The organism is Streptomyces sp. NPDC026515 (assembly GCF_055567595.1).
The window spans coordinates 1-114213 of the sequence record NZ_JBVHQD010000020.1 but is presented as its reverse complement, the minus strand read 5'-3'; the positions used below and the strand labels follow the sequence as shown (position 1 = coordinate 114213).

The window sequence follows — 114213 nt, the reverse complement described above, 5'->3', positions numbered from 1 at the left end:
GACCGGCCTCGGCCGGACAGATGTGAGTCGCCGTACGGTGGGTCGTCGGGGCGGTCCTGCGTGCGGACTGCCCGGTGACGGGCCCGTGGCCTCGTGGACTGCTCCTCGTGCTCGCTCAGGCGGCGAAGTCGTCGATCGCTCGGGCGAGGTCGTCGACGGTCAGGCGCTGCTGCATGTCGCCGAGCAGTCGTGCCGGGGCGGGCAGGGCGCTCTCACGTGGTCCTGGTCCAAAACCAGGACCAGGACCAGGGCCAGGGCGGCGATAGCCGGGCAGCCGTCCGTTGAGATACATCTGGCCCGACGGCCCGAGCGCCCGTCCGAGCCCGTAGGCCACGGGGTCGTCGGACCGAGTGCGCGGACGAGGATCTCCTTCAGGAGAGTCCGGTCCACGAGCAGGCCCTCGCCGATGCCGCCGAGGTGTCGAAACCTGTCCGGGCAAGGGCCCACGGGGCGAGGAGGCTTCCCTTCAACGCGTCCTCGAACGTCGTACCGCTGAGGGTCGCAAGGATCGAGCCGGCCAGGAAGCAGTGCCGTTGTAAGAGGACCAGCGCGCGACGGGCTCCCGCTCGTTGGCCGCACGCACCACGGGCCCGGCAGCTACCAGGAGCGCGCCGTCCCCCTCGCTCAGACCTCTCGCGGTTGCCGGGTCCACCGGTTCGCGCAGGCCGGAGACCTGTCCCAGGATCTGCTCGACGGTGAGGCGCTCATCGGCCGCCAGTCCGGCGCGAGACCGGGAAGCAGCTCGACGGCGGGCGTGCTCAACGGGACGCCTTTGTCCCACAGCGTCCGGATCAGCGCCGTGGAGGTGAAGATCTTGGTCAGTGAGTCGATACGGAAACAGGAGTCCGCCGTCACCACGACGGTCCCGCGGCCGGCCGTCGTACGTGCTCCCGCCGCCGACGCCGGAACATCGCGAAGGCCTGCTTGCTCGTCCATCAGCTTCCTGAAGATTCACCATGGGCATGGCACGACGGCGTCCTGGTCCGCCGGGCCGCGGCTCCAGCCGATCACGACCCCCTGCGGCAGGTGTGCGAGGCCCGGGTCTGCACGGTCTGATCAAGCGTCGTCCCGCCGCCACAGTGCGAGGGGGAGCGGGTCTTGAACCCGCTCCCCCACCGCTGCCGCCGGCGCGGGGACTGTCAGCCCGTGGCCCCGTCCTCCCAGTGATGGACCGCGGTGGTCGCGGTGACATCGCCGGAGTACACGAGGGCCACACGGTGGTTGAACTGGATGGTGTACATCGTCTTCGCACCCGTGACGACCGTGCCGCTGGTCTTGAAGTAGTCGACCGTCGCGAACGGCGCCTGGGTGGCCACGTACGCCTGACCGGCGGGAATGCTGTACCCGCTGATGGGGGCCTGCGTCGAGGCGCCCAGACCGGCCGGGTACTCCGAAGCGTCCGGGTAGCTCGTCCCGTAGACGGACACCGGCGCGGTGCCGGCGGGGCTGATGACCTTCACACCGTAGACCTGCTTGGTGTTCTGGCCGTCGGGGTTGTAGAACCACACCTTGGCACCGCTGTACCAGATCGCGGTCCACTCGCCCTGCTCATCGGCGACGACGAACTGCTGACCTGCCTGCGCCGTGCTGCCCCAGTCGCTGATCTCGTCCGTGCCCGCGGCCGTGCCGTGGATCGCCTGGTCACCGAAGAGCGGAGCCGCCGCGTCCGGAGCGGTGCGCAGGTAGACGGAGTTCGACTTCTGCTCCCGCTCCGTGCAGGAGGGGGTCGCACCGGTCGGGTCGTCGACCGGGCACACCCGGACCGTCTGCACGTTGGTGTCGAAGACCGGGTCGATGGTCACGACCGAGCCCACGGGCGCGGTGGCACGTATCCCGCTGAGCGGCGCACCGACCAGCTTCATGAAGTGGTCCCAGTCCCAGCTCGGCCCCGGGTCCCAGTGCTGATTGCGGACACCGGACAGGCTCGGCCCCGCGACGTCGTCGTGGCCCAGGATGTGCTGGCGGTCCAGCGGGATGTCGAACCGGTGAGCCAGGTACTGCACGAGGTAGGCCGTGGACTGGTACTGGGCTTCCGTGTACCAGGTGGCGCCCTGCGCGGCGTAGCCCTCGTGTTCGATGCCTATGGAGTGCAGGTTCGTGGAGTAGTCGCCCGCCTGGAAGGCGATGTCCTTGGTGGGCACCATCTGCGTCACCGCGCCGTCCGAGGACCGCATGACGTAGTGCGTCGACACGCCGTTGGCCGGGTTGGCCAGACTGGCGACGCCGGAGTCGTACGTGCCTTCCAGGTCGTGGATGACGATGGTGTCGATCTTGATGCCGTTGGCCGGGCGGTCGGAGACCTGCAGTCCCGCCTGGGATCCGGGCACGAAGGTGCACGGCACGGCCGGCGGACACTCGGTGTCGGTGGTCGCCGCGTTCTTCAGGTGGAGCCGGTCCACCTGCGCGAGAGCAGGGCTCACCGAGGGCGCCGCATCGAGCCGGACCCGCTGGCCGTCCTTGGTGGTGACGCCCATGCCGCTGCGCATGGTGGAGAACACGCGGTCCGCGAAGACCTTCGCGTCCTGCTTCCGGGGCGACTGGCTGTAGCGCGCGACAGCGCCGTACCACTGGGACGGGTCCTCCGGAGCGCCGCCCACGACCTGCTTCTGGTACGAGGCCAGCAGGGCCGCGCCGCCACGGATGTTCGCCGCGGGATCCTTGCGCAGCGCGTCCTCGGACAGGCCGGTCAGCTTCGCGGCGGCCTGCAGGGTGTGCAGCGCCGGGTTCGCGGCCATCGACTTCAGGTCGCTGCGCCCGACCGCCCCCGCGTCACCGGTGGCCATCATGGCCGGGGTCACATCGGTGAGGTGCATGGGCCCGTAGCCGCCGTCCGCGCTGGCCTGCGCCCCGTGCGACTCCCAGGCCGACTCCTGGTACGCCAGGCCGAGCAGGACGCTCGACGGAACGTGGTACTCGGCGGCTGCGGAGGTGAAGTCCTGCTGGCGCGTGTCGCCCGAACTGCTCGCGGTGGCGCTCGTGTCGGCCAGCGCGCTAAGTGGCTGAACGGCCAGGCCGCCCGCGGCCAGCGTGCCGACCGCGATGGCGACGAACACCCTCCGCCGCGTCTTCCTCTTGTGCAAGGTGCTTGGTCCTTTACGGGAACTCAGAAGTTGAAGGTCGTTGAGCACACCGCTGATCAGGTCGCCGGCGAAGCCCACGTATGCCGGAGCCCTCGACGGCCGGTCGAGACAACTGACCGGCCACCTGCTGTCGAGCCTGTTCCAACGCGTGCGGCCCGCCCGGACCAGTAGCTCCGGAGGGCCGTCGTCGCAGATCCAGGGACGAGACGACCGCACCGGCCACGTTGCCGGGCGGGCCGCCGCCCCATGACCGAGGCGCCCCGCGGCAAGGCACCACGGAACGTTTACTTGACGATGCAATCAGTATATGTGGTGCATGCACGGAAGCACGTAGCGGTCCGGCTACGAACATGTGAAGGTCTTGAGGGGGTCCTCGCCGCAGCGGAGCCGACCCGCCGCACCGAAGGCTGCGGCGCTGCGGGAACGCGGCAGGGGTACCGCACGAGGCGCAGGCAGCGAGTTCCTGCTCGCCGCCGACACGCGTTTCGCCCGCCCGGGCCGGTGGGGCGGGGCCGCACGTTCGCGATCCCTTACTACGGCCTCGACCTGGACGGGGTGCGGGCCGAGCAGCACGGACACGTGAACCGTGCCTTCCCGACGCCGAACTCGACCGGTTCGTCGATGCGTTGGCGTCGCGCATCGCGTCCTTCCACCTGCAGACCATCAAGGACGTCAACCACTTCGTCGACCTCGCCACGCTGCCACCGGACGCGGAGTTCAAAGATCAGGTGGACGCCTCCTGGGCCGCGGCGAACCGTCCGACGCAGCAGCACGTCGCGCAACAGCTCCTCGCGGCGGGACGTCAGCAGCGCAGCGATGTCGAACGCGGACTTCCGCACCGGGTCACACGGTTCCCGTACCGCCCCGGCTCCGAGCAACTCGGCGAGACATTCGCCGAGCAGTCCGCCCCGACGCCGGAACCGGGACGGGCGCACGGACGGGAGTCCCAACTGCCCTCGTGGCTCCTGGGTGACATGTCGGGCCAGGTGACGTGCCGTCGTCGGCCACGACCGTGGGACGGTCGTCCACTGCTTGCCGGGTTCGGGCCGGACCGCGGGAGCCACGACGAGCTTCGGTTCCCCTGGCGCACGGTCATGCCCTACGTCGCCGCACAGGTGGTCGGATTCGCGGTCGCCGCCATCGGCCTGCCGTAGGGCGCGAACGCGGGCTACGCCATCAACCCCGCGCGTGTTCTCGGCCCACGCGTGTTCGCCTGGGCCACGGGCTGGGGGGAACTCGCTTCACCGGGCACTCAACCCGGTTCCTTCCGCGACTGCTTCTGGGTGCCCCTCGGCGCACCCCTCCTCGGCGGCGTGATCGCAGTCCTGGTCCACGACCTCCCCATCGGTGACGTCCTGGACCTGCGGACCCAGGTGGCGCCGCCCCCGGAGATCGGCTGCACCCGCCCGGCGACCAGTGCCCACACGGTGGTGACCGGCGGTTCACCGCCCTAGGCGGGAGTCCGGCCCCGCCGGGCCCGCCGCAGGGGCGGGCCGGGCGGGCCCCGTCGCGCGGGACGCGTCCTTCTCCGGCTCACGCGGACGCCGCCGCGTGCATCGCCAGGCCGTGATCGCGGGGCCGAGCGTTCCCCCGTGCCACGTGTCTGTTCCCAGCAACCGTACGAGAGCAGGGCCCTCCTGGGTGCGGCTCGTTCCTGGCGTCGGCAGGCCGGGCACTTCTCATGCCACCTTGATGACGACCTTGCCCGAAGTGTGACCGTTCTCGACGGTGGCGAGGGCAGCCGGGGCGTCGGAGAGCGTATGGACCGCGGTGATCACGGGCGCGAGGACTCCGTCGAGGGCCAGCCGGGCCGACCGCTCCAGGTTCTCGCGGTCGAGGCGACGCTCGACGAAACGCCCACCGAGCTCGGGCACGGACATGTCACCCACAGCGATGACGTTGCGGGGATCCCGCGCCAGAGGAGCGACCGTCCGCAGCGAGGTGCCTCCGACCATGTCGACGATCCCGTCGAAGCCGTCCGGGACCAGGTCGCGTGCCGCGGCGACGACGTCCCCGGCGGTGTAGTCGATGAACCGCACCCCGGCGGCCTCGGCGTGCTCACGCTTCGCGCTACTGCCTGTGCCGATCACGCGCAGCTCGCGCTCGGCGGCCAGCCGGGCGACGGCGAGGCCGACCCCGCCGCCGACCCCGTTGACCAGGACTGCGGCACCGGCCGGGAGACCGAGTTGGTCGAGCACATCCACCGCGGTCGTCCCCGCCACCGGCAGCGTGGCCGCCACGGTCATGGACAGGCCATCCGGGATACGTGCGGTGTTCGACGCGGACAGCACGGTCGTCTCGGCGTAGGTGCCGCCACCGGTCAGGGCAAAGCCGAAGACCCCGTCACCCACCTCGAGCCCGTCGACGTCCTCGCCCAGGGCGAGGACGGTTCCTGCTGCCTCCATGCCCAGTACGCGAGGAAACGGACGCCCGCCGTCGAGCCCGGAGACCAGACCCTCGCGCAGCAGGTGGTCGAGCGGATTCACGCCGGCGACCTCGACCCGGATCAGCACCTCACCCTGCCCGGGAACGGGATCGGGACGATCGAAGAACTCCTGCACCTCGGGCCCGCCGTACCTGACGAAACCCCACGCCTGCCCCATGTGCTGCCGCCTTAAGTGTGACCGCCCCGGGTGATTCCCAGGCCGTACGGGCATCCTCACCTCTCACACCGATGTCAGGGGCAACCGGTTGAGACGCAGGTCACAGCATCAGGCCGGCCGTGCCACCGTTCCTGGAGCCGTCGAGAGCTCCGCCCGGTGCCGGGTGTTGGCCTCGATCAGCGCATCGAGCGCGTCCCGGGTCTCGACCAGGCGCACGATGTCGGCATCGATCCGGTCCCGCTCACGCGTCATCACCGCGAACGCCAGCTCGACGGTGTCCGGGTCGGCGGGAGTCTCTACGCACGGCAGCACCGTCGCGATCACCCGGCTGGACATACCCGCATCGAACAGTTGCCTGATGAGCGACACACGCTGGACCGCGGCATCGGGATAGTGACGCTGGCCGGCGTCGGAGCGTGCGCTGGTCAGCAGGCCCTGAGCTTCGTAGTACCGCAGCGAGCGGGGACTCACCCCCGTGCGCCTGGACAGCTCACCAATTCTCATGCCCGGGAGCCTACGCCCGCGCGCCTCACGCCCAGGCCGCCCGACGGGTCACGCAGGCTCGCGCACAGCGTCACGCGGCCCCGACGGAATCGCCGGCCGGCCTTTTTGCGGCCGGCCTGTGGCTGAGGGCAGATCGCTGTCGGGCGCGGGCCCTGACGGAAACCGGGATCTGCGAGGTGGACCACCATGCGCCCCGCGGAGGAGCTTCCGCGGGAGACGCCGGCTCTTGAGGGCGGCCCTTGCCGCAGGTGAGCGTGGCCGTGGGCCCCCTCATGTGCGGCTCCACCCGCGGCGACGAGGGGCGGGAGCTGGCAGCGGGTCGAGGCGCCGGGCACGGTGATCGCCGGTGTCCGCTGCGCCTCCCGACCGCCCGAACGGCGGCTCCCGGAGGGGCAAACTCACCCGCCCGGAGCCAGCCAGCCGCGCTCCTGCGCGAGCAGCGCGATCTGGAAGTGGTTGCGCGCGCCCAACGCCGTGCCGATGTCGCTGATGTCCTTCTGCACCGTGCGCCGGCTCACCCCCAGCGTGCGGGCGATCGACTCCTGCTTCATGCCGAGCGAGAGCAGCCGCAGCACCTCGCGTGCCCGCGGGTTCGGTGTGTCGGAGGCGGGCGCCGGCGGCACCGGACGGCCCTCCTGCCCCCAGGGCACCCCGTGCGCCCACAGGCTCTCGAACAGCGCGGCCAGCACGTGCAGCAGTGTCGCGGAGTGGACCAGCAGCGAGCCGGCCGCCGCGTCGTCCCGCCGCAAGGGCATGATCGCGGTGGTGCCGTCGAAGATCACCAGCTTCATCGGCAAGCCGCTGGACAACCGCACCTCGCCACCGATCTCGACGCCACGCCGCGCGGTCTCCAGCGATATCTCGTCGGTGAGGGTGTCGCTGTCGTACACCGACCGGAAGCGGACTCCCGTGCGGATCGCCGCCGCTTGCACGGTCAGCCTGTCCGGCACCCCGTCGACCGCCGCCACGTACGGCGGCATCACCAGGTGCAGCACCTCGTGCCGGGCCGCTCGCAGCTGATGGGCGTAGCGCGCGGTGACCCGTTCCTCGGTGGCGAGGATCTCGAACTGGTCCGAAGCGAAACGGTGGTTGGTAGCCGAGATGTGCATCTCGTGCAGCAGCTCGGCGTGCGTCTCCAGATGCGCCAGCTCCTCGCGGCGGCGGGCCAGGAGGCTGCCGAGCGCCGGGCGCGGCGGGCTGGCGCTCCAGCGGCCCGCGCGTCCACTGACCCGGACGGCGAGCAGTTCGGACTCCAGCAGCCGAAGGGCCCGGGCCGTGGCGGACGTCGAGGCGCCCAGGGCCGCCGCCGCCTCGCCGGGAGCCGTCTCCGGGTGCCCGACCAGGTACTCCAGGATCCTCCCCGCCAGCGGCGGCAGCCCCAGGCCACTCCAGGGCACCTGCGGGATCTGCGGCACCTGCGGCTCCGCGGGCATCGGGCGGCCCCTGCTGTCGTTCACCGGTGGGAGTGCAGCGATCTTAACCCCGTACCGCGCGCTCCGGTCCACCGAGGGAGCGCTCCCATCCCGTCACGACCGGGTCCGCAAAGCTCCCCCAACCACTGCACACCGGTACCAACTGCCCTTCGGCACGCCGCTCCCGCATCGCGCCAAAGCGCAACTGCGCTCAGCCGCACCGGTATTTCCTTGTCCGCGTCGGCGCACCCGTCACATGGTGATCAGCACCTTCTGCCGCGCACTCCGTACACCGCCACACCAGCCCCGACGGCCCGGGCGCTCCGCGGCGGCGGGGACCGGCAGGAACTGCCAGCGCCGGCAGACCCGCACCCGCGCCGCCCCCGAAGTCCTCGCGCGCAAGGAGCACATTGATGCACCGACAAGTAAGACAGGCAGCCGCCGCGCTGGCTCTGCTGGTCCCCCTGGTGGCGGCCGGCCCAGCCGTCGCGGCGCCCGCCGACGGCCCCGCACCGACCGCGCCCGCACGCCACAGCCTGACCCTCGCGGACGGCTCGAAGGTGGCCTGGGCCGACGACGGCACCGGCACTCTCACCGACCCGCAGGGCCGCACCCGCGCCTTCCCCGTGCCGCGCTCGGCCGGCCGAACCGGACTCGGTGCCACGCTCAGCCCGTCCGCCACCGCGCTCACCGCACGCGCCCGGCTCAGCCGCGCCACCCCGTACACCCTCCGCACGAAGCAAGGGACTTCCGCCCAGCAGGCACCCGTGCAGCCGATGAACACCGGCCCCGTGAAGTTGCCCGCGGCCGCCAAGGCCGTGCTGCGACAGGACGCCCGCAAGGCACCCCGGCCCGGCCCGACCACGGGCCTGCCCGCCAACGACGGCCTCAGCACGTCCTTCCAGTCCTACCTCAACGCCCAGGGTGTGGACGCCGCCGGCGCCTTCGCGGACGCCGACACCTATCTGCACGCCCTGCCCGGCACCGGACAGATCGTCACCAACGTCTCCATCGGCGACCTCACCGACCAGTCGATGGCCGACAACGGTGACGACTACGTGCGCACGTACGGTCCCACCACCGTCGTCAAGAACGGCCGGCGCTACCTCGACGAGCCGTCGATGCCCCTCATCCCGACCTACACGGCCGACAACGATGCCAAGCTCGACCCCCTCGGCTCGACCGAGGGCCAGGACCCGAACCTCGGCGAGGTGCTCCTCGACTTCTCGATGATGGCCCCACTGCCGCACGACCGGCAGCGCCCCGGCGCCACCGGCAGCGGCGCCACCGACCTGCTCGGCATAGCCCCCGGCGCCCAGTACCGCCTCGTCGTGCCGCAGGAGGCCAGCTACGAGGGCATCACCGCCGCGCTGAAAGCCGCCGCGAACCAGAAGCCCCGGCCGAGCGTGATCACCGCCAGCCTCGGCTTCGGCACCGACGAGTCGATCGGCTTCCCCGGCCGCTACCTGGAGGACGATCCGACGATCCGGGCCACCCTGACCTCCATCGTGAGGTCCGGCATCGCCGTGGTCGTCTCCTCCAACGACGGCACCCGGCTCGCCCTGCCCGTCTCCGTCGGCCCCGACGGCGGCAGCACCCCCACCGACACCACCACCAAGGCGAGCACCCAGACCGACATCGACGACGTGGAGCCCACCACCACACCCTCGAAGGTGGTCGACAGCGGCGTCATCGCGGCAGGCGCCACCACCGCCGACGACACGCTGAGTTCCGCCGACCCCCGGCGGGGCGTCTACCCGACGACCCGCTACAACGGCTCCGCCGCCTACTCCTCCGGTTTCGGGACCCGCGTCAACCTCGCCGCCCCCGGCGACAACCTGCCGTCCCTGATGCACGTGTGCACCTCCAGCCCCTGCACAGCGCAGGACGTCGAGGTCGTTCTGAACGGCGGTACCTCCGCCTCGGCCCCCGAGATCGCAGCCGCCGTGGCCGACGTGCTCCAGGCCGCCAAGGCGACCCACCAGAACCTGACGCCACGTCAAGTCCGGGACCTGCTCGTCTCGACGGGCAACTCCATCACCCAGCCCCCGCAGGCCGACCAGCCACTCGCCATGGGCACCCAGCTGGATGTGACCCGCGCCGTGGAGAAGGTCCTCGCCAAGCGCTACCGCATCGCGCCCCGGCCCGTGCGGCTGTCGGTGGCTCAGCGCCAGCTGCTGCCCACGCAGTCCGGCACCGCGTTCACCGAGTCCACCGACCCCACGGCGATCGACCTGTCCGGTCCCGCCGACGGCAACGGCACGCCCTCGGGCCAGAACGCCGTCTCGCCGATCACCCTCGGCCTGGACATGACCGGCGACCGCAGCGGCCTGACCTACCGGGTGAAGGTCGGCGACAAGGGCGTCTTCACCAGCAGGACGCCGAGCCTGCGCCTCATGCCCGCCCAGCTGCTGGGCGCCGCCGGGCTGCCGCTCGCCTCCGACACCACCCGCAGTGTGCCCGTCACCTTCCAGGCGCTGCGCGGCGGCAAGGTGGTCGGAGGGCTCTCACAGCGTCTGACCTTCCTCGCCGACGACGCCACCTATGCACAGGCACTCGCCCCGGCGGCCCCCGGTACCACCCCGCTCGGCCGGTCCGTCACCGTCTCCTACGACCTCACCGGCGTCCGCGATCTGGACAGCCCGCGCCTGGTGCTCTCCTCCGTCGGCCACTACACGCCCAGCGCGGCGGTGGACGACTTCAACGTCCAGTGGTCCACCCCCCTCACCCGCACCAAGGGCACCGTGACGATCCCCGCATCCGCCTTCACGGCAGGCGGCGCCGGGCTCTACGGCGTCGGCATCCAGCAGGCCGACCTGTACGGGGTACTCCCCGTCTACGGCGACTTCCGCGCCCTGCGCGTCGGGCCTGACGCCGGCGAACGGCCCGACGCCCCGCTGCTGACCACCGGCGGCTACACCCGCGCGCACGCCGCCGACACCGCCCGTAGCGCGCCGAGGGCGACCGTGAACTGGGACGCGACCGGTGTATCCGGCGCGGACGGCGCCGTGTTCGAGGTGATGTCGCCCGGGCCCACGCTCTACGGCTCGCTGAACACCGCCACCAACCAGAACGGAAGTCACCGCGACGACGACGGCTTCAACCACCCGTCCACGCTCACGGTCAGGCTGCCCGCGGTGAAGGGCCACGCCGTGCTGGACCTGTCGGCGCTCAAACTGCCGACCGGACTGCAGTACCCGGTGCGGGTGCTCGCGACCCGGCACGGTTCAGCGATCGGTCAGGCGTCCCCGACGTCCTTCCTGCAGTACCGCGACGGCGACCAGGTCGCCGGCACCGTGGAGAGCTTCACCGTCTCCGGCGGCAAGGCGCTGATCTCCACCGACGCCTTCACCCTGACGGGTGGCGACGAGGTGTACCACCTGGACCGTTCCGCCACCACCGGCTATGACCTCTCCACCGGCACCGCCGGTGCCGCCTTCGCCGAGTCCACCGACGGGCAGACGATGCAGGAGGTACTCGGCACGGACCCGGCCAGCGGCCACGCCTTGATCGTCCACACCCCGTTCGCCGGCTCGAACGCCTCGATCGACGTGGAGAACCCCGCGACCGGCGCCCCGGTGAAGGTCACCGCGCTCTCCGACCTGATCAGCGGCAACGCCTACCTGGAGGGCGGCACGGTGGACACGTCGCGCCACCGCGGCCTGGTCACCACCTACGAACCCGACCGCGGCCTCAGCCGCATCTGGCCGGTCGACATGAACACCGGACGGGTCGGTGAGTCCCTGGCACTCAACCCGGACAACCTGTACCGCTCCTACAACAACGTCTCGGTGGACGCCTCCACCGGCGAGGTCTTCGTCGCCACCGGCGGAACGATGGGCCCGTGCCTGGGCGGCCGCGTCCCCTACGGCGCGGTCGGCGCGAACTTCAGCACCGGTACCGTCACACCCGTCACCTCGCTGCCGCTGTGTGTCTCGGCACTGCTGCCCGACGGCAGGGGCGACAAGGTCTACGCCGCCGTCGGTGCCGCCCAGCCCAACCCCGAAGGCGGCGAATTCCCCACCAGCACCTGGCTGACCGCCGACCAGAAGACGCTGACCCCGTCCGCCGCGGTCGACACCGGCACCCACGGTCCGGTCTGGCCGGCCCTCGACAGCACCCACCGGGTCGTCGTGGAAGCGAGCCTCTACGAGAGCGGAGTCGAGACCGACAACAACGCCATGAGCGAGATCACCGTGCTGAACCCGGCGACCGGCAAGGTACTGGCACGCCACGCGGTGGCCAACCTCGTGGACTCCACCGTCGCCGGCTCCAACTTCGACTTCACCGGCCGTCAGGGACTCTTCCTCGATCCGCACACCCGCACCGGGTGGGTCGTGAACGGCTGGGGCACGGGGCTGGAGCAGTTCTCCTACTGACGTCCGAACCAGGGCAGGTCCTGAAACCCCCGGCAGGCCCACACGTCTCGGGCAGACAGGGCCACGTCCAGGACACGCCCGCGCCGCAGCACTGTCCGCTTCGGCCCGACACACACCACATCCCGCGCCGCGAGGTCCCGCCGTACCGGCGGGCGCCCCGCGGCGCGGGGTGGAACTGATCGGCTCCGGCCCATCAATCATCCAGGAGGCAATGTGCATTCTCCGTCCGCGCGAAGATCAGGCGCTCTGGTGGCGACAGTTCTCGCCGCCGCCCTGACCGCCCCCGGGGTCGCCCACGGCGCGACCCCTCGTCCGGCCGCGCAAGCCGTCGGCGCCGATGCCTCCGCGGCGCGGGGCGTGCCGGTCACGGTGACGCTGATCACCGGCGACAAGGTGACGGCGACTCAGCAGCCCGACGGATCGGTGTCGGTGGACGACGTCTCGGGTGTCGCGGGAGCGGACGGATCCGCCCGCGTCGCCATCGAGGGTCGGGACACCTTCGTGTATCCCGACAGAGCCATGCCGTACATCGCAGCCGGACGGCTCGACAAGCAGCTCTTCGACATCACCCAGTTGATCGCCCAGGGCTACGACGACGCCCATCGGACCGCCCTCCCGTTGATCGTCGTGCGCTCTCCCGCCGGGGGCGCCGCTCCCGGCGGGCGGCTGCGGTCCGACAGCCCGCTGCCGGGTGCGCGGACGACCCTGGTCCTCCCGTCCGTCCACGCGGAGGCTGTCGAGGCTCGACGGTCGAAGACACCTGTCTTCTGGGACACCCTGACCGGCACCGGCGGGCAGGCCTCCCTGCGATCGGCGGCACAGAACGACGCGAGTTCCAGCGGAGCGACGGGACCGTCCTTCGCGGCGGGAGTCGACAAGGTGTGGCTCGACGGCAGGGCGCGAGCGGACCTCGCCGACACCACGGCACAGATAGGCGCCCCCACGGCGTGGACAGCGGGTGGCACCGGCGCGGGCGTCCGGGTGGCGGTACTGGACTCGGGTGTGGACGCCACGCACCCGGATCTGACCGACCGGGTGGTGGCGGCTCGTAGTTTCGTCGAGGGAGAGGACGTCACCGACCGCAACGGACACGGGACCCATACCGCGTCCACCGTGGCCGGAACCGGAGCAGCCTCCGGCGGAAAGGAACGCGGAGTCGCCCCCGGGGCAGACCTGGTCGTCGGCAAGGTCCTGGGCGACAACGGATCAGGGCCCATATCCGGCATCATCGCCGGCATGGAATGGGCGGCGCGGACCGAGCACGCCAAGGTCATCAACATGAGCCTGGGGACGCCCGCGTGGCACACGCAGGACGACCCGCTGAGCCAAGCGGTCAACCAGCTCAGCGCGGAGACCGGCGCCCTCTTCGTCATCGCCGCGGGCAACTCCGGAAACGCCCCGTACAGCGTCAGCGCACCGGGAACGGCGGACGCCGCGCTCACCGTCGGCGCGGTGGACGCCGCCGACCAACTCGCCGACTTCTCCAGCGCGGGACCCCGGATGAACGACGACGCCCTCAAGCCCGACCTCACCGCCCCCGGGGTGGACGTCCTGGCCGCCCGCTCACAGCTGATGAGCTCGGGTGAGGGCTACTACCGTACGGACAGTGGCACTTCGATGGCCGCGCCCCATGTCGCCGGAGCGGCGGTGCTCCTGGCCCAGAAGCATCCCGCCTGGACCGGCCGGCAGATCAAGGACGCCCTGATGAGCACCAGCGTCCTGACACCGGATTACAGCCCCTACCAGGCCGGTACCGGACGACTGGACGTGGGCGCCGCGTACCTTCAGGACCAGGTGGTCGCGAGCGGGTCCGTCGACGCGGGACTGATCCCCTGGTCGAAGGACCGGAAACCGCAGCCGGTGAAGCGGCAGATCGTCTACACCAACGCGACCGGGCACCCGATCCCCCTGCGACTCGGGGTGGACCGCGGCGACACGCCCGCGGGAGTGTTCACGCTCGCCGCCGACCGGGTCACGGTGCCCGCGCACGGCACCTCCACGGTGACGGTCACCGCGGACCCCCGCGGCCTGCCGCCCGGACAGTACGCCGCCCAGGTCACCGCCGGCTTCGCGACCGGCGTCGTGCACACCGCCGCGGGACTGTCCGTCGAGTCCGAGAAGCACAACCTGACGGTCCGTCTGAAGGACCGGGCGGGCAAGCCCGTCAGCGGCGAGGTCGAGATCACGGGAGCCGACGGGAGGACGACCGTCATGTGGGTCCCGAACGGCACGCTCACCAGCCGCTGGGCCCCCGGCTCCTACACCGTCGTCTCCACCCTCGACGTGACGGGCCGCAACGGCCGGCACTCCCTGGGATACGCCGTACTCACCGTTCCCGAGCTGAAGTTGACGTCGGACCGGAACGTCGACCTGGACGCGTCGCGCATCCGCCAGATCAAGGTGGCGACCCCCAAGCCGACCTCCGTCAGCACCAGCCGGATCGACCTCTACCGTTCCTTCAGCTCCGGTCGGCCGACGCCGGCCGACGACCGGGCGCTGCACGAGATCCTCATGCCCTCACCCGCGTACGACAGCCTCTGGGCCCTTCCGACCAAGGACAAGGTGACCCGGGGAAGCTTCGTCTTCACCACGCGGATCCGTGCCAAGCAGACGCCTCTCGCCATCACGTACAGAGGTCACCGCCTGGACGGCTCCCTGCTGGTCCAGCCTGGGTCCGCGCCGTTCCGCAACGGCTCCACGCATGTGGACGCGGTCTTCGCCGGCAACGGCGCGCCCGCCGACTACACAGGCCTGCACGCCCGCGGCAAGGCCGTCGTCATCCGCGGCAGTGACAAGGTGGCGCCGGCGGACCAGGCGGCCGCGGCGCGAGCCGCGTCGGCGGCCATGCTCCTCGTCGTCAACGACGGAGACGGCCGCGCATACGACTGGTACGGCGATCCGGACCAGCGCACGAACGGACCCGTCCCGGTCGCCTCGGTCACCCGGGACGACGGAGAACGCATGATCCGCGCCCTCACCGCCGCGGGAAAGAGCAGGACGGTGCTGGCAGTCGAGGCCCATCCCGCACCGGCGTACCTGTACGACCTGGCCGACTACCACCAGGGAGGGGTGCCGCGGGACCCCTCGCCGGCCACGGACCCCGGCAGCCTCGCCCGCATCGACAACACCTTCTCCCCGCCGGCCGGCCGGCAGATCCTCGAGAGCCGGGAAGACAGTCCGTCGTACGAATACTGGCCGGCTGCCTACCCGTACTCGGTGTACGGAGGCACGCGCGTTCCGCCGTTCCCCCGGGAACCCGTGGCTCCCGGGCACCGCACCGACTGGGTCTCCGCCGGGAACGGTGTCAGATGGCAGCAGTACGCCTCCATCGACGGCTGGTCGACCTTCACCGACATCACGGGCTATCGACCGCGCAGCGTGCACGGCGAGAACTGGTTCGGCCCCATCACCCGGCCGCGCATGCTCAGCTTCGAGGTCCCGCACCGTGTCGGAGACGCCATGGGCGGCACACTCGCGGGATTCGGTGACGGAGGTTCCGCCCACAGCGGTGACACGGGCCTGATGTCCCGGAGCTTCGCGCTCTACCAGGGCGACCGGCTCCTCATGCGGAACGGCCCACGGCCCGACTTCGGGGTGGGCGACCTGGCCCCCCGGAAACTGCCGTACCGGCTCGTCGCCGACACGCAGGGCAACACCGACCTGACCCCCTACTCCTCCAGCACGCACACGGAGTGGACCTTCGTTTCCGGCAACGCCGAGGATCAGGCCGTCCCGCTCGCCCAACTCGACTACGGAACCGACCTGGACAGCGCGGGGCGTGCGGCACGCACCTCGGACTTCTCGGTCGACCCCGTGGTGCTCGGAAGCGACGCCGCCAAGGACGCCGTCACCTCGGTCGGGCTGGAGGTGTCCTACGACGACGGCGCCTCCTGGCATCCGCAGGCCCTGAAGGACCACGGGGGCTCGTGGCACGCCCGACTCCGCGCACCGGCCCGGGCGAAGTTCGTGTCCATCCGTGTCACGGCCGAGCAGCGGAACGGCGGTGGTGTCCGACAGACCGTCAACCGGGCCTTCGGCCTGAGGTAACCCACGCGGGCGGCCGGGACCCACGCCTACGGCGGCGTCGGGCCCCGGCCGCTCCAGAGGTCCGCAGACGAGACGTGAGGTGTGTCGCGCGCGGGGCTCAGGCTCGGAGTTGCATGTATTCGAAGACGGAACCGTCCGGGTGGCGGGCGACGATTCTGGTGCCGTTGGGCACCTCGTTGGGAGCTTCGAGGATTTCGGCGTTCGCTTTGCCGAGAGCTTCGAGAACGGGGGCCAGGGAGCCGACGATGACGGTTCCGTGCTGCGAGACATACTTCTCAAGGGGGCCGGAGTAGAGCAGGAACGGCCCTACCAGTGCCAATTCGAGCTCGCGATAGGGGAACCGACGGACTTCCGTCTCTCCGGTCAGTTCCTGGTACAGCGGGATCGCGGTGCCGAGGTCGTCCACCTCGACGTTTGCGACCATTGCGTGGATGTTGCTGCTCATTTCAGTACTCTCTTACGGGCTGTCGCGGTTTCGGTACAGACGTGGTCGGCGACCTGGGACGGCGTCGTGCGCCGCCCAGTCCTGGGTGAGTTCATCGTTCCGACGGCCTTCGCCATGAACCGAAGGACCCTGGCGGCGGTCAGATCTGGTTGAGTCCGCCGTCCACGAACAGCTCTGATCCGGTGACGAAGCTGCTTTCGCTGCTGGCGAGGAAGAGCGCGGCGGCAGCGGCCTCGTCGGGGTGTCCCATCCGGCCCAGAGGCACCTGACCGGCGAAGACGTCCCGCATTTTCGCCGCCTCGGCGGCGTCGGCAGCCAGTCCGTTGATACCCGGCGTGACGATCGGCCCGGGTACCAGGGTGTTCACCCGGATGGCCCGACCCCTGAGCTCGTTGGCCCAGGTGCGGGAGAAGGAACGCACCGCGGCCTTGGACGCGGCGTACACGCCGAAGGCGGCTCCGCCCGAAGTGGCCGCGGTCGATCCGGTCAGGATCACCGACGCGCCGTCACTGAGGAACGGAACGGCCTTCTGGACGGTGAAGAGCATCCCCCTGACGTTGATGTCGAACGTCGCGTCGAAGTGCTCCTCGGTGACCTGTTCGAGTGTGGCGAACTCGCCGCCACCCGCGTTGGCGAACAGCACGTCGATGGACCGCCCCCGCTCAGCGACGGCCGCGTAGAGGCGGTCGATGTCGCCGAGGTCGGCGACATCACCCCTCACCGCGGTGGCGTCGTGGCCGATCTCGGCCAGCGCGGCGTCGAGGGCCTCCTGCCGGCGGCCGGTGATGAACACGTGGGCGCCTTCGCGCGCGAACCGCTTGGCTGTGGCCAGGCCGATTCCACTGTTGCCCCCGGTGACTACGGCCGTCTTTCCGTCCAGCTGTCCCATGATCCCTACTCCTGTCCGGCACGGACCTCGTCCGCGCACCAAGCGTCACCTGCATGTCAGAGCCCGCACCAGGAGCGGGCCCAGTTATGGACTATACGGTAAAGAACGTCGTTATGGACCGCGCGGACAAAAACGGTGGCGCGAGGTACATCACGGACCCCGCCCCCTCCGCCGGCCCGTCCGCCCACCCGGGGTCCGACCAGCCGCACGTTCGGCAGAGCACGTGACGGCCTCAGCGCAGACCGATCTGGACCGACAGGTCAAGAAGGGCGTACCCTCTCCACATGGGACGCCCTCGGAATTTCGACGAGAAGCAGGTCTTGGAGTCGGTACGCGAGCAGTTCTGGAATCAGGGCTACGGGGCTACGTCACTGCAGGATCTGACGGACGCCACCGGGCTGGGCAAGGGAAGCCTGTACGGCGCCTTCGGTGACAAACGGCAGCTGTTCCTGCACGTGCTCGACGGCTACCGCACCGAGCAGCTGGACAGCGTCCGGGCGATACTCACCGGCCCCGGTACCGCGGTCGAACGCCTGACCCTCCTCGTGGAGGGCGTGGCCAACGGATTCGCGGAAGACCCGCTGCGACGCGGATGCCTCCTGGTGAACAGCACGTCCGAGCTGCACACCAACGACCCCGATGTCGTCTCACGTGCCAGAACCTCATACCAGATGGTCGAAGACCTGCTGATCACATGCGTGACGGAAGCCCAGCGAGACGGATCCGTCAAAGCGGACGCCGACCCGCAGGAACTCGGGCGCCTGATCCTTGCCGTGATGCAGGGCATCGAGTTCCTCGCCAAGACAGACATGGACAGCGCGGCTCTTCAGCAGATCGCCCGCGCCGCGCTCAGGTTCCTCGGCTGACGTTCCAGGTGTGCGCACGCACCATCGGGTACCGCTCGGCCGCTCCAGTTCCGTGCGCCGGACCTGAAGAAGCGCGTCCGCAAGAGCCGCAGGCCCACGGTGCGATGATCCCGCGCCGTCCGCAGTACCGGTGCCGCCTCGTACGGGAACACCCTGCCGGCCCGGACGGGGATCGGCCGAGTCTCCCCCGGTGGCACTACCCGTCTGTTGCTGCCGGGCCACAGTTCCTGGCCAGGGCCTCTCGGATCTTGTTGTTCCGCCCCTCTGAGGACTGGTCTGACGTGGCCCATGCGATGTAGGCGTCGGGTCTGACCAGAACCGTCTTCCCGGTCGGACCGGCACAAGTGACGAACTCCACCTCCCCGCCCCAGTCGTCGGCCACTGAGGCGGGAACTGACGCACCTGTGGGCGTGATCAGCACGAACCGGCGCCCACGCAGGACTTCGTAGAGTCGCCGCTCGCCGGTCAGGGCGATGTCCGGGGCTCGTTTACCGGTGAGCGGGTGGGCCCCGACCGCAGCAGGATAGGCGATGTCGATACCGGCCATGGCTCGCGCCAGCCGCTCGGCGATCGGCGGGAAGTGAAGGACGGTGCGGGCGGCGAAGTCCCGCAGGCCGCACAGGGCCTGAGGAGTGGTCAGCACTCCACGCAGAAGCGCGCCGCTCCTGCGGATCACCCTGCGCCCCACCGGGTGCCTCTCGGCCTGGTACGTGTCGAGCAGAGCGTCCGGGGCCCGGCCGCGAAGCACCGCAGCGAGTTTCCATCCGAGGTTGGCAGAATCCTGGATACTGGTGTTCATGCCCATGCCACCCGCAGGCGAGTGCACATGCGCGGCGTCCCCGACGAGGAAGACCCTGCCGTCCCGATAGCGCGGACACTGCCGTTCGTCGCTGTGGAAACGGGAGATCCAGCGTGGGTCGTGCATACCGAAGTCCTGGCCGAGAGCCCGTCGGGCAATCGCTTTGATCTCGTCGAGATCGACGGACGCGCTGTCGGGCATCTGGTGGCGGCGGTTCCAGGCCATGATGCGGAACCATCCGTCCCCGAAGGGGACGATGATGGCAAAGGCGTCCCCGACCGCCCCCACAGTAGGGGGCTTCCGCGGAGGTTCAGCCAGCCGCACGTCGGCAAGCATCATCGACCGCACCGCCGCACGGCCGGGAAACGGCAGGCCGAGGGACCGGCGCACCGTGCTGTTGCGTCCATCGGCGCCCACGAGATAAGCCGCACGCAGAGTTCGACTGGTCCCGTCAGCATTCCGCACCTGCGCCTCGACGCCATCGGGACCCTGCCGGACGTCGGTGACTTCGCAGCCTTCACGGAGTTCGACGCCATGGGAGCGGGCGCGTGCGCGAAGCACCTGCTCGGTGTTGTACTGCGGCGTCACCAGCACATGAGGGAAGCGAGTCGGCAACCGCGACAGATCGATCTGCAAAAATTGGAGAACGGGATTTCGCAGACCCGTCGCGATCAGATCGTCAGCCACCCCGCGGGCGTCCAGCTGCTCCAGCGTCCGCGCATTGACGGAAAACGCGCGCGTAAGCTCCGAGTCCCGCACACGCCGCTCGACGACGATACAGCTGACACCGGACTCCGCCAGATCGCCCGCCAGCAGCAGCCCAGCCGGCCCCGCACCCACGATCACTACCTGTGTGTCGAAATCCATGCGCCTTCCTCCCGGTCAGCCACCCGTCATGGGCAGTCTCCAGGCGCGCGAGGTCACACCCCGCCTACCGGCCAGGACGCCGCGGCCCGGACACGCCTGACCCAAGCACCCCACTCATCCAGGCTCCACTGAGCCGGACCAACTCTCAGCTGCGGGCGAACTCGAGGAGGTCCTTGTTGAAGATCTCGGCGAACTTCGGGACCATTGCCAGGCCGTGAGGGGCGCCCGGATACACCTTGTAGATCGCGTCTTTGACGAGCTTGGAGGACTTGTCGCCGGCCGCCACGATGGGCACGATCTGATCGTCGTCGCCGTGCACGATCAGCGTGGGCACGTCGACCTTCTTGAGGTCCTCGGTGGTGTCCGTCTCCGAGAACGCCTTGATGCAGTCGTAGGCGCCCTTGATGCCCACTGTCATGCTCCAGAGCCAGAACTCGTCGCGGGTTCCCTGCGTGACCGTCGAGCCGTCGCGATTGGCGCCGTAGAACGGGGCACTCAGGTCCTTGTAGAACTGTGAACGGTCTGTTTCCACACCCTGACGGATCTCGTCGAAGACCTCGATGGGCAGGCCCTCGGGGTTGGCCTCCGTCTTGAGCATCAGCGGGGGGATCGCGCCGAGCAGGACCAGCTTGGCGACCCGGCCCGTGCCGTGCCTTCCGATGTACCGGGTGACCTCACCGCCACCGGTGGAGTGGCCGACCAGGATGACATCGTGGAGGTCCTCAGCCTCGATGACAGCGGCCAGGTCGTCGGCGTACGTGTCGAGATTGTTGCCGTCCCAGGCCTGGCCGGATCGTCCGCCGCCCCGCCGGTCGTGAGCGATCGAGCGGAAGCCGTTGTCCGCCATGAGCTTCATCTGGGGGTCCCAGGCGTCCGCAGTCAGCGGCCAGCCATGGGAGAAGACAACCGGCTGGCCGGACCCCCAGTCCTTGTAGAAAATCTGCGTGCCGTCCTTGGCAGTTGCGAAGGGCATGTCGGAATTCCTCTCAAGATGGTCAGAGCTCGTCGGGATCGGCGTCGTGGCAGCACAAGCACCTCGTCGGACTCTAACCGAGTGACCGCGCGGTCGCGCGTCGAAATAGAGAACTCCTGCCCCGACCCTGCGGCCCCGGACGGGCGTACAAGACGTACGGCAGGGACGAAACCGGTGACAACCGGAGTACGGCAGTTCACCGATGCACAACGCCCGACAGTGGGGCAAGCTGAAACGACGATCCGAACGACCGGGCAACGCCTCCACACCACGAGGAGCGTCAGATGGAAATCAATAGCACTGACACGGCGGTCGTGTTCATCGACCCGCAGAACGACGTGCTCAGCGAGGACGGGGCGAACTGGGGCGTGGTGGGGGCGAGCGTCACGGAGAACAGGACCGTCGAGAACATGGAGAGAATATTCGAGACGGCGAAGGCGGGCGGATACGAGGTTTTCATCTCGCCTCATTATTTTTACCCGACGGACAGCGGGTGGCGGATGAACGGCCCCCTTGAGACGAGCGAGCTCGAGACTCACACGTTCGCCAGGGCCGGCCAACTGGACCTGACTGGTTTCCGAGGCTCCGGGGCCGACTGGCTGGAGCGATTCAAGCCTTATATCGAGGACGGCAGAACAGTGGTCGCCAGCCCCCACAAGGTGTTCGGTCCAGAAACCAACGACTTGGTGCTGCAACTGCGCAAGCGTGGCATGCGGAGGATAATTCTCGGCGGCATGCTGGCAAACATGTGTGTCGAGTCCCATATGCGTCACCTCATAGAAGAGGGATTCGAGGTCGCACTGGTCAGCGATGCGACAGCAGGTCCCCGCCACCCGATCTGGGGCGATGGCTACCAGGCTGCGATCATCAACTACCGGTTCTTCGCCCATGCGCTGCTGTCGACTGACGAGGCAATCGAAAGAATGCGGTAGGACCCGTCGGCATTTCCAGTCACAACCGGCGGAGCAAGTTCAATGGCGATGGCGGGCAACAGCCGGCTCGGCGGTGCGGGCTGCGTGAACAATCCGAGGAGAATAATCGAGCCAAGGACGACCCAGCAGATGAATCCGAACCCGACCATGAGCTCTGACAGCCTGACCCAGCCATACTCCGTCCGCGAGCACCCTTCCAGGGCTGCTGCCGTGACGTCTCAGGGATCATCGCTTCCCCAGGAAGCCGATGCGAGTCGACACTCCTGCCCCCAGAGGCCTCCAGCAGCAACGGCACACCTACCGCAGTACGGGAAGAACAGGGAGTAGCGAAAGCAGCAGCCAGACGGGAACTGGCCTTCTGGAGGCTTCAGGCCAGGGATCGCTACATCTTGTACAAGTCACCCCTGACGGTGACGGTCCTACCGTAGGACCCGCTGACAGACACACGTCAGCACCTCTCGAACGTTAGGGCCGTGACCGGACATGACTTCCCCCCGCGCCTTCTGGCTCGCCGGCCGGCAGGCCATCAGCGAGACCGCACTGGCCGTGACCTCGCCCTGGACCGGCCAACTGGTCGGCCGGGTCGCCGTGCCGACCGATGACCAGGTGGAGTCGGCGGTGGCGGCCGCGTACGCCGCTCGCGAGGAGTTCGCGGCAACCCCCGCCTACCTGCGCGCCGCCGCTCTCGACCACGTGAGCAAGCGACTCGTGGAGCGCACCGAGGAGATCGCACAGCTCATCTCCGCGGAGAACGGCAAACCGATCAAGTGGGCCCGTGGCGAGGTACGCCGCTCGGTGTCCGTGTTCCGGTTCGCTGCCGAGGAAGCCCGCCGCTTCAACAGCGGCGAGGCTCAGCGACTGGACACGGACGCGGCCGGCCAGGGCCGCCTGGCGCTCACCCGCCGCTTCCCCAAGGGGGTTGTGCTGGGCATCACGCCCTTCAACTTCCCGCTGAATCAGTGCGCCCACAAGGTAGCCCCGGCCATCGCCGCCGGCGTCCCGATCATCCTGAAGCCGGCGCCGAACACTCCCCTTTCCGCCCTGGTCCTCGGGGACCTGCTCGCCGAGACCGAACTGCCGGAAGGTGCGTGGAGCATTCTGCCGGTCGCCAACGACCGGATGCCCGCGCTGGTCCAGGACGAGCGCCTGCCCGTCATCTCCTTCACCGGATCCGAGAAGGTCGGCTACGCGATCATGGACTCGGTACCCAGGAAGCACTGCACGTTGGAACTCGGCGGGAACGGCGCGGCCGTCGTACTGGGCGACTTCGCCAGCGACGAAGACCTCGACCATGCGGCCGACCGGATCGCCACGTTCTCCAACTACCAGGGTGGGCAGTCCTGCATCTCCGTGCAGCGTGTCATTGCCGACGCCTCGGTGTACGACCGGCTGCTCCCTCGTATCGTCGCAGCAGTCGAATCACAGGTCACCGGGGACCCCTCGGACGACAGAACTGACGTGGGCCCGCTCGTCAGCGAGGACGCCGCGTGCCGCGTCGAGGCGTGGGTCGACGAAGCCGTCGTCTCAGGTGCCACGCTGCACACGGGTGGCAGGCGGGACGGTACCTCGTATGCGCCTACGGTTCTCGCAGATGTTCCGACTGACACCACACTGGCCTGCGAGGAGGTCTTCGGACCGGTTCTCACAGTGCTCAAGGTCTCCAGCGAGGCCGAGGCTTTCGCGGCAGTCAACGACTCCAAGTACGGCCTGCAAACAGGAGTCTTCACGCACGACCTGCAGGCGGCGTTCAGGGCCCATCGGGCGCTGGAGGTCGGCGGCGTCGTAGTCGGAGACGTTCCCTCCTACCGGGCTGACCAGATGCCCTACGGCGGCGTCAAACAGTCCGGTGTCGGCCGCGAAGGAGTGAAGTTCGCCATGGATGACTACACCTACGAACGCGTGCTGGTCCTCACCGATCTCCCCCTGTGACAACCCACCAACCCGGCGCCAAGGAAGGATCCGTGTGGCGTGCCCTGCCCGAGGCGGGGCACGCCACACCGGCGTTCCCGGAGATCGGACTCCATTGACAGTACGCGCCATTCGCATCGCACGTGATGGGTCGACGCGAGGGGCGGCGGCCGTCTCCCGGTCCTCGGGCGCGGAGCCCTGCGCCGGCCGGGTACGCGGCACGGTATGCAAGGGGGGCATGCGCCAGGGAGGGCGACGGCCCGCCGGTATGCCCCGCGGGCCGTCGCGTCCGCGGGCGGATCGGGACTCGCCGTCGTGCCCCCGGGTCTCGGCCCGGGTGTTGTAGAAGTAGTCCCGATTCCAGGTGATCTTCCCGTCGTCCACGCGGGTCAGGGCCATCGCATCGAAGACGTGCGGGACCCTTTCATCCTGGTCCTCCAGACTCGTGACCGGCTCGGCTTCCGCGAGGACGGACTCCCGGGCGACGTCGACGTGAACGAGTCTTCGACAGGTGGCGACCACCTCCTCTCCCCCGCCCGGCCGGTGACGACTTGACCGACCGGCGGCCTCTGCGGCCGACCCGATCGAGACACCACTGTCGTCCAGGACGCCGCGAGCGAGCCGCCACCGGACCTTCACCGGAAAGGCGCCCCCCGGTCACCAAGGGACCTGCCCGTTCGACAGTGGCCAAGTACCTGATGGTCGCTGGTCATCTCACGTCCGCCCGGCGCACCGAGCTTCTGTCTAGTTTGTTCATTGCATGATCAAACAATCCGAAAGAGCTTTCATGTGCACTGATGGTGACAACCACACCCACGACTCCGCTGGACACAGCCGACGCGGATTTCTGCGCAGTGCGGCCCTGGCCGGCGCGGGGGCGGCGGTAACGGGGACCGGGGCATCCGTGCTCGGCGCATCGCCCGCGTTCGCCGCGGACGCCACCAAGCCCGGCAAGGTCGGCAAGTGGAATCCGGATCCGACGTCCCTCCAGTTCACCCTCGCGGTCATGCCGGACACCCAGTTCATGTACTGGGGCAGCCAGGACAGCGTGAACCGGACCCCTCAGGAGGAGTCTTTCCGCTACATCATCAACAACAGCGGAAACCCCGATCTCAACATCGTGTTCATGGCTCACCTCGGTGACATGACGCAGGACGCCGATCCGTCGTCGTTCGAGCAGGTCGACAAGGCGTTCGCACTGCTGGACGCGCACGGCGCCGCCTACAGCGTCGTCGCCGGCAACCACGACCTGAGCGGCGATGACACCCGCGGCGACACGACGTACCTCCAGACCATGGGCCCCAGCAGGTTCCGGCACTCGAAGACGTTCGCCGGGGCGGACAGGACCGGGTACAACACCGCGCACATCTTCCAGGCCGCCGGCCGCTCCTGGCTGCTGCTGGCCCTGGACTGGCGCACGACCGACCAGGGCTTCGCATGGGCCGACGAGGTCATCAAGGCGCACCCGAAGATGCCCGTGATCCTCACGACGCACGACATGGTGTGGTCGAACTACGATGACAACGTTTTCCCGTACGAATCCGGCGACCCCGAGGACAACGCCGGACTCTCCGACCACGGACAGACGGTCTGGGACAAGCTGGTCAAGGACAACGACCAGGTGTTCCTGACCGTCAACGGCCACTACTGGCCGCCCGCCCGCACCACCAAGAAGAACGCGGCCGGCAACGACGTGCACCTGCACATCGCCAACTACCAGAACCGCTACTTCGGCGGCGGCGGCATGATCCGCCTCTACCACTTCGACCTGGTCCGCAACACGATCGATGTCGAAACGATCAACCCCTGGATCCTGGCCCAGGATCCCGAGTCCCGCAACACGCTGGCCGCCGAACTCGCCCGCGTGAGCGGCCCGGTCGACAACTTCTCGGTGCCGATCGAATTCGAGAAGCGGTTCTCCGGATTCGACCCGGTTCCGGTGCGACCGGCGCGACCGGCCGCCCGAGAGCTGGTGAAGGGCACGCTGGCCTACTGGCGCTTCGACGGCCAGGGCGCTCCGGGGACGGCACTCACCGAGGGCCAGCGGATCCACGACCTGTCGGGCAAGGGCAACGACCTGACCGTGGTCAGCGTGCCGGGCAGCGCCGCCGACGCGCTGACCTGGTCCGCCGACCACCACCCCGACCAGCCCGGCCACGCCAGCCTGCAGTTCACCGGCGGACGCAATCCCGTCCACGGCGCGTACCTGACCACCGGCGCGACGGCACCGCTGAACTCCGAGACGTTCCGGGGCGGCTACACGATCGAGGCGTTCGTCAGGATGCCGCTGGACTGGGACGCCGGGAAGAACGGCAACGCCTCGTTCCTCAGCCGCCGGGGCTCCGCCGGGGCCGCGGGCAAGCACGGCAAGAACACCGACCCCAACGAGCCGCTGGCCCAGTTCGCCATCACCAACAACGGCCGGGAGCCGCAGTTCAACCACTACCCGACGAACGACACCTACCCGACGACCAACTGGGGCCACGGCCTGGTGGAGCTCAAGTGGTGGCACCTGGCGGTGGTCAACGACGGCCGCTTCACGCGCCTGTACGTCGAGGGAGCGCCGGTCGTCGACAACCCGAAGAGACTCTCGGTCGGCCTCACCTCACTCGGACTGCCCTGGCTGGTGGGCGGTCACGAGTATGCCGGTGCCGTCGACGTCGTCTTCCACGGCAACCTCGGTGACATCCGCATCGTCGACCGACCGCTGGCCGCGAAGGAGTTCCTGACGGCCAAGTAGGTGGCGGGCCGGCGCCGTCGGCCCCCTCCCGTCGGCCGAGGGCGTACCGACTGACGACTGGCCGGTGACCGAAAGACTCGGTACCGGCCAGTCAGGTGTGCCACAAGAACGGGAGTCGGCCGGCGACGGCACGCTTCCGCGCTGAGCCGCCGTTGACGAAGGCGCTCGTCGCCGCCACGAGCGGCAGCAGGCAGACCGTCGTTCATCTCCCCAAGCGGCCGCCGCACCGCCGGCGCAGGCGTTGCGGCGGCCGCCGAGACGGCGCCGGTCCAGGTGCGAGGCCACGCCGCGCAGCGGTCCCTCACCTCGCCTCGGACTCCGGCCTCGTCAGTGGATTTCAGCCGCGGGGGCTGGTGATCCGTTCGGGCTGGATCACCAAGATCACCCGCACCTGGTCGCGGCCGCCGAACCACGGGTAGGGCCCACCGAGGTACCTCTGCGCGAGCGCCTCGATGTGCTCGGCCGCTCCCTCCGTGGTCACCCGCACGACACGACCGCGGATCTGGACGTAGGAGGACGGATCCGAGGGGGCGGAGACCGCAACGGCCACCCGCGGGTCACGCGCGACGTTCCGGGCCTTCTGATGCGACTCGACGCTGTTGATCAGGACGTGCTCACCGTCGGTGTCGACCCAGGTCTGGGTGAGCTGGGGCGAGCCATCGGGCATCGTCGTGGCGATGTAGCAGGTGCTGGGGCGCCGCAGCATCGACACCACGTCCTCGCCGAGCGATACAGGCATGAAGGTCTCCAGGGGCAGGACCGATGAATGCTCGGCCCACGGTAGCCACGCGTACAGAGTGGCCCTCGCTCCGCCCCCGGCAACCGTGCACCGGCCGCGACTCGGAGTTCGCCGTCCTTGACGGGCGCAGCATCCATGAGCATGCACAGGGCAAGGTCATCCTCCCGGATGAGCATGGTGCACACCGACCGACCGCACAGCTCGGCTCGGCCTTCCCCTTCACAGGCGGGATCCGGTGCGCCGAGCAGTCCGGATCCCGCCTGCCGTCAGTCAGACGACCGAGGCAACGAGATGGTCAGCGACCTCCGCCGCCGATGGCATCGCCGCTATTTCGTCGCGGAGTCGGTGGGCGGCGGTGGTGAAGGTCGTCTCGGCCAGCAGCCGTCCGACTGCGGCCGTGACGGCTTCCGGAGTGGTCTCCTCTCCCATCGGCAGGGCCAGTCCGGCGCCTGCGGCCTCGAGCCGGGCTGCCTGGCGCCGCTGGCCGGGCATGCCCGGAACCACTGCTGCGGGAATGCCGCGTGCCGCCGCGCCGAACGTGGTGCCGGAACCGCCGTGGTGCACGACGACCGACACTCCGTCGAGCAACTCTGCGGCGGGCAGGAAGGTGACCAGCTCGACCCGATCCGGGTCCAGCCCGGTGCTGTCGATGGGCATGCCGCCCGAAGCCGTCGCCACAAGGTCGACGTCCAGGGTGCTGAGCGACCTGAGCACGGATCCGAGGCGCTCTGGCGCGTTCATGGCGGTGCTGAAGCTGACCAGTACCCGAGGTCGGCCGGAGAGCGTTGCTCTTGGCGCGCGTGGTGCCCCTTCGGGGGCCTGATGGGGCTCCGGCCGCAGCGCCAGGCGATGGAGGGCCGGCAGCTCACCGTCGCGTTGGAGGGAGGGTGGGCACAGGTCAAGCAGCCACTGTCCGCAGGGCGCGTGGGCGGGTGGCTCGAGGCCGCGCTCGAGATAGCGGCGGTGCGCGGTTGCGGCCAGCGCAGTGAGAAGTTCTGGTTCCAGTGTCGGGTCAATGGCCATCGCCACGGAGGGGATCTTCAGTGCGGCGGCGACGAGTGGTCCTACGAAGTCACAATGCTCCGAAACGATGACGTCGGGCGCCCACGCGCGCGCACCCGCGAGTGCCTCGTCCGCACCGAGATCGATCCGGGCTCCGGCGAAGAACTCCGCGGCACCATCCGGAGATCGGCTCCTCAACCAGTCCGCGCCGAGGTGCCGAGTCACCTCGGCGACCACGGTCTCCGTCGTCGGACCTGCGGAGATCAGAGCGAAACCATGGGGTTCAACGGTGGATTCCAGGTGCCTGGCCGTCGCGAAGGCGACGGTGTGACCCTGCTGACGCAAGGCCCGCGCCAGCGGGAGCATCGGCAGCAGATGACCCAGCAATGGGTTGGCAAACATCAGAACGCGCATGAACCGACACTACAATATTACTTGTAGCGTCAATTAATTCCCTTCGGGTGCTTGCCCCCCCTCGCCCCTCCGGCCCGGCCGAGGACGCGTCGACGATGGTCATGAGGTCCAGCATCCGCATCCACACCGCCCAGGCCCTCAGCCGCGCCCACGAACCAGACATACATTCTGACCACGATGTATGGTTTGGAGAGTGGTGCCTTGGTCGGAGCAGTGCGAGGCGCTTCACCGGTCAAGCAACGAAACAGTTCTACGGAAGCAGGGCACAGCCATGACGCTGACAACGACGTCGTTCGGGATGCGGGCCACCGCCGCCGAGGTACTCGATGGAGTCGATCTCAGCGGGCGACGGATGATCGTGACCGGAGGGGCGTCCGGTCTCGGTGTGGAGACGGTTCGCGCGCTGGCCGGTGCGGGAGCGCAGGTCACGATCGCCACCAGGAATCCCGCTGACGCCGAGCCGCTGGTCAAGGAGCTGCCGGGCACCCGGGCCGTCGCACTCGATCTCGCCGACCTGGCTTCCGTCCGCGCGTTCTGCGGCGCCTGGAGCGGGCCGCTTGACGCCCTCGTCGCCAACGCCGGCGTGATGATGCTCCCGACTCATCAGGTCAATGCACAGGGGTGGGAGATGCAGCTCGCCACCAATTACCTTGGCCACTTCGCACTGGCTGTCGGCCTGCACACCGCTCTGCAGGCGGCCGAGAAGCCTCGCGTGGTCGTGCTCAGCTCCGGTGCCCAGCTGCGGGCGGGGTTCGACTTCGACGACCCCCAGTTCGAGCGACACCCCTACGACCCGTTCATCGCCTACGCGCAGTCGAAGACCGCGGACGTGCTGCTCGCCGTCGGAATCAGCCGTCGATGGGCCGAAGACGGCATCACCGCCAACGCCTGCGCGCCGGGGTGGATCCACACCAACCTGGCTCGCCACATGGACCAGGCGACGATGCAGGCCATCGGCGCCATGGACGCGGACGGCAATCTGGTCACTCCCGACTACTTCAAGACCCCGGCTCAGGGAGCCGCCACCACGGTGCTGCTGGCCGCCTCGCCGCTCCTCGACAAGGTGACAGGGCGGTACTTCGAGGACAACCAGGAATCGCAGGTCGTAGAGGGGGGGCCCGACGTGATGGCAGGTGTCGCGAAGTGGTCGGTGGACCCCGCCGCCGCGGACCGGCTGTGGGACTACGCCCTGCCCGTGGTGCGCTGATCCGGTGACGCCCGTGCACAATGGGGGACCAGCTCCCCAGCTGTCCGCTGACGCGTACATGGCAGGTGACAGCTAGGGAGCCGGGTCGAGCCGCTCCCGTGGAGCACCGCCACGGGCCGCGGGTCACCGTCGCCGAGCCCGGGTTCGATCCGAGCACGACAACAGAGGAGAGGACGCCAGATGAGGCCCGTGACCCGGCATCAAGCCGACAGCTATGCGGCGCGTTCGGCCGCGACCCGGGTTCAGGTGACGTCCACCCTGGAGCGGCTGCTCAATTCCGGAACGGCCTTCTCCGACATCAGCGTCCAGAGGCTCCTGGAGGAAGCGGGCGTGTCGCGGGCCACGTTCTACGCCCACTTCCAGAGCAAGTCGGACGCTCTGGTGCGGCTCACCGACAGTCTGCGGGAGTCCCTGCTGGAACTGGCGCAACTGTGGGACCCGGCTGCCGGGGAGGGCGGGGCCGACCGGCTGGCCCGGTTCTTCGAGGAGGTGATCAAGATCCACCGTGCCCATCAGGGCGTGATCACCGCGGTCGGTGAGGCGGCGTCCTACGACTCCGCGGTGAGCGATTTCTACACCGCGAATCTTGAGAACTTCGAGGAGATCGCGCGGCGGACCGTGCTGTCCGAACAGGCCGCCGGTTCAACCACGGCCGACCTTGATGCCGTTTCCGCGAGCCGCATCATCGCGTGGGGTGGAGCTCAGGCCATCGCGCACCACATCCGGGTCGACGACGGCAGCCGTGACGCGGTCTTCGCCCGCGAACTCGCCCTGATCTGGTGGTACGGCGCCTATCGTCGCCCTACCGAAGTTCGAAAGTGATCCCCGGTCGAATCTCCACACGCCCCGGGCCCTCACCTGACGCAATACGGCTACCTGACTGTCCTCCCCCGAAGCCACGGGCAGGGACTCCCGGCGGCCCCGGGGTCCACGATGTGCGCGCCCAGGCGGCCCCGCCGTCGGTCTGCCGGGGCAAGCCGGGGAGAACGGACGGGACTGGCTTGAACGGTTGGTGATGGGGTGATCATTAAGGTGACGCAGACCAGAGGGTCGTCGGAGGTGGCAGTGTTAGAAGTTCTCGGGCTGGACCAGTCCGCGGAAGCCCTGTATCTCGTCCTGGTCGACAATCCGCCCATGTCCGTGGACGAGTTGTGCCACCGTGCTGACATCGATGTCGAGATGGCCTCGCACGCTCTGATGCGGCTGGAGGACGGTGGCCTGATCTCCCGGCTGCCCGGCAGCATCCCTTCCTACACCGCTCTGCCGCCCGACCACGCGCTGGAAGTACTGATACTGGCGCGCGAACGCGACATCCACCGGGTGAGGGCGCTGACCGAGAGGCTGACGGAGCGCCATCGTGAGGCTCGTCGCAGCCGGGACTCGACGGCACTGATCGAGGTGGTGACCGGACGTGACGGGGTGGCCCGCTGCGGGCAGCAGTTGTTCAAACGCGCGGAGCGGGAGATCCGGGGCATAGACGCGCCTCCCTATGCACAGGCAAGTGACGGCGAACGCGTCAACTCCGCTACCGCGGTGGTCGGACGCGATGTGCGCAGCCGCTTCATCCACGCTCGTGACACCCTCAGCCTGCCCGGTGTGGTGGCGAGGGTGGAGGCCGACATCTCGGCAGGCGAAGAGGTCCGTTTTCTGCCCGAAGCCCCGATGAAGCTGATCATCGCGGACGATCAGGCAGCGCTGATCCCCCTTCTGGCGACGCCGCAGGTTCTGGACGCGTGCATTCTGGTCCATCCCTCCGCGCTGCTCGACGCGTTGTCCACGCTCTTCGAGTCGCTGTGGGAGCAGGCTCAGCCCTATCTGCCCGGGGCGCCGGCGTCCGTGAGTCCGCACGAGTTCGTCAACGACGAGGAGCGGCGGATCATCTCCTTGCTCGCCATGGGGATGTCGGACGAGGCCATCGCACGTCAACTCCGCATAGGCCATCGCACGGTGCAGCGTCGGGTACAGGCGCTCCTCGGCCGGCTCGGTGCGGCGAGCCGGTTCCAGGCCGGAGTCCTGGCCGCCAGCCGCGGTTGGTGGCAGCCGGATTCCGAACGGCCCATCGGGCCGCCGGGGTTGCGCGGCCAACCGGGACACACCGGTTCCTAGCCGAGGTGCCCGGGAAGTCCGCGGCCCGTCGGGCGCAACGCGCTCCGGCGGGCCGCGGGCCGGTCGGCCGGCTCTTTCTAATCCGTACGCAGAAGGAAGTCCGCCGTGACCGTGTGCCCCTTCACGATCCGGATCGAGCGGGTCGTGGTCCGGTGCCCCGGGGCCGACACCGTCACCCGGACCGAGCGGCCACGGACCGGCAGCCACGTGGAGTACGTGCCGTCCGGAGCCGTCGTCGTGGCCACCGTTCCGTGCGGGCCGTCGACACCGACCGTGGCACCCGCGAGTGGCGCCGCCGTCCCCTCGGCCGTCGTACCGGTGACGGTTCCGGTGACTCTGCCCCAGCCGGCCGGCGGCACCACGGTCATGGTCACCGGCAGCGACACCGCGCCGTACGGGCTGTCCGTGTCGACGACGAGCGCGGCCCGGTGCGTGCCGGCGTCGGCGGTGGTCATCGCCCCGGCGTCGAGGGTCAGCCGGATTCTGGTCGAGCCGTGTGCCTTGACGGTACGTCTCCCGGCGGATTCGGCGAGCCAGGGGACGTCCCCGTGCGCCTGGTCCCAGCCCGGCAGTTCACGCACGGCCGACTGCGGCACGTTGGAGGCGTCCATGCCGCCGACGGCGAACCATCCCGGTGCCGACTGCGCACCGAGCAGGGGTCCGGCCAGGTTGGCCAGGGACGACCAGGTGTCCGTGGCCGGGTCATAGGCGTGGGCCTCGTTGGTGAGTACGCCCGCGCTCACTTCGAAGCCTCCGGCCACGAGGAGCCGGCCGTCGGCGGCCGTCCCGGTGGCGCCCCAGACATCGGCGGGTGCGTCGGCGACCCGGCGCCAGGTCCCGCTCGTCCGGTCGAGCGCGTAGGTGTGGGCGGTGGCCTGCGGGACGTGGCCGTCGGGTTCGTAGGCACCGCCGGCGCAGTAGGCCACGCCGTCCGCGGCGCCGCACACCGGGTACGAGATCGGTTCCGGGTAGGGCTTGCCGGCCGACCAGGTGTCGGTCGCCGGGTCGTAGACCTGGACGTCGGTGGTGCCGCAGTTGATCTGGTCGCAGCCGCCGATCACGTACAGCCGGTCGCCGACGACCACGGAGCCCGCGGCGCCGTAGGCCTTGGGCGCGTCGGCGATCTGTGACCAGGTGTCGGTGGCCGGGTCGTAGACCTCACCGCCCGCGATGGGCGCGCCCGCGGCGTCGCGGCCTCCGGTGACGTACAGCTTGCCCCGGATGAAGCCGTAGGCCGGGCCGAGCCGTTTGGTGGCGGGCGGCGCGAGGGCGCGCCACGTCGCGGTGTCCGGATCGTACGTGGAGAAGGTCCCGCTCCACTGGCTTCCCGGTGCCTCACCGAGTCCGGCGTACAGCCGGCCGCCGTCCACCGCGGCGATCCCCTCGAAGGTCCCGGTCGGCAGATCTGCCAGCTCGGACCACCCCTGGCTCGTGGGGGCAGCGGGTACTGACGCCCGTGCGGGGGCGGTTCGCGGAAGGGCGTTCGGGGTGAGGGCGGACGCGGTGTGCCGGGCCGGCCCACCACCGGATGCCGGCGGCGGGCCGCCGAGTCCCTGCTCGCCCAGCGAGACGGTGGCCGGCGAGCCTCCGGTGTTGCGAACGGTGACCGTGACGCTCTTCTTCGTGCCCCAGGGCACGTCGGCCGTCACCGCCGGTCGGTCGTAGCGCAGTTGCGCCGGGTGCAGGGTGAAGTCGGCCGTGGTGACGGTGTCGGGCCGTACCCGGACCGTGTCCGTGACGGGCGGATAGCCGAAGCCGGGCAGTCCCGCGGTGAACTTCTGCGGACCCGTGCGGGAGGAGAACAGCCAGTACAGGCCGTCGCTGTGCGCCGGGTCGCCCGGCGCGGCGACCATACGGCCGCTGTCGGCCGCCGTGGCCGCGGCGGTGACGGTCGCACCGAGGACACCGTGGCCCGAGTTGGCGTCGTCGACCCGTCCGACCAGCAGCCCGCCGGGCCGGGTGAGCAGGGTCGGGGTTCCGACCCGCACGTCGTCGATCTGCCAGATGCCGGTCAGGGAGCCGGTGAAGTGGAATCTGAGGCGGACGGACTTCTTGCCCGCGTACGCGGCCAGGGGCACCGTCTGGTGTGCGGGGCCGGCGACGATGTCGGTGTGGTGCCACAGGGTGGTCCAGGTCGTGCCGCCGTCGGTGCTGGCGTCCACGTCGGCGGTGAGGTCGCCGAGCCGGTACAGCGAGGGCAGCGCGGTGTCGAATTGGAGCTCGGGGGTCCGCTCGGCGCTGAAGTCGTAGACCGGGCTGATGAGTTCGGTGTCGGCGGGGGCCCAGCCCAGGGCGAAGTCGTCCACTTCGGCGAACCGGCCGCTGCCGCCGGTCTGGTTGCCCCGGTTGAGCGGATCGTCGAACTGCCAGCCGCCGGCCGCCGTGTGGTTGCGGACGCTCCAGCCGTCGGGTGCGGCCGTGGCCGGGAAGGACTGCGACTCGCCCCCGTGGTAGGTCATCTCGTAGCCGGGCGGGAGTGTTCCCGTGGTGGTGAGCGGCAGCGTCAGGTCGGCGGTCCGCGGTGCGGTACGCACCTGAGTGGTGGTCTCGGCGGGACGGTAGCCGGGGTAGAGGGCGGTGGCGTGCAGGGTGTAGGTGTGCCCCTCGGGCACCCGTACCGTGTACCGGCCGGTCCCCGGGTCGGTGAACAAGGCGCCCGGCACTCCGTCGATCGTGAGCCGGGCGTAGACGCCCCAGCCGTGCCGTCCGCCGTCGCGCACGGTGCCCGACAGGGTCTGCGAGGGCAGCGGGGTCAGCGCGGCTTTCCTGGTCAAAGTGGCGCCGTCGGTCACCTGGACCGTGCCGAGGTCGCCGTCCCGGTAGCCGAAGGCGCTGACCGTCAGGGGGTAGGAGTCCGCCGGTACGTCCAGCCGGTAGGCGCCCGCGTCGTCGGTGGTCGCCCGGTGGTCGCCGAGTGCGACCGTGGCGCCGGGTACGGGGCGGCCGTTGTCCGCGTCGGTGACGGTGCCGGACACGGTGCCGTGCGCGCCGGGCCGGAAGTCGGCCACGCCGTCGGGCGTGCCCAGTCCGGTCGGTCCGTCGTAACCGGGCCGCGCGGCGCAGCTGAAGGCCGGGGTGCACTCGGGTGCCGTGCCGTGGCCGCACACCGAGCGGTCGGCGCAGGACGCGTTGTCGCCCTGCGTCACGTCATGGAGTGCGCCGGGCGCCTGGTAGGGGTAGGCGGCGGGATAGGTGCCGGATACGGGTGTGCCGGCCAGCGCGTACACGCCGGCGATGATGGGTGCGGAGGCGCTGGTGCCGCCGTAGACGTTCCAGCCGCCGTCCGAGAAGGAGTTGTAGACCGCGACGCCGGTGGCGGGGTCGGCGACGGCACTGACGTCCGCGACCGAGCGGCCCGGGCAGTCCACGGCGGACTGGAAGGCCGGTTTGGGCTCGACGTCCGAGCAGCCGGATCCGGGCGCTCCCCAGTGCTGCTGCCCGCTGCCGTCGGCGACCGTGGCGTTCCAGACCGACTCGTGCCAGCCTCGCGCGCTGTCGTCCCGAACCAGTGAGGTGCCGCCCACCGCGGTGACGTACGGCGAGGAGGCGGGGTAGCTCGGTCCGTACCCGTCGTCCCCCGAACTGAAGACGACTGCCACACCCGGATGGTTGAAATAGGCCTCGTCGTAGGCGAGTTGTCCGGTGTCGTCGCTGTAGCCGCCCCAGGAGTTGGAGACGTAGCGCGCGCCCAGGGACACGGCGGTGTTCTCGGCGGTGCCCAGGTCGTCGGAGGTCGCGCTGTCGGCCTCGACGAGCAGGATGTGGGCGTCGGGCGCGATCGCGGAGACCATGTCGAGGTCGAGCGATATCTCACCGGCCCAGCCGTCGTCCGCGGCGGGGTAGGCGGTCGTTCCGTGCTCGTCCACCTTGCGGAAGCAGCCGTTGTCCGAGGTGCAGGAAGGGAGTCCGAACTGCGCTCGATAGACGGCGAGATCGGCTTCGGCGGTGGGGTTGTCATAGGCGTCGACGATGGCGATCGTGGCCCCGGCTCCGCCGTCGGCCGGCAGTCCGTAGGCGGCGCGCAGGTCGGCCGGGGAATATCCGTCGGGATCGGTTCCGCCGGCGGTCGCGCGGCGCAGGCCGAGCGTGGCGGGGACGTCGGTACGGCGCATGGCGAAACAGGTGAAGGAGCCGGGTCGAGGTGTGCCGCAGGCCGGCTCGGCCGAGACGGTGGCCGGTGAAACGTCGGACGGGTCGGGCGTGGCCTGCGCGGCAAGGGCCTGTCCAGGCACCAGGGCCGTCAGGACGGCGAGCAGCGCGGTGGCCGCCGTGACCACGACAGTCCGGAGGCGGGACGACCTGCGCCGTCCGGGGGCGGCGAGGGATCTCTGCAGCAAGAACGGCTCCAGGAGCTCTAAGGGGGGCGAGGACCCGGCGTCGTTCAGCGCGGGGACTTTATGTGGAGCAGACGTGGTGACCTGCATAAAGGTCCAACCATTCACCTCAGCTGGTCAACGCGGGCAGCTGGCGGTTTGACGCCGTGTCGTATTCACGCCTTTGACATATACCGGTGAACGCCACCTCGGGGCGCGCGCCGCACGTCCGGTCAGCGGACGCACGGAACCGTGCATTCCCTGTGAAACGTCCATGAATTGCGAGCAATATCGCCTCTGACAGACCGTCAGAACTGACAGTAAGTCACAACGATCACTCAACACGCATGATTGACAGTCGAATTACCGATCCCGCTAATTGGCCCCCGGTGAATGCCAACCCATTCACCGTCGCCCGAGAGCCGTGTACGGGTCGACCCCGGCAACCACGCATGGGAGTCACACGTTGCGCACCACAGGCACCACAGCGAGATCCAGATCCCCTCTCCGTCGAACCCTCTCCACCGGTCTGGCCGTCCTCGGCGCCGCCACGATGGCGCTGCTCGGTCTGCAGGCCCCCGCATCAGCTTCGAGCGCCGCGCCCACGTCCACCTCCGCGAAGGACACCCGACCGCTCTTCGAGCCGACTTGTGCCGTCGCCGAGCGCAGTCACTTCTCCTGCTTCGCCCTGCGCCGCTCCGACGTGAAGTCGGTCAAGGGCGTGATGCGGGCAGCCGACACCCCTCAGGGCTACGGCGCCGCGGACCTGCAGAGCGCGTACAACCTCGGTGCGGACGGTGGCGGCGGGCAGACCGTCGCGATCGTCGACGCCTTCGACGACCCGACCGCCGAGGCGGACCTGGCCGTCTACCGCGCGCAGTACGGACTGCCCGCCTGCACCACGGACAACGGCTGCTTCCAGAAGGTCGACCAGCGCGGCGGCACCCACTACCCCACCCCGGACCCGGGCTGGGCCGGTGAGATATCGCTCGACCTCGACATGGTCTCCGCGATCGCGCCCAACGCCCACATCCTGCTCGTCGAAGCCGACGACAACAGCTTCGAGAGCCTGTCCGCGGCCGTCGACCAAGCGGTCGCGCTCGGCGCGAAGTTCGTCTCCAACTCGTACGGCACCGACTACCGTGGCGGCAACGGCGAGGACCCCTCCGAGACCACCACGCTGGACGCGCACTACAACCACCCGGGTGTCGCGATCACCGCGTCCACCGGCGACTACGCCTACGGTGTCGGCTACCCGGCGGCCTCCCAGTACGTGACCGCGGTCGGCGGCACCACGCTGACCCGGGCGCCCTCCACGCCGCGCGGCTGGACCGAGTCGGCCTGGAACCTCGCCGGCTCCGGGTGCTCCCTGTACGAGCCGAAACCCGCCTTCCAGCACGACACCGGCTGCGACCACCGGGCTCTCGCCGACGTCTCCGCCGTCGCGGAGGACGTGGCGGTCTACCAGACCTACGGCAACGGCGGCTGGGCCGTGTACGGCGGCACGAGTGTCTCGTCGCCCATCATCGCGTCGGTGTACGCCGACGCCGGGACCCCCGTCCCCGGCACCTACCCGAACTCCTACCCGTACGGGGCGAGCGCCGGGATCAACGACATCACCACCGGCAGCAACGGCAGTTGCTCCCCCTCGTACCTGTGCAACGGGACCGGCGGCTACGACGGTCCGACCGGCCTGGGCACCCCGGCCGGCCTCTCCGCGTTCCGCAGCGGTCCGCACGGAGTGATCTCCGGAACCGTGACCGACAGCGCCACCGGCAAGCCGGTCGCCGCGGCCACCGTCAGTGCGGGCACCAACGTGGCCCACACCGACTCCTCCGGCGCGTACTCCCTCACGGTGCCGACCGGCACCTACGACATCAGCGTCGAGGCCTTCGGCTACGCCGACGGTTCGGCGGACGACATCGTTGTCGACGACGGCGCGGCCCTCACGAAGAGCTTCTCCCTCGCACCGGTGCCCAGCCGGACCGTCGCCGGCAAGGTCGTCGACGGCTCGGGCCACGGGTGGCCGCTCTACGCCAAGATCACCGCGGACGGTGTGCCCGGCTCGGTGTGGACCGACCCGGTCACCGGCTCCTACAGCCTCGACCTGCCCCAGGGACACACCTACACACTGCATGTCGCCACGGCATCCACCGGCTACCGGGCCGTCACCAAGAAGGTCGACGTCGGCGGCTCCGACCAGACCGTGGGCTTCTCGGTCCCGGTCGACTCCTGGGCCACCAGCACACCCGGGTACCAGGTCCAGGACAAGGGCGACACCGAACCCTTCGACGCCACCGACGCCCCGCCGAGCGGCTGGAGCGTGGTCAACGCGGACGGCACGGAGGGCGGCTGGCAGTTCGACGACCCCTCCAACCGCGGCAACGGCACCGGCGGTGACGGGTCGTTCGCCATCGCCGACAGCGACCACTTCGGCGGCGCGGCCACCCAGGACACCTCCCTGGTGACCCCGGTCTACGACTTCTCCGGCAAGGACAACCCGGAACTGGCCTTCAACACCCAGTACCAGCAGTTCAACAACCAGACCGCCGACGTCGAGGCGACCGAGGACGGCGGAAAGACCTGGACCAAGGTCTGGTCCGCGGGCTCGTCCATCTTCCCCGGCCAGCACGTCACGGTCCCGCTCACCGACTTCGCGGGCAAGCCGGCGGTACAGCTGCGCTTCCACTTCACCTCGCACTTCGGGTGGTGGTGGTCCGTGGACGACGTCTTCATCGGCGACCGCACGGTCACACCCACCCCCGGTGCCCTCGTCGTCGGCACCGTGAGCGACGCGAACACCGACACGGGCGTGGTCGGCGCCACCGTCACCAGCCAGGACAAGCCGGCCGAGAAGGCCACATCGGTCGCCACCCCTGACGACCCGAACCTCTCCGACGGCTACTACTCCCTCTTCTCGACCACCTTCGGCAGCCACGCCTTCACCGCCGCCAAGTCCAAGTACTCCTCCCTGTCGAAGACGGTGAAGGTCGGCGCCGACAGCGCCGTGGAGGCCGACTTCACCCTCAAGGCCGGGAACATCACCGTCACCCCCGCGTCCGTCGCCGCCACCGTCGCCTGGGGCGGGTCCAAGACGCAGAACCTGACGGTGAAGAACACCGGCGGTGCGCCCGCCACGGTCGACCTGGGCGAACAGGCCGGTGCCTTCACCCAGCAGGGCAAGGGCGCCGCGCTGCGGACCGTCAAGGGGGACTTCACCCCGCTGTCCAGCAAGGCCCACGCCAAGAGCGATTCGGCCAAGCCGGCTGCCGTGCCGGCCGACGGCCCCTGGCAGGCGGCCCCCGACTTCCCGGGCGCCATCATGGACAACGCCGTCGGCACGGACGACGGCAAGGTGTACTCGGCCTACGGGTTCACGGGGACGGCCGACAGCAAGGACATGTACGTCCTGGATCCGGTCGCCGGCAGCTGGACGAAGCTGGCGAGCGCGTCCGACACCCGTGAGGCCCCCGCGCACGGCTTCATCGACGGCAAGTTCTACGCCGCCGGCGGCTGGGGCGCGAGCGGCAGCCCGGACGCCAAACTGGAGATCTACGACCCGAGTTCGGACAGCTGGACCACGGGGGCGTCGGCGCCCAACCCGTACGCGGGCTCGGGCAGCGCCGTCCTGAACGGCAAGCTCTACATGATCGGCGGTTGTGGGGCCGACTCCTGCGGCACCACGGACGCCAGTGTCTACGACCCGAAGTCCGACTCGTGGTCCGCGATCGCCTCCTACCCCGAGACGATCTCGTGGCAGGCCTGCGGCGCCGTCGACGACCTGCTCTACTGCGCGGGCGGTCTGGGTTCCGGCAACAGCGACGTGACCCACACCTACGTCTACGACCCGGACGCCGACAGCTGGTCCCAGCTCGCGGACATGCCCGCCGCGCAGTGGGGTTCGGCCTACACCGCGGCCAACGGGCAGCTGCTGCTGGCCGGCGGCGTCGGCAACAACGCCCTCACCAACCGCAGCCAGGCCTTCGACCCGAAGGCCGGTACCTGGAGCGCACTGCCCAACCCCGCCGTTCCCACGTACCGCGGCGGCGGCGCTCCCGGCTTCTACAAGATCGGTGGTGGCACCGCGCCCAGCACACCGACGTCGAAGGCCGAACTGCTGCCCGGCTACGACCAGACCGGATCGGGCGACATCACCTGGCTGAGCGAGAGCACCCAGCAGCTCACCCTGCAGCCCGGCGCGAAGGCGACCGTCACCGTCTCCCTGGACGCCTCGGTTCCCGAGGTGACCCAGCCCGGTGACTTCACCGCCGCGCTCACCGTGGGCACCGACACGCCGTACTCCGTGCCGCGTGTACCGGTCAGCCTGCACGTCAACCCGCCCAAGACCTGGGGCAAGATCACCGGGACCGTCCTCGGTGCCACGGCGTCCGGCGGCACCGCGCCACTGGCCGGAGCGACCGTGCAGATCGACAGCTGGGCCTCGACGTACACCCTGACCACCACCGCCGACGGCAGGTACGCCCTCTGGCTCGACACCCGCAACAACCCGCTGACCGTGATCGTCGCCAAGGACGGCTACCAGCCGACCGTGGCGACGGTCAAGATCCAGAAGGGAGCGACGGTCACCAGCAACTTCACCCTGAAGCGCAGGTAGCCTGAAATGACGTCGGCAGTGCGCGGACCCGCACCATCGCCTCACTGCCGGCATGACCTGGGCGTGGAAGGGTGGGCCGGCCCCAGCGGGCCGGCCCACCCGTGCCCGAGCGGACGTGCCCGCGACGACGTGTCTGCGCGGACATGCCCGTGACACCACGCCGTGCACACCCGCCGCATCGGCGGGCGGCTGCCAGGGCGGCCCATGCCGGCCCGTGACAGACGGTGCTCGAGCGCCGCGGGGCGCACGGCCGCCAGATCGGCGGAGACCTCCGACCCGGCTCCGGGGTGATCGCGCGCGGGCTCGCTGCCCTCGACGCCGAAATCGACCGGCTGACCCGGCTGCGCACGGAACTGGCCATGCGCACCTTCGGTCAACCGTGACGACATGTCATCGTCTTCGGGGCCGGCGCCGCTGATGGGCCGGGGCGCTGCTCCCCGTACCCGCCGGGAAGGTTCGTAGCGTGGCGAGAGTCCGAGCAGCGCGCCGGTGGCCCGGCAGAGGGCTGAAACCGCCGCTTTCGCCGAAACCACCAGGCCGTCGCCCGCCCAGCCCGGTTCTCGTGGTGCACGTCCAGCGGTGTGCGCCTCCCGTGCTCCCTCCTGCGCGCGTCTGCTCCCCACTCTGCGGCCTTGCACGCCGGGGCTACGGTCACCTTACTGTCCGTGACATCTGACTGTCGGATGACTCACAGGAGCAGTGGCTTGTCGGCGGGGTAGACGCAGTACCGGACGGGAGGCGGTTATGGCCACACTTGCGGTTCCCCTATGGGATGTGAACAACGGACAGGGTCTGCGGCAGCTGGCCGAGTTGGGTCTCGCCCTGGTGCTGTCGAGTCTGATCGGCTGGGAAAGGGCGGCTCAGCAAAAGAGCGCGGGCCTGCGTACGCACACCCTGGTCGGGATCGCCAGCGCGTTGATGATGGAGGTCTCCCAGCACGGTTTCTCCAACGTGCTGGGTCTGGACAACGTATCTTTCGACCCGTCACGAGTCGCGGCCCAGGTCGTCTCGGGGATCGGCTTCATAGGCGGCGGCATCATCTTCGTACGCCGTGACGCCGTACGCGGCCTGACCACGGCCGCCACCATCTGGCTCACCTGCGCGGTCGGCATGGCCTGCGGCGGCGGCCTGCCTGTCCTCGCCCTCGCCGTCACCGCTCTGCACTTCCTCGTCGTCCGCGGCTACCCCCTCCTCCTCAGCAAGGTGGTACCCGGCCCGACACCATCGGTCGTGGAACTGAACATGACCTATCGCACCGGGACCGCCCTGCTGCCCCGGCTGATGGAGACGTGCACCCAGCGCGGGTTCAGCATCCTCCAGCTCAAGGTCAAGCGGCTGCCCGGGCGGGCGGATCCAGCCGCCCACGTCCTGCTCGAACTGGAGGGAAGCGCCGACACCGATCTGCTGACCTCGGCGCTGTTCCAGAACGACGGCGTGATCGAACTCGCACTCAGCGCCTCCGACGGTGCCGAGTAGACCTCCTGGCCCCCAGGGCCGCCACCACCGCGCCGCGGCGCACAGGGAACTGAACTTGTCCTTGCCTCCGGCGGCACCGGCCTCAGGCTGACGGAGTGAGCTGCAGGCCCGGCACGGCCTGGACGACTGGCCGCCCGGTCCCGTGCGTGCACGCGCGGGCCGTAGAACGGCGTCACCGGCAACGCGGCGAACAGCGCGCCGGCCCGGGCCAGGACGCCGGGCCCGAGGTGGCCTCGCCAGACGCGCGCGACCAGGATGCGATCGGGGCGGCGAGGACCGAGACGCCACGGGCGCGGGGGGGCGCCGAAGCAGGCGGCGGGGACGTGACCGCTGACTTGGCTGACGTAGACGGTCTCGTCCCGGCCGAGGAAGAGATCCGGCTGTACGAGGACGAACTGGGCGAGCGTGAAGGCGGCCGCGACCGCCCCGAGCCAGGGTTCATGGGGCACCGAGGTTTGAGGGCCCGCCGCGGAAGGCCGGTGCGAAGGACACCAGTCGTCGTGGCGTTCGAGCCGCCGGTCATCTCGCACCTCCTGTCGTCGCACGCCACGCAATCGACTCCTCCTACAGCTCGCTGGAGGACATCCCACCCAACGGCGTGCAGGTCGAGGGGCGGGTGAGAAGACGACGGGACGGCTTCGCGTTCGGTTCAGCCGCCCCCGGGACGGGCGAGACCCCGGTCATAGGCGAAGATCACCGCCTGGATTCGGTCGCGGGCGCCGATCTTGGCCAGGACACGGCCGACGTGCGTCTTCACGGTGGACTCGGTCACCACGAAGCGGGCGGCGATCTCGCCGTTGGTCCAGCCCTTGCCGATGGCGACGAGGATCTCCCGCTCGCGTTCGGTCAGGGAGGCCACCTGCGGGTCCTCGCCCGGGTCCCCCCTTCTCGCCGGTACGTGCCGGGCGTACTCGTCCAGGATGCGCCGGGTGAGGGCCGGCGCGATCACCGCGTCGCCCCCGGCGACCGCGCGGATCCCGGCGAGGAGTTCCTCGGGGCGCGCGTCCTTGAGGAGGAATCCGCTGGCTCCGGCCCGTAGGGCGGCATGCACGTACTCGTCGACGTCGAAGGTGGTCAGTACGAGGACACGGGAACGCCCGCCGGCCTCGGCGATCAGGCGGGTCGCCTCGATACCGTCCATACCGGGCATGCGTACGTCCATCAGGACGACGTCGGGACGGAGTTCGGCGGTCCTGCGGACGGCCTCGGCACCGTTCGCGGCCTCGCCGACCACCTCCGTCTCGGGGATGGAGTCGAGCAGGACCCGAAAGCCGTAGCGCTGCAACTGCTGGTCGTCGACGATGAGCACCGTGGTCACCGGGCGCCTCCCTGGGGTGTCAGGTCGAGGACGGCCTCCACGGCCCATCCCCCGTCGGCCGCGGGACCGGCGCTCACGGTCCCTCCGTACAGTGCCGCCCGTTCGCGCATGCCCACCAGTCCGTGTCCTTCCTCGTTCCCCGGTCCCCGGTGTCCGGCCGGGCCGTTGTCCCTGATCCGGATGACGAGCCGGCCGTCCCCGGCGACGACCGACAGGGTCACCCGGGTGCCGGCGCCGGCGTGCTTCAACGTGTTCGTCAGGGCCTCCTGGACGATGCGGTACACGGTCAGCTGCATGCCCCGGTCCAGGGTGTCCACCTCGCCGACGGTCCGGTAGACGATCTCCAGTCCGGCGGTGCGTACGCCGTCGCACAGCGTCTCGACGTCCGCGAGGCCCGGCTGGGGACTGAGTTCGGGGGCCTGCCGGGTGCCGTCGGACGCCTCGCGCAGGACGCCGAGGACGCGGCGCAGTTCACCGAGGGCCGTCCGGCCGGTGTCGCCGATGAGCCGGAGGGCCTCCTTGCCGCGTTGGGGAGCCGTGTCCGTGGCGTAGGAGCCGGCGTCGGCGAGGGTGATGATGACGGCCAGGTTGTGGCCGACGATGTCGTGCATCTCACGGGCCACCCTGGCACGTTCCGTGGCGGTCGCGAGTCGGATGCGCTGGTCGCGTTCGGTCTCCAGCCGCGCCGCCCGCTCCCGCAGTCCCGCGAGCTGCGCCCGCCGTGCCCGTACCGTCAGGCCGACGGCCACGGCCGCGGTGGCCGTGCTCAGCAGGAAGAACAGGGCGTCCCAGACCGACACGGCCGGCGAGATGCGCACCGCGACCAGCACCATCCCCGCCGCCATGACCGCGCACGCCCAGGGCAGCCGGCGCAGCTGCCCGTGCAGGGCGAGGCTGTACAGGGCGATGAACAGGGCGACGTCCGCGCGCAGCGCGGCACCCAGCGACCACTGCAGGACGAACACCACGGCGACGGCGACGAAGGCCGCCATGGGCCGGCGACGGCGCCACAGCAGCGGCAGCACCAGACCGGCCTGCAGGGCCAGCATGGCAGCCAGGGGGAGCTGGGTGAACGCGAAGTGGAACCGGTGCGGGCCGTCGCCGTCGGTGTCCACGGAGCGGCCGTGGTGCAGCAGGTCCGGCAGACAGAACATGAGGAAGACCAGCGCCGCCACTGCGGTGTCCAGCACCCACGGGTGGGCGCGGTCGGCCTGCCGCAGCCGCTGGCCGGCCCGGGCGAGCCGGGCGGCCAGCGGTCCCATCGCGCCGATGTCCTCGGCGGGGGTGGTCGTCGTCAAGGTGGTCACCCGCCCATGGTGCAGGCCGTCAGACGTCGTGGCGCACCAGCCGGTACGCCGCCCCCGCCAGCGCGAGCACCGTCCAGCCGAGGAAGACCAGCAGCCCGGCGGCCGGCGGCAGCGTCGTGGAGTCGTGCGTGAGGGCGAACATCGACTCCCCCGCGTTGGACGGCAGGTAGGGGCTGATGTCGTCCTGCCAGGTGCTGGGCAGCAGGGAGATCAGTCCCGGGACCAGCATGAGGCCGGCGACCAGTACCGAGATGCCGCCGGCCACCGACCGCAGCAGCGCGCCGAGGGCGGTGCCGATGACGCCGACCAGGCCCAGGTAGAGCCCGGCGCCCAGCAGGCTCCTGACGACGCCCGCGTGCGAGAGGCCCATGGCCGCGGGTGTGCCCGACACGATCTGGCTGCCGAAGAGGAAGGCGACGAACACGCCCAGCGTGCCCACCGCCAGCGCGACCAGGCCGAACACCGTCGCCTTGGACCACAGCACGGGCAGCCGGCGCGGCACGGCCGTGAGTGTGGAGCGGATCATTCCGGTGGAGTACTCACCCGCCGTGACCAGTACCCCGAGCACGCCGAGGGCGAGCTGGGCGAAGTTGGTGCCGAAGAGGGACAGGCTCACGGCCGTCGCGGTGGCGAAGTCACGGTCCTGACGTCCGGAGCCGATACCGGACTTGTAGTGGTTCGCGGCGATCAGGCCGAAGGCGACGAGGAAGAGCAGGCCGAGACCCAGGGTGATCCAGGTCGAGCGGAGCGACCACAGTTTGGCCCACTCCGAGGCGAGCACGCGCCGTCCGGTGACCCGGTAGGCGGGGCGGGCCGGGGCGGCCGGTGCCGCCTCGGCGGGCGCGGTGAGGGTGCTCATGCCGCACTCCCCTCGGCCACGCGGGTCTCGATGCCGGCCGTCGAGCCGTGGTATTCCACGGCGTCCCTGGTCAGGTTCATGAATGCCTCCTCCAACGACACCGTCCGCGCCGTCAGTTCGAACAGCGCGATCCCCTGCTCGGCCGCCTTCAGGCCGATCTCCCGGGCACCGAGCCCGGTCACCTGGAGCTCCTCGGAGCCGGCCCGGCCCGTGATGTCGACGCCGGGACCCGCCAGCACCTCCCGCAGCCGGGCCGGCTCCTGGGTCGCCACCCGCACGGTGTCGCCGCCCGCCTCCCGGACGAGCTCCGCCACGGTGGTGTCGGCCAGCAGCTGCCCGCGCCCCACGATGATCAGATGGTCGGCGACCAGGGCCATCTCGCTCATCAGGTGCGACGACACGAAGACGGTCCGGCCCTCGTCGGCGAGCGCCTTCAGCAGGTTGCGGATCCAGAGCACGCCCTCCGGGTCGAGCCCGTTGACAGGCTCGTCCAGCATCACTGTCTGCGGATCGCCCAGCAGTGCCGCCGCGATACCGAGCCGCTGCCCCATGCCGAGGGAGAACGCGCCGGCCCGCTTCTTCGCGACGCTGCCGAGGCCGGCCAGTTCGATCACCTCGTCGACTCGGCGGCGGGGTATGCCGTGGGTCAGCGCGAGTGCCAGCAGGTGGTTGTAGGCGGAGCGGCCCGGGTGGACCGACTTCGCCTCCAGCAGCGCCCCCACCTCCTGCAGCGGCGCCCGGTGGCGGGCGTAGTGCTGCCCGTTGACCGTCACCGAGCCGCTGGTGGGGGCGTCGAGCCCGACTATCATGCGCATGGTCGTGGACTTCCCCGCGCCGTTGGGCCCCAGAAAGCCGGTCACCGTGCCCGGCTTGACGGCGAAGTCCAGCCCGTCGACGGCCGTCTTCTCGCCGTACCTCTTGGTCAGCCGCTGTGCCTCGATCATCCGCGCTCTCCCTGTGGGGCCCGGGCGTCCGTCGCTTCCGACGCCTCACCTGCCACGTTAGGAGCCTTGTCAGCCGATCCCGTGGTACCACGAGCCTCAACCGTGCCCGCCGCGTAGTACCGCGGTACTACGCGGCTACCTGCGGTGCCTTGCGTGTCCGTCGGCTCCCAGGTGGTCGCAGCAGGCGTCGTCGGTCCGCTGCCGGCAGTGCCCGGTCCCTGCCGCATACGGCGCTCGGGCATCCCCAGCGCACTGGGCCCGTTCCGCGCCGTCGACCAGGCTCTCACTGTCGGAGGCGGCGTTGGCGAGGCCTCCGCGGCACAGGGCCGGCAGGAGGGCGCCCGCGACAAAGGGCAGGGCGCGGCGCGAAGGAGGCGGAGCCGGCAGAGCCCGTACTCGCCGGGGCACGGCTCCGCCGGCCGCGGCCAGGGCGGCTGGACGTGCCGCGCCGGCGGTGGCGAGTGCCGCCCGTCCGACGGCGCGGGCGACGACCGCGCGGCTGCCGACACGGGCGGCGACCTCCTCGTCGGCCCAGCGCCCCACGACGAAGGCGCCCGCCTCGGCGAGCGGCCGCAGCAGCGGGTCGGCGGCGGCCGTGAGGCGCCACATGGTCCCGGAAGAGGTGGTGGCGGCACCGGAGACGGGCCCGTTCGTGCGCCAGCAGCGCCTCCCGTTCCCGGTCGCCGAGGCAGCGCGGCATCCCCGGGACACCACGATCCGTCCCGGGGCGCCGGGAAGTGCGAACGCCTGCGGGGCCTCGACGTCGACCACGGCCGGTTCCGTGTCTCCGGGCATCCGTCGGCGCTCCCGCCGTGCCCCCACGACCTGGCGGACCTGTCGTGCGGCGGCCACGCCCAGCAATGCCCGCCCCACCGCCGGGGCCAGGGCGCTGACGGCCACGACGGGCAGCGAGACCGGGTCCTTGCTACGGAGCGCGGCCACGGACCGGTGGCCTTCCTCCGCGACCTCGGGGATCCGCGCGAACCCGGTGAACGCCCGCAGGGTCCGGCGGCGGCCGGCGGTCGGCGACCACTCCCGCGATGGTGCGACGCACCGCTGGGCGATACCCGTCACACGGGCCCGGCCTCTGCGCCGCCGTGGCCGGGGACGGCGCGCAGCGCGATGTCGACGGTGGCGTGGAGTGCCGCACGCCCCGCGCCCGCGGTCGCATGGACGGCGTTGCCCTCGCTGACGACCATGACGTAGCGGGCCAGTGCGAGCGGATCGGTACCCGCGGGCAGGTCGCCTTCCGTGACGGCGCGGGTGAGCCGGTCGGCCAGCGCCCGCTCGCCCGCGAGACGGCTCTCGGCGAGGAACGCGGCGATATGGCCGTTGTCACCGCCTTCGGCGAGGCCGCCCTGCACGGACAGGCATCCGGGCGGGCGGTCGGCGCGGGTGAGTGCGTCCGCGTTGGCCCGCAGAAAGGCCTCGATGACGGCGTACGCGGTGGGCCGGGTGAGCGCGTCGCGGGCATAGGCCATGTCCGCCTCGGCGTAGCGGGCCACCGCGCGGCGGAACAGCTCCTCCTTGTTGCCGTAGGCCGCGTACATGCTGGTCCGGTTGATGCCCATGGCCTCGGTGAGGTCGCTCAGCGACGCACCCTCGTATCCCTGGCGCCAGAACACCTCCACCGCGCGGTCCAGCGCCGCGTCGGCGTCGAAGCCCCGGGGCCTGCCCCGCTCAGCCATCGCAACCCCGTCCGCCGTCGGTCCGTAGCCGTCCCGTGAATCTTAACCGGCCGGTACGGAATAGGTCGCGGGCCGTCCCGGTTATTCGGTATCGAACGGTACGGAAATAGAGTGGTCGCCGTGCGAGCAGTTCAGTGACCGCCCCGGGCCGGACCGTTCACCCGATCCAGTGACAAGCAACCCCGCACAAGGAGAAACGACCATGGAACAGCTCGACGGCAGGACCGCCCTCGTCACCGGGGCCACCTCGGGCATCGGCCTGGCAGCCGCCCGGCGGCTCGCCGCGGCAGGCGCGCACGTGTTCCTCACCGGGCGGCGTCAGGAGGCCCTGGACGAGGCGGTGGCCTCGATCGGCGACCGAGCCACGGCAGTCCGTGCCGACGTCGCAGACCTCGAAGACCTCGACCGCCTGTTCGCCGTCGTCGCGGAGCGCGGCGGCCTGGACATCCTGTTCGCCAACGCCGGCGGCGGAGCGTTCGCGGCGCTGCCCGACGTCACCTGGGACCACTACGCCGAGACGTTCAACACCAATGTCGGCGGCACCCTGTTCACCGTGCAGAAGGCGCTGCCGCTCCTCAGGACAGGGTCCTCGGTCATCCTGACCAGTTCCAACATCGACACCAAGGGGGCCGCCTCGTTCGGCGTCTACGCCGCCAGCAAGGCCGCCCTGCGCTCACTCACCCGCAGCTGGGCGGCCGAACTCGTCACCCGTGGCATCCGACTCAACAGCATCGCCCCCGGCCCGATCCACACCCCGGGCCTCACCGGTCTGGCCGGCGATCCCGAATCCGCCGAGCAACTCCTCAAGGGCCTCGCCGAAGGGGTGCCGATGAACCGGCTCGGGCGCCCCGAGGAGATCGCCGAAACCGTACTGTTCCTCGCGTCCGACGCCAGCAGCTACATGACCGGCGCCGAGATCTACGTGGACGGCGGCGCCAGCCAGATCTGACCGGGGCCGCCGGCCCAGCGACCCAGCCTCCGTCCACCACCGACCCGGCACCACCCCTCAAGGAGAACGCCATGAACACCGTGAGTGACCTGCTCGCCGCCAACCTGCACGAGGTCTTCGGCAACCGCGACCCCCACTCCCGCCGCGCCGCCATCGAACGGACCTACACCGAAGACGTCGTGTTCACCGACCCGGAAGGCGTCAGCACAGGCTGGAACGCGCTCGAGGACAAGGCCCGCGCCCTGCTCGACAAGGTCCCCTCGGACTTCGGCTTCGCGGAGGACGGCCGCCGCTACGCCGGACCGCACGGTGGCGCCCTCGCCTGGGCGTTCGGCCCCGAAAACGAACCCGCCGTACGCGGCATCGACATCATCACCGTCCGCGACGGCAGGATCGCCACCCTGCTCACCATGTTCACCGCCTGAACGGAATCGCCCTCTGCCGGACACCGGCCGCCGTCGGGGACCACCGACCACGCCAACCACCCGGCAGAGGGTGAACCGCCAAAAGCGGGGGAATCGGCAGCACAACAGCTCGAACACCCCACCGGACGGACTTCTGCAAGACGGCCTTCAGGTCGACCACTTCGGCCGCCGGCCTCTCCGGTTCCCGTGGCCGGCCGCTGCTACGGCCTGGGCGGCGCGGCGCAGGACGTGCTCACGGGAGACGGTGATCGGGGGGTGGAAGCAGGCGGCGGTGACCATTCCGCAGGTGATGTCGCGGAAGGCGAGGTCGCGCTGCCGGTGCGCCGGCTTGCGACGCGGAGGCCGGTGGCAGCGCCGGCGAGGAACGCGAGGCCGTATCCGTCCAGCCGGGCGGCCCGCGCCATGGCGCCCGTGTGGTCGGCGAGGAATCCGGTGAGGACGGCGAAGGCGTGGTCCAGCGTGGTGGGGTGGGTCCATCGCCGATGACGGCCGGACCGACGAACGTGCCGCCAAAGCCGAGCCCTGCGACCGGGGAGCCGTCGGCGCCGTCAGTCGCAGGATCCGTGTATCCCTGTCGCCAAGCACCCGTCGGTCACGGCCGGGCCCACGGAGTGCATTGTCGGCCGCCCTCGACAGGTTCCCAGCAGGCACGCAGAGGGCCGGACGACATCGCCAGCATGTGCGTTGCCACGTAGCGATCAGTCGACCCGCGGTTGATGACGGTCGCTGTCTCCGCACGGCCTGCACGGTCCTCCACTGTCACCCTGTCGCCAACGGAGGAGTAGGAGACCCTCCCCCATGCGCTCGCGCAGTTGCGGCTCGTTCTCAGTTCGACATGGCTCAGGCCGATTTGCTTGTCGGCGTACGACGCCGCGTCGACGTCGCATGCCATGGCGGACGCCTCCAGGCCTTCGCAGCGGACGCCCCGGCATCCGACGGTCAGGGGGACCTGTCTGTTTGTGCCCGTCCCCGCACGCGGCGTGGTGTCCAGCACCCGAAAGACGACAACGCCGGTCCAGGCAGCGGCGATCACCATCACCGTCACGATCACCGTCAGCCGGATCCAGCCGGTAGCGGCCGGCCGGGCAGCAGAAGCACCGGAAGAGCAGGTCTCCGTGGCCCGCCCGGCGCTCTCCTTCGATGGCACTGCGCAGTTGGCCGATCCGGCATCCCGTGCGCTCGCCTCGGCCTGTTCCCACAACGCCACCAATCTGCCGAGCGGTTCTCCGGCGAACTGCCCCAGCATGTCAACCGCTTCCCGCGGAGGTAGCGTGGCACCACCCAGATATCGGCCCCAGGAGGATCTGCTGAAAGGCGTTCGGGCTGCCAGATCGGTCAGACTCAGTCCCGAGCGATCTTTCAGCTCGCGCAGGACTCCCACCAGGTAGGCGGCCTGTGGGCTGAGGGACGACGGGAGCGGCCGCCACGCGGAACCGCTCACGTCCGCAGCAGGGCCCAAGTCTGCGGCCCTACTTTCCCGTCGACGGCGGCACCCTCGGCACGCTGGAAGTCTTTGACGGCGCTTTCCGTGTGCACGCCGAAGAGGCCGTCGATCCGGCCCGGAGAATGCTTGTGGTATTTCAGGAGGCATTGCACCTCGACCACGGGCTCACCCCCAGAGTTCAGTAAGACAAGCGGCTCGGAGTCGCTGTGGCCCGCGAGCAGGCGCCCGTTTCTCCGGGTGTAGTGACAAGCCAGGCCAGAGGGCTTGACGGCGGCACTCACCCGGTCGTTCCTGTCAGACTGCCGGGAGGGCGGGTGGATGCCCAGCGTCCCCCAGATCGCCGCGCCCGCCACGGCCAGCGCCCCGACGACGCCGACCGTGAACATCGCCACCCGTCGGCGGCGCGGAGCCCGCCGGTCATCCTGCTGTCCAGCGTCGTCCGCAGGATGGCGGGGTCCACCCGAGCGTGCGTGCTCGGCCAACTCCCACAAGGCGAACAGGTGCACCGCGTCGCAGCCCGACGCCCGGCTCATGGCTTCGACCGCCTGGCGCGGCGGCAGAGTCCTGCCGTTCAGATACCGCTCCCAGGACGACCTGCTGTACGCGGTCTTGGCGGCCAGCGTCGTGGTACTGACGCCCATCTGATCCTTGAGCTCCCGCAGACGAACAACCAAGCTGCGCAGCGATGGTTCAAGATCTTCGGCTAACGGCCTCCACTGTCCCACGTCTGTCCCCCCGTCAAAGCGATGGCTCTCCTTCCCACCATGGCGCACGGTCACCGCTCCAGCACGCGCCTTCGTCAGCCGTTTTCGGCCGTTCGCCGGCGGCCCGCGTCCCAGGAATGCTCCGCCGTGGACAACGGAACAGCAGGTCACCGGCCTGTCGTCCCGTGATTGCCCGTCAAGCCACCATGCCCTGTTCCCGTCCCGTCCCTCCGGACACGATCAGAGCACGACCCCAACGGCATCCATCGACCGCGTTCGGGTCCGCCCGACATCCAAGTTCGGAGATTCCATGACCACACGCACCAGCCGCCTTCTGATCGGCGCAGCAGCCGCCGCACTGGGCGGGAGCCTCATGACAATGCCCTCCGCGCAGGCGCAGCCGCCGATGCGTCCCACGACCCGGCAGACCGCGGGCACTGCGGTCCAGGCCGCCAGCGGGAACTACAGCTACCTGGAGTTCAAGAAGGGATCCAACCCGCAGAACTCGCGCCTGTACTTCGTCTACGTCCAGGGCTCGAACTCGGACCACCCCCACATCCACACCGTGGGCAGCTGGCGGGCCGGCTCGGGCAACGGCAGCAAGAACACCTGCGCGAGCAACGCGGGATGGCTGCCGAACGGCACCTTCACCGTCAAGGCCTTCTACACGCATCACAACGGGGGACCCCACGGCGTCAACGGCATCTCCTGGTACCTCGGAGACCACAAGTGCCACAGCGGCCACTGGCGCACGGACCTGTTCGTCCACAGCGAGATGCTCCCCAACGGACATGCCGGCTCCTCCGAGCCGTACCGGTGGGACGGGGCCGGCGACTACAAGTCGAACGGCTGCATCAAGCTCAAGCCCTCCGACATCCGCGCCCTGCGGAACGTCCAGGCCAGCTACCCGAACCCTCACAAGCTCTACGTGCGCTGAACCGCCACCACCATCCCGGCAACGTCATCAAGTCGTCGGCGCGGCACACCGCACCCGCCGGCCCCCACAGTGACCGCGGTCCTGGTGCGTGACCTGACGACGCCCTACGGCGTTGGCGTGCAGGCAGGCGAGACCGTTTCCGCGCGAACCCCCGCCCGCGGTGGGGCCCGGCACCCCGTGCGGTGCCGGCGAACCGCCAGACAGGCACGCCGGCGCTCCGGACATACGCACGATCCCGTGTACCACCGATCGGAAGGATGCCGGTGACCGCGGAAGGACCCCGAGTCACCGGCACCGCGCCGAGGCCGGCGATCAGCGGCGGCTGCCCCCGTTCATGCGGTGGTCACCGAGTCGGGATCGTGATCCCGTCGAGCTCCGCCTACCACCGTGCCAACCGCTTCACAGGCGTCGTCCGGCCGGATGTGAGGTGCCGTCCTTCTGCGTGTGGGGAGCGGGGCCGGTCAGCGGCCGGGGAACCTCTGGGTAATCTCCTGAAGCACCCAGCCGTTCCCGTCCGGGTCACGGAAAGTGGCGTAGGAGCCGTAGCTGGCCCGCTCGGGGTGCGGTCCGGTGATCCGCTCCTGGCCCGGACCGGTGTGGACGACATCTCCGGCGTCGTGTCCGTGGAAGAAGATGCCCTTGCCGTCGTGGAACACCTCGCTCACCTCTATTCCACGGCCGGCCAGGTCCGCGCGGGCTTCATGTATGTCCTCGACAACGAGGTACAGTCCCTGAGCCGAACCGGGCGGGGCCGTGGTGAGACCCTTTCCGAAGATGATCGACGACTCGGACCCAGGCGGCGTGAGGTGGGCCACGCTGTAGCCGTCGGTGACGTTCGTGGCGAGGTCGAGCCGGAATCCGGCCTTCTCATAGAAGGCCCTTGAGCGGTCCACGTCCGAGACCGGCAGGACGAAAAGCTCTAGTTTCATGTTCATTTCATTTGCTCACTTTCACTGGCCGTTCTCCGCGCGTAGTGCGGGAAACGGAGGGGAAGGTCCGGGCGCAGCTCGGCGCTCGACGAGCGGAGAACGAGCGGCGCGGCGGGAGCCGTGCGCTGACGGCAGATGTCTTTCCTCTGCACACTCGTGACCTCGTACGGGTCACCCTCGGGTCACATCGGCCCAGATAGAAGCCTCTGCGTGCCGCGACGAACCCGTCGACGGTCCCGGCGGCGCTCCTCCGGCTCTCGCGGGAAGAGCAGAGAACGGCCCCTGCGAGACCCATCCTGGAATTAGGAGCATATACTCCTAAGTGAGGGGACGCAAGGCCTCGCTCCGCGACACCCGGAGGACGTGGGCAAGGCGGTCCACGTGATCGTCCTGTCGCACCGGCCGATGCCCCAGAGCTGGGATCCCGAGGCGCCGTTTCCCTTCGTCGACGGCGTCGAGGCGGCCGTGGCCAGGGCGCGGGAACTTGCGGGTGACCGCATGGTCGAGGCCGCCCCCGGTGACGGCGGTTGGCGGCGCTTGCCGTGGGCCTGATCGACGAGGTGCGCGTGGACGTCGTGCCCGTCGGGCCCGGGTCCGGGTCCGGGTCCGGGTCCGGGTCCGGGTCCGGGTCCGGGTCCGGGTCCGGGTCCGGGTCCGGGTCCGGGTCCGGGTCCGGGTCCGGGTCCGGCAAGCGATCCTTCTGTTCGGTCCGCGCGCAGCACCGTGCTGGAGGATCCGGACACGCTGATTCAGGTCAACCGGGTGCTCCGCCCGCGCTGTCGGGCGCGCCGTTGACCGACGACACGGGCACCCTCGCCCGGTCCGCCCGCATCCCCCGCCACCAACCTGTTGCACGCCGGCGCTGACATCGCCGCCGGTGACAGACACACTGTCGACGTCAAGCCCGCCACACCCTCTCCCGCAATCCGCCGCCGGACAGCATGATCACTCCGGACGGAAACAATCCGCGTACCGCTCCGGCACCACGTGGACAGCCCCCTCGCCCTACGGCCACCGTCCCGGTCCCAGCAGGCCGCCCGCCGAGGGGCAGGTGCGTCGGAACCTGAGTGACGTCAAGTGAATGCTGACCGTAAGCTCTCGGCGAGGGGTAGGTGCAGTGGACATCACGGTGCACTTGATCAAGACGTCCTGGACGAAACAGTCCCGGGGCGGGGAGGCTGTTGCCCGCAGGAACGCGGCACCGGTCGGCTTCTCGTTGCCTCAGCCCCGACCGGGACGCCTTCCTGTCAGAGCCGACCGTGATCGTCGATGAGTGCGGGCCGGTTCGACACAGCAGGCGGGCTACCGCTCACAGGGCTCCTCGTTGCGCGGCCCTACGTCTCCTGACCTGTGACGCACGCCACGGGAACCCGCTCTGCTGCTCGGACAAGACCGTACGTGGACTACTCATTGCACACCCGGATACGGGCAGGCGACTCCGAGGCGTTCCGCGAGCTCTTCCGTGACCACGCTCGACTGGTCCACCGGCACGCGGTGCGCGTGACCGGAGACTGGTCCGTCGCCGAGGAGATCGTCTCGCTGACCTTCTTGGAGGCGTGGCGGCTGCGCACCAGGCTGCGGGACGAGGGCGACGGCCCGCGCCCCTGGCTGATGGGCATCGCCGTGAACGTCCTGCGCAACACCACCCGCGCCGCGCGCCGCCATCAGCGGGCCCTGCAGCGCATGCCGGCCAGGAAAACGGTCCCGGACTTCGCCGACGAACTGGTCGGCCGCATAGCCGATGCAGACGAACTCGCCGCCGCCCAACGGGCGCTGAAGAAGCTGAACCGCAGCGAGCGCGAGGTCTTCACGCTCTGCGTGTGGTCCGGGCTCGGCTACACGGAGGCGGCGGCAGCGCTCGGCGTCCCGGTCGGCACCGTGCGCTCGCGGCTGTCCCGCGCCCGCACACGGCTGAGAAAGCTGGCCGACGAAGAACTGAGAAAACGCAGGGAACCGCCCCCGCACGACGGACAAGTACAGGACGGCCACACCTCAGCGGCCCGGTCAGGCGAGTCGGACAAGGAGAGGTCCACATGATCCGCAAGAAGTCACGGCTCGGGGAGCCGCTGGACCAAGCGGAGCTGGCCCGTTTGCTGCCGGCACCCGCAGACCCGCACCTGCCGCCCGACCGACACCTGCTTCTCGAGGACCACTTGATGAACGAGATCCAGTCCACCGTGCCTGCCCCCGCCCCCGCACCCGCCGCCTCCGCGCCGCCTCACCGCCCGGCACGCCGTGTCCTGCTGATCGGTGTCCCGGTCACCGCGGCCGCCCTGGCCGGCGCACTCGTCTTCACCGCGCTGACCGGTTCCGGGGGCAGCGACCCGGCCGCGGCCACCCCGCCCCCGGTCGACGCCCCGGTCGTCCGCATCGAGCCCGGCAGCACCACTCGGCTCGCCTCCACCGTCGAGCGCATCGCCGCCGCGGCGGCGGACCGCGCGACGCCCGAACCCGGCCCGGGCCAGTACATCTACATAAAGAGCCAGGTCTCCTACCTCTCCGTCTCCCACACCGACACGGAGGCGTCCAAGGCACAGGTCGAGCCCCTGCACATCCGCGAGGTCTGGAACTCCCCCGACGGCCGGCACGGCTGGCTGGACGAACCCGGCTACAAGCCCAAGGGCGGAGTCACCCTCGACAGCGACGTCACGAGGAGCCTGAACGCCCCCTCCTACGACTACCTCAAGACCCTGCCCACCGACCCGGACGCCCTGCTGACGAAGATCTACAAGGAGACCAGGGGCCAGGGGAACTCCCCGGACCAGCAGGCATTCACCACCGTCGGAGACCTCCTCGAAGAGCAGCTCGCACCGGCGAATCTCACCGCCGCGCTCTACCGTGCCGCGGCCAAGATCCCCGGAGTTGTGGTGCTGGAGCATGCCCAGGACGCCGCGGGACGCGAGGGCATCGCCCTGGCCCATGTCGACCGGGACAGCGGCGACCGCACCGAATGGGTCTTCGACCCCACGACCTACACCTATCTCGGCAGCCGCGCTGTCCAGATCAAGGACACCAACGGCATCAGGCCCGGCACGGTCACCACGCGCACCGCCGTGCTGGAACGGGCCGTCGTGGACGCCCAGAAGCAGCGACCGGGCGCGCAGGGCACCCGTACGTGACAACGCGACCGCCCCGCCGAACGGCGCCAGTCCCGCCCGCCACTGGCCGCTGCCCGCGAGGACCTCGCCGAGCTGCCGGCCAGGACGGGCGGGGCGGTGGCGATCCCCTGCCCCGAGGAGGCGACCCGCTTCACGTCGGCCTCAGACGCAGCGCACGACAAGTAACGCGTCAGGGGACGCCTGCGGCGGCTCGGCGTCCGCACTGACACCAGTGACCCGCGGGGCCGGCAGGACCTGACCGGGTCCGAGCGGAAGGCCGTTCCACTCGTCGTCGAGGGCCTCACCGACCGCGCCGTCACCGACCGGCTCCATGTCCGTACACACCGTCAGCACCCACATGAAGCACCTCTTCGTCAAACTCGGCATCAACTCACGCGTTGAGCTCACCGGGCCGGCAATCGAGCGGGGCGTCGACAGGATGGAATGGCCCCTGCCCCGGTCGTTCCGGGTTCTGACCGAAAGAGAGGAGAAGAACAGCGCGACGACGGCGATCAAACCGACGTGAACGATTCACCGTCGGGGTACCACGGTGTTGACCAAGTCGAACTGTCGAGTGCAACGGATCATACGGGGCCGGAAGCCGCCGTCACGGACCGATTCGGGTGTGCGAGCGCGTGGGCCGGACCTGCGGGCGAGCGAGCCGTCCCGCGGGGACCGGCCGGGCTGCCGGCTTGCACAGCGTCACTCTGCCCGCAGGTCTACGCTGGTTTCTACGGCAGCCGGAGGAGCACGTCATGATCCACAACGTCTCCGCGACGCCTACCGCGACCCGCGCGCCCACCCGGTCTGTCACACGACTCGAGATCGCCGTCGAAGAGGATTACGAGCAGTTCCGAGGACGCTACGAGCAGGCCGTTCCACCACTCGACCACCAACGCACCTTTGACCTGATCGCTCTTCGGGCGCCGTGGAGCGCCGTGGTCGACCTCGCGGAAGACAACGGCCCACTGGGCTTCATGATCTACTGGAAGTTCGACGCACAACCGTTGTTCGGCCTGGCCGGCGACCACGCGCGCTGCACCGAGTACCTGATGGGCAATCACACCATCGCCGAGCGCATGTACCGGCACGATGCAGGAGCCCTTCTCTACGCTCCCCTGCGTACCACGATCCACGAGTCCCCCTCAGGGGAGACGGTCTTCGCCATCGACCGGCCCAGTGACACGGTCGCCGCGCTCGGTCGATCCGAGATCAGCGAAGTGGGACGCGAACTGGACCGCAAGGTCGGAACGCTCCTGCGTCATCTTGGCGCCCCAGTGCCTGTCGAACTGACGTGAAGACCAGCACCGCCAAACTCTCACGACCGCTCCGCATCGGTGTGCCCCGGTCAGGTCGCCCCCTTGCCTCCGCCTCGCCGTCGACGGACTCCTACGGGACGTCAACCGCTCGTCCGGCGGCTCGAGCGGCGGGGAGTCCGCCGCGATCGCCGCCGGATGTCGCCGCTCGCACTTGGCAGCGACTTGTCCATCTCGGTGCGCGGACCGGCGGCCGACACCGGTGTCGTGGCCCTCAAGGCGACGCACCGGCGCGTTCGGCGGCGACCAGGGGTCCAGGTCGTGACAGCCGGTTCGCAGGTACATGCGCCTTCCGTACCAACGCTCCACAAGCACGTCGTGGACTCCCCTGCGCGTCTCATGATCCGGTGACGGTGCGGCCGGGGTACGCTCCCGGCCGCACCTCGACGGGCGGATCGCTGAGCCGTCACCCCGCGGACCGGCGGCGGACGACCACGACGATCACCGCGCCCAGCCCCAGGGCCAGGGTCGCGCCGCCCGCGGCGATCAGCGCGCCGCCTCCGCCGGTGGAGGCGAGTCCGCCGCCGGAGGAGCCGCCGGTGGACGACGAGCCGGCGCCGCCACCCGCCGTGCCGGAGGAGCCGGCCGTATCGGTGCCGGACGAGGCACTCGGGCTCGGGCTGGCGGAAGAACCACCCGAGGACCCCTGCGTGCTCCCGCCGTCATCGGTGGGGTTCAGCACGATCCATGCCCGGTTGTTGTCCTGGTTGGGCTCGTCCGGGTAGTCGAAGGACTGCATCTGGATCTCGCCCTTGGCGTCGTTCACGACCTTGTCGATGCGCAACTCGAACGGGAAGGTCAGATTCGCGTCCTCCAGCACCGGCGTGTGCGACCAGCAGCCGTAGAGGCCCTCGGTGTGGGAGTCGGCCCAACAGTCCTCGGGGATCTTCGTCGCCGTCGCACCCGGCGGGATCGTGACGTAGGTGAGCATGGGATCGTCGTCCGGCGGTTCGAGCCCCCGCACCCAGGCAGGGCCGAGGTTGCGGAAGCCGACGTCCACGGTCACCGTCTCGCCGGCGGCGCCGCGTGCGGTGTCGCCGGTGATCAGGATGTCGTAGGAGTTGTCGGAGGGCAGCCAGGCCGAAGCCTGGCCCGAGTAGGTGCCCGGAGTGTCGGTGAGTTTCTCCAGCGTCAGCGGTGCGCCGGTGCCCGGTGTGTAGCCGTCGGCCGCCATCAGAGCCTTCGCCTTCTCGGCGTCGGCCGGGGCGAAGCTGTAGGTGAAGCGGTCGTTCAAGGCGAAGGGGAGGGTCTTCACCTTCAGCGGCTCGGCCACCGCGTACGCCGTGCCCGCCTCGACGACGTCCGGGAAGGCACAGATCGCGTCGGTGCCCTGATCCTGCAGGGGGCCGTCCGTGGTGTGCCGGTAGGCGCAGTTGCCGTGCCGGTCGACGAAGCTCAGCCCGCGTGTGCCGCGGAAGCGCAGCACGACACCGTCGGCCGGCGCACGGCCGGCGTTGCGCAGACCCAGTGGCGCATTCCATGTGTGCCCCACGCCGGCCTCGGGCGGAGACAGCTGGCGGCTGATGATCCTCGAGTCGCTCACCACCACCTCGATGCGCAGTGGCGCGAACTCGACGCCCTCGCCCTCACCCGTGACCGTGATCTCACCCAGTCGCCGCGGTGATCCGTTCGGGCCGATGTCGAGGCGGATACCGCCGAGCACGTTGGCCTTCTCCCCCGCACGGATCTGATCGCCGTCACAGGTGGCGCCCGCCGGGCTTTGGTCGCAGGGAAGCTTGGCCTCCGCGACCTGGGCCAGTCCCCCCACATCGATCATGACCTTGAAGTCGCCCTGGTGGACGACGGGCACCTCACCGTCCTCTCCGGGTTCATCGTCGCCGGGGGCCGCGAGCCGCAGCATGATCTGCGGCTCGGCCGGATCGCCGTTGTCACCCTGCAACGACAGATCCACCCGGGACTCCCCGGTGATCCTCACCGGAATCGGAGGCGGGTCGCCGGCGGCGGCCAGCGCGGGGGCGGCGGCACCGGAGCCAGCAGCCAGGACGACGGCCGCCACAAGCCCTGGCATCGAACGGAAGATGTATCTGCGGACGGGACGTCTCATCAACGCCTCCTTGTCACATCCGGTACAGCCCGCGGGAGTTGCTCTTCACCGAGCACTCACCTGTCCGACATCCGGCAGACATCTTTCGTTGCCCCCATGCACATCACAGGCCCATCACAGCGTCTGTGTCGGCTACTTCGGGGTTCCGGCACGGATCCTGGGGTCGCGAAACGGTTCAGGGCACCACACGAACGCGATCCCTCTCCACGCCTACGGGTAGGGCTTCTCGCCCTTGGCCAGCATCGCCACGAACTTCTCTATCCGGCGCGCGCGGGTCTCGGGCTTCTTGGCGTCCTGGATCCGGTACAGGATCGCGTAGCGGTTCTGCCCGTTCAGCGTCTCGAAGAACTCCGCCGCGGCCGGGTCGGCGGTCAGGGCCGCCGCGAGGTCGTCCGGCACCGTGGCGGTCCTCGCACTGTCGTAGGCCGCCTCCCAGCGGCCGTCCGCCTTGGCGCGGTCGACCTCGGCCTGTCCCGGGGGAAGCATCCGGCCCTGCTCGATCAGGGCGGCCACCTTGTCCCGGTTGACCTTGGACCACTTGCTGCGCGGCTTGCGCGGGGTGAACCGCTGGAGCCACCACTGGTCGTCGAACTTGGCCTTCTGGCCGTCGATCCAGCCGTGGCAGAGCGCCACGTCGAGCGCCTGGGCGTAGTCCAGCGCGACGACTCCGGGGCTCTTCTTGCGCAGCTTGAGCCAGATACCGGACGAGACGGCGTGGTTCTCGCCGAGCCATGCCTGGAATGCCTCGGCGGATTCGAATGCGACGGTGTCCAAGTCCTGAGTCACCCCAGCAGCGAACCACACCCGGCCGATCGCCACGACGTATTCGGGCACGGGACGGGGTGCAGAATGCCCGACCGCCGTGATCATCTCCGTTCTCGACGCGGAACGCCCGTGCAGGAGCCACGGCCGCACGAGGTCCTGCTGGCCGAACCGCACGACGGCCTGACGCCTGGACTCACCCTTCTCGACCGACCCGGCGGCCGGCCGCTCCGCCAGGAGGGCTCCGACAGCGGCGGCGGGCCCAGCCTGCGGGAGTGCGGACTGGCCGGCGCAAGAGCATCCAGTACCTTCTTGACGTGTCCATACCCTCGACGCCACAGTCGCCGCATCAGACGCCGCTTTCCCCCTGGGGCGCTCCGCCCCCCGTCCCGCCGCGGCCCAGGAGCCGGGTCGGACTCATGGCCGCACTCGTCGGCGGGGTACTCCTCCTGATCGTCGCGCTCCTGGCGACGCTGGTGCTGGTGGGCAAGAGGGTCGAGGACAGCTTTCCGCGGGCCGAGTCCTCCCTGACCGTGCCCCCGGCACTCCTCGACGGCCGCTTCACCCGGACCAGGGACGACTCGTCAACTCTGGGCCGGACGCTGCAGAACGGCTGGCGGCACAGCTGGGACGCCGAGGACGTCCACGGCGTGGTCGCCACCTACAAGCCGGAAAGCGGCGAGCGGGGCGTTCTCGTCGTGACCGGCATGTACGGCCGGTTCAAGAACACCGACAGGATGCGCTCCCACGTACTGGCGGACAACGGTTCCAAGAACACCAAGGTGACCGTGCTCGTGCCGCCACAAGACGACACACCGTCCGGCTCCCCCATCCACATCAGCTGCGACATCGTGACCCGAAGATGGGCCGACGGCGGGACACTCACCTACCCCGTCTGCGCCTGGGCGGACGGCAACTCCTGGGCCCGCGTGGCCGACATGACTCTCTCCGGCTCGGTGAACCTCGACCTGAAAACCGCCGCCAGAACCACCCTCCGGATCCGCTCCGAGATGGAGACACGGATCAGGTGATCCTGGCGGTGGCAGACGTCTTCGCCGGCCCTGGTCCGCTCGGACCTCGCCGCGCCGGCCCGTGGCTCGCTCCGCCGGCGAGCGGGGCGACCGGGTTGACTCGGGGCCGAGTACCCATGGCCGCCCCTTCGGCTGCCGCCTGAACAGGCGGCCCGGCACGCTCCCTACCGAAGTGAGCGGAAGCCCGCGCGGACTTCCCCGACGAAGAGCTCCGGCTGCTCCCAGGCGGCGAAGTGACCACCCCTGGGCAGCTTGTTGTAGTGGACGAGGTTCGGGTACGCCTGCTCCGACCAGCTCTTGGGAGCCTGGTAGAGCTCGTCGGGGAAGACGCTTACGGCCACCGGGAGTTTGACGCCCTGCGCACCGAAGAACGGAGTCGTGTTCTCCGCGTAGAGGCGGGCCGCGGAGATCGCCGTGTTCGTCAGCCAGAAGAGCGTGATGTTGTCCAGGACGTCGTCCCGCGTCAGGCCCTCACTCACTCCGTCGAAGGACCGGGTGATCAGCTCCAGGCTGGCCTTGTCGTGGTCGAGCAGGAAGGCGGCCAGGCCTACGGGGGAGTCCGCGAGCGCCGTGAGGGACTGCGGGCGCGACCCCATCATGTAGGCGTAGTACACGTGCCGGTAGACGAAGTCCAACTGCTCGACGGCCCGCTTCTGCTCGTCGTCGGCAAGGGTGACGTCCGACGGCAGAGGGTTGCCGGCGATGATGGCCTGCTCGACGGCGGGCGGAATCACCTTGGGCATGTTGGTGTGGATGCCGACCAGGCCCTCGGGCTCCTGTACACCCATGAGATCGGTGACGACCGCGCCCCAGTCGCCGCCCTGCGCCACGTATCTGGTGTAGCCCAGGCGCTTCATCAGCACGCCCCAGGCGCGGGCGATCCGCTCGGGGCTCCAGCCGGGGGCGGTCGGCTTGCCGGAGAAGCCGTAGCCGGGCATCGACGGGATCACCACGTGGAAGGCGTCCGAGGCGGCACCACCGTGGGCCGTCGGGTTCGTGAGCGGCTCGATGATCTTCAGCTGCTCGACGACCGAACCCGGCCAGCCGTGCGTGACGATCACCGGCAGCGCATTCTCATGCTTCGAGCGGATGTGCAGGAAGTGGATGTCCAGCCCGTCGATCTCGGTGATGAACTGGGGGTAGGAGTTCAGCCTCGCCTCGACCTTGCGCCAGTCGTACTCCGTCGCCCAGTAGCGCGCCAGCTCCTTGACCGTGGCGAGCTGGGTGCCCTGGGACTGGTCGTCGACGGTCTCCTTCTCGGGGAAGCGCGTCGCCTCGATACGCGAACGCAGGTCCTGGAGATCCGCCTCCGGAAATTCGAACGTGAACGGGCGGACGGCCGTCGGTACAGATGTGTCGGACATGTACGGGGACTCCTCGGAACGTCGGCGACCCTCTGTCGCCGGCTCGTCCACAGTCGTCCAGCTCCGCGCGCGTCGCCCCGGGGAAACCCCCGGGGTTTCCTCGGGGCCGGCCCCCGGGGGCCGGCCCCGAGGCGAGATGACCCTCGTCCGACTACTGAAACCACGCAAAAGGGAATACGGTCGAAACAGCACTTCGCGGTGTATCGAAGCCGGTGATCCTCGCTTCCAGGAAGATCGACCTATGGGTGCTCAGTCCATGGAGCCCGGGGGCGCACTGCGGGGCCGGGACCAGGAGCTGGCGGCGCTGGAGCGGGTACTCGCCACGGCCCGTGCGGGCAACAGCGCCGTGGTGGTCCTGCGCGGCGAAGCCGGCATCGGCAAGACCGCACTGCTGGACCACGCGGCCGGCCTCGCCACCGGGTTCCGCACTCTTGGCATCGCGGGCGTCGAGTGGGAGATGGAGCTGCCTTTCGCGAGCCTCCACCAGCTCTGCGCACCCCTGCTGGGCGACCTCCAGGAGCTTCCGGATCCCCAGCGCGACGCACTGTCCGTAGCGTTCGGACTACAGGCGGGTGAGGCACCGAACCGGTTCCTGGTCGGTCTGGCGGTGCTCGGACTGCTGGCCGGGGCCGCCGAGGAGGGGCCGCTGGCCTGCCTCGTCGATGACGCGCAGTGGCTGGACAAGGAGTCCCTCCAGGTCCTGGGATTCGTGGCCAGACGGCTGGTCGCGGAATCGGTGGCGTTGATCTTCGCCCTGCGGGACTCCGATGACGGTCCTGACCTGGCCGGCCTGCCCGAGCTGACGGTGCGGGGCCTGAGCGAGAACGAGGCACGCGTCCTGCTGGCCTCGGCGGTCCGGGTGCCACTCGACCCGCTGGTGCGGGACCGGATCGTCGCCGAGACGCACGGCAACCCGATGGCCCTGCTGCACCTGCCACTCGCCCTGGCACCCGCCGAACTGGCGGGCGGCTTCTGGCTGCCCGGCAGACGCCCCCTGGCAAGACACCTCGAAAACGCCTTTCACCAGCAGTTCCGTCTGCTTCCCGAGGACAGCCGGCGTCTTCTGCTGACGGCCGCGGCCGAGCCGACCGGAGACGCGGACCTGTTGTGGCGCGCGGCCGTCCTGCAAGGAATACCAGCCGGTGCCGCGGGGCCGGCCGAGGCCGCGGGACTGGTCGAGTTCGGTACCAGGGTGCGGTTCCGCCACCCCTTGGTACGTTCGGCCGTCTACCGGGGGGCATCCCTGCCCGGACGTCGGGCTGCGCACCGCGCGCTGGCGGATGCGACCGATCCCCGCCTTGACCCTGATCGCCGGGCGTGGCACCGCGCTCACGGCACCGACCGGCCGGACGAGGGCATCGCAGTTGATCTGGAGTGCTCAGCCGGGCGGGCCCAGGGCAGAGGAGGAATGGCGGCAGCGGCCTCGTTCCTGCAGCGGGCGACGGAGCTGACGCCCGATGCCGGGCGCAGAGCCGGCCGAGCACTGGACGCTGCCCAGGCCCACATCGACGCCGGCGGGGCCGACCAGGCTCGTTCCCTGCTGGCCATCGCGGAGACCGGCCCGCTCGACGACCTGCGGCATGTCCGGCTCGAATGGCTGCGGGCCCGGCTGGTGTTCTCCGAGGTGCGCGGTGACGCAGCGCCCCGGCTCCTGCTCGACGTCGCACAAAGGCTCGCGCCCCTCGACGCCGCCCTCGCCCGCGAAACCCTGCTGGAGGCGGTCGGCACGGCGAGCTTCGCCGGCCGGCTGGGCAGGGGACCCGGGCTGCGCGAGGTCGCCGAAGCGGCCCGCGCCGGGCCGCGGCCGACGGGGCCGCCGCGGATGGTGGACATCCTTCTGGACGGTATCGCCGACCGGGTCCTTGGTGGTCACGTCGTCGGCGCTGCCGCCCTCAGGCAGGCGATGCACGCCGTCCGGCAGGAGCAGAGAACCGGTAGGACGGAGACGGAAAGGCGCTGGCTGTGGCTGGCGTTCCGGGTGGCACCAGAGCCTCTCGCACCCGAGCTGTGGGACGACGAGGCGTGGCACGAGATGGCGCTGGACGCCGTCCGTATCGCCCGCGAGGCCGGGGCACTCACCGTGCTTCCGATGGCACTGACCTACCAGGCATGCTCACACGTCCACGCCGGCGAATTCGACACGGCCGCGACGCTGATCGACGAGGCCACGGCCGTCTCGGAGGCGGTCGGCGGCGTACCGATGATGCACACGTCCCTGCTTCTCGCCGCCTGGCGTGGACAGGCGTCCCCGGCACTGGACCTCATCGGGACCACCATCGAAGAGGTGCGTGCGCGGGGCGAGGGCCGCGCCCTCGGCCTCGCCGAATACGCGACCGCACTGCTGTACAACGGACTAGGCCGCTACGACGACGCGCTGGCGGCCGCGACTCGCGCCTGCCAGTACGAGGACCTGGGCTACTTCGGATGGTCGCTCGCCGAACTGGTCGAGGCGGCCGCCCGCAGCGGGCGGCCGGGGTCCGGTGAGAGGGCACTGGACGATCTCACCGAACGCACCCGTGCGGCCGGGACCGAATGGGCCCTGGGCACGGCGGCCTGCTCACGGGCATTGCTGAGCGAGGGTGAGGCCGCCGACGCGCTGTACCAGGAGGCGATCGAGCGTCTCGGTCACTGCCGAATCGCCGTCCAACTGGCCCGCGCTCGGCTGCTGTACGGCGAATGGCTGCGCCGTCGGAACCGACGTCAGGAGAGTCGTGCGGCACTACGCGCCGCCTACGAGACGTTCAGCCGTTTCGGAGCCGACGGTTTCGCCGAACGCGCCCGCAGAGAGTTGTCGGCGACAGGAGAGACGGCCCGCAGACGAACCGTCGGTGCCGACGCCCGCCTCACCAGTCAGGAAGCTCAGATCGCCGGGCTGGCCGGGGACCACACCAACGCGGAGATCGCCGCCCGGTTGTTCATCAGCCCGCGCACGGTGGAGTGGCACCTGAGCAACGTGTTCGCCAAACTCGGCGTGAGTTCCCGCAGGCAGCTGCGCGCGGCGTTGTCTCCGGCGCGAACAGGAGCACCTTCTCGCTGACGGCGTCAGGACAGAACCACGCCACGCGGTCGCTGCCTGCCGACCCGTATGCGACGGGGGCGGGGCCGGATGTGCGTGTCCCGCGTGCCACGGTTGAGGACTGCCGGGCTGTCCTCGATCTCGTCGCGGACAAGGCGGAGGTGCCCGCACTCCGGGCGGCAGACGGTGCTTCCGTCGCCCCGGCGGAGGCCGTGCCGTCCGGTCCGGCGGATGCCGAGTGCCCCAGAGCCGGGGTGCATGCTGGTCAAGGCCGCCCCGGCGGGAAGTGCCCCCCGCGACGCGGGCGGACCCGTCCCGACCACGCTCCGCCTTGTCGAGTCGGCGATCGCCGCGGCACCGGAGCGCGCCAGGACGCGCGGCAAACGCACAGCGGACAAGGATCCGGCTGAACTGGCACGTCTTCTCACCACCTTCATACAGGGGTGCGCGGCATGGGAGGAGCACAAGCCCGACGGAAGTTCGTCGAATCGGCCATTACCGCCGTCATGCGCACCTTGGACTGGGAGCAGCAACACCGTGTGCACCGGGTGGGATTCACGCCGGATCCCCGGCTGCCCTCAGCGAGCCCACAACTCCCATGCCGGCGCTCGCTCCCGAACGGCGCCGTCACCCGGGCGGACCGCGCGTTCCGGACCGAGCGGCCCCCGCAGGCGCCATACACCTGCCCCGGCTGCATGCCGTCGCCGCCGGAAGGGCGAACGCGAGATGACGCAAGCGCGGCGCTTGGTGTCGGTGAGGTCCTCTCGCTCGTTGTTCAGGCTCCGGGTGGAGCGGTCGTCGCGTCCCCTGGAGCCGTACTGGACAGCGCTGAGGAACCACGCCGCCGTGCGGGCCGACTGCCGGCCGGTGACCGCGGTGGGCAACGCCGACGCACACGACGCCAGTGGGAAGTCGGAGGTGATGTCACAGGCCGGGGACGTGTCCGCCTTGGACCGACCTTCAGGCCTGGCTGTATCGATGACCAGTGACACGGCATGCCGATGAGTTCTGGCATCGATCGATGCGTCGTGAGCGCGAGGATGCCGGTGAGTTGTGACACTGTTCGACGCGGGTCAGAAGTGCGTGGCGATCCCGAAGACGCGGCGAAGTCGTGCCATGTCGTGCCGGTCTCGTTCCGTCGGTTCGTATCCCTGATGGAAGTAGACCTGCTGCTCGTCGGACAGGCACGGGACCGGCGTCCCCTGGATGGTGCCCGTCACGAAGCAGGATGAGGGATAGGCGAAGGGACGTTGCGGTTCGGGTGACGCCTGGACTGCTGAGCCGTCATCGTCGAAAACCAGCGGATGAAGGTCGATCTCCCGGCCGTCCGGAGCCTTCACGACGAATCGGATGGGCCGCCAGTTCAGGCTCTCCACGAAGCCTGCCGCCGAGAGGGCCGTCAGAACGGCGGCTTCCTGGTCTTGCCGGTGCATCAAGTCCAGATCTCGATGGTCTCGGGTCTGCTTGCCGATCAGAGCGTCGATCCCCCATCCGCCACCGACCCAGACATCGGTCTTCACCCGCTGCAACAGGGCCAGGACGAACAACACGTCATCGGCTGTCATCACCCGACGCAGGCTAGATGCGCCGGCCTCGGGCGGCGAACGATTTCTCCCGGAAGAGACGGGGCGGGGCCGTCCAGGGCAGGTCCGCTGCGGTCGTCAGCCAGCGGTCTGCCCGGCCCTTGCCCGGGTCTGGGCGAGGCGGAAGGAGTCGGCGTCAGTCTCGACAGTGTTCCCGCCGAAGGTGAGGCGATCGGCGATGGCCGCGCAGAGGTGGGGATCGGTCCGCTGGAGGTGAAGACCCGGTGCACCGCCTTGCCGGAATACGACAGGCGCAAGGAGAACAGGCTGACTTGACCTCCTGGCCGGCCGGACGGCTGGTCACGTCCCCGAAGTCGACTCCGCTTCGACGCCCGGACGGTGGGACTGCGGCAGAAATGCCTTCGCGGTGCCCCGGCCCGCAGCGATCCGGATCTCGTCACGACGTTCCGCGACGTAGGCGGACGATCCCCCGTGTCAGGTCGACAGCGCCGTACTCGGCGACCAGCCTGGCGCTTCTTGCGCGGCGCGCCCAGACCGAGGTCAGCGCGTTGCGTACCGTCCGGGCACTTCGATGCTCCCACCGCGAGCCCCACGCGGTGTCAAAACTCAGCGATACCGTTTCCGACGGGCCCGGTGCTGTCGCACTGACCGGCAGACGGTGTCACTGCTCACCCACCCCAGCCACACGCCGTCGGCTCGACTGCGACGGTGAACCAACCACGCTGGAAAGCCGGTTGGTTCACCTGGAGGCCGAAAAGGTGCCGAAGAGCCGCGCGGCGCCGGTGGGGTGGCCGTACTGCTCGTGAACCGTCAGTGGTCTTGGGGCTCCTGCGCGCGCAGGGCCTCCTTGACCGCCTGCTCGACGCGGGCGTTCTCCCGCTCCGCCCGGCGGGCGCGGGCGCGGCGGGCGAGCAGCAGCCAGGCGGTGCCCGCGGCGGCCAGGACCACGATCACGACCAGCAGGGTCCAGGGCACGGCCCAGCCGCCGGCGGTGGCCCGGACGGGGGCGAGCGGGGAGACCGAGCCCGACGCGTCGGTGAGCAGCGGGGTCACGGTCACGGCCGCGGTGAGCCGGACCGTGGGGGCCACCCCGTGCAGCGGCACGGTCACCTTCCAGCGCTCCCCCGGCAGCAGGTCGGGGGTGGCGGCGACGGCACCGGCCTTGGCCTTGAGCCAGCCGAACGGTCCGCTCAGCGACGCCTTCTGACGGGCCGACAGCACGGTGTTGCCGGTGTTGTGGACCGTGTAGGTCAGGGTCGCCTCGCCGGTGGCGAACGGGTTGGCGGTGCCGCGGTAGTCGACCGAGAGGTCCTCGACGGCGAGCCGTGGACGCAGTGCGCCGCTGACCCGGAGCTTGACCCGGATGCCGAGGCGACGGTCCACGTTGATGCCCGCGGCGGCGTCCGGCTGCTTCAGGGAGGTGAGGAGGCCGCCCACGTAGTCGCCGGGAGTGGCGTTGTCGGGGACGGTGACGCTGAACGGGATGCGTACCGTCCGGCCCGGCGCGACCTTGACGCTCGTGCGGTCGGCGTGCAGCCACGCACCCACACCCACGGACTTCTTGTCCCGGGTGAGCAGGTCGAGCTGGCCGGTTTCGGTGGTGTAGCCGTCGGCCGCGTACACCGAGAGGGTGAGCGGGTCCTTGCCGCGGTTGGCGACGACCATCGCGTCGTCGATCCGGCCGCCCGGGTTGACGCTGTAGGCGAAGCTGGACCGGTCGGAGCCGTAGCTGTTGGGCGCTGTGCGGACGGTCCAGGTGACGTCGCCGCCCGCGGCCTCGGCGGGGACGGTGAGCGGCCCGGTGACCACGAGTGCGGCGAGCAGGGTGAGCAGGGCGGTGCGGAACAGGGCGGCGACGGTGGTGGTCCGGCGCAGGATGGGGGCGTGCATCTGGGGTCCTCGGGCTGGCGGGCGGGCAGGCCGTGGCGGGCGGCGGGATCGGGACGCGCCGGGCCTCCGTACGGGTCGGGGGCGCGAAAGGACGTGCGGGGGTGGGGCGGGCACCGGGCGGCGCCCGCCCCACCGGGTACTGCTACCGGGTCAGCTGCTCAGCGCGGTGAGCGTGAGAGTCGCGCGGTAGGTGCCCTTGTTGACGCTGCCCGGGATCTTCAGGTCCAGGTCGGCGCCCAGCTTGGCCCTGCCCTTGGCGTGGCCCTGCTCGGCCCAGGCGAGGCCGCGGGAGACGGACAGGCCCTGGCCGTTGTCGTCGTAGCCGGAGGCCACGGAACCGCTGGCCTTGGCGCCGGCACCGTCCAGGAGCACGTTCGGCGTCCAGCCGAGGTAGGCGCCCGAGAAGGTCTTGTCGGCGTCCTTGAAGTCGCTGACGCTGGCCGAGACCGACCACGGGGCCTGGGAACGACGGCTGTCGGAGACCAGGATCGGGTTGATCTGGCCGGCCGCCTGGAAGTAGTCGCCGTCGTGGTTCTGCGCGGTGCCGAGGTCCACCAGGCCGTTGTAGCCGTCGACGGTCCAGCCGAACTCGCCGGGGGGCGCGTCCGGGACGTCGACCTGCAGGTCCTGGGAGTCGCCGTGGTACGGGTGGACCGTGACCTTGTCGACGACCGAGCCGACCGGCTTGTCCCCGGTGGTGTTGGTGCAGGGCACCTCGCCCAGCTCCACCGCGGCGTTGGGTGCCTCGCAGGTGCCGCTGCGCAGGTTCTCGACGACCAGCTTGTCCTTGCGGACGCCGACCTTCACGTAGCTGCGGACGTGCTCCTGGTTCTGGACCGAGTTGTACCAGTAGCTGTCCGGGTTGAGCGGGTCGGCGCCGTTGCCGGCACCGCTCGTGCCGCTGCTGTCCGGCTTGGTGATGTCGTAGTACTTCGAGCCGGAGGCCGAGTTCGACGTCACGTACAGCACACCGCCGGGACCGGGGTACACGTCCGCGGCACCGGGCTGCTCGTCCGGGTTCTCCTTCTGACCGTTCTTGATCAGGTAGCTGCGGGAGTAGCTGTGGTCGTGGCCCTGAAGCACCAGGTCCACACCGAGCTTGGAGAACGTCGTCGGGAAGTCCGTCCGGCGGACCTTGTTGTCGCTGTCCTTGGCGTGCGAGGCCGGCGAGTAGATCGCGTGGTGGTAGACGAGTACCTTCCACTTGGCCTCGGAGCCGTGCTTGTTGATGACGTCGGTGACGTAGTTGACGTGCGCCGCGTCACCGCCGCCGCCCTGGGACGTGGCGTAGCTGTTGCTGTTCAGATCGATGAACAGCACGTCCTTGTAGATGTACCAGTAGTCGCCGCCGGAGGTGTTCGACGCCGGGTTCCCGTTGGAGTAGTACGGGGCCGTGCGGTCGGTGTTCGGCGTGTAGAGGTGCTGCTCGTACGCCTTGCCACCGACGTCGTGGTTGCCGATGGTGGCGGCCCACGGGTACTGGCGGAGCTTGTCGGGCGCCAGGAAGGCGTTCCACTGGGACTCGGTGTTGGCACTCTCGATCTGGTCGCCGCCCGACACCAGCAGTTCGGCGTCGGGATTGGCGGCGAGCGACACGTCGAGGGTGTCCTGCCAGCCGGCCTGGTCCTTGGCGGTGTTGCCGGAGGAGCCGATCTGCGGGTCGCCGTAGAACAGGAAGTCGTAGTCGCCCTCGAAGTCCTGCGTCTTGAAGGCGTACGTGGTCGACCAGTTCCCCTCGGAGCCGACCCGGTAGGAGTACGCGGTGTGCTCCTTGAGACCGGTGAGGGTGGCGTGGCGGTTGTAGCCGCCACTGGTGGCGATGTTGGCGCCGCCGACGGCGTCGAAGCGCGTCGCGTCGGCCGGGAACTCGCCGTTGAGGAGCTGCGCGGTCGGAACCACCTGCACCTGCTGGGCGGTGTCCGCCGAGGAGTACCACGTCACGGTGCGCTGCGACTCGTTCGCGCCGACACCGAGGATGATGCCACTGAGCGTGGTGGACTCGGCCGCGCTGGCGGGAGCCGCCAGGCCGTTGCCGATCGCCATGGCCACACCCAGGAATGCCGCTGCGGCCCCGGTGGCCATGCGGCGCCGCGCAGGCCCGGAGACCTGCGAGGAGGGTCTTGATCTCATCGATTACGTTCCTTTGGTGCACGGAGTGCATAAGTGGACGCCAAGAACGTCTCTCCGCTTGGTAAACGAGTAGTAAATGCGATCTTGGGACTTCCTGAACTTCCCAGGTCCCCGGGGAACTGGGCCGGCTGGGGCCCCGACAGGTCCGCCGTCCCTGCTCAGACGCCCGTGAGCCGCTGGACGAACCAGATCGCCCCCATCACGGCAACCCCTGCCGAGACGACGCCGGTCAGCCAGAGACCGGCCGCGGGCGAACGGTGGCGCACCAGCGCCAGCAGCGGGAAGACGACCGCGATGATCCCCAACTGCACTGCCTCGATACCGACGTTGAACACCAACAGGGACCACAGCAGCGTCCACGACCAGGCCTCGTGAATGCCGAGCGCGCCCGCGAAGCCGAGCCCGTGCACCAGGCCGAAGCAGAACACGACGCCGAGTCGCACCCACCCGGCCCGGTCCAGTCCCAGCCGTCCGGACGCCACCGCCTCGACGTCGGCGACCCGGCCGCGGCCGCGCCACATCCGCCACAGGTACCAGGCCGCCACCACGGCGATGGACAGGGCGATGACCGGTTCGACGACCCGGGCAGGCACCTCGACCACGCCGAGCGCGGCGAGCAGGAAGGTCACCGAGTGCGCGAGGGTGAAGCTGGTGGCGGCCAGCACGATCTCGCGCAGCCGCCTGGAACCGGCGATCAGCGCCAGCAGGAACAGGATGTGGTCGATGCCGCCCAGCAGGTGCTCCGCGCCGAGGCGGAAGAACTCCCAGAACCGTTCGTACCAGGCCTGGCCGAGCGAGAAGGACGGGTGCGCGGCGTCCAGCGCGGCGCTGCCCGACCGGCCCTCCAGCTCGTAGGTGATGATCGTCTTGGTGTCGCGGACGTAGCCCTCGCCGTCGGGGAACAGTCCGCTGCGCAACACCGCGTCGGTGTTCCGCCCGGCGCAGTCCCAGTCGAGTACGAGCCGGGCGTACGGCACGCCCTCCTGCCGGAGCAGCGTGAATCCGCCCTGCCCGGACGGGGTGCAGGGGCGCCCGGCCGAGTCGACGGTGAACCGCCCGGTGACGTAGTCGACGGCGGAACGGTGGTGCCCGTTCAGGGCGGCGGCCTGGGCGCGGCTGTCCCCGTCCTCGAAGGCGGTGTTGCCCTGCTGGAAGAGGGAGTCGTCGTGCTCGGCGTCGGCGGCGGAGACGACGTAGAGGTCGTACTCGAGTTCCAGGGTTGTCCGGATCCGGCCGTCGTCGCCGGCGCCGACCTGGACGAAGACGGTGGAGGTGAACCCGTGGGCGAGTGCGGGACGGACGGCGCCGAACAGTGCGATCACCGCTGCGGTGACCATGATGACGACCCGGCGGGCGTGCTGTGACATGTAGCTCCTTCGGTTGCCCGTGCACGCTCCACGCGGTGGGTGAATTCGCGCCGCCCGGATGGCGAATCATGGAAGAACAGCTTTTCGATCAGCCCCTTTCGGCCATCTACGACGGGTCCGCTCATATGACGATGTCCTCACATCAGCAGCCACTTTCTGGAGGACGATCCCGTTGCGCACCCCGCTCAGTGCCGTGGCCGCCCTGACCGCGGCCGTAGCCCTGGTCACCGGCTGCGGCTCCAACGACGACTGGTCACGTCCGCACGAGAGCCCGACCCCGGTCGGCACGCTCGGCGCGGGTTTCACCGACCCGTCCGCGCCGCCCGCCCCGGAGGCGACCGTCACTCCGCGGCCCGGTTCCTGGAACGGTGTCCATCCCCCCGAGGACTACAGGGTGGTGCTGCTCACGTCGGGCACAGACCGCCCCACCAAGGCTCTGGTGAAGGCGGTCCGGACATGGGCCGAGGACGAACACGTGGACCTGCGGACCGTGGCCCCCGAGCACCCGGCCGACCTGCTGGCGAGCGTCAGCGAGTCCCTGGAGATGGGCGCGGACCTGATCGTCAGCGCCGGGAACGATCTGATCGACCCGCTGGCCACCGTCACCCCGAGCCATCTGTCCCAGCGGTTCCTGGTGGTCGGCGCGGAGTTGGCCGAGCCGACCGGCAATGTGACCTCGGTGGACTGGTCAGGTGCGTCCTTCCGCGGCGAGGGCCTCGGCATGTCCTCCACCTACGACCCCTCCAGCTTCACCGCCGCCCGTTGCTCCGCCGCCGTCCGCGCGGGCGTCGCCGCGGTGCTGTCCGGCCTCACGGGGATCGTCGTCTGGCTCGACCTGCACTGACCCCGGCTTACGACCGGGTCCGGATCGCCGGATCACGAACGCCATGCCGGCGTCACCAGAACCGGCCATGCCGGAGCCCTGACACGTGCAGCCCGTGAGACCGGCCCCGTCGCTTCCGTGCGGGTGCCGGGCTCGCGAAACGGAGTCGTCGAGCGCTCCTCCACATGACCTTCCGGCAGGTCACGTTGCCCCGGAGTGTGCCCGCCGGTGCATGCGTTCGCACGTTCGACCGCCTAGCATCACACACCGTACGTCCTCTGGATCTCGTCGATGGGAGCGGCTCGTGCGCGCACATGAAGAGACCCAGGAGGGCCCCGGGTCCCGCAGGAGTGTGCGGCCGGTATCCCCCACGGCCCTCACGCCCTCCGCGTCGGCTCAGAGATCCGACTCCCTGACCGTGCTCCAGAGATCCGCCGGCAATGCCGCGGTGTCCCGGATGCTCGGCAACCGGGCGACGCCCGTGCAGCGGGTGCCCGCCGACACCTCCCAGGACCCGAACGTGACCGTGCTCAGCGGGCACGGGCGGTTCGGTGACAACCAGCGCCTGCCCAAGAACCCGGACAACCCTCGCAGCCGCGCGCTCAAGGCCACGTTCACCGTGCCCGAGGGCATCGAGCTCGTCGTCTACGCGCCGCCCGGCGCATGGTTGGAGAACGAGGTGGCCAAACTCATCGAGTCCGGCACCTCACCGACTGCGGACGACCTCGAAATGGTCGGTCCCACCAACAAGCGCAAAGCCATGCCCCCCGGCTATCCCAAGACCTTCGTCGCAGGCGAGGAGGTCATCAACTACAAGCTGATGCCTCTGGAGGCCAGGCATCTGGCCGAGGGCGCGACCTCGGTCGAGCGCGGCACACTGCGGGACAAGGTCCAGGAATTCGTCACGGCCCGCCAAGGCCAGGAGGACGGGGCCCCGCCACTGACCATCCATTACGCGTGCTGCGGCGTGGGATCCTCCAGCGTTCCCGAGATCGACCGGCTCTTCGAGCACCGCAACTACACCGTCATGCTGCGCGCCACGCCCAGGACTCCCACCCCGGAGCCCGCGGAGCCCTCCAAGCGCAGAAAGAAATAGCGGCGCATCCGTGCGCGGCGGCCACGTGAACGGCTTCCCGGGCACCGTCTCCGCCGTGACGGTGGGCCCGGGTCGCGTGACCGTGGTCCGTAGCCGGTACGTCGTTCTCCGCCAGGGTCGGCGGCCTCGCCGCGTCATCCGCCGGGGCGGGTTCCCGCGGGTTTCGCGGGCCTCGACGCCGACATGCCCCGCACCGAGGCCGGCGGCGGCCCGGGTAGCCCGGGTGCTGAGCGTGCCGGTCCTAGGCCGCCAGCTCCGCCGCACTACGTTCCACGCAGAATTCGTTGCCCTCGGGATCGTGCAGCGTCACCCATCCGGTGCCGTCAGCCCTTCGGTGGTCACCCTGAAGCGTGGCACCGAGCGAGAGCAGCCGTTCGACCTCCGCGTCCCGGGTCCGGTCCTGGGGCTGGAGATCCAGGTGTACACGGTTCTTCACGGCCTTGCGGTCATCGACCCTGACGAACAGCAAGGTGGCAGCAGCAGTGGTCACCATGGCCTCCGGATCCCCGGGAAAGTCGTCATCTGCCAGCGAGCCGTCCAGGGCCTGGGCCCAAAAGCCCGCAAGAACGAACGGGTCCGCGGCGTCGACGGTGACGTGCCGTATCAGAGAACTCATGCCCCAAGCTGATCATGAATGGTTCCCACCGTCCAGGTGCCGCCGGCCCCGCGCGGAGCCGCTCGTCCTCGAAACCCGGAGGGCCGGTCAGGGCTACGGAACCCCGTGACGCGCCGTCAACGTGCATCGGTCGGGCCGTCGGCTTGCGGGCGCGCGCTTCCGCCGGTGGCGAGGCGCATGAGATCGGTGGTGAAGTCGACGTCGTCCAAGGACCGCTGGGCCCGTGCGGCGTTGCCGCCGAACTGGTGCGTGTGGTCGTTCCAGTTGCTGTCCGCGATCTGCCGGCCTGCTCCGGTGCGCAGCATGACGGAGAGCTCCTGCGCGGCTCGGGCGATCCGCCTGCCGAGGTCGGCCGACGCCCAGTCCTCGGGTGCGGCGTACAGGGAGGTGGGCACCGGGATGGTGCGCAGGAACCCGAACAGCGGCCGGAGTTGGTCGTCGACGACCATGGCGTGTCGTCCGGTTCCGCCTGTCGCTGCGAGCACCACCGGTGTGGCGATGAGCAGGTCGTTGTCGATCAGGTCGGCGAACGACTTGAACAGGCCGCTGATCCCCGCCTTGTAGACCGGTGTGGCGGCGATGACCGCGTCGGCCCGTGCGAGCAGTTCCATGGCGGCCCGCACCTTCGCGTGGAGCATTCCGGAGACGATGCTCTGTGCGATGTCCGTGGCGAGAGGACCGAGATCGATCGAGCGTACGGTGGCTGTCGTGCCCGACGCTTCGAGGATGTCGACCGTCTTCTGGGCTGTGCGGTCGGCGAGCAGCCGGGTCGACGACGGCTCGCTGACGCCGGCGTTGATGACGGCGATCGTCACCACGCCGACGGCAGGGGTGAGGTCGCTCATGCGTTGTCCCTCGCGGGTCCTTTCGTGCGGTGGGCGGCGGTGACGGGGGCCGCGGCGAGCAGCGCACGGCCGAGCTCGCGCAGCGTCTCGAGTTGCTCGGGGGTCAGGGCCCGGGTCATCGCCGTCGTGACGTGCCGGGCATGTGCGCGGCCGAGGCGGCGTTGCACTTCCCGGCCTTCGGCGGTGAGGACGATGCGACAGGCGCGGGCGTCGTCGGGATCGGGCCGCCGTTCGACGAGTCCCCGGTTCTCCAGCCGGACGACGAGCCGGGACACGCCCGCCTGGGTGAGCAGGGCGTCGTCGATCAGGTCAGTGATCCGCAGGCCGTCCTTCGCTCCGGCCAGCGCGTAGAGGACGCCGTACTCGCGTGGCGGGACGTCACCCCAGTCACCCTCGTACTCGAACTCGCGCGCGAGGGTCGCCTGAGCTCGGAACATCGCTTCCCACGCCTCGTTGGCCAGCCTGCTGTCGCCGGCCATCAGAGCGCCGCCGGGAAGTCGGCTTCGAAGGCCGGGTCGCTGTCCTGGTAGGGCGAGGTGCCCGACAGGTTGTCGCCCCTGTTGGGGTTCGGGCGCGGCTGACGCGGCTCGGCTTCGCCGTACTTCGCCTTGACCAGGGATGCGTGCGTAGGAGCGTCCGGGACACCGGGTCCACGGCGGGCGGCCAGTTCCTTGCGCAGCACCGGTACGACCTCGGTGCCCAGCAGCTCGACCTGCTCCAACGCCATGTCCAGCGGCAGGCCGAGGGCGTCGACCGAGAAGAGTTGCCGCTGGTAGTCCCCGAAGCCCTCCTGGAATGTGAGGACCTTATCGATCACCTCCTGTGGGCTGCCGACGGTCAGCGGTGTGCCCGCCATGTAGTCCTCCAGCTTCGAGCCGCGAAAGAGCGGATAGTTCTCGAAGTAGGGCCGAAAGGTGTTGACCGCGTCCTGGGAGCGCTTGGCGATGAACGCCTGGCCGCCCAGTCCGACGATGGCCTGCTCGGGGGTGCCGTGGCCGTAGTGCTCGTACCGTCGCCGGTAGAGATCGACGATCGGCTTGAAGTGGAGATTCGGGGCCAGGATGTGGTTGGCGAAGAAGCCGTTCCCGTAGTAGGCCGCCTGTTCGGCCGTCTCAGGGCTACGGATCGAGCCGTGCCAGACGAACGGCGGGACGTCGTCCAACGGGCGAGGGGTGGAAGTGAAGCCCTGCAGCGGGGTGCGGAACTGTCCCTCCCAGTCGACCACGTCCTCGCGCCACAGCCGATGAAGCAGGTTGTAGTTCTCCAGGGCGAGGGGGACCCCTTTACGGATGTCCTTGCCGAACCACGGATACACCGGGACGGTGTTCCCGCGGCCGAGCATCAGGTCCAGCCGCCCCTGGGCGACGTGCTGCACCATGGCGTAGTCCTCGGCGATCTTCACCGGGTCGTTGGTCGTGATCAGAGTCACGGCGGTACTGAGGATGATCCGCTCTGTCAGCGCCGCGATGTGGGCGAGCAGCGCCGGGGGCGAGGACATCACGAAGGGTGGATTGTGGTGCTCGCCCAGCGCGAAGACATCGAGGCCGACTTCGTCGGCCCGTCTGGCGATCTTGATCAGGTTTCCGATCCGCTCCGCCTCGCTCTGCGTGTGTCCCGTGGTCGGGTCGGGTGAGATGTCACCGACCCCGAAGATGCCGAACTGCATGCTGCGCTCCCTAGTAATACATGACTTCGCATGCAATCTAACAACATGCCTGAGCATGTATTCCCCCCGCCCCCGGCCGACGGAGCCGAGATCCTCCCGGAGCCCCCGCGACGATCCGGACGCCGACGTCGGCCACCGGGCGGGACGGCAGGACGCCCGCGGACCGAACGACATCGCGGTTGGAGGACGTGATGGCAAGGGGTGAGCTGACCGACCTGCCGTCGGTCGTCGTCTCGGCTCTGTGCCGGCTCGGCGTGCACGGGCTCGAGCGGAAACGACCACGAGCGAGGAGGCCTCCTGGAGCTGTGCGCCCCGCTGGCGCCGGAGCCGATCCCGCTGGGCCTGTTCACCGCCGGCCGGCACCGCTGATCGCGACGGCGGCCGAGGTGCCTGCGGCCGCCGGGGTCCGGCCGCGCCGCCCACTGCCGGCGTGCCGGCCCGCGCATCGACGAGGAAGCGTACGGGCCGGACAACCCCTACGTGAGCTTTGACCAGATCGCCTCGGCAACCGTCCGCTTCGGCCTCGGCGACGCCGCCGGGGCCATGTCTTCACGTCTCGGCGCGGCGGAACCTACGGCTTGTGGGTTACCCAGAGCAGTTCCGCAGGCCAGCGGTGTGCCCAGTCGGGCGGGTCGGTTTCGTTGTAGCCGTTGGGTGTTCCGAGTTCGGGCCGCGGCTCGATGAGGTCGTCGATGATGAGACCCGCGCCGCGCAGGACCTTGACCCAGCCGCCGTAGGTGAGCTGATAACTGGTCGCGCCGTCGTCTTCGGCGATGGTGCCCAGTCCGAAGTAGTCCTGGCGCAGCGTCGTGGTCACGCGGCCGGCGGCTTCGTCGTAGCAAGCTTCGAACCACGGGCTGGCGACGTTGAACACCAGGCGACCGCCTCGGCCCAGGACGCGTGCGGCCTGCGGTACGGCCAGGTGCGGGGGCGCCCAGCTGAGCCCACCGAAGTCGCAGAACACCAGGTCGAAGCTGTCTGCGGCGAAGGGAAGTCGTTCCGCGGCGCCTTGCACCAGGGGGTAGCGGGCCGCTCCCATCGCGCGGGCCGCTGCTGCGAGTTGGGCTTCGGACAGATCCAGCCCGACCACGGTGGCGCCCTCGGCGGCGAGCGCCCTGGACCACTGGCCGGCGCCGCAGCCGAGTTCGAGGACGCGCTTGCCGGTGACGTCACCCAGGGCGTGCAGGTGCGCATCGGGGATGGAGTACATGCCCCACAGCCTGGGCGTGGCGCCGATTCGCGGATCGTGCCTGTGCTGGTAGGCACTGCTGATCTGGTTCCAGAGCCGCCGGTTGGCGGGGATGCTGTCCACGTGCCGACTCCAGCACTGCCTGCGGGGGCCGGTCAACACGATTCGGGCACCGGCCGGCCCTCCCCTCGGTCCTGCCCACCTTGGAACCCCGCCAGACCCGGCCCCCCGGCTCCACCCGGAGAATCGTCCTGCCCGTGAGCAGCAGAGCACGTCACCCGGGCAGACGCCCATGGTTCCGGTGACCGTGCCCACGAGCTCCCCCGTAGACCACCGCACTCCGCGTCGACAGGCACCCGCTCGCGACGCCGGAACGCATGGTCCGGGTCCGCGGACAGGTGCTTCACCTCCCGGCCGATCCGGCCGAGGTGACCCCTGGCAGGCTTCCCGGTCCGGGTGTGAGCCCGCGTCAGCCACCACGGCAGTCGGCCACTGCAATCGCCCCGTCACCTCAGGCTGCCGTCCGCCTGCTTGAGCCCCAGTCGACGATGCGGGGCTTCCGGATCAGTACATCGCGCTCTGGCGTAGGCGTCCTCGAAGAACGGGAACACCACGCTGCCCCGCCTGACACGCCCGGCCTGTATGTACGGCTCGAGAACCTCCCAGGTTCGCATCAGGCGATGATGTGCCAGGCTGGTGAGGATCTCCGAGTTGACGATGTCGAAACGCATCATGATGGAGATGGCTTCGAACACGAACGCGACGTTCCAAGCGCGGTACTTGGCATCGTCCGGCAGAAGATCGATTCCTTGGTCGGGGCTGTGACTCGAGGCGAGTTCGAACAGGACCCAGCGTTGATCCCGCTGGAACTCGGGATCGCTGATGTGAGTGAGAAGCACTTCAGTCGTCATGGCCAGATCGCTGTCGGCACGAGCTCTTCCGATCTGCCACCTGACCCCCCATGTCGATACCGCCAGAGCAAGCACCGACATCACCAACGAGATGATGTTGAACACGTAGAACCGCCCTCCCCCAGGCAGCAGCTTCCGCGTCCACCAGTTGATACCCACGTGGGCGGTTGGTCAGAACCCGCTACGAAGTCTCCTTCGAGTCCGCCACCGGCGAGGTCATGGGCCCGTGCCACGAGCGGACCGGCCGCATCGTTCTGAGGCTGAACGGCACCGCACTCGGGGCTCTGGACGTGCCGCCCGGACCTCCACACTTCATCCTGCTCACCCCGACCGCCCGTCCGCAGATCGACACCGCGGGCGTCCTCCACCTGCGCTGGCGGCAACTGGGCCGTGGACACGAGGCCGACCCGCCTGCCGCGTTCTTCGTGCGTCTCTGCCACGCGGGCGGCACCGTGGTCCTGCGGCCGGCCGTCAGCCTCACCGGCGACTCCTACGACCTCGACCTGCGCGACCTGCCACCATCAGTGCCTCGTCCAGGTCATCGCCACCAACGGGCACCACACCTCGTACGTCCGGCCCCGGCCTTTCCCCTGCCTCTGCGCCCTCCGAGGCTCCTGCCGGCGGAAACCGACGGACCCGTGCTGCACGTCCAAGGCCAGTCCCCGCAACACGGCCTCCTCACCGGCGCCGCCCTGACCTGGCAGGTCGACGGCTCACCGACGTCCCTGACCGGCGGACCCCTGGACGTGCGCACGCTCGGTGCGGGCACCCACGCACTGGCGGTGACCGCCACGGACCCCGCCGGCCTCACGGTCACCCAGGAGCTCGGGCCGTACAACGCAGCAACCGGCCTGCGCGTGCAGCCCCGGCCGGGCCTCTGACGGTGGACACCTCGAAAAAGTGCACAGGCGATTCCTGGGCGAATCCTCGTACGGATCACCCACTGCCGGCTCCGAGCATCGAGCTGACGCTGATGAGGTCCCGGACAGCGGCACGACCGCGTAGACGTACGCCGCCGGACCGCAGCCCGGCCGACGTCGGCCCCGGCGACCGGGCCACGTCGGCTACGGACCGCAGAAGGTGGCCTTGGTCAGTGACCGCGTTTCCATGGATGGTTTCGCTCCCTGCTCCAAGGGCACGCGGCCGGTGAGACTCCGCGGAGGTACTGAGATGAGCGTCGGAGAGAAGACGAAGGCGAAGGCCGAACAGGTCGCCGGAAAGATCGTACGGAAGACGGCCCACGCGGTGCATAACGAAACCCTCGCGGCCAAGGGTGCCGCCCTGGAAGCGCGAGGCAGGACGCGGGGCGTGAAGGAGAGCACGAAGGAAACCTTCAAGCGCTGATGCCCTTACGAGATCGGCAACGTCCGCTCGGTCACCCACGGCGCACCCTCGGTGCGGGGGCGCGGCCGGATCACTTCTGCGGTGCCCCGCGCAGCCGCGGGCCGCGGGGAGGGTCAGGTTGCCGGCGCGAAGGCCGTGATGGTCTCGGCGAGCTCGGCCGGGGCTTCCAACGGGATCAGGTGACCGCTGTGCGGGATGACGACGACGTCGGACCGGGACAGGTAGGGCACCAGGTTGTCGCGCAGCACGTCGACGGGCTCGACCCGATCGTTCTCTCCGGCGACCACGAGGGCCGGCACGGTGACCATGCGCGTCTGCTCGGTGACGTCCTGCGCGATACCGCGCAGCGGCCACTCGGTGCGGGCGTCGTCGGTGACGGTCCGCGAATCGGTCACGACCCGCGCCTTGAGCACAGCGGGCAGCTCGGTCGCGGTGAGTATGTGATCCCGCGCCCCGGCTACGGACTCGGTGGTGTCGTACGCGTGCGACAGGGCTTCCTGGTACTGGGGGGTGATCTGTGGGGCGGGCCTTGCCGGGCCGGAGCCGACGAGGACGATGCCGCGCAGGCCGGCGGGCCGTGTGGCCGCGACCAGCTGCGCGACCTTGCCCCCCATCGAATGCCCCACCAGGACGTAGTCGGTGACCCCCGCGTCGGCGAGCACGGCGAGGGTGTCGTCGGTGAGCTGACCGAGCGTGTAGGGGCCGGGCAGATCGCGCGACCGGCTCCACCCGCGGAAGTCGACCGTGAGTACGTCACGGCCCGCCAGGCGGTCGACGACGAGGTCCCAGGTGCGGGCGGAACCACCCCAGTAGTGCAGGAACACCAGGGTCGGCCCGGTCCCCGGCCGGTGGTCGTAAACGGGCAGAAGCTTCTGGTGCATCGTGTTCACGAAGTCTCTTTCGATCGGTGTGCCGGGCGAATGCCCTGCGTATTCATTGAAACTTCTGCACCAAGGACGGGTCATCGGCGTGATAGGTCGCCCGATGGTGAAAACTGGACACGTGAGCACGATCCGGCAGATGACCTACCAGGCCGCAGGACACACCGCCGCCGCGGTCGAGACGATGACGTTCGACCGCCTCCGCGAGCTGAACGACGGCGGCACGCAGCGCGCCGACTTCCATGTCCTCGCCATCGTCGACGCCGGACACGGCTCGGTCACGGTGGATTTCCTCCACCATCCGCTCGCGGAGCGGTCCGCGGTGTGGATTCCACCCGGCGCGGTGCACCGGTGGGACGACATCGCCGGTGTGGCGGGGCACCTCGTGCTGTTCGTGCCGACCGCGCCGGTCACCCACGCCACCCGGGAGCTCGTCACCTCACCGGACCTCGTCGCGTCCTGGAGCATCCCCGACGCCGACTGGCCCTACGTCGACACGGCGCGCAACCATCTCCTCATCGAGGAGTCCGCTGCACCCGAGAACTTCTCGACGGAACTGCCCCAGATCCTGCTCTCCGCGCTCGTTGCCCGGCTGCGCCCACCCGACTCCGAGGCAGGACCCCTTCCTCCGCTGTTCCTGATGTTCCGCTCCAGCGTCGAAACGCACTTCCGGGAACACCACGACGCCGGCTACTACGCCCGTGCTCTGGGATTCGCGCCCCGCACCCTTTCGCGAGCGGTGCAGCGGGCCACCGGCCGCACCGCGAAGGCGTACGTCGTCGACCGGATCGTCCTGGAAGCCAAACGGCTCCTCGCGCACGACCACTTCAGTGCGGCTCGCTGCGCCACCGCGCTCGGCTTTCCCGACGCATCCGCCTTCTCCGTCTTCTTCCGAAAGGCGACAGGCATGCGCCCAGGCGCATGGCAGGCCTCCCGAGGGGCCGTTCGGATCGCCCGTGCCCGCGGCGCCGACGTCTGCGCCGCCACCGGCGTGGAGAGCTGAGGCGTGCGGCGGCCGCCCTCGCCGACGCAGGGGCACTCAAGCCCCTGCCCGGCCCCCGGCGCGGAGAACGGCACCGCTCAGGGCGAGATCGTGACCGACATCGTCTGACGGAGGAAGCGGCTCGGCCCGGTCGGCGAGTCGAGCACCTGTCCCGGCTACTTGCCGCCGACCGGGTCCGTCGAGGCGTACAGCGCCTCGCGCAGGGTCGCCGTCGTCTGGGCGACCGCCGCCTTGTTGCCCTGTGTGTCACGCAGCGCGTTGAGCATCATGAAGTCGTGGGTGACTCCGCTGTAGTGCGTCGAGGTCACCTGCACGCCCGCCGACCTGAGCTTCGCGGCGTAGGCGTCGGCCGCGTCCAGCAGCGCGTCGGAGTCGGTGATGACCAGGGCCGGTGGCAGGCCGCGCAGTTGCTGGACGGTCGCCTTCAGCGGCGAGGCCAGCGGGTTGGCGCGGTCGGCGGTCTTCGGGGCGTAGGCGTTCCAGAACCACTTCATGGCCGGCCGGGTCAGCCAGCAGTTCTCGGCGTAGCGGGTGTACGACGCCGTGTCGAAGTCGGCGTCGGTGACCGGGTAGAGCATGACCTGCTGGCGGAAGTGCGGGCCCCCGCGCTGCTTGGCCATCATCGTGACCGCGGCAGTCATGTCGCCGCCGACGGAGTCACCGGCGACCGCCAGCCGGGAGGGGTCCAGGCTGATCTCGGCGCCGTGGACGCCGACCCACTTGGCGACGGCATACGCCTGCTCGATGGGGACGGGGAACTGGGCCTCGGGAGAGGGCGTGTAGTCGACGAAGACGACCTCGGCGCGGGCGCCGTTCGCGAGTTCGCGGACGAGGCGCTCGTGGGTCTTGAAGTTGCCGAGGACCCAGCCGCCGCCGTGGATGTAGACGATGCCGGGCAGCGTCCCCTTGACGCCGGCGGGGCGCACGATGTGGACGTTGACCGGACCCGTCGGGCCGCCCGGCACGGTGCGCTCGGTGATCTGCGCGGGCAGCATCGGGACGGGGCCCGCCTGGAGCTTGTTCAGCACATCGCGGGCGGCCGGGTACGACAGGTCGTACAGCGGCTTTCCGCCGGCGGCCGCGAGCTGGTCCAGGAAGTCCTGGTCGATCTTCTCGAGCTTCTGCGGCGGGTTGCCGCACGGCACGTACTTGGCGCCTTCGGCTGCCGCCGCCAAGCCCTGGCCGGTTCCGGGGGCGGCGCCGTCCCGGACGGTGCCGCAGGCGCTCATCGTGGTCGCCGTCGCCGTCAGGAGTGCTGCCACGGCGAGCCGGCGCAGGCGGCGGGCTCCGGGCACGGTGCGTATCGCGCCGATGTCTGTTGCTCTCATGTCTGCGGATTCCCTACGTGATCGGGTCGTCCCCCTCCGTAAGCCTGGCTGGCCCGAATGGCGTACACCATCGGGGTTAGGCCGGACGGGACACCGACCAGGTCAGCCGCGCAGGTCCCGCTCAGGCCGTCGCCGCATGCGGTCGGCCCGGCCTCCTCGGTCGTACGACCACCCCCCGGGGCCGTACAGGCCGCCGCCGACGGCGCCCGGAACCAGTCGGCGCGGAGTCCATCTCGGCGAAATCCGGTGTCAGGAAGCGCCCGCGCCATCGGGTGCGGGCTGGGTGCCAGGTGTGTAGCGGGCACGCATGGCGGGGCTGGCGGCGGGTCCTGCGGTGAATACGTAGGAGTGGCTGTCGTCGAGACGGCGGCCCGTCCTGGCGTCGACGACCACGGGCTCGACCTCTTCACCGCTGTCCGCGTCGACCAGGATCATGCTCCGCTGTTCGGGTGCCAGGCGCGCGTTGCCCCAGGCGGCGAGCGCGACGATCACCGGACGCAGGGAGCGGCCCAGCTCGGTCAGGACGTATTCATGGCGGGTCGGATTGGTCTGATAGGGGCGGCGTTCCAGCAGGCCGTCGGCGACGAGCTGCTTCAGGCGCGCGGTGAGCATGCTGGTCGAGATGCCGAGGTTCTCCTGGAACTGGTCGAAGCGGGTGTACCCGTCGAAGGCGTCGTGGAGGAGCAGGAGGGTCCACCACTCGCCGACGTGCTGCGCGGTCGTGGACAGCGGGCATTCGAGGTCCTCTGCCCTGATGCGGCTTGTCAAGGTTGACCACTCCCGGAGAGTTACTGCTAAAGTCGAAGTTACTGGCTTCTATTTTAGCAGTAACGACAGGAGCGGGCTCCCGTATACCCGCCCGCACCCCACGCCCCCACCCCAGAACGGCACTCACCATGACCACCCCCGTCCTCTCGACCGGCCCGTTCGGCGACTCACTGGAAGGCAGGCGCGCCCTGGTCACCGGCGGCACGAAAGGAGTCGGTGCGGCCGTCGCCCGACGGCTGGCCCAGGCCGGCGCCACCGTCCTCGTGACCGCACGCAGCCGACCGGACGAGGTCGCGGCCTCCGACATGATCGCCGCGGACCTGACCACCCCCGAGGGCGCCGCGACCGTGGTCGAGGAAGCCCGACGGCGCCTTGGCGGCATCGACATCCTGGTCAACAACCTGGGTGGCTCGGACGCGCCCTCGGGCGGATACGCGGCCCTCGGCGAGGACGACTGGGCCAGGGAGCTGAACGTCAACCTCCTCGCCGCCGTCCGCCTGGACCGCGGTCTGCTGCCCGCGATGATCGAGGCCGGGCGCGGAGTCATCATCCACGTCTCCTCGATCCAGCGTCGTATGCCGCTGTGGAACGGCACCCTCGCCTACGCGGCCGCCAAATCCGCGCTGACCACCTACAGCAAAGGTCTCGCCAACGAGGTCGCCCCGCACGGCATCCGCGTCAACACCGTCGCCCCGGGCTTCGTCCAGACCACCGCCGCCGACCACCTGGTCGCCCGTATCGCCCAGAACGCCGGCACCACCCAGGAAGCGGCCCTGGAAGAGCTCATGAACTCCCTGGGCGGAATCCCGCTCGGCCGCCCCAACCGCCCGGAGGAAGTCGCAGAACTCGTCGCCTTCCTCGCCTCGGACCGCGCCTCCGCCATCGTCGGCGCCGAGCACGTCATCGACGGCGGCACCCTCCCCACCGTGTGAACCCACCGACCCAGGACAGCGACATGCCCAACGAACAGCCTCAGACCATCGCTCCCGACGCCCTCCCCGAGGTGATCACCCGCTATCTCGACGCCCACCGTGCCCGCGACACCGCCACCGCGCTCGGCGCCTTCCACCCCGACGCCACCGTGACCGACGACGGCAGGACCCATCGGGGCGCACCGGCGATCGAGACCTGGCTGACGCGCGCCGCCGGCGAGTACACGTACACGACCGAACTGACGGCGGCGTGGAAGACCGCCCCGGACCGCTATGTCGCCACCCAGCACCTCGAAGGCGACTTCCCGGGCGGGACGGTAGACCTCCATTACCGCTTCACCCTCAGCGACGGCCGCATCGAGACCCTCGTCATCGAGCCCTGACACCGCTCGCCAAGTGCGAGCACCGCCAGCCATTGTCGGCCGGCCCTGGGGAGTTCTCCCGGCCTGACGACGAGGGTCCGTCGTGACGACGGCCCTCACCCGACGGGCCGACCAGGGCCGTCCCGACCAACTGCCCGCCACCCACCACCACGCCCACGGGGTGGGCCAGTTACCGCATCCGCGGTGAGAAGGGCAGCAGCCGGGGTGGCCCAGCACCTGTCAGCGGCGGCCGAAGCCATGGAGCTTCGACCTCGTCTGCTGGTGAGGCCTCAGGAAGGCCGGATCGTGATCACGTGACGAGCTCATAGGATGACCACGGTATTCCCGGGTGATCCATAGTGTCCTCAAGGGACCGGACGATGCTGGCCTTTCGGGTCCACCGGACGGAAACGGCAGACGCGACAACTGACATGGCGGTGACTCCTTGCCCTCACGCATAGCCCTCGTCGGTGCCGGTCGCATGGGGACACCGCTGTGTGGACGCCTTGTTTCGGCGGGCCACGCGGTGACCGTTTCCGATCTGCGTTCCGAACGGGAAGAAGCGGTGCGCTCGCTGGGCGCGGACTGGGCGCCCTCCGTCACGACCTCCGCGGCCGGGGCTGACGTACTGGTCACCGTGGTTCCCGGACCCGATGAGGCAGCGGCTGCTCTTCCGGATGCCGTCTTCGCAGCCCTTGCCCCGGGTGCCGTGTGGATCGACATGACGAGCAACGCCCCGGCAACCGCGCAAAAGCTGCGGGAACGAGCCGGTGCCCACGGCGTCGACGTTCTCGAAGCGCCCATGGGCGGGAGCCCGGACGACGCCGAAAGCGGGCACCTGCGGTTTTTCGTGGGCGGTTCCGCTGAACTCCTCGACCGGTGCAGGCCACTGCTGGAGGCCGTGACGACGTCGGACCGGATCCACCACATGGGCGGCCCCGGAACCGGCTATACGACGAAACTCCTCATCAACCTCCTCTGGTTCGGGCAGGCCACGGCCACCGCCGAAGCCCTGCTGCTCGGACGCCGAGCGGGCATCGACCTCTCTGCCCTGCGCGACACGCTGGCCGACAGCGCGGCGGGGAGCGACTTCATCCGCCGGGACCTGTCGGCCCTGTTCGCCGGTGACTACCTTCGCTCCTACGGTCTCGACCGCATCCACGACCAACTCGAGGTCATCACCGGCGAGGCCCGGGACCTCGGCACCCCACACGAGATGGCCGACACCGTATTGCGCATCCACCGGCTGGCTCTGGAGCGCTTCGGACCCGTCGATGGCGAACTCCTGGCCGTAGCCCTCCTGGAGGAGGCCGCCGGTACCCTGCTGCGCCCCTGACCGCTCCGGTGTCAGTTGATCCGCCGCTCTGGGGCGACGTTGGCGGCGGCGAAGAAGCCTCACCCGTCCTCGACGAGACGCAGGCAGCTGTGCGAGAAGGTGGAGTACGGGGAGAGCGCGCCGCACAGGCCGGCCGCGACGGCCAGCTGAACGGCGCCATCGTGGCCGGCCACCGCTCCCAGGACCGGACTGGCGAGCACGTTGAGGCTCGACGTCCCCCACGGGAAGACGGACTTCCACAGTCCCTGCAGTCCGCGCGTGCCGACCGCGGCGCACGTCACGGCCGCCGGCGCCGCCGCGAGGGTGCCGACGATGCTGACGAGCGCCGCTCCGGCGTCCCGTCCTGGATCAGCTGCTGGCTGTCGAGGGCGAAGGTCGAGAACGTCGTGAATCCGCCGAGCACTCCGGTGGCGAGGAAGGGTCTCAGCGGACGGCTTGGGTCGCTCATCTCGCTGAGCACCACCAGGACCACGCCGATCACCGCGCGGCCGGCCACGTTCACCGTGAACGTGGTGAGCGGAAAGCCGTCGGGACTCCGGGGCCACAGACGCAGTGCGGCGTCGCGTGCCTCCGCACCGAGTACCCCACCGGCGGCCACGACGGCGACGACGGCACCGCCGCACGCTCTCCACCGATGTTCGCTGACAGCGAGTGCGTCGAAGTCACAGTTCATCGGCTCCTTTCGGGATGGGCGTGTCCGTCAGCGCTGGAGGATCTCGACCAGGCGGGGGCCGGTGGCCGACGTTCCCTTGCGGATGTAGTCGGTGAAGTCGTCAAGGGATCCGGCCCGGTGGGTCTCCACGCCGTAACCGCGGGCGATGTCCAGCACGTTGAGGCCGCAGATGCCGAGGTAGTCGCCCTCGTGGACGTGCAGGGCCTCGGAGAACTCCTGCAGCGCGCGGTACGTGGTGGTGGTGGTGCAGACGACGAACGTGACGGCCATCTGACGGCGTGCCGCAGCCCACAGGGCGGCCCGGGTGTACTGCATCGCGCCGTCCCCGATCAGTGCCACCACGGGACGGTCCGGGTTTCCGAGCCGCAGTCCGGTGATCCGTACCAGGGCGTCGGACGGGTCACCGACCGAGATGCGCCCGAAAGGAGCACGTGCCGCCTCGTCCGGGTCGTCGGAGACCGCGTACACGCTGACGCCTCGTCGCGGGAAGTCGTCCGTGCCGGGTGCGTGGTAGCGGACACGGGCGCCCCGATGCACACCACGACGTCGTTCGAGCACGAGCGCCGGCGCCGAAGCGCGGCCGAGGGCCTGGACGAGGGTGTCGAGCGCCTTCCGCGGGACCACCGGGGCGCCGTCCACGTCACGGTCCAGCAACTGCTCCAGCGCGCTCACCTCGGCGGGTTCGGTCCAATCGTCCAGCGGGACGGACGGATGGACCACACCGCGGGGCGCGAGAGTCGGCGAGCATCAGCCCCTTGGACACCAGGGCCGGTCCGCCCTGCGGGCGCGGCGGCTCCCCCGACCATGTCACCAGCGGCTCGGCGAGCTCGACCGGGCCGGCGTTGGTGAGCATCACGCCGACCGGCACGTACCGCCGCGCCTGCTGACCCGCCATGACGACCATGGGCGTGTGACAGTCCGCCGTGTTGGCCGTACAGCCCATCGCGTTGCCGGTGCCGGAGGCCGCGTTCAGATCGAGGAGTCCGATCGTGCCCGAAGCCTGGGCGAAACCGTCGGCGATGGCGATCGCGGCGCCCTCCGGCAGCACCAGGCAGTACGGGATGTCGTCCGGAAGGCCGGTGAGGAAGGAGAGCCCGTCCGGCCCGGGGTTTCCGAACACCGCCTTCACGCCGTGGTGACGGAGAACGCCGTGGAAGTCGTCACTGACAGTAGTCGCAACGAGCCCTTCGGATGCACGAAGCCGATCGCTTCTCCGACCCCAGGACCAGTGCCGAACGCGGGCAGATTCCACCTGTCGGGAACATGTGTCCCGCTCCTGCCCCCGCGCACGGTCTCGGCGACCCGTGCGGTTCCGGGACGCCGAGACCGCACCCCGAAGAGCGCTATAGGGTGAAAAACGTCAAATGACTGGATGGCCGTTCGGTGTGGCCTCGGGACAGTGACCGCCCTGGAGGTGTGTGCCGTGCCCGGTGACGGATCATTCATGCTGGTTGCGCCGGACGGACGGGTGATCGGGTGGTCCGTCTCGGCAGAGAAGGTCTTCGGGTGGTCTGCGCAGGAGGCTGTCGGAAAACACATCGGTGAGCTCGTGGCGAGCGTGATCAGCGGCGAGGGCCGCTGGAGCTCCGCCGTCGTGGAGGCACTCTCGGCCTGCTCACCGATGATCTTCCACGTTCTGGATGCCGAACTGCGCATCGTCCAGGTCAGCGGTGTATGCGCGCGGAAACCGTCATATCCGGTTTCCGTGATCGGTGGAGCGTTCCGCGACGTCTACGGACTTGCCGCGCCTGCCGCGGAGGAGAAGGTCGCGCGGGGTGTTCTCAGCACCGGCAAGCCGGTGCTGGACCACGTCGTGCGGGCGCGCCTGCCCGGTGATCCCAGGACCAGGCACTACTCCCTCTCGTACATCCGGATGGAGAACCTGCACCACGACGCGGCGGGACTCGTCGTCCTGGCCCTCGACGTCTCCGACCGGGTACGTGCCACGCAGCGCCTGACGATCCTGCAAGCGGTACGCGACCGCGTGGACGAACAGCTCGACGTCATCGCCGTCTGCCGGGCCCTGACCGGTGCGGTCGTGCCCGGATTCTGCGGCATCGCCGTGGTGGAGGTGATCGACGGGGTCGTACGAGGTGAGGATCCGCCGCTGGCGCCGGTCGACGGCGCCGTACAACTGCTGCGCGCCGCGTTCCGCGGGGTGGTCTCGGCTCATCCCGTGGGCGGGGTGAGCCGACTGCCCGATGCCACGCCGTTCTCACGGGTACTGACCGACCTGCGCCCAAGGCGCGTCGACGTGACACCCGATGCTCTCTGGCTGTCCGCCGACACGGCCCGGGCGGCCTCGATCGCGCGGTCGGAGGCTCATTCCCTGATCGTCGCTCCGCTCGCCCTTCGTGGCCGGGCCATGGGGATCGTCAGCTTCTACCGGAGCGGCAGCGAGGAGCCGTTCGAGGAAGAGGACCTCGATCTGACCGCCGACGTGTGCGCCCACGCCGCGCTGTCCATCGACAACGCCCGCCGCTTCACGCGCGAAAGCACGATAGCCGCCACTCTGAAACGCCGGCTGCTGCCGCAACGGCCCGCCACCACCTCGGCGGTCGACATCGCGCGTCTGCACCTGCCCGGACCCGGCGGAGGCGGCGCCTGGTTCGATGTCATCGAGCTCTCGGGCGCCCGGACCGCCCTGGTCCTGGGAGACGTCGCCGGCCGGGGCGTCGCCACCGCCACCACCATGGGGCAGCTGCGGACCGTCATCCACTCCTTGGCCGCGCTCGACCTGGAACCGGACGAACTGATGGCCCAGCTCAGCGACACCGCCGCCCGCCTGGCGGGTGAACGTGCGGCGCTGCCGCCCGGCGACAGTCTCCAGACCGAGCCGCTCACCGCCGGGTGCCTGATCGCGGTGTACGACGCGGTCGAACAACACTGCACGATCGTGCGTGCGGGCCTGTCGGACCCCTACGTGGTCTACCCGGACGGCACAGCGGCCGCGATTGCCGTTCCGGAGGGCCCGGTGCTCGCCGGCCACGGCCACGCCCCGTTCCCCGCCACCACGGTCGAGCTGCCCGAGGGCAGCACCCTCGCTCTCTGCAACGAGAACCTGCTGATACCGAACGGCCACGTGGTGCCACTGCTCGCCGCAGGAGCCGAGGACTCCCTGGACGACGTGTGCGACACCGTCGCATACGCGCTGCGGGGCCGTGACGAAACGGAGAAGCTCCTGCTGCTGGCCCGCATCAAAGCGTTCCCCGCCGACCGGGTCGTGGTCCTTTCCCTGCCCCCCGGCAACGAGGCCGCCCCGCTCGCGCGCGCCGCGGCCCGACGCCAGCTCGCCGCGTGGAACATCGAGGAGGAGGAGGCCTTCACCGCCGAGATCGTCGTCAGCGAACTGGTGGGGAACGCGGTGCGCTACGGAGCCCCACCGCTCGAGCTGCGCCTCGTCCTGGACCGCCACCTGACCTGCGAGGTCCACGACGGCACGCCATGTGCCCCGCACCTCAAGCACGCCCGCACCGTCGACGAGGACGGACGCGGCCTCTTCATCGTCGCCACCCTCGCCGACAACTGGGGCACCCGCTACAGCCCCGACGGAAAGACGGTATGGGCTCGGCTGTCCGCGGGCCCGCCACCCTGAACGGTGTCGCCGCCCGTCTTCCGTCCGGCCGCCAAGTGGGGCATTCCACGTGGCACGTCGAGAAGGGGCGGCCTAGCGTCGTCGGCATGGTGGAGCGGAGCGCACGGGGCCGTGCGAACGACGCGGCGGTCCGACGGCCTCTCCTGGGCCCAGGATTCTGGGACGCCTTGCGACGGTCACCCGTTATGCCCGCTTCGGTGATCGTGCTTCTCGTCTCCGCGGCCGCCGGTGTCTTCGCCTGGTCCTACACCTACGCATTCGCCAACCCCTACCCGCACGACGTGCCGATCGCGGTGGTCGGCACGGAGGATGCGGACCACGGAGTGTTCCTGGCAGGCATGGACGAGGCGCTGGACATGTCGTTCGTCCCCCATCGTTTCGCCACGTACGCGCAGGCGAGGAACGCCGTCGACGAGCAGACGGTCTTCGCGGTCTTCGATGAGCAGCCGGGCAGGGCCGTCGTGATGGACGTCTCGTCCGCTTCCGGCGCCTCTGTCGCCGAACTGCTGGAGACCACGGGGCCGAAAGTCGGCAGGGCCGTCGGCGTGGACGTCGTGATCCGCGACATCAAGCCGAGCCAGAAGGGCGATCCCAGAGGCCTGGCGATCTTCTACGTCACGCTGGCATCCGTGGTCGTGGGGTTCGTGGGCGCCATCCAGCTCACCGTGCACGCGAGCGCGCTGGGCCCCGCCTCGCGGATCGGTTTCATCTGCGCGTACTGCCTGCTGGGCGCGTTCGCCATCGCGGCTGCCGTGGACTGGCTGCTCGGTGCCCTGTCGTTGCCGTTCCTTCAGGTGTGGCCGACCCTGGCGCTGGCGATGTACGTCGCGAGCACACTGTTCCTCATGTTCTTCGTCCTGATCGGACGCTGGGCGATCCTGCCCACATGGGCGATCATCGTGCTGATCGGCAATCCAGCGTCAGGCGGCGCGGTCTCCTGGCCCCTGCTGCCCCCGTTCCTGCGTCTCGTCGGACCGTGGCTCCCGTCGGGCGCCGCGATCGGTGCGATCCACACCGAGGTGTACTTTCCCGGCCACCTCCACAGCCTGCCGTTCCTGGTCCTCACCGGCTGGGCGCTGGTGGCAACATTCGTCTTCTGCTTGATCGAGTACCGCGAAGCACGGCCTCGACCACACTCGTGATCAGCATGTGCCGCGGGGCGATAGCGCCGTCCCCGTCGGGTGCTCACAGCACGCGCAGGACGCCGACGACCTTGCCGAGGATCCGCGCGTCGTCACCGGGGATCGGGGCGTACGCCGAGTTGCGGGGCATGAGCCACACCTTGCCGTCGTGCCGGCGGAGGACTTTCACCGTTGCCTCGTCGCCCAGGAGCGCGGCGACGATGTCGCCGTGGTCTGCGCTGTCCTGCCGCTTGACGGTGACGATGTCGCCGTCGCAGATGGCGGCGTCGATCATGGAGTCGCCGGAGACCGTCAGGGCGAACACCTCGCCGTCGCCGACGATCTGCCGGGGCAGCGTGTACACGTCCTCGACCACCTCGTCCGCGAGCAGCGGGATGCCGGCGGCAATGGTTCCGACGAGCGGGACCTCGACGGCCGCGTCGGCTCTGGTGCTGAGATCGGGGGCCCACGAGGGGCGGACCCGGTAGGCCCTCGGGGTGTGCGGGTCGCGGTAGATGACGCCCTTGTTCTCCAGCGTCATCAGCTGGTGGGCGACGGAGGACGTGCTGGCGAGCTGAACGGCCTGGCCGATCTCCCGCATCGATGGCGGGTAGCCCTGCCGGGCCACCGTCTGCTCGATATAGCCGACGATGGCCGCCTGCCGGTCCGTCAGCTCCCCTTCGGCGGCCCGAGGGCCTGGGGGCCGGCCTCGGCGCGAGGGCGTGCTGTTGTTCATGCCGGGCACCTCCGTACAAGATCCACAGAACGTGACTTTAACCCGCGGCTCCCATAAAGGGAACGTTGGTTCGACTCGCAGGGTGGATGGCTGCGCCGGCCGGGACGCCGTCGAGGCCGGTGGCGACGCCGAGGACCTTTCCGGGCTCGATCGTGCCGTCGAGGATGTCGGGCATCAGCTGCGCGATGCAGGTGCGGACCGGCGAGGGGCCGCCGGCCAGGCGGATGCTGTGGCGGAAGAGGCCGGCTGAACCGATGAGGGCCTCCTCGTACTGCGTGGGCCGACCCGGCTGATGACCCCGTCCGGCCGGACGGTGCCCAGGGCCTGGGGGTAGGCGGGCTCGGTGCCGACGGCCTCCACGACCACGTGTGCGCCATGGCCGCCGGCAACCTCGCGGGCCGCTTCGATGGCGGCCCTGACCTCCGAACCGGCTTCCTCGGCGGTGCCGGTGAACCGGTGGCCCGTCCGGGCAGGACCGTCCTGCGGCTTCATCGAGGCCTACGGCCACAGGCGGGTGCCGCAGACGCGGGATGCGGTGATCCGGACCAGAGCGTCGGTCGGGTACTTGACGACGGAGTCGGGAACGCCTTCGACGCGGACGTCACCGGCGCCCGGCACAAGAGCCGCTCGCATCGCTGACACCCCATGTCCCCAAAGGGGTGGTCCCGGGCCGGTCGCCGGGCGCGTCGACGGCCTTGCGCCGGTGGCCGGGGATCAGCTGGCCTGGGCCGTCGGCATGATGAAGACCTGCGGGAGGTTGACCCTCTGCGGACGGGAGGCGATGAAGCCGACGATCTGCGCGATGTCGTCGGACCTGAGCCAGTCGACGGTGTCCTTCGAACCCTCCAGCCACGCATTGGCACCGGCGTCCGTGACATGGTCCTGGAGTTCCGTGCCCACGATCCCGGGCTCGATCGCGCAGACGCGCACCTTCTTGGGACCCAGCTCGACCCGGAGGTGTTTCGACAGGTGCGAGACGAACGCCTTGGTGCCGGCGTAGACGGCGAACGTCGGGTAGAGGTTCTGCGCGGCGCTCGACGAGGTGTTGATCAGGTCGGCCAGACCGCGTTCGCCGGCGGCCCGCACGAGCTGCGGTGTGAAGGCGCCGATGACGTTCATCAGCCCGGAGATGTTCAGGTCGATCTGGCGCTGCCACTGGTCGGCGCGCAGCTCCTCGACGGGCGCGGGCAGCATGACGCCGGCGTTGTTGAGGAGCAGGTCCGCGGCGCCCAGTTCGGCCTCCACGCGGTCGGCGGCGGCCTGGACCGCGGCGGCGTCGGTCACGTCGACGGCGATCGCCACGGCGGTGCCGCCGTTCTTGGCGATCCGGGCGGCCAGCTCGTCGAGCCGGTCCGCGCGCCGCGCCAGCACGGCGACCTTCGCGCCCAGCGCCGCCAGGTGCTCGGCCGACGCCTCGCCGATGCCGCTGGACGCGCCGGTGATGACCGCCACCCGGCCGTCCAACGGCTCGGTGGAGGCCGGTGCGGGAATCTCGGTGGTCATGAGGTGACACCTTCCGGTGGTTCGATGTGGGCCGCGATGTCCGTCGGGGCCCCTCTGGCATCAAGCACACCACCGTGCGACCGGCCCGGAAGGCTCGGAGATGGCCCTGCCCTGACAGGTACTGACGGGGCCACCCAGCGCGGAGGCGGACCGTATGAGCGACGGCCAGACTGGACGTATGGACCGCAGCAGCGAGATCGCCGGCTTCCTCCGCACCAGGCGCGCGCGGATCACCCCCGAGGTGGCGGGGCTGCCGGCCGACGGACGATCCCGCCGCGTGCCGGGGCTGCGCCGTGAGGAGGCCGCACGCCTCGCGGGCGTCAGCACCGAGTACTACACCCGGCTCGAGCAGGGACGCGCCGCCCACCCCTCGCCCGAGGTCATCGACGCTCTGGCACGTGCGCTGCGCCTGGACGCCGCCGAGCACGAGTACCTCACCGATCTCCTGGCCCGCCCGGGCGGGCGGCGGGCACCGGTGAACCCACAGCGGGTCCGTCAGGGGCTGCACCTGATGCTGCAGACCCTGGACCACGTACCCGCGTACATCATCGGACGGCGCACCGACGTCCTGGCTTCCAACCGCTTGGCCCGCGCCATCCTCACCGACTTCGAATCGCTGCCCGTCCTGCGCCGGAACCTCGCCCGCTACTACCTGCTCGACCCGCAGGCCCGCGAGCGCACCGTCGACTGGGAGCGCGTCGCGTGCGAAACGGTGGCCATGCTGCGCATGGAGGCGGGCCGCTGTCCGGGAGACCGCCGACTGGCCGACCTGATCGGCGAACTCACCCTCAATTCAACAGAGTTCAGCACGTGGTGGAACGACCATCGTGTGCTGCGCCGCACCCACGGGGCGATGGACTACCGACATCCTCTCGTCGGCGACCTGCACTTCTCCTACGAGTCCATGCAGCTCCCGGGCGACGAGAACCAGACGCTGTGCGTCTACATGCCCGAGCCGGGCTCCGCCACAGCCGAGTCCCTGCGCATCCTGAGCAGCTGGAACGCAACAGGGGTGGAACCCGACCACCGGCCGGCGGGCTCCGGCGGAGCGGCTGCTCCCGGAAAGTGACCGTCCGGCGCTACTGACCGCCGGCGGTCAGTCGCACCGACAGGTCCCAGAGCCTGCGGGCGTTGTCGGGGTCGACGGCGTGGGCGGCGACGCCTCGGCGCACGCCCGGTGTGTGGGGGCCGGCTTCCTGGCAGTCCTCGAAGTAGCGGCCCGTGACTCCCTCGACCAGGTCGGAGGCCGCCAGCAGCACCGACGTCGCGGCACCCTGGGCGATGTTCTTCTCGGTGACGCCGGACGCGCCCGACGGGTCGAAGGAGGCAGGTGGCGTGTCCATGTGGCGGCCGAGGCCGGTCTCCCAGATGCGCCCCGGATTCAGCGCGTTGACGACGATGCCATCGGCGGCCCAGCGCTTCGCCGCCTCCACGGCGAACAGGACGTTCGCCGTCTTGGACTGCGCGTACGCCAACCACGGGTCGTACGGCTCTCGGGTGAAGTCGAAGTCGTCGAAGCGGACGGGGCCGTTGACGTGCCCGACCGAGCTGACGACGACCACACGGGCGTCGCCGGCCGCCGTGAGAGCGTCGTGCAGGCCCAGGGCGAGGGTGAAGTGACCGAGGTGGTTGGTGGCGAACTGCAGCTCCCGGCCGGCAGGGGTGTGTCGCTCGGGTGTGGCCATGATCCCGGCGTTGTTCACCAGGATGTGGAGCGGTCCGCGCCACTCGGCGGTGAAGGCGGCGACCGATGCCGGATCGGCGAGGTCCAGGTGCCCGGCCCGCGTCAGGGGGTTGCCGGTCTCGGCAACGATGTCCTGTGCGACGTCGGTGGCAGCCTTCAGGGTCCGTCCCGCCACGGTCACCTCGGCGCCTGCCGAGGCCAGCGCGCGGGCGGTCTCCCGGCCCAGGCCGCCGGTGGCGCCGGTCACGACGGCCCGCCGGCCGGTGAGGTCCGTGCCGGCGATGACATCGGCCGCGGTCGACTGTGGGCCGAAGGGTGTGGTGATCTGAGTCATGCGTTCTTCCCTGTTTCCGGTGGTGCAGCCCGGCGGGGCCGGTGTGCACCACTTCCATGAGGGCGGGCGGAGACAGAACGCCCGCCCGGGATCGAGCCATAACCGGAGTCGGTTCCGTTTACGCGTCGACCATAAGCGGAGCCGGTTCCGCTTGCAAGGAGGGGTGACGCAGCACTCACCACCCCTGCACGACGGGTCTTCCACCGTCCTCCGGATACCTGGGCGGCGAGGATGCGGGCAGCGCCCTGCGCTGGACGACGTATCGGGATCGCTTCCACCCCGTTGCGGGCGAGTGCACCCTGACCCTTGCGACCGACCGCCACGGTCACCTCGATCCGGAAGGCCGCCATCAGGGCGAGAGCGATGGGTGTCCGCCGCGCGACCTCAGCGGCCCGTGGCGGGCGGTTGGTGCCGGGCCGGCCCGGGCTCGTGCGGATGGTTCGGGTACACCGGCCAGGACATCGGCTCCGGCCCCCGCGGTGCTGCCACGGCACGCCACACCAGGGCCGAGGAAGCCTCCGCCCGGGCAGGGGGATCCGTCGGAACTTCGAAACCCTCCCCCCTCCCGGGCACCTGTGATCAGCCGGGCCTGGCCCGCAGAGGGGCCACGCTCCTGAACGGAAGTCCTGTCGCGTCCTGACCGCGGTAACCGGGAGCCTCACCGATGAGAAGCATCCGGGGGCCGATGAGAGTCATCAACTCCGGACAGCACCGCGGGTTCCGTTCCCGCAGTCTGCCGGCGGTGTCACCGCCATACGGAAACTCCGCGTCGTCCGCCCCGGTCCGGCCGTGCAACAGTGCCCGGAACCGGCGGATCCGCCCTTGCTCTCGCGGCTCTCCCTCCAGCGCACGACCACCTCCGCCCGCTGCCGGTGCCGGTATGCGGAAGACGCGCGCACCGCCCGCCGCCGGCTGCCCACGGCTTCGCCGGACGGCTTGCCCGTGCCGTGCTGCTCCCGGGCAATGCCCCACACAGCGGCCCCCCCACTTGCGCACCTGCACTGCGGAGGCATTGTGAGACCGACCGTCTGGAGCGGGCAGGTGGCGGCCCGACAGGCCATTGACGCGACCTGTTCGATCGCCTGACGCGCCGGGGTGCCACTCGCCGTCGGCGGCGCCGGTGGTGAGCCGGAAGGCGGTCGCGGCCGGCTGCTCGGAATGCGCTGTCCCCGGCACGGAGGGCGCGGTACCGGAGGCCGGGACCGTGCAGGCGTCGAGGACCGACACACCGGACGCCGCACAGGCGATCACGATGGGGCGGGAACGAGAGGACACGGTTGCTCCGGGGGACCCGGGGACCGTCATCGTGCGAGGGAGGCCGCGTCGCCCATGACCACGACGGGGTGGTCGGCGGGATCCAGCGTGCGCAGCAGCTCCTTCATGTGCGCCTTGGAGATGCTGACGCAGGCGTGTGTGGGGCCGCCGTGGTCGACGTGGATCCATATACCCCCGCCCCGGTTCTCGCCCAGGGGCTTGGTGCCGTCCATCGGTGATGTACCGGGCAGGCGGTTGTAGTTGATGGCGATGACGTAGTCGAAGACTCCCTGGAGCGACTCGCCCCCCAGGCCGACGTCGTTGGTGTAGAAGGCGCCCGACTGGTGATACGGCAGTTCGCCGCCGGGGTCGGCGAGGAGGCCGCCGGCGTCGGTGAGACCGAACACCCCTATGGGGCTGTGCAGGTCACCCGCGTGGTGTTCGTCGGTCCAGCCCTTGTAGCCGTTGTGCGCGGCCCACACCGCCCCGGGACGCCAGCCGCCGTCGACACGTTGCCAGAGAACGGCTTTCGCGGACGCCGAGGCCTTCCCCGCTCCCGTGACGAGAAGGACCTGCCGGGCACTCCGCGGGACTTGCGCCGACGTCTTGGGGCCGAGTCCGGGCAGCCGGGCGGGGAACTCCGGTCGCGACTGGACCGTCTCCCGCGGTGTGGCGGGAGCGGACACCGAGGGCTCGGCCGCGGCGCCTCCGGCGGTGTCCTGGGCGACCGCGGCCCTGCCCGAGTCCGGGCCTGGGCTTTCATCAGGCAGGTACTGATACGCGGCGATACCCAGCGTGGAGGCGATGACCGCTACGGTCACCGAGAGGGACGTTTTGGGGAGGTGCATGGGTACGGGCTTCCTCAAGAGGACGGGAACGAGCCGCAGGCTCTCGGCCGCGGCGTGGGTTCGGCAGCCGGACGGCCCGGCTGACTCAGCGCGGTGCGCACGGCGCTCCGGGCCGCCTGCGGCCGGGCCGAGACCGTGCATCGCGGGACAGGGGACCGGCCGGGGGCATGGCTGTGCCGCCGCGGATCTGCCGCGTCGCGCAGGCGGCCGGTCCACGCGTCAGTGGTGCGGGACGCGCCGTGGGCGGGCCGGCCTGCCCACGGCGTACTCCTGGTAGCGCTGTTCGGTCCGGTTCCGGCTCAGCTGCGGGCGTTCTTCGGCACGGTGATCTGCTGCTCGCCCCAGCCCATCCGGGTCGTCGCCTCGTTGCTGACCGTCGTGCCGGCCTTGAGACCTGCCTTCTCGGCCCGGGCGGAGGGTTCGAGCAGCAGCGTCTGGTCGCTGAGCATCGAGCCGGTGGACGGGTCGACGACCAGCCGCTCCCTGGTGGTCCCGAGCGGTGTCGGGTAGGCGTCGGGGAACTCGACTCCGACACCTTCGCGGCCCAGCGGGTCCGTGACGTGCCCGACCACCCGGACCCCGGGCAGGCCGGCCATCACACGGTAGGCCGCCGCCCGGACGCCGGGCTTCACGGGCATCGTGATGAGGTTGCCCGCCTGGCGCAGCATCCAGGAACTGCGGCCCGACGTGCCGCCGTCGGCGCCGTTGTCCTGTGCGTACAGCGCTTCCAGGTAACGGCGCAGTCCGGCGGTGGTCGAGGGCAGCGCGCGCAGGTCCTGGTAGGAGACGTTGTTCGGGCCCACGGCGTAGATCTTGTCGTCGACACTCGTCCGCATGAGGGTCGGGTGCCCGGATCCGACGGTGTAGGCGATCTTGGCGGTACCGGACTTGATCCCGACCTCGGCCACCACCGTGTGGGGCGAGCCGGCGGCCTTCCAGCGATCCCTGTCCGCCGCCGTCATGGGCTCGGTCACGGAGTTCTCCCCGGAGACCAACAGGCTCTTCGTTCCGGGCCGCACACCGACCGACCAGTGAGCGGTCCCTGTGCTGCTCACGGCGATGAGCTGCCCGTTCGCATCGGCGACGTCCACGTGCCGCGACTGCGTGGTGGTCTGCCAGTACGTCCCCTCGGCGGGCGACGATTGCGCGTGCGTGGCCGCGCTGAGCAGTTCGACGTGGCCGTCGACGCGGATGTCCGCCCCGGAGCCGGGCGTCCGCGACGGGGCCGACGACCGCGCCTGTGCGGCCGGCCGGTCGGCCGACCCCCGCCAGTCGATCGCGCCCACGGTCACCACCGCGGATGCCGCCACGGCGGTCAAGGCCACCGCGCCCAGCGGGCGGAAGCCGCTCCTGCGGCGCGTTTCGGCGAGGTTCGCCGCGTGGATGTCCGTCGACTCGGTGACGATGCGCGCGAAGTCCTGCCGCTGCCGCGCCGAGTCCGCCAGCAGGGACGGATTCAGGTCGTCGGGCCGCGCCTCCGCGAGCACCTTGATGACGTCGGGCCGCTGGGACCGCTTGGTGGTGTTCTTCACGCGGGGGCTCCTTGGTGGTGGGTGGGAAACGCGGTCTCCGAGGAAGCCGCCGACGCCGCCTCTGATGCCTGCCCCGTCTCCAGGGCCTTTTCCAGACGGCGGCGGGCCCGGTACAGGCGGACGGTCAGCGTCGCGGTGGTGCAGCCCAGAACCCGGGCGGCCTCCTTGGCGCTCAGACCGTGCCAGGCGAGCAGAGTCAGCAGCTCCCGGTCGGCCTCCGGCAGGCTCGCGAGTGCCTGCAGCGCGATGTGCCGGTCGGTGACCACCGCCGCGATGTCACTGACGTGGGCCTCGGCCCCGCTGCTGATGCGCTGTGCTTCCTCGGTGGCGAGGAGGTACTGGTGCGCGTCCCGGCGGCGCAGTTCGCGCACCAGGTTGCGGGCCACGCCGAGCAGCCACGGCAGCGCCGGGTGAGGCATGTCGCGCATCCGCCGCCAGGCGACCGTGAACGTCTCACTGGTGATGTCCTCCCCCACCTCACGTCCGACCAGGCTCGTGGCATAGGCGAGGACACGCGGATAACACTCCTCGTAGACACCCCGAAAGCGCTCAACAGGTGTCACGCGCCCTCCCTTCGTCTCGGCTCTCTCACCAAGCAATGCGGGAAGCGGCCCGTTTCTTACACGGGAGAACGCCAAAACCCGGCGCTGTGACCTACGTCATGCCGCCGGGCGATCTGCTGCCGTGTCCCGCGTCGCCGCTCGTGCACATCCGCGAGGTGTGACCAGGACCTGCCCGGTCGAGCACGTGGCTGCCGCGTGTCCGTGTCCGGCCCATGACAAAGACGGGCGGGTCCGCCACCACAGGGGTGACGGACCCGCCGAGGAGGCATCTGATGCCGATGACCGCTGCACCACCTCGACATCGGGTGCGACGCAGGGACGTCGTTCCCTCCGTCCGGCGGCGCCTCAGAAGTGGTCGACGTCCACGACGGCCTGAGCGAAGGCGGTGGGTGCTTCCTGCGGGAGGTTGTGGCCTATGCCGGTGAGAGTGCGGTGGGCGTACTTGCCGGAGAACCGGTCACGGTAGGAGGCGCCGTCGCCGGGGGCGGTGAAGGGATCGCGCTCCGGGTCGAGCGTGATGGTGGGCACGGTGATCACGGGGCGGGTGGCGAGGACCCTCTCGTAGCGGTCGTAGCGGCGCTCACCCTCCGCGAGACCCAGCCGCCAGCGGTAGTTGTGGATCACGATGGCCGCGTAGTCGGGGTTCTCGAACGCGGCGGCCGTCCGCTCGAAGGTGGCGTCGTCGAAGTCCCACGTCGGGGAGACGGTGTCCCACACGAGGCGGCACAGATCGTGCCGGTCGGTCTTGTCCTGCATGGCCAGTCGGCCACGCTCGGTGGCGAAGTAGTACTGGTACCACCAGGTGTACTCGGCCTTCGGCGCCAGCGGCTTCTGCTGCGCCGCGACGTTGGTGACGAGATATCCGCTCACGGACACCAGCCCCTGCACCCGCTCGGGCCACAGCGCCGCGATGACGTCCGCGGTGCGCGAGCCCCAGTCGAAACCGGCCAGCAGAGCCTTGTCGATCTTCAGGGCGTCCATCAGGGCGATGATGTCCAGGGCCACGGCCGACTGCTGCGCGTTACGGACCGTCCGCGAGGACAGGAACGTCGTCGTGCCGTGCCCCCGCAGGAACGGCACGATGACCCGGTAGCCCTGCGCGGCCAGCAGCGGAGCGACGTCGACGTAACTGTGGATGTCGTAGGGCCAGCCGTGCAGGCAGATCACGACCGGCCCGTGCCTCGGGCCGTCCTCGGCATAGCCGACGTCCAGCAGGCCCGCCCTGACCTGCTTCAGCCGGGCGAACGACGTGTGCGTACCCGATGTCACGGCAGGCACCGTCGGCGCCGACGTACCGCCCCGGCCATGGCGCCCGGGTGCCGCACTCGCGTCGAGCTGGAACCCCGCCATCGAAACCGTGGCCGCGCCGGTACCGATACCGAGGGCCTTGTTGAAGGTACGCCTGTCGATCGTGGGAAAACCCTCCGTCATGCGGATGCGGGGCACATGCGCCGGCCTGTCGGCGCTCTCAGCAGGCCCACGGGGGCGGGTGCTGCGGTGCGGGTGAGCGTGACTCTCTCACGACGTGCATCACCAGTCAAACAAGTGACGAGCGCTCTCGTGCGCTACGTGACACATCACCCAACGGCCATCTGGACGCCGGGAAGCGGGCGGATGACGCCATGGCATCCCCAGGCTCCACGATGTCCCATCTCCACCTTCATCAGGTACGGAAGACCTGCGGTGCCGGGTTCGCCCACGCCGGGGCACCGGGCGGCCGTGACCTTCCGCGATCATGTCCACCCCGTCGAGCAGAGTTACATTCATCACTGGTCAAGTAAGTGATTCATAAAGTGTGCGACCACCGAGGACTCCGTCCACGGGTCAGTTCCCCGTCAGCCACCGCACTCGGGCAGGTCCACGTACCGCCCGCCGCCCGCGCGGTGACGTCGAAAGTGACCTTGGTCGCGCCCCGGGTCACCGACGACGGGCCCACGGCGGTCACCTGGCCGAAGGACACCGACTTCAGATGGAGACCGTGGGTGTGTCCGTGCAGGACCGAAATGGCGGTAGCCGGCACGTCGGTGTCGGCCGCCGCGTCGTTCAACTGCCGCTCGGACCACCGGTCCAGGAACGATCGGGCGAACTTCGCCGCCTTGCCGTCCGACGGAGGCGTGCTCAGTGCTGACATACGTGTCTCGCCGAAAATGGTACGCGTCGCTGTCTACCCAGCTCGGCCAGTGGGCGGCCGGGCCTCCAGCAGCTCCCAGGGGATGCCGCCGGGATCCGTCACGGTGATGAAGGCCGCATGCCCGACGTCCCGCAACGGTGACCAGGGGGTCCGAGGCCGTCCAGGTGCCGGGCCCAGGCGTCCGGGGCGGGGAGGCCGGGGACGCGAGGGAGAAGTTGTCGAGCCCGGTGCGGGACGGGTCGAACAGGTCGCCGCTGCGGCGCAGGGGCTCGCGGACAGCCAGGGTGAGGCCGCTGCCGCTGTGGCGCGTGACCTGTCGGGGATGTCCCGCCCCGGCCGGTCCGGTCGGTCTTGTCGTCGGTCTTCGGGGACCGGTCAGTACCGGGCGCCGACGGGGGCCGGGATGGCGTCGAGTTCGGCGAGGTCTGCCGGGGACAGCCGCAGATCCGCGCCGGCGGCGTTGTCGGCGAGGTACTTCGGGGTCTTGGTGCCCGGGATCGGTACGACGTGCTCGCCCTGCGCGACGAGCCAGGCCAGCGCGACCTGCGCCGGCGTGGCGCCGATGCGGTCGGCGACGTCACGGACCTTGCCGACGATGTCCAGGTTGGCGCGCAGGTTGTCCTGCTGGAAGCGGGGCAGGCGCCGTCGCTGGTCGTTCGCCGGCAGTTCGTCGAAGGAGCCGAAGCGACCGAGAAGGAAGCCGCGGCCCAGCGGGGAGTACGGCAGCAGGCCGATGCCGTACTTCTGGCAGTACGGCAGGACCTCGGCCTGGACGTCGCGCGTCCACAGCGAGAACTCGGACTGCACGGTGGTGACGGGGTGGATGGCCTGGGCCCGTTGGATCTGCTGCACGCTGACCTCGGAGAGACCGAGATGGCGGGCCTTGCCGGCCGTGACCGCCTCGGCCAGGGCACCCCAGGTCTCCTCGAGCGGGACCTCGGGGTCGACGCGGTGGAGCTGGTAGAGGTCGATGTGGTCGGTGCCGAGGCGGCGCAGGCTCGCGTCGATCGCGGCCCGGACATGCTCGGGACGGCCGTTGGGCCTGACCAGCGGGGCGCCGCCGGGGCCGCCGGTGGGGTCGATGCACTCCATGCCGACCTTGGTGGCGATCACCGCACGGTCGCGGCGGTCGGCCAGGGCCCGGCCTACGAGTTCCTCGTTGGTGTAGGGGCCGTAGACGTCGGCGGTGTCGATCAGCGTCACGCCCAGGTCGAGGGCCTGGTGGAGCACGGAGACGGAGGTGGCCTCGTCGCGCGGGGTGGCCATGTCGTAGGCGAAGCTCATCCCCATGGCGCCCAGGCCGATGACGCCTACCTCAGGTCCGTGGTTGCCGAGAGTGGTGGTGCGCATGGTGTGTTCCGCCTTCATGGCCGTAGGTGAGGGATGCGGGCTCGCAGCCCGGGGAGCGCCGTCGGAGCGATGACCGCGGCGGCTCGTCCACTGTGGCGGCCGGGAACGGCGCGTGGCAGGCCCGACGGTGCCGGGGAGCCGCGTTCCAGGGAGCGATACGGCCCCCCACGGCCCCCTCGTGAGCAGTGCCGGACTGGCACACTAGCCATATGAGCCCTGATCAGCGCGGTAACGATCTGGCGGGGTTCCTGCGCGCCCGCCGCACCCAGGTCACCCCCGAGCAGGTCGGCCTTCCGCCCGGGCCGGGTCTTCGCCGCACCCCGGGACTGCGCCGTGAGGAACTCGCCACCCTCGCCGGCGTCAGCATCGACTACTACACGCGCCTCGAACGCGGCAAGGAGACCCGTCCCAGTCCCGCGGTCGTCGACTCCCTCGCCCGCGCGCTGCGTCTGCACGAGGACGAACACGACCATCTGCGCAACCTGGCCGCACGAGCCGCGCGCAGCACCGCGGAACCGACCCCCGCGCCCAGTCGCACGGTACGGCCCGGCATCGACCTCCTGCTCGACAACCTGCGTCCCGGCCCCGCCTACGTCCTCAGCCGCACCCTGGACGTGCTCGCCGCCAACCCGGGCGGACTGCGTCTGTACGCCGGCATCGAGAACTGGCCGGTCAAGCAGCGCAACCTCGCCCGTTACTACTTCCTCCATCCCGGCGCCCGCGACCTGTTCCCCGAGTGGGACACCCGTGTACGCGGCTGCGTGGCACGCCTGAGGGCGCTGGCCGGCACCGACCCCGACGCCCCGGATCTCGCCCGACTCGTCGGCGAACTGCTCCTGAAGAGCCCAGACTTCGCCCGCCTGTGGGAACGCTACGACGTCCGGCCGCACCGGCCCGGCACCAAACACTTCCATCACCCTCAGGTGGGCGACCTCACCCTCGGCTACCAGTCCATGCTGCTGGAGGGGACTTCCGGCCACCGCCTCGTCGCGTACTACGCCGACCCCACCACCCCCGACCACGACGCCATGGTGCTCCTCGACATGCTCAGCACCTCGCAGGCCTCCCGCGCCGACGACCACAGCGCCGTCAAGGACGGCCCGGATCAGCCGGGTTGAGCTGATCGGCACAACCGGCCGTGACTCGCGCGCATCCTCCCGCACCGGCCGGCGGTGAACAGAGGCGATGTGAGTCACAGCACGAACTCACATGTTCGGCCACTCATGACTATTACTTGACGCATCAAGCACATACCATGTGGACTTCACCGGCACATTCCTGCCGCAGCGGGCGTGTCTCCACGCCATCGCTCCTCATACGAAGGATCAAGAAATGACCAAGATCGGAATCATCGTCGGCAGCACCAGGCCCGGCCGCAACGCCGAGGCCGTCGCCCGCTGGGTGTACGACATCGCCGCCCAGCGCACCGACGCGGAGTTCGAGATCGTCGACCTGCTGGACTACAAGCTGCCGCTTCTCGACGAGGCCTACCCGGCGTCCTTCGGCAACTACACCCAGCCGCACACCCAGGCCTGGGCCGCGAAGATCGCCTCCCTCGACGGCTTCGTCATCGTCACCGGCGAGTACAACCGCTCGGTGCCGGGGGCGCTCAAGAACGCCATCGACTTCATCTACGCCGAGTGGAACAACAAGGCCGTGGGCTTCGTCAGCTACGGCTCGGTCGGCGGCGCCCGGGCCGTCGAGCACCTCCGTGGCATCGCGGGCGAGATGCAGATGGCCGACGTGCGCGCTCATGTGGCCCTCTCCCTGTTCACCGACTTCGAGAACTTCACCGCCTTCAAGCCGGCCGACAACCAGCGCGACACGCTGGCGACGACCCTGGACCAGGTCGTGGCGTGGTCCAAGGCCCTGGCTCCGCTTCGCGCCAGCTGAACCGGGCCGGCAGGCGGCCGGCCGGGGTCCGACCGACGGCGAGGGCGGCGTGATCGCCCTCGCCGTCGCGTGTCCGGACCTACTCAGTGAGGTGTACGGCCGATGCCGTACCGGCCGGCCGGGAGATCACCGTGTCCGCTCGGGTGCCGTACGGCTCACCGTGCGGGGGGCCGCGGGGGGTTCCTCGTCACGTATCTCCGCGAGGAGAACCGTGATGGCGCGCATGATGTCCTCGGTGGCTTCCTTGAGCACGTCCGGGGTGAGGGGCTTGCCGGCGTGCCGGCTCAGGTCGACGGGCGGTCCGGCGACCACGTGCACGGGCTGCCGAGGTATCAGCCGGACACGCCGGTCGCCACGGCCGCCGCGCGCGTAGGGCGGCACGATCCGGTGGGCGCCCCACTGCGCGACCGGGATGACGGGCGCGCCCGTCGTCAACGCTATGCGTGCGGCACCTGTCTTGGCGGCCATCGGCCACATCTCCGGGTCCCTGGTGACGGTGCCCTCGGGGTAGACGGCCACGCACTCCCCCCTGTTCACGGCGTCCACCGCCGCCCGCAGCGCCGTCGCCGCGTCGGCGGTCCCTCGGTGGACCGGGATCTGCCCGGTCCTGCGCAGCATCATGCCGACGAAGGGGATGCGGAACAGGGAGGCCTTCGCCAGCAGCCGGGGCGGGCGTCCGCTGCTGTACTGGAAGTAGCCATAGGTGAGCGGGTCGAGATAGGAGATGTGGTTCACGGCGGTGACGAACCCGCCCTCGGCGGGCATGTGTTCGTGCCCGCGCCACCGGCGCCTGACGAGCACGAACAGCACCGGTCTCACGATGGCGGCCGCCAGGCGGTACCAGACGTCGTAGGGATTGTGATTCTTGCCCGGCACCCCGGGTCCTCCTTTGTCCTTGCGGCTGTCCTTGCGGCAGCCCTCGCGGCGCATTCCGGCCGCCTCCTCCCGGCGTCCTTCGGTGCGCGGCGATCCGGGTGGCCCCGGCAGGACGTCCCACCGGTCCGCGGCCGTTTCGCCGGTCAATATACTTGATTGTGCAATATTTGGGAGAGTGCGTGAGGGGTCCTGGTGCTCTCCTGCACGGCACGGCCTGCCGACCGGACGATCACCCGCACGGACACTGGGCGCGCGATGATCGCTTCGATGGCCAGGAGACCGCTGCACCGACAACAAGCCCGGTCACATCCGCTGTGACTCCGGACGGGTCCCCCGCCGCCGCGGGAAGCTCACGAGCAGTCGTGGGGGCCGCACTGCTGGGCACGTTCGTCATGACTCTCGACGCTCCGATCGTCAACGTCGCTCTCCCGGCCGTCGGTCGTGGGCTCGGCGGCGGCATGAACGGTCTGCAGTGGGCGGTGGACGGTGACACCCTGCTGTTCGCCGCGCCGTTGCTGTCGGCCGGATCGGTGGCCGACGAGGTCGGAGCACGCCGGGCGTTCGGCGCGGGGCTGGCCGTGTTCATCGCCGCGTCTGCGCTCTGTGGCCTGGCGCCGGGTCTCGCGGTGCCGGTCTGCGCCCGGCTGATCCAGGGGGCGGAAGCCGCGGTGATCGTGCCGGCCTCGCCGGCACTGATCCGGGACGCGTTCCCGGACTCGGTCCGCCGGACCCGGGCGGTCTCGGTCTGGGCGATGGCCGGTTCGTCGGGGGCGGCCGCCGGTCCGGAGGCGGGCGGGCTGCTCAGCCAGGTGAGCTGGCTGATGATCTTTTTCGTCAACATTCCGGTGGGGCTGGCGCTGCCCGCCCGCACGGTCCCTGTCTCCGTCGTGCGGTGCCTTTCGACTGGGCCGGCAAGTTCGCAGCCGTGGTCGCGACGGGTGCCCTGACCTACGGTGCCGTCGAGGCCGGTGCCACCGGTTTCGACAGCGCGCGCGTGCCCGCCGCTTTCGTCTTGGCCGCGCTGGCGGGGGGCGTCGTGGCGCAGACTCGCGGCGCGCATCCCATGGTGCCGCCCACGTCGCTGCGCTCGCGCACCATGAGCGTGGCCGCCACCGCGGGCTTCCCCGTCAACTCAGCCTTCTACGGCATGATCTTCCTGTTCGGTCTCCACCTGCAGCGGGACCGGGGGCTGACCTCCTTGGCCGCGGGCCTGGCCTTCGTACCCAGACCGTGCTGACGGCGTTCATCAGCCGGGTTTCGGCATGGCTCGCGGTGCGGTCCGGGCCGCGTGTCCCCATCGTCACCGGGGGCTGCTCGTCATGTCGACGGGGCTGCTGGTGCTGGGTCTTGGCCTGGCCGCCCTGCCCGTGTGGGCGCTGGTGGCACCGGTGGTTCCGGTCGGTGGCGGGGGCTCGCTCGCCCTGCCCTCGGTGACCGCCGTGCTGCTATAGCTCGGCTGGTCCGACTGGCGCCGCCGTCACCAAGCCCGGTCCCGCACCAGCCGTTACCAGCGACAGGCCGCATCCCAGGCATGAAGATCACGATCTACAGCTTCGGTATTAATTAGACTGTGAAAAGGGCGTTGCGCTTCGTACCGGGCACTCCGATGATCGCCGACGGAGCGGTCCGGATGAACGCACCGTCGAAGCCGTTCTCTGAGAAGAACACGCCCCACGCGGGCATGACGCTCTCTAGTTGACCACTGTCGGGATGTACCACAGGCTCGGGAGTGGGCTCGACGCGGTGTTGGATGATGAACGGCCCGCCAACCGACTGCCGCAGTAGGTCTGTCCAGGCGCGTTCTTCGGTTTCCCAGCCTGCTACGACGCCTCGACCCCCTTGCTCCGCGTTCGGTTTCAGAACCAGTTCTCTCCGGTGCGCTACTGCGAAGCGCATGAGATCGACGCGTTCGTCTTCGAAATCGGTTGCGCCTTCACGCAGGAGGCGGGTCCAGGGGACCATGCGGTCGATCAATTCTCGCTCAGCGCGGGAGAAGGCGTTCCGATAGTGCTGGTCGGACAGCAGGGCAATAGCAGCTTTATTCTGAGAAAGGTGGCTTGTGGGCGGCGTATGCAGGACAAGGCCGCCTTCTTCAGATACCTGGCAGACCATCTCGTACGTTTCCTGGGCAACGGCGTCGCCGACGATTTGATCCACCATGAAATAGCGCAACATGAGATCGATCGGCCTCCCGTCAAGGTACACCCGGCCGCCCCTACGTTCCAGCTGGCTTAGTTCGCCGAAGGCCAGGTCTACCCCGTACTGCTTCAGCGATGCTTGGATGGAACGGAAGGTCTTCTCCCAGGTCGAGATTGTGCCGTCCGCCTCTACAGCAGCAATGAAGGGTTCTCGGCCCTCCGATACTGCCGAGGCGGCATGGCGCAGCAGTTCGGCTCTGGAGGCCATGGTGTCCGTGTAGGTGAGACCGAACTCCTCCGCGAATCCGGCGAACGGTTCCGAGTTCATGAGGGCGTGCTGTACTTGCGATATGTCCGCACCACCCAGTCCGGTGTTAACGTTGAATTCCAGTAGCTTAAACTGCGGTCCCACTCGGTTTAGGTCTGCGCGCCCGGAAGTAGGAGGCTTCGCGTGGGGCAGGCGGCCGACCAGGGCTGTGCGCTCCTCATCCAATCCGATGGCCGAACAGTAGGCGCTGATGTTCGCACCGAACAGTCGGCTGGGGAGCGCTACGACGATCTCGAGCAACTCTCTGAGGTCGATCCCCAGGATTTCCATGGCGTTCCGGTCGGCGAAGAAGGGCCGGGGTGTCATATCGTACGCGGTGCGGATGGGAGAGGGTATCGAAGCGGACAACATCACACTCCGGTACCGCACATCGTTCTGGCAGCGTCGGTTGAACTCGTTTGTCACTCGCTCTGCCGTCTCGTGTTCTACTGTCATACTCATTCCACAGGCTACTTCTCCCAGGAGGACGCCGCGAAGAAGACGGAGAGTAGCTCAATGTGAGACGACTCCGTCCCGTCGTTCACGTGCGAGCCTTCCTGCACTTGATAGAGGGAATTGAACTCCGCTTCCGCGATGGGCAGCTGCCATGCGCCGGCCTCGCTGCGCACGCTCCTGGACGCGTGACCCCGCACTACCTTCGCCGTCGGTTCGTTGTGTACGCCGTGCGGACCGTGATAGATCGGCGGAGCGTCGACTGCACGGTAAGACGGTATGAAGACATAGCGCAAGATGCTGACCTCTTTAATTCGTACAGGTCTACCTCGCGCCGCCGCAAGCCGTTCACAGGTATTTGGAGAGGCAGTTGAGTGCCGCACACGCGCATCCTTCTGCCGGGCTTCTGCCGCCTATCTGCTGCTGACAAATATTCTATTTCTCGCTAACTTCGACGTGACGCTTTGTGCTCCTTGGGCTTGCGTCCTTCATGTCGAAGGAATCGTGCCTATCAGTTTGCACCGCGTGAGTGGACGCGGGCCGATCCAGCTCGCGTCTCACCGGATCGACTCCAGCATTGCGGCAACCGGGAGCGGTATGTGGAGGCAGGCAGCGGCGATGTCACGATCGGGACCACCGCATCACGCTGGCCAGCACCAAAGGGTAATGGAGAAGCACCATGAGATTGTCGACGCCAAGGTCAATTGTGCTCGGCTGGATCGGAGACGATGCTCCTTCGGGCGGTCTCACGCTCTTGAAGCACGCCCTCAATGAGGCAGGTCTCACGGTCCGCCTCCTGGGCACGCAGAACAATCTTGAGGATTTCTTCAGATGTGCGGCCGGCACCGATCTTGTCATAATCTCGTGTATGAGCGGCCATTTCCGCCACTACTTGAGGAAGTTTCCTAACCCTATGCTCAAGTACCCGGAGATTGGGCGCAAACTTCGACGTCTTTGAGTTCATGGCCGCGGTCGCCGAGGTCGACCGAGTCCATCCCCACGAGGACATGGTCTTGGAACCTGCCAATGCCATGGCCGCGCGTTAGGGGTTTTCTGAAATCTCATTTGAATTGCCCTCGGCCGGGACATTGCGTGCAAGGACCTTGCTCCGCCGGACGGAACTCGCCCCTCGGAGAGGAAAAAGGTCTACTCCTCACCGCCTCCGATTCATTTGGCCCGAAAAGAGATCCCGTGGATTCGAGAGACGCTCTCATACTGTTGATAGATCCCACAGATTCCGAAAGTGGACGCGGCTACCGGAATGCTGTCCGGGACCTTGGTTTCAAGGCGCTATCGGTATTCACGGGTCTCTCCCCGGCCGCAGACCGACAGGCCGACCCGGCCGACCCCATGTCGCTTCGCGTGAACGACGTCGATGACGCCGTCCAGACTATCCGGACGGCTGGCTACGACGTCCGAGCGGTGGTCCCCACAAACGGTTCGAGTCTTCATGTAGGCGATGAAATTGCTGCGCGGCTCGGCCTGCCGGGGAACGAACCCAGTCTTGGTTGGGCGAGACGAAACAAGGCAGCGATGCGGGCGAGGGCCACGGAGATGGGCGTACGTGTCCCGGAGTACCAACTGGTGAGTTCCCTCGACGATGCGGCGGAAGCGGCGCGAGCCATTGGCTTTCCCGTCATCGTGAAGCAGACAATGGGGACAGGATCTTTGGGCGTCGTGGTCGTCAGCAGCGAGGCCGACCTGACCAAGCTGGACCGAGCATGGACGGACCTGTTCGGCGCACCGGTCACTGAGTGGCTGGTGGAGCGGTACGTGCGCGGCAGGGAGTACGCGGTCAATTTCTGCAGCGCTGGCGGTGTACACAGGCTAATCGACATCTGGGAATACCGGTGGCCCGACGATCGGGACTACGACTTCCCGCTCTGGGACATCGTTCAGATCGACAGCAACCATCCGGACTACGGCCCGGTGGAGCGGTTCTGCCAGACGGTGCTCAATGCGTTCGGCCTACGCGAAGGGCCAGGACACATCGAGGTTAAGTGCGAGACAGAGAGTGACGACGTTTACTTGATCGAGCTAGCGTCCCGCTTCTCAGGCGGGCCCGCAGTGCCGATGTGGTCCAGACACTCCGACCTGCGACCCTTTCACGATGCCGTGGAGTGCTATCTCGGCCGTCGTCCGAACGTAATCGACGGTGACCACGGATTCCGAGCTGTGCTCGGCTCCGTCGTAGTCCGCAACAACGATGCCTCCGGAACGCTGGTGGCGGTGCACGGCCTGGACGAACTGAGGGCGCTGCCCGGAGTGGCCGACGTTCTCGTTGAGTTCCAGCCCGGCGACCATCTGCCAATCACTGACCACAACATGTGCATCCCGGTCAGTGCCTCGGTCCACGGTCCGGACCGAGCGGCAGTGCTGCGTACCATCGCGGCCGCGCGGGCGGCGGTCAAGCTAGAGATCTTCCCCGACTCTGTGGATGCGACCTCACCAGTATTCACGCCGGGGCCGATCGCCGAGAGGGACGAACAGACCTCGGCCCGCACGCAACCAAGTGAGCACACGTCGTGACTCGTCCTGTCCTCCGGAGTTCCGGGCGCGTGCCATCGCGCTGGTCCGCGCCGGCAAGCGGGCCAGACAGACGGCGGTGGAGCTCGGCATCCATCGAGCAATTGTCAAGACTTGTGGGTGGAGCTCAGTTCGGATTGCCGGCGCGCAGGGCGACCTTCAGCCGCGTGAACGCTGTCGGAGTCGGCCGTTG

At 69.8% G+C, this 114213-nt stretch carries 96 protein-coding genes and 3 pseudogenes; 41 read left to right on the top strand and 58 right to left on the bottom strand.

What is annotated here, in order from left to right; genetic code table 11:
- Positions 1-115: 115 nt before the first annotated feature.
- From ACZ4O3_RS34215 to ACZ4O3_RS34205, 3 genes are all read right to left on the bottom strand, one after another.
- Complete coding sequence (locus ACZ4O3_RS34215; RefSeq protein WP_467726014.1) at positions 116-334, bottom strand: hypothetical protein; 219 nt, start codon at positions 332-334, stop codon at positions 116-118.
- A gap of 290 nt (positions 335-624) precedes the next feature.
- The gene (locus tag ACZ4O3_RS34210) at positions 625-936 is read right to left on the bottom strand and encodes a hypothetical protein (RefSeq protein ID WP_467726013.1); all 312 of its coding nucleotides are present in this window, start codon (positions 934-936) and stop codon (positions 625-627) included.
- Positions 937-1139: 203 nt separating this feature from the next.
- A complete protein-coding gene (locus ACZ4O3_RS34205) occupies positions 1140-3080 on the bottom strand; it encodes an N-acetylmuramoyl-L-alanine amidase (RefSeq protein ID WP_467726012.1) in 1941 nt (646 codons plus the stop codon).
- Between the two features lie 626 nt (positions 3081-3706).
- On the opposite strand from ACZ4O3_RS34205, the gene ACZ4O3_RS34200 reads away from it, so the two are divergent.
- Both ACZ4O3_RS34200 and ACZ4O3_RS34195 read left to right on the top strand, forming a co-directional pair.
- Positions 3707-4234, top strand: coding sequence for a hypothetical protein (locus ACZ4O3_RS34200; RefSeq protein WP_467726011.1), 528 nt, complete (start codon positions 3707-3709; stop codon positions 4232-4234).
- Positions 4235-4255: 21 nt separating this feature from the next.
- Positions 4256-4534, top strand: a complete 279-nt coding sequence (locus ACZ4O3_RS34195) for an aquaporin (protein WP_467726112.1) — start codon at positions 4256-4258, stop codon at positions 4532-4534.
- 225 nt (positions 4535-4759) lie between these two features.
- Here the strand turns inward: ACZ4O3_RS34195 and ACZ4O3_RS34190 are convergent, their stop codons facing one another.
- From ACZ4O3_RS34190 to ACZ4O3_RS34180, 3 genes are all read right to left on the bottom strand, one after another.
- Positions 4760-5683, bottom strand: coding sequence for an NADP-dependent oxidoreductase (locus ACZ4O3_RS34190; RefSeq protein WP_467726010.1), 924 nt, complete (start codon positions 5681-5683; stop codon positions 4760-4762).
- Between the two features lie 108 nt (positions 5684-5791).
- Positions 5792-6187 carry a MerR family transcriptional regulator gene (locus ACZ4O3_RS34185; RefSeq protein ID WP_362723123.1) on the bottom strand — a complete coding sequence of 132 codons (396 nt, stop codon included), beginning with the start codon at positions 6185-6187 and terminating at the stop codon, positions 5792-5794.
- Positions 6188-6585: 398 nt separating this feature from the next.
- Positions 6586-7644, bottom strand: a complete 1059-nt coding sequence (locus ACZ4O3_RS34180; RefSeq protein WP_467726008.1) for a LuxR C-terminal-related transcriptional regulator — start codon at positions 7642-7644, stop codon at positions 6586-6588.
- A 368-nt stretch (positions 7645-8012) separates the two neighbouring features.
- Between ACZ4O3_RS34180 and ACZ4O3_RS34175 the strand changes: the two genes are divergently transcribed.
- Entirely contained in the window at positions 8013-11978 is a 3966-nt protein-coding gene (locus ACZ4O3_RS34175; protein WP_467726006.1) for a S8 family serine peptidase, read from the top strand.
- A 249-nt stretch (positions 11979-12227) separates the two neighbouring features.
- Positions 12228-16025, top strand: coding sequence for a S8 family serine peptidase (locus ACZ4O3_RS34170; protein ID WP_467726004.1), 3798 nt, complete (start codon positions 12228-12230; stop codon positions 16023-16025).
- Between the two features lie 97 nt (positions 16026-16122).
- Here the strand turns inward: ACZ4O3_RS34170 and ACZ4O3_RS34165 are convergent, their stop codons facing one another.
- Together ACZ4O3_RS34165 and ACZ4O3_RS34160 are read right to left on the bottom strand one after the other, a co-directional pair.
- On the bottom strand, positions 16123-16470 hold the full coding sequence (locus tag ACZ4O3_RS34165; protein ID WP_467726002.1) for a VOC family protein: 348 nt from the start codon (positions 16468-16470) through the stop codon (positions 16123-16125).
- Between the two features lie 139 nt (positions 16471-16609).
- Positions 16610-17359 carry an SDR family oxidoreductase gene (locus tag ACZ4O3_RS34160; protein WP_467726000.1) on the bottom strand — a complete coding sequence of 250 codons (750 nt, stop codon included), beginning with the start codon at positions 17357-17359 and terminating at the stop codon, positions 16610-16612.
- 284 nt (positions 17360-17643) lie between these two features.
- Between ACZ4O3_RS34160 and ACZ4O3_RS34155 the strand changes: the two genes are divergently transcribed.
- Positions 17644-18225 (top strand): TetR/AcrR family transcriptional regulator, encoded by a 582-nt coding sequence (locus ACZ4O3_RS34155; RefSeq protein ID WP_467725998.1) that lies wholly within the window; start codon positions 17644-17646, stop codon positions 18223-18225.
- A gap of 196 nt (positions 18226-18421) precedes the next feature.
- Here ACZ4O3_RS34155 and ACZ4O3_RS34150 read toward each other — a convergent pair whose 3' ends face one another.
- Together ACZ4O3_RS34150 and ACZ4O3_RS34145 are read right to left on the bottom strand one after the other, a co-directional pair.
- Positions 18422-19891 (bottom strand): FAD-dependent monooxygenase, encoded by a 1470-nt coding sequence (locus ACZ4O3_RS34150; protein WP_467725996.1) that lies wholly within the window; start codon positions 19889-19891, stop codon positions 18422-18424.
- Between the two features lie 145 nt (positions 19892-20036).
- Positions 20037-20864: an alpha/beta fold hydrolase gene (locus ACZ4O3_RS34145; protein WP_467725994.1), complete on the bottom strand. Its 828-nt coding sequence runs from the start codon at positions 20862-20864 to the stop codon at positions 20037-20039.
- A 284-nt stretch (positions 20865-21148) separates the two neighbouring features.
- Between ACZ4O3_RS34145 and ACZ4O3_RS34140 the strand changes: the two genes are divergently transcribed.
- The 3 genes from ACZ4O3_RS34140 to ACZ4O3_RS34130 all read left to right on the top strand — a co-directional run bounded on the left by ACZ4O3_RS34140 (position 21149) and on the right by ACZ4O3_RS34130 (position 26444).
- Complete coding sequence (locus ACZ4O3_RS34140) at positions 21149-21796, top strand: cysteine hydrolase family protein (protein ID WP_467725992.1); 648 nt, start codon at positions 21149-21151, stop codon at positions 21794-21796.
- 483 nt (positions 21797-22279) lie between these two features.
- A complete protein-coding gene (locus ACZ4O3_RS34135) occupies positions 22280-23725 on the top strand; it encodes an aldehyde dehydrogenase family protein (RefSeq protein WP_362723241.1) in 1446 nt (481 codons plus the stop codon).
- Between the two features lie 766 nt (positions 23726-24491).
- Entirely contained in the window at positions 24492-26444 is a 1953-nt protein-coding gene (locus ACZ4O3_RS34130; protein ID WP_467725989.1) for a LamG-like jellyroll fold domain-containing protein, read from the top strand.
- 337 nt (positions 26445-26781) lie between these two features.
- Here the strand turns inward: ACZ4O3_RS34130 and ACZ4O3_RS34125 are convergent, their stop codons facing one another.
- Positions 26782-27183 carry a PPOX class F420-dependent oxidoreductase gene (locus ACZ4O3_RS34125; protein ID WP_362721472.1) on the bottom strand — a complete coding sequence of 134 codons (402 nt, stop codon included), beginning with the start codon at positions 27181-27183 and terminating at the stop codon, positions 26782-26784.
- Between the two features lie 270 nt (positions 27184-27453).
- Positions 27454-28599, bottom strand: coding sequence for a glycosyltransferase (locus ACZ4O3_RS34120; RefSeq protein ID WP_467725987.1), 1146 nt, complete (start codon positions 28597-28599; stop codon positions 27454-27456).
- 271 nt (positions 28600-28870) lie between these two features.
- On the opposite strand from ACZ4O3_RS34120, the gene ACZ4O3_RS34115 reads away from it, so the two are divergent.
- The 3 genes from ACZ4O3_RS34115 (at position 28871) to ACZ4O3_RS34105 (ending at position 31912) form a co-directional block, all read left to right on the top strand.
- Positions 28871-29806, top strand: a complete 936-nt coding sequence (locus tag ACZ4O3_RS34115) for an SDR family NAD(P)-dependent oxidoreductase (protein ID WP_362721467.1) — start codon at positions 28871-28873, stop codon at positions 29804-29806.
- 180 nt (positions 29807-29986) lie between these two features.
- On the top strand, positions 29987-30628 hold the full coding sequence (locus ACZ4O3_RS34110) for a TetR/AcrR family transcriptional regulator (protein ID WP_467725985.1): 642 nt from the start codon (positions 29987-29989) through the stop codon (positions 30626-30628).
- A 210-nt stretch (positions 30629-30838) separates the two neighbouring features.
- The gene (locus tag ACZ4O3_RS34105; RefSeq protein ID WP_362721462.1) at positions 30839-31912 is read left to right on the top strand and encodes a helix-turn-helix domain-containing protein; all 1074 of its coding nucleotides are present in this window, start codon (positions 30839-30841) and stop codon (positions 31910-31912) included.
- Between the two features lie 77 nt (positions 31913-31989).
- Here ACZ4O3_RS34105 and ACZ4O3_RS34100 read toward each other — a convergent pair whose 3' ends face one another.
- Positions 31990-36249: a carboxypeptidase regulatory-like domain-containing protein gene (locus tag ACZ4O3_RS34100; protein WP_467725983.1), complete on the bottom strand. Its 4260-nt coding sequence runs from the start codon at positions 36247-36249 to the stop codon at positions 31990-31992.
- A gap of 529 nt (positions 36250-36778) precedes the next feature.
- Here ACZ4O3_RS34100 and ACZ4O3_RS34095 point away from each other — a divergent pair.
- The 3 genes from ACZ4O3_RS34095 to ACZ4O3_RS34085 all read left to right on the top strand — a co-directional run bounded on the left by ACZ4O3_RS34095 (position 36779) and on the right by ACZ4O3_RS34085 (position 42316).
- Positions 36779-40840, top strand: coding sequence for a carboxypeptidase regulatory-like domain-containing protein (locus ACZ4O3_RS34095; RefSeq protein ID WP_467726111.1), 4062 nt, complete (start codon positions 36779-36781; stop codon positions 40838-40840).
- Between the two features lie 224 nt (positions 40841-41064).
- Positions 41065-41223, top strand: coding sequence for a hypothetical protein (locus tag ACZ4O3_RS34090; protein ID WP_467725982.1), 159 nt, complete (start codon positions 41065-41067; stop codon positions 41221-41223).
- 361 nt (positions 41224-41584) lie between these two features.
- Positions 41585-42316 carry an MgtC/SapB family protein gene (locus tag ACZ4O3_RS34085; RefSeq protein ID WP_467725980.1) on the top strand — a complete coding sequence of 244 codons (732 nt, stop codon included), beginning with the start codon at positions 41585-41587 and terminating at the stop codon, positions 42314-42316.
- A gap of 649 nt (positions 42317-42965) precedes the next feature.
- On the opposite strand, the gene ACZ4O3_RS34080 is transcribed toward ACZ4O3_RS34085, so the two are convergent.
- From ACZ4O3_RS34080 to ACZ4O3_RS34055, 6 genes are all read right to left on the bottom strand, one after another.
- Entirely contained in the window at positions 42966-43634 is a 669-nt protein-coding gene (locus ACZ4O3_RS34080) for a response regulator (protein ID WP_467725978.1), read from the bottom strand.
- Entirely contained in the window at positions 43631-44896 is a 1266-nt protein-coding gene (locus ACZ4O3_RS34075) for a sensor histidine kinase (RefSeq protein ID WP_467726109.1), read from the bottom strand. The genes ACZ4O3_RS34080 and ACZ4O3_RS34075 overlap by 4 nt, the downstream gene beginning before the upstream one ends.
- Before the next feature lie 64 nt (positions 44897-44960).
- Positions 44961-45800, bottom strand: a complete 840-nt coding sequence (locus tag ACZ4O3_RS34070; protein WP_467725977.1) for an ABC transporter permease — start codon at positions 45798-45800, stop codon at positions 44961-44963.
- Positions 45797-46744, bottom strand: a complete 948-nt coding sequence (locus ACZ4O3_RS34065; protein WP_467725975.1) for an ABC transporter ATP-binding protein — start codon at positions 46742-46744, stop codon at positions 45797-45799. Before ACZ4O3_RS34065 ends, ACZ4O3_RS34070 begins: the two co-directional genes overlap by 4 nt.
- Positions 46745-46879: 135 nt before the next feature.
- Complete coding sequence (locus tag ACZ4O3_RS34060; protein ID WP_467725973.1) at positions 46880-47818, bottom strand: M48 family metalloprotease; 939 nt, start codon at positions 47816-47818, stop codon at positions 46880-46882.
- Positions 47815-48432 (bottom strand): TetR/AcrR family transcriptional regulator, encoded by a 618-nt coding sequence (locus tag ACZ4O3_RS34055; RefSeq protein ID WP_467725971.1) that lies wholly within the window; start codon positions 48430-48432, stop codon positions 47815-47817. Before ACZ4O3_RS34055 ends, ACZ4O3_RS34060 begins: the two co-directional genes overlap by 4 nt.
- A 202-nt stretch (positions 48433-48634) precedes the next feature.
- On the opposite strand from ACZ4O3_RS34055, the gene ACZ4O3_RS34050 reads away from it, so the two are divergent.
- Together ACZ4O3_RS34050 and ACZ4O3_RS34045 are read left to right on the top strand one after the other, a co-directional pair.
- Positions 48635-49381 (top strand): SDR family NAD(P)-dependent oxidoreductase, encoded by a 747-nt coding sequence (locus ACZ4O3_RS34050; RefSeq protein ID WP_467725969.1) that lies wholly within the window; start codon positions 48635-48637, stop codon positions 49379-49381.
- Between the two features lie 71 nt (positions 49382-49452).
- Entirely contained in the window at positions 49453-49806 is a 354-nt protein-coding gene (locus ACZ4O3_RS34045; RefSeq protein WP_467725968.1) for a nuclear transport factor 2 family protein, read from the top strand.
- A gap of 592 nt (positions 49807-50398) precedes the next feature.
- Here ACZ4O3_RS34045 and ACZ4O3_RS34040 read toward each other — a convergent pair.
- The 3 genes and pseudogenes from ACZ4O3_RS34040 to ACZ4O3_RS34030 form a co-directional block, all read right to left on the bottom strand.
- Complete coding sequence (locus ACZ4O3_RS34040; RefSeq protein ID WP_467726107.1) at positions 50399-51052, bottom strand: DUF2690 domain-containing protein; 654 nt, start codon at positions 51050-51052, stop codon at positions 50399-50401.
- Between the two features lie 39 nt (positions 51053-51091).
- Positions 51092-51187 (bottom strand): annotated as a pseudogene (locus ACZ4O3_RS34035) (helix-turn-helix domain-containing protein); the annotation flags it as partial.
- Between the two features lie 56 nt (positions 51188-51243).
- Positions 51244-51975, bottom strand: a complete 732-nt coding sequence (locus ACZ4O3_RS34030) for a peptidoglycan-binding protein (protein WP_467725966.1) — start codon at positions 51973-51975, stop codon at positions 51244-51246.
- Positions 51976-52264: 289 nt separating this feature from the next.
- On the opposite strand from ACZ4O3_RS34030, the gene ACZ4O3_RS34025 reads away from it, so the two are divergent.
- Positions 52265-52891 (top strand): L,D-transpeptidase family protein, encoded by a 627-nt coding sequence (locus tag ACZ4O3_RS34025; protein ID WP_467725964.1) that lies wholly within the window; start codon positions 52265-52267, stop codon positions 52889-52891.
- Positions 52892-53352: 461 nt separating this feature from the next.
- Here ACZ4O3_RS34025 and ACZ4O3_RS34020 read toward each other — a convergent pair whose 3' ends face one another.
- On the bottom strand, positions 53353-53826 hold the full coding sequence (locus ACZ4O3_RS34020; protein WP_362731328.1) for a VOC family protein: 474 nt from the start codon (positions 53824-53826) through the stop codon (positions 53353-53355).
- 372 nt (positions 53827-54198) lie between these two features.
- Between ACZ4O3_RS34020 and ACZ4O3_RS34015 the strand changes: the two are divergent.
- The 3 genes and pseudogenes from ACZ4O3_RS34015 to ACZ4O3_RS34005 all read left to right on the top strand — a co-directional run.
- Positions 54199-54404, top strand: a pseudogene (locus ACZ4O3_RS34015) (dihydrofolate reductase); the annotation flags it as partial.
- Positions 54405-55218: 814 nt separating this feature from the next.
- Complete coding sequence (locus tag ACZ4O3_RS34010; protein ID WP_467725962.1) at positions 55219-55857, top strand: RNA polymerase sigma factor; 639 nt, start codon at positions 55219-55221, stop codon at positions 55855-55857.
- The gene (locus tag ACZ4O3_RS34005; protein ID WP_467725960.1) at positions 55854-56939 is read left to right on the top strand and encodes a CU044_5270 family protein; all 1086 of its coding nucleotides are present in this window, start codon (positions 55854-55856) and stop codon (positions 56937-56939) included. Before ACZ4O3_RS34010 ends, ACZ4O3_RS34005 begins: the two co-directional genes overlap by 4 nt.
- 141 nt (positions 56940-57080) lie before the next feature.
- On the opposite strand, the gene ACZ4O3_RS34000 is transcribed toward ACZ4O3_RS34005, so the two are convergent.
- On the bottom strand, positions 57081-57278 hold the full coding sequence (locus tag ACZ4O3_RS34000; protein WP_467725959.1) for a hypothetical protein: 198 nt from the start codon (positions 57276-57278) through the stop codon (positions 57081-57083).
- On the opposite strand from ACZ4O3_RS34000, the gene ACZ4O3_RS33995 reads away from it, so the two are divergent.
- The gene (locus ACZ4O3_RS33995) at positions 57277-57444 is read left to right on the top strand and encodes a hypothetical protein (RefSeq protein ID WP_467725957.1); all 168 of its coding nucleotides are present in this window, start codon (positions 57277-57279) and stop codon (positions 57442-57444) included. The two genes, ACZ4O3_RS34000 and ACZ4O3_RS33995, sit on opposite strands and share 2 nt — an antisense overlap.
- A 229-nt stretch (positions 57445-57673) precedes the next feature.
- Positions 57674-58216: a hypothetical protein gene (locus ACZ4O3_RS33990; RefSeq protein ID WP_467725956.1), complete on the top strand. Its 543-nt coding sequence runs from the start codon at positions 57674-57676 to the stop codon at positions 58214-58216.
- Positions 58217-58640: 424 nt separating this feature from the next.
- On the opposite strand, the gene ACZ4O3_RS33985 is transcribed toward ACZ4O3_RS33990, so the two are convergent.
- Together ACZ4O3_RS33985 and ACZ4O3_RS33980 are read right to left on the bottom strand one after the other, a co-directional pair.
- A complete protein-coding gene (locus ACZ4O3_RS33985; RefSeq protein ID WP_467725954.1) occupies positions 58641-60299 on the bottom strand; it encodes a hypothetical protein in 1659 nt (552 codons plus the stop codon).
- A 210-nt stretch (positions 60300-60509) separates the two neighbouring features.
- Positions 60510-61103 carry a YdeI/OmpD-associated family protein gene (locus ACZ4O3_RS33980; protein WP_362722385.1) on the bottom strand — a complete coding sequence of 198 codons (594 nt, stop codon included), beginning with the start codon at positions 61101-61103 and terminating at the stop codon, positions 60510-60512.
- A 377-nt stretch (positions 61104-61480) separates the two neighbouring features.
- Between ACZ4O3_RS33980 and ACZ4O3_RS33975 the strand changes: the two genes are divergently transcribed.
- Positions 61481-62092, top strand: coding sequence for a hypothetical protein (locus ACZ4O3_RS33975; RefSeq protein WP_467725953.1), 612 nt, complete (start codon positions 61481-61483; stop codon positions 62090-62092).
- 164 nt (positions 62093-62256) lie between these two features.
- Here ACZ4O3_RS33975 and ACZ4O3_RS33970 read toward each other — a convergent pair whose 3' ends face one another.
- Positions 62257-63456 (bottom strand): epoxide hydrolase family protein, encoded by a 1200-nt coding sequence (locus ACZ4O3_RS33970; RefSeq protein ID WP_362722370.1) that lies wholly within the window; start codon positions 63454-63456, stop codon positions 62257-62259.
- A gap of 241 nt (positions 63457-63697) precedes the next feature.
- Here ACZ4O3_RS33970 and ACZ4O3_RS33965 point away from each other — a divergent pair, with 241 nt between their 5' ends.
- Positions 63698-66493 (top strand): helix-turn-helix transcriptional regulator, encoded by a 2796-nt coding sequence (locus tag ACZ4O3_RS33965; RefSeq protein WP_467725951.1) that lies wholly within the window; start codon positions 63698-63700, stop codon positions 66491-66493.
- Positions 66494-67545: 1052 nt separating this feature from the next.
- On the opposite strand, the gene ACZ4O3_RS33960 is transcribed toward ACZ4O3_RS33965, so the two are convergent.
- From ACZ4O3_RS33960 to ACZ4O3_RS33940, 5 genes and pseudogenes are all read right to left on the bottom strand, one after another.
- Entirely contained in the window at positions 67546-68037 is a 492-nt protein-coding gene (locus ACZ4O3_RS33960) for a nucleotidyltransferase domain-containing protein (RefSeq protein ID WP_467726106.1), read from the bottom strand.
- 96 nt (positions 68038-68133) lie between these two features.
- Positions 68134-68259 (bottom strand): annotated as a pseudogene (locus tag ACZ4O3_RS33955) (IS21-like element helper ATPase IstB); the annotation flags it as partial.
- Positions 68260-68826: 567 nt separating this feature from the next.
- Positions 68827-69906 carry a COG1470 family protein gene (locus tag ACZ4O3_RS33950; protein WP_467725949.1) on the bottom strand — a complete coding sequence of 360 codons (1080 nt, stop codon included), beginning with the start codon at positions 69904-69906 and terminating at the stop codon, positions 68827-68829.
- 150 nt (positions 69907-70056) lie between these two features.
- Positions 70057-72036 (bottom strand): fibronectin type III domain-containing protein, encoded by a 1980-nt coding sequence (locus ACZ4O3_RS33945; RefSeq protein WP_362716035.1) that lies wholly within the window; start codon positions 72034-72036, stop codon positions 70057-70059.
- A 158-nt stretch (positions 72037-72194) separates the two neighbouring features.
- On the bottom strand, positions 72195-73403 hold the full coding sequence (locus tag ACZ4O3_RS33940) for a HupE/UreJ family protein (protein WP_467725947.1): 1209 nt from the start codon (positions 73401-73403) through the stop codon (positions 72195-72197).
- Positions 73404-73575: 172 nt separating this feature from the next.
- On the opposite strand from ACZ4O3_RS33940, the gene ACZ4O3_RS33935 reads away from it, so the two are divergent.
- Both ACZ4O3_RS33935 and ACZ4O3_RS33930 read left to right on the top strand, forming a co-directional pair.
- Entirely contained in the window at positions 73576-74247 is a 672-nt protein-coding gene (locus ACZ4O3_RS33935; protein ID WP_467725945.1) for a type 1 periplasmic-binding domain-containing protein, read from the top strand.
- Positions 74248-74644: 397 nt separating this feature from the next.
- Positions 74645-75322 carry a putative adhesin gene (locus ACZ4O3_RS33930; protein WP_467725944.1) on the top strand — a complete coding sequence of 226 codons (678 nt, stop codon included), beginning with the start codon at positions 74645-74647 and terminating at the stop codon, positions 75320-75322.
- Positions 75323-75563: 241 nt separating this feature from the next.
- Here ACZ4O3_RS33930 and ACZ4O3_RS33925 read toward each other — a convergent pair whose 3' ends face one another.
- The 6 genes from ACZ4O3_RS33925 to ACZ4O3_RS33900 all read right to left on the bottom strand — a co-directional run bounded on the left by ACZ4O3_RS33925 (position 75564) and on the right by ACZ4O3_RS33900 (position 80654).
- Positions 75564-75938 carry a VOC family protein gene (locus ACZ4O3_RS33925; protein WP_362716022.1) on the bottom strand — a complete coding sequence of 125 codons (375 nt, stop codon included), beginning with the start codon at positions 75936-75938 and terminating at the stop codon, positions 75564-75566.
- Positions 75939-76054: 116 nt separating this feature from the next.
- Entirely contained in the window at positions 76055-76783 is a 729-nt protein-coding gene (locus ACZ4O3_RS33920; RefSeq protein ID WP_467725943.1) for a CE1759 family FMN reductase, read from the bottom strand.
- Positions 76780-77262: a MarR family winged helix-turn-helix transcriptional regulator gene (locus ACZ4O3_RS33915; RefSeq protein ID WP_467725941.1), complete on the bottom strand. Its 483-nt coding sequence runs from the start codon at positions 77260-77262 to the stop codon at positions 76780-76782. Before ACZ4O3_RS33915 ends, ACZ4O3_RS33920 begins: the two co-directional genes overlap by 4 nt.
- On the bottom strand, positions 77262-78449 hold the full coding sequence (locus ACZ4O3_RS33910; RefSeq protein ID WP_362716014.1) for a CE1758 family FMN-dependent luciferase-like monooxygenase: 1188 nt from the start codon (positions 78447-78449) through the stop codon (positions 77262-77264). The genes ACZ4O3_RS33915 and ACZ4O3_RS33910 overlap by 1 nt, the downstream gene beginning before the upstream one ends.
- Positions 78450-79020: 571 nt before the next feature.
- On the bottom strand, positions 79021-79761 hold the full coding sequence (locus ACZ4O3_RS33905; RefSeq protein WP_467725939.1) for a class I SAM-dependent methyltransferase: 741 nt from the start codon (positions 79759-79761) through the stop codon (positions 79021-79023).
- A 383-nt stretch (positions 79762-80144) separates the two neighbouring features.
- Positions 80145-80654, bottom strand: a complete 510-nt coding sequence (locus ACZ4O3_RS33900; protein ID WP_467725937.1) for a hypothetical protein — start codon at positions 80652-80654, stop codon at positions 80145-80147.
- Between the two features lie 62 nt (positions 80655-80716).
- Here ACZ4O3_RS33900 and ACZ4O3_RS33895 point away from each other — a divergent pair, with 62 nt between their 5' ends.
- Together ACZ4O3_RS33895 and ACZ4O3_RS33890 are read left to right on the top strand one after the other, a co-directional pair.
- Positions 80717-81430, top strand: a complete 714-nt coding sequence (locus tag ACZ4O3_RS33895) for a hypothetical protein (protein ID WP_467725935.1) — start codon at positions 80717-80719, stop codon at positions 81428-81430.
- A gap of 289 nt (positions 81431-81719) precedes the next feature.
- Positions 81720-81893: a hypothetical protein gene (locus ACZ4O3_RS33890; RefSeq protein ID WP_362716003.1), complete on the top strand. Its 174-nt coding sequence runs from the start codon at positions 81720-81722 to the stop codon at positions 81891-81893.
- A 113-nt stretch (positions 81894-82006) separates the two neighbouring features.
- Here ACZ4O3_RS33890 and ACZ4O3_RS33885 read toward each other — a convergent pair whose 3' ends face one another.
- Entirely contained in the window at positions 82007-82774 is a 768-nt protein-coding gene (locus ACZ4O3_RS33885) for an alpha/beta fold hydrolase (protein ID WP_467726105.1), read from the bottom strand.
- A gap of 121 nt (positions 82775-82895) precedes the next feature.
- Here ACZ4O3_RS33885 and ACZ4O3_RS33880 point away from each other — a divergent pair, with 121 nt between their 5' ends.
- Positions 82896-83777: a helix-turn-helix domain-containing protein gene (locus ACZ4O3_RS33880; RefSeq protein ID WP_467725933.1), complete on the top strand. Its 882-nt coding sequence runs from the start codon at positions 82896-82898 to the stop codon at positions 83775-83777.
- Between the two features lie 155 nt (positions 83778-83932).
- Here ACZ4O3_RS33880 and ACZ4O3_RS33875 read toward each other — a convergent pair whose 3' ends face one another.
- Entirely contained in the window at positions 83933-85105 is a 1173-nt protein-coding gene (locus ACZ4O3_RS33875; RefSeq protein ID WP_467725931.1) for an alpha/beta hydrolase, read from the bottom strand.
- A 249-nt stretch (positions 85106-85354) separates the two neighbouring features.
- Positions 85355-85873: a winged helix-turn-helix transcriptional regulator gene (locus ACZ4O3_RS33870; protein ID WP_467725930.1), complete on the bottom strand. Its 519-nt coding sequence runs from the start codon at positions 85871-85873 to the stop codon at positions 85355-85357.
- A gap of 128 nt (positions 85874-86001) precedes the next feature.
- Here ACZ4O3_RS33870 and ACZ4O3_RS33865 point away from each other — a divergent pair, with 128 nt between their 5' ends.
- From ACZ4O3_RS33865 to ACZ4O3_RS33855, 3 genes are all read left to right on the top strand, one after another.
- The gene (locus ACZ4O3_RS33865; protein ID WP_467725928.1) at positions 86002-86805 is read left to right on the top strand and encodes an SDR family oxidoreductase; all 804 of its coding nucleotides are present in this window, start codon (positions 86002-86004) and stop codon (positions 86803-86805) included.
- A 23-nt stretch (positions 86806-86828) separates the two neighbouring features.
- A complete protein-coding gene (locus ACZ4O3_RS33860; RefSeq protein WP_362719398.1) occupies positions 86829-87188 on the top strand; it encodes a nuclear transport factor 2 family protein in 360 nt (119 codons plus the stop codon).
- A gap of 424 nt (positions 87189-87612) precedes the next feature.
- Positions 87613-88503 (top strand): NAD(P)-dependent oxidoreductase, encoded by an 891-nt coding sequence (locus ACZ4O3_RS33855; RefSeq protein ID WP_467725926.1) that lies wholly within the window; start codon positions 87613-87615, stop codon positions 88501-88503.
- Between the two features lie 59 nt (positions 88504-88562).
- Here ACZ4O3_RS33855 and ACZ4O3_RS33850 read toward each other — a convergent pair whose 3' ends face one another.
- The 4 genes from ACZ4O3_RS33850 to ACZ4O3_RS33835 are packed head-to-tail and all read right to left on the bottom strand — an operon-like array spanning position 88563 to position 90428.
- A complete protein-coding gene (locus tag ACZ4O3_RS33850; protein ID WP_467725925.1) occupies positions 88563-88784 on the bottom strand; it encodes a CrcB family protein in 222 nt (73 codons plus the stop codon).
- A complete protein-coding gene (locus ACZ4O3_RS33845) occupies positions 88781-89176 on the bottom strand; it encodes a fluoride efflux transporter FluC (protein WP_467725923.1) in 396 nt (131 codons plus the stop codon). Before ACZ4O3_RS33845 ends, ACZ4O3_RS33850 begins: the two co-directional genes overlap by 4 nt.
- A 27-nt stretch (positions 89177-89203) precedes the next feature.
- On the bottom strand, positions 89204-89848 hold the full coding sequence (locus tag ACZ4O3_RS33840) for a thiamine pyrophosphate-dependent enzyme (protein ID WP_467725922.1): 645 nt from the start codon (positions 89846-89848) through the stop codon (positions 89204-89206).
- Positions 89817-90428 carry a thiamine pyrophosphate-binding protein gene (locus ACZ4O3_RS33835; RefSeq protein WP_467725920.1) on the bottom strand — a complete coding sequence of 204 codons (612 nt, stop codon included), beginning with the start codon at positions 90426-90428 and terminating at the stop codon, positions 89817-89819. Before ACZ4O3_RS33835 ends, ACZ4O3_RS33840 begins: the two co-directional genes overlap by 32 nt.
- 192 nt (positions 90429-90620) lie before the next feature.
- Between ACZ4O3_RS33835 and ACZ4O3_RS33830 the strand changes: the two genes are divergently transcribed.
- Positions 90621-92771, top strand: coding sequence for a SpoIIE family protein phosphatase (locus ACZ4O3_RS33830; RefSeq protein WP_467725919.1), 2151 nt, complete (start codon positions 90621-90623; stop codon positions 92769-92771).
- Positions 92772-92956: 185 nt separating this feature from the next.
- Positions 92957-93913, top strand: a complete 957-nt coding sequence (locus ACZ4O3_RS33825; protein WP_467725918.1) for an ABC transporter permease — start codon at positions 92957-92959, stop codon at positions 93911-93913.
- Between the two features lie 43 nt (positions 93914-93956).
- Here ACZ4O3_RS33825 and lexA read toward each other — a convergent pair whose 3' ends face one another.
- From lexA to ACZ4O3_RS33810, 3 genes are all read right to left on the bottom strand, one after another.
- The gene (lexA, locus tag ACZ4O3_RS33820) at positions 93957-94628 is read right to left on the bottom strand and encodes a transcriptional repressor LexA (RefSeq protein WP_467725917.1); all 672 of its coding nucleotides are present in this window, start codon (positions 94626-94628) and stop codon (positions 93957-93959) included.
- Positions 94629-95126: 498 nt separating this feature from the next.
- Entirely contained in the window at positions 95127-95261 is a 135-nt protein-coding gene (locus ACZ4O3_RS33815) for a hypothetical protein (protein WP_362719370.1), read from the bottom strand.
- Between the two features lie 81 nt (positions 95262-95342).
- The gene (locus ACZ4O3_RS33810; RefSeq protein ID WP_467725916.1) at positions 95343-96131 is read right to left on the bottom strand and encodes an SDR family oxidoreductase; all 789 of its coding nucleotides are present in this window, start codon (positions 96129-96131) and stop codon (positions 95343-95345) included.
- A gap of 178 nt (positions 96132-96309) precedes the next feature.
- On the opposite strand from ACZ4O3_RS33810, the gene ACZ4O3_RS33805 reads away from it, so the two are divergent.
- Positions 96310-97200 carry a helix-turn-helix transcriptional regulator gene (locus ACZ4O3_RS33805; RefSeq protein WP_362728383.1) on the top strand — a complete coding sequence of 297 codons (891 nt, stop codon included), beginning with the start codon at positions 96310-96312 and terminating at the stop codon, positions 97198-97200.
- 10 nt (positions 97201-97210) lie between these two features.
- On the opposite strand, the gene ACZ4O3_RS33800 is transcribed toward ACZ4O3_RS33805, so the two are convergent.
- The 7 genes from ACZ4O3_RS33800 to ACZ4O3_RS33770 form a co-directional block, all read right to left on the bottom strand.
- On the bottom strand, positions 97211-98149 hold the full coding sequence (locus ACZ4O3_RS33800; protein WP_467725914.1) for an SDR family NAD(P)-dependent oxidoreductase: 939 nt from the start codon (positions 98147-98149) through the stop codon (positions 97211-97213).
- Positions 98150-99450: 1301 nt separating this feature from the next.
- Positions 99451-100251: a hypothetical protein gene (locus ACZ4O3_RS33795; RefSeq protein WP_467725912.1), complete on the bottom strand. Its 801-nt coding sequence runs from the start codon at positions 100249-100251 to the stop codon at positions 99451-99453.
- Positions 100252-100550: 299 nt separating this feature from the next.
- Positions 100551-101783: a CU044_5270 family protein gene (locus ACZ4O3_RS33790; protein ID WP_467725911.1), complete on the bottom strand. Its 1233-nt coding sequence runs from the start codon at positions 101781-101783 to the stop codon at positions 100551-100553.
- On the bottom strand, positions 101780-102346 hold the full coding sequence (locus tag ACZ4O3_RS33785) for an RNA polymerase sigma factor (RefSeq protein WP_384988461.1): 567 nt from the start codon (positions 102344-102346) through the stop codon (positions 101780-101782). The genes ACZ4O3_RS33790 and ACZ4O3_RS33785 overlap by 4 nt, the downstream gene beginning before the upstream one ends.
- 345 nt (positions 102347-102691) lie before the next feature.
- The gene (locus ACZ4O3_RS33780; RefSeq protein WP_467725909.1) at positions 102692-103777 is read right to left on the bottom strand and encodes an alpha/beta fold hydrolase; all 1086 of its coding nucleotides are present in this window, start codon (positions 103775-103777) and stop codon (positions 102692-102694) included.
- Positions 103778-104132: 355 nt separating this feature from the next.
- Complete coding sequence (locus ACZ4O3_RS33775; protein WP_467725907.1) at positions 104133-104477, bottom strand: hypothetical protein; 345 nt, start codon at positions 104475-104477, stop codon at positions 104133-104135.
- Between the two features lie 375 nt (positions 104478-104852).
- Positions 104853-105827, bottom strand: a complete 975-nt coding sequence (locus ACZ4O3_RS33770; RefSeq protein WP_362723369.1) for an aldo/keto reductase — start codon at positions 105825-105827, stop codon at positions 104853-104855.
- A 209-nt stretch (positions 105828-106036) separates the two neighbouring features.
- Here ACZ4O3_RS33770 and ACZ4O3_RS33765 point away from each other — a divergent pair, with 209 nt between their 5' ends.
- Together ACZ4O3_RS33765 and ACZ4O3_RS33760 are read left to right on the top strand one after the other, a co-directional pair.
- On the top strand, positions 106037-106945 hold the full coding sequence (locus ACZ4O3_RS33765; RefSeq protein WP_467725905.1) for a helix-turn-helix transcriptional regulator: 909 nt from the start codon (positions 106037-106039) through the stop codon (positions 106943-106945).
- A gap of 214 nt (positions 106946-107159) precedes the next feature.
- Complete coding sequence (locus ACZ4O3_RS33760; protein ID WP_467725903.1) at positions 107160-107720, top strand: NADPH-dependent FMN reductase; 561 nt, start codon at positions 107160-107162, stop codon at positions 107718-107720.
- Between the two features lie 126 nt (positions 107721-107846).
- Here ACZ4O3_RS33760 and ACZ4O3_RS33755 read toward each other — a convergent pair whose 3' ends face one another.
- Positions 107847-108596: a lysophospholipid acyltransferase family protein gene (locus tag ACZ4O3_RS33755; protein ID WP_384988466.1), complete on the bottom strand. Its 750-nt coding sequence runs from the start codon at positions 108594-108596 to the stop codon at positions 107847-107849.
- Positions 108597-108958: 362 nt separating this feature from the next.
- On the opposite strand from ACZ4O3_RS33755, the gene ACZ4O3_RS33750 reads away from it, so the two are divergent.
- From ACZ4O3_RS33750 to ACZ4O3_RS33740, 3 genes are all read left to right on the top strand, one after another.
- Positions 108959-109543, top strand: a complete 585-nt coding sequence (locus ACZ4O3_RS33750; protein WP_467725901.1) for an MFS transporter — start codon at positions 108959-108961, stop codon at positions 109541-109543.
- Positions 109522-109833 (top strand): hypothetical protein, encoded by a 312-nt coding sequence (locus tag ACZ4O3_RS33745; RefSeq protein ID WP_467725899.1) that lies wholly within the window; start codon positions 109522-109524, stop codon positions 109831-109833. Before ACZ4O3_RS33750 ends, ACZ4O3_RS33745 begins: the two co-directional genes overlap by 22 nt.
- 82 nt (positions 109834-109915) lie before the next feature.
- Complete coding sequence (locus ACZ4O3_RS33740; RefSeq protein WP_467725898.1) at positions 109916-110047, top strand: hypothetical protein; 132 nt, start codon at positions 109916-109918, stop codon at positions 110045-110047.
- Between the two features lie 112 nt (positions 110048-110159).
- Here the strand turns inward: ACZ4O3_RS33740 and ACZ4O3_RS33735 are convergent, their stop codons facing one another.
- Both ACZ4O3_RS33735 and ACZ4O3_RS33730 read right to left on the bottom strand, forming a co-directional pair.
- The gene (locus ACZ4O3_RS33735) at positions 110160-111497 is read right to left on the bottom strand and encodes a hypothetical protein (protein ID WP_467725896.1); all 1338 of its coding nucleotides are present in this window, start codon (positions 111495-111497) and stop codon (positions 110160-110162) included.
- Between the two features lie 697 nt (positions 111498-112194).
- A complete protein-coding gene (locus ACZ4O3_RS33730) occupies positions 112195-112527 on the bottom strand; it encodes a hypothetical protein (RefSeq protein WP_467725894.1) in 333 nt (110 codons plus the stop codon).
- 158 nt (positions 112528-112685) lie between these two features.
- Between ACZ4O3_RS33730 and ACZ4O3_RS33725 the strand changes: the two genes are divergently transcribed.
- Complete coding sequence (locus tag ACZ4O3_RS33725) at positions 112686-114023, top strand: ATP-grasp domain-containing protein (protein ID WP_467725893.1); 1338 nt, start codon at positions 112686-112688, stop codon at positions 114021-114023.
- Positions 114024-114213 lie beyond the last annotated feature (190 nt).

What these genes read in the sequence shown, in the direction of transcription:
- ACZ4O3_RS34210 (WP_467726013.1), bottom strand. Translation starts at nt 936, where the DNA reads ATGGACGAGCAAGCAGGCCTTCGCGATGTTCCGGCGTCGGCGGCGGGA.
- ACZ4O3_RS34190 (WP_467726010.1), bottom strand. Translation starts at nt 5,683, where the DNA reads ATGGGGCAGGCGTGGGGTTTCGTCAGGTACGGCGGGCCCGAGGTGCAG.
- ACZ4O3_RS34185 (WP_362723123.1), bottom strand. Translation starts at nt 6,187, where the DNA reads ATGAGAATTGGTGAGCTGTCCAGGCGCACGGGGGTGAGTCCCCGCTCG.
- ACZ4O3_RS34175 (WP_467726006.1), top strand. Translation starts at nt 8,013, where the DNA reads ATGCACCGACAAGTAAGACAGGCAGCCGCCGCGCTGGCTCTGCTGGTC.
- ACZ4O3_RS34165 (WP_467726002.1), bottom strand. Translation starts at nt 16,470, where the DNA reads ATGAGCAGCAACATCCACGCAATGGTCGCAAACGTCGAGGTGGACGAC.
- ACZ4O3_RS34160 (WP_467726000.1), bottom strand. Translation starts at nt 17,359, where the DNA reads ATGGGACAGCTGGACGGAAAGACGGCCGTAGTCACCGGGGGCAACAGT.
- ACZ4O3_RS34155 (WP_467725998.1), top strand. Translation starts at nt 17,644, where the DNA reads ATGGGACGCCCTCGGAATTTCGACGAGAAGCAGGTCTTGGAGTCGGTA.
- ACZ4O3_RS34150 (WP_467725996.1), bottom strand. Translation starts at nt 19,891, where the DNA reads ATGGATTTCGACACACAGGTAGTGATCGTGGGTGCGGGGCCGGCTGGG.
- ACZ4O3_RS34145 (WP_467725994.1), bottom strand. Translation starts at nt 20,864, where the DNA reads ATGCCCTTCGCAACTGCCAAGGACGGCACGCAGATTTTCTACAAGGAC.
- ACZ4O3_RS34140 (WP_467725992.1), top strand. Translation starts at nt 21,149, where the DNA reads ATGGAAATCAATAGCACTGACACGGCGGTCGTGTTCATCGACCCGCAG.
- ACZ4O3_RS34135 (WP_362723241.1), top strand. Translation starts at nt 22,280, where the DNA reads ATGACTTCCCCCCGCGCCTTCTGGCTCGCCGGCCGGCAGGCCATCAGC.
- ACZ4O3_RS34130 (WP_467725989.1), top strand. Translation starts at nt 24,492, where the DNA reads ATGTGCACTGATGGTGACAACCACACCCACGACTCCGCTGGACACAGC.
- ACZ4O3_RS34125 (WP_362721472.1), bottom strand. Translation starts at nt 27,183, where the DNA reads ATGCCTGTATCGCTCGGCGAGGACGTGGTGTCGATGCTGCGGCGCCCC.
- ACZ4O3_RS34120 (WP_467725987.1), bottom strand. Translation starts at nt 28,599, where the DNA reads ATGCGCGTTCTGATGTTTGCCAACCCATTGCTGGGTCATCTGCTGCCG.
- ACZ4O3_RS34115 (WP_362721467.1), top strand. Translation starts at nt 28,871, where the DNA reads ATGACGCTGACAACGACGTCGTTCGGGATGCGGGCCACCGCCGCCGAG.
- ACZ4O3_RS34110 (WP_467725985.1), top strand. Translation starts at nt 29,987, where the DNA reads ATGAGGCCCGTGACCCGGCATCAAGCCGACAGCTATGCGGCGCGTTCG.
- ACZ4O3_RS34095 (WP_467726111.1), top strand. Translation starts at nt 36,779, where the DNA reads ATGGCGCTGCTCGGTCTGCAGGCCCCCGCATCAGCTTCGAGCGCCGCG.
- ACZ4O3_RS34085 (WP_467725980.1), top strand. Translation starts at nt 41,585, where the DNA reads ATGGCCACACTTGCGGTTCCCCTATGGGATGTGAACAACGGACAGGGT.
- ACZ4O3_RS34075 (WP_467726109.1), bottom strand. Translation starts at nt 44,896, where the DNA reads ATGGGACCGCTGGCCGCCCGGCTCGCCCGGGCCGGCCAGCGGCTGCGG.
- ACZ4O3_RS34070 (WP_467725977.1), bottom strand. Translation starts at nt 45,800, where the DNA reads ATGAGCACCCTCACCGCGCCCGCCGAGGCGGCACCGGCCGCCCCGGCC.
- ACZ4O3_RS34065 (WP_467725975.1), bottom strand. Translation starts at nt 46,744, where the DNA reads ATGATCGAGGCACAGCGGCTGACCAAGAGGTACGGCGAGAAGACGGCC.
- ACZ4O3_RS34055 (WP_467725971.1), bottom strand. Translation starts at nt 48,432, where the DNA reads ATGGCTGAGCGGGGCAGGCCCCGGGGCTTCGACGCCGACGCGGCGCTG.
- ACZ4O3_RS34050 (WP_467725969.1), top strand. Translation starts at nt 48,635, where the DNA reads ATGGAACAGCTCGACGGCAGGACCGCCCTCGTCACCGGGGCCACCTCG.
- ACZ4O3_RS34045 (WP_467725968.1), top strand. Translation starts at nt 49,453, where the DNA reads ATGAACACCGTGAGTGACCTGCTCGCCGCCAACCTGCACGAGGTCTTC.
- ACZ4O3_RS34040 (WP_467726107.1), bottom strand. Translation starts at nt 51,052, where the DNA reads ATGCTGGGGCAGTTCGCCGGAGAACCGCTCGGCAGATTGGTGGCGTTG.
- ACZ4O3_RS34025 (WP_467725964.1), top strand. Translation starts at nt 52,265, where the DNA reads ATGACCACACGCACCAGCCGCCTTCTGATCGGCGCAGCAGCCGCCGCA.
- ACZ4O3_RS34020 (WP_362731328.1), bottom strand. Translation starts at nt 53,826, where the DNA reads ATGAACATGAAACTAGAGCTTTTCGTCCTGCCGGTCTCGGACGTGGAC.
- ACZ4O3_RS34005 (WP_467725960.1), top strand. Translation starts at nt 55,854, where the DNA reads ATGATCCGCAAGAAGTCACGGCTCGGGGAGCCGCTGGACCAAGCGGAG.
- ACZ4O3_RS33995 (WP_467725957.1), top strand. Translation starts at nt 57,277, where the DNA reads ATGAAGCACCTCTTCGTCAAACTCGGCATCAACTCACGCGTTGAGCTC.
- ACZ4O3_RS34000 (WP_467725959.1), bottom strand. Translation starts at nt 57,278, where the DNA reads ATGTGGGTGCTGACGGTGTGTACGGACATGGAGCCGGTCGGTGACGGC.
- ACZ4O3_RS33990 (WP_467725956.1), top strand. Translation starts at nt 57,674, where the DNA reads ATGATCCACAACGTCTCCGCGACGCCTACCGCGACCCGCGCGCCCACC.
- ACZ4O3_RS33985 (WP_467725954.1), bottom strand. Translation starts at nt 60,299, where the DNA reads ATGAGACGTCCCGTCCGCAGATACATCTTCCGTTCGATGCCAGGGCTT.
- ACZ4O3_RS33975 (WP_467725953.1), top strand. Translation starts at nt 61,481, where the DNA reads ATGGCCGCACTCGTCGGCGGGGTACTCCTCCTGATCGTCGCGCTCCTG.
- ACZ4O3_RS33970 (WP_362722370.1), bottom strand. Translation starts at nt 63,456, where the DNA reads ATGTCCGACACATCTGTACCGACGGCCGTCCGCCCGTTCACGTTCGAA.
- ACZ4O3_RS33965 (WP_467725951.1), top strand. Translation starts at nt 63,698, where the DNA reads ATGGGTGCTCAGTCCATGGAGCCCGGGGGCGCACTGCGGGGCCGGGAC.
- ACZ4O3_RS33960 (WP_467726106.1), bottom strand. Translation starts at nt 68,037, where the DNA reads ATGACAGCCGATGACGTGTTGTTCGTCCTGGCCCTGTTGCAGCGGGTG.
- ACZ4O3_RS33950 (WP_467725949.1), bottom strand. Translation starts at nt 69,906, where the DNA reads ATGCACGCCCCCATCCTGCGCCGGACCACCACCGTCGCCGCCCTGTTC.
- ACZ4O3_RS33945 (WP_362716035.1), bottom strand. Translation starts at nt 72,036, where the DNA reads ATGAGATCAAGACCCTCCTCGCAGGTCTCCGGGCCTGCGCGGCGCCGC.
- ACZ4O3_RS33940 (WP_467725947.1), bottom strand. Translation starts at nt 73,403, where the DNA reads ATGTCACAGCACGCCCGCCGGGTCGTCATCATGGTCACCGCAGCGGTG.
- ACZ4O3_RS33925 (WP_362716022.1), bottom strand. Translation starts at nt 75,938, where the DNA reads ATGAGTTCTCTGATACGGCACGTCACCGTCGACGCCGCGGACCCGTTC.
- ACZ4O3_RS33920 (WP_467725943.1), bottom strand. Translation starts at nt 76,783, where the DNA reads ATGAGCGACCTCACCCCTGCCGTCGGCGTGGTGACGATCGCCGTCATC.
- ACZ4O3_RS33915 (WP_467725941.1), bottom strand. Translation starts at nt 77,262, where the DNA reads ATGGCCGGCGACAGCAGGCTGGCCAACGAGGCGTGGGAAGCGATGTTC.
- ACZ4O3_RS33910 (WP_362716014.1), bottom strand. Translation starts at nt 78,449, where the DNA reads ATGCAGTTCGGCATCTTCGGGGTCGGTGACATCTCACCCGACCCGACC.
- ACZ4O3_RS33890 (WP_362716003.1), top strand. Translation starts at nt 81,720, where the DNA reads ATGAGCGTCGGAGAGAAGACGAAGGCGAAGGCCGAACAGGTCGCCGGA.
- ACZ4O3_RS33885 (WP_467726105.1), bottom strand. Translation starts at nt 82,774, where the DNA reads ATGCACCAGAAGCTTCTGCCCGTTTACGACCACCGGCCGGGGACCGGG.
- ACZ4O3_RS33875 (WP_467725931.1), bottom strand. Translation starts at nt 85,105, where the DNA reads ATGAGAGCAACAGACATCGGCGCGATACGCACCGTGCCCGGAGCCCGC.
- ACZ4O3_RS33865 (WP_467725928.1), top strand. Translation starts at nt 86,002, where the DNA reads ATGACCACCCCCGTCCTCTCGACCGGCCCGTTCGGCGACTCACTGGAA.
- ACZ4O3_RS33860 (WP_362719398.1), top strand. Translation starts at nt 86,829, where the DNA reads ATGCCCAACGAACAGCCTCAGACCATCGCTCCCGACGCCCTCCCCGAG.
- ACZ4O3_RS33845 (WP_467725923.1), bottom strand. Translation starts at nt 89,176, where the DNA reads ATGAACTGTGACTTCGACGCACTCGCTGTCAGCGAACATCGGTGGAGA.
- ACZ4O3_RS33830 (WP_467725919.1), top strand. Translation starts at nt 90,621, where the DNA reads ATGCTGGTTGCGCCGGACGGACGGGTGATCGGGTGGTCCGTCTCGGCA.
- ACZ4O3_RS33825 (WP_467725918.1), top strand. Translation starts at nt 92,957, where the DNA reads ATGCCCGCTTCGGTGATCGTGCTTCTCGTCTCCGCGGCCGCCGGTGTC.
- lexA (WP_467725917.1), bottom strand. Translation starts at nt 94,628, where the DNA reads ATGAACAACAGCACGCCCTCGCGCCGAGGCCGGCCCCCAGGCCCTCGG.
- ACZ4O3_RS33815 (WP_362719370.1), bottom strand. Translation starts at nt 95,261, where the DNA reads ATGCGAGCGGCTCTTGTGCCGGGCGCCGGTGACGTCCGCGTCGAAGGC.
- ACZ4O3_RS33810 (WP_467725916.1), bottom strand. Translation starts at nt 96,131, where the DNA reads ATGACCACCGAGATTCCCGCACCGGCCTCCACCGAGCCGTTGGACGGC.
- ACZ4O3_RS33805 (WP_362728383.1), top strand. Translation starts at nt 96,310, where the DNA reads ATGGACCGCAGCAGCGAGATCGCCGGCTTCCTCCGCACCAGGCGCGCG.
- ACZ4O3_RS33800 (WP_467725914.1), bottom strand. Translation starts at nt 98,149, where the DNA reads ATGACTCAGATCACCACACCCTTCGGCCCACAGTCGACCGCGGCCGAT.
- ACZ4O3_RS33795 (WP_467725912.1), bottom strand. Translation starts at nt 100,251, where the DNA reads ATGCACCTCCCCAAAACGTCCCTCTCGGTGACCGTAGCGGTCATCGCC.
- ACZ4O3_RS33780 (WP_467725909.1), bottom strand. Translation starts at nt 103,777, where the DNA reads ATGACGGAGGGTTTTCCCACGATCGACAGGCGTACCTTCAACAAGGCC.
- ACZ4O3_RS33775 (WP_467725907.1), bottom strand. Translation starts at nt 104,477, where the DNA reads ATGTCAGCACTGAGCACGCCTCCGTCGGACGGCAAGGCGGCGAAGTTC.
- ACZ4O3_RS33770 (WP_362723369.1), bottom strand. Translation starts at nt 105,827, where the DNA reads ATGCGCACCACCACTCTCGGCAACCACGGACCTGAGGTAGGCGTCATC.
- ACZ4O3_RS33765 (WP_467725905.1), top strand. Translation starts at nt 106,037, where the DNA reads ATGAGCCCTGATCAGCGCGGTAACGATCTGGCGGGGTTCCTGCGCGCC.
- ACZ4O3_RS33760 (WP_467725903.1), top strand. Translation starts at nt 107,160, where the DNA reads ATGACCAAGATCGGAATCATCGTCGGCAGCACCAGGCCCGGCCGCAAC.
- ACZ4O3_RS33740 (WP_467725898.1), top strand. Translation starts at nt 109,916, where the DNA reads ATGTCGACGGGGCTGCTGGTGCTGGGTCTTGGCCTGGCCGCCCTGCCC.
- ACZ4O3_RS33735 (WP_467725896.1), bottom strand. Translation starts at nt 111,497, where the DNA reads ATGACAGTAGAACACGAGACGGCAGAGCGAGTGACAAACGAGTTCAAC.
- ACZ4O3_RS33730 (WP_467725894.1), bottom strand. Translation starts at nt 112,527, where the DNA reads ATGGCATTGGCAGGTTCCAAGACCATGTCCTCGTGGGGATGGACTCGG.